The organism is Oceanibaculum nanhaiense (assembly GCF_002148795.1).
GTDB lineage: Bacteria > Pseudomonadota > Alphaproteobacteria > Oceanibaculales > Oceanibaculaceae > Oceanibaculum > Oceanibaculum nanhaiense.
The window spans coordinates 281,721-393,572 of record NZ_MPOB01000002.1; the positions used below are offsets into that span (position 1 = coordinate 281,721).

A 111,852-nucleotide genomic window follows, 5' to 3' on the forward strand; every position below is an offset into this window, starting at 1 on the left:
CACCATGGGCACGCCCTATCTGGGCTCGGTGCAGACCGTGCTGGATGCCCGCAACGGCATCGAGCTGGCGCCCGGCGACATCATGCCGTCGCGTGCCTATCAGCAATGGACCAACAGCTTTCCCGGCTTCTACGAGATGCTGCCGGCCTATCTTGACGGGCCGGGCGGGCAGCCCTGCTGCGTCGATCTGAGTGGCGGCGAAAAGCGTCCGCTGGCGCTGTGGCGCTACGCCGACTGGCGGCGGCTGGACTGGCACGCCGGCACCTACGATCCGGCCGCCGTGCAGCACACGCTGGGCGATGGCGTTGGCGGTATCCGGCAGGCGGTCGGGCGCTGGCGTCAGGACATGCCGGCCTGGGTGTTCCCGATCGCCGGCCTGACCGACTGGAAGGGCGATACCATGAAGACGACCTCGCTCTCTTTCGTCGCAAAGGACGGGCGGCTGTCGGCCGGCAAGGGCGACGAATGCACCAGCGACACCGTCATCTGCGCGCCGGGCGACCAGGCGGTGGCGCAGTTCAGCGCCAGCCTGGGCCGGGCCTCGGGCGTGCTGGGCCAGCATGCGGGCAGCTGCTCGGTGCGCCTGGGCACGGGGCCGGACGGGCCGATCTTCCATGGCGACATCACCGATGATGTGAGCGTCCGCGCCTCGGTGTTCGCCGCGCTGAAGGCGAAGGATCATACTGCGCGCTGGTGCCAGCAGGAGCGGAAATAGGTTTCCTGCTGGCAGGGTTGTCATGCCCTGCCAGCAGGTTTTCAGCCTGCGATGCGGAAGGCGATGACGGGCAGGTCATCCATCTTAAGCGTTTCCGCCTGTGCTGGTACGGGCCCGCGCTCGAACAGCGCGCGCAGCGCATCCGGCTTGGCTTCGACACCGAGGATGATCGCCTGCACGACTGGCCCCTCCTTCAGGACCAGGTGGCCATAGACATAGGGGGCGATCTTCTCGAAGCGGGGATGGCAAGCCGGACTGATATTGTGCGTCGCGAAGAGCAGTGTCGCCTTGCCGCTCAATTCCGTTCCCTCCACCTCCCAGCTGCCGCAATGCTCGCAGCAACCGGTCGGCGGGAAGGTGTAGCCGCCGCAGGAATGGCACTTCATCGCGCGGTACGTATTCTGGGCCAGCCCTTCATAATACCAGCGGAGGGCACTCGGCTGTTCGGTGACGTCTTGCATGTCACAATCCTCCCAGAACGATCACGGTGCCGATCATGGCGTACCCGTGTGTGTGGATGACAGAAATCTCGGGCCGGGCGGCTATCTGCCTAGACCCGGCCTTGCCTCGCATCTGCAGCACGGCCTCGTAGGTGTCGGTGCCGGCACTCGCTCCCCAGGCATGGCCGAAGGCATGCCGGCCGCCATGGGTTGACATGGGACGATCGCCATCGAAGCGCAATCGCCCGCCGCGGGCTGCGTCCAGCCCCTTGCCCGGTTCCAGATAGCCCATCATTTCCGCGGTACAGATGCCGGAGATGTGCGAGCAGTCGTGCGTATGCAGATAGTCAATGTCAGCGGCGGCGATGCCGGCCATGTTGAAGGCGGTATCGGCGGCGCGCTTGTCAAACTCCCAATAGGTGGGGTCCTCGCCGTACCAGGGCAGGTCACTGTAGTTGATGCCGAATCCTTTCAGTTCCACAGGCTGCGACTTACCGCCTTTGGCGAGATCGGCGCGTGTCAGCACCATGGCCGAGGCGCCGTCGGCCGTGGTGACGAGGCTGAGCAGCCGGGATGGCCAGGCGACGAACGGATTGTGCTCGTCCGACCGCCAATAGTCGAAAGTATCTGTGAAGCCCTCACGCGCAGCGCGGTCTTCCAGTGTTTCCTGGATGTTGGCTTTCGGGTTCATCGAGCCATGGAGCCGTCGCGTGCGGCACAGCTCGAACATGCCCTGGTCGTAATCCTCGAGGGAGATGCCGTATTTGCGGCAATAGCCAAGGGCGACCAGACCGTTATAGGTCGAGAAGATATCGTAGCCCTGCGGCACGCCATAGGCTTGGTTGACCGCCATGTCGGTCCACAGCCAGGTCTGCTGGTGGGAGATCGGCTCGCGCTCGTAGGGGCTGTAGTCCTTCACCTTGGTCCGGGTCGTCTCCAGCCCATAAACCAGAACCGTATCGTACACGCCGGCGGCGATCGCCATTGCTGCGAGGGCGGCGCCGACATTCGTGGTCGAGCACTGCGCCTCGAAATGCACGCCTGCCTTGAATTGCGTGCCGGTCCATTTCGAAAGCTGTGAATATGTGCCGGGCACCTGCGAGCTGTGCACCATCGCGTTCCCGGCGAAGACGGCATCGACGTCCTGCCCGGTCAATCCGGCGTCGTTCAAGGCCTCTTTTACCGCCATGGCGGTAAGTTCCTGGATGCTGAGACCCTTGATTTCGGGGGTATTGAGCAAATCGCCGAAACGCGAGCAGCCCACCCCCGAAATGGCGACTTTCTCCCTCAATTTCCCTTTTTTCATGGCCATGCCTTTCCTCAGTAATGCTCCAGCATTCCAAGGGCCGAATCCTGGTCTCAAGAATGCAGGACAGGCGCGGTATATCCGCGTATTTGTATATTAGAATATATAAAATTTATGCTGACATTGATCAGGATCAATAAAGGAAGAAATAACAGGGAGAGGTGCTGTAGCGGCTGCGGCGGGGCGTGAAAATAAGAAAAGGGGCCAGGCCGGTGTGGCCTAACCCCTTGTTCTGATTGGTGGGCGCAGTAGGACTCGAACCTACGACCCGCTGATTAAGAGTCAGCTGCTCTACCAACTGAGCTATGCGCCCCCAGGATGTGGCCGGCGCCTCGCAAGGCCCGTCCACCGCAGGAAGGCGTGCGATATAGCAAGTCGGCTGCGGCTTGTCGAGCGTGAAGGTGCGGCGGCGGCGGTTTTTCCGTCAATCCTCGTCCACGCCGCGCCGGCTGATGCGGATGTCGCGGTGGACATAGGCGCCGATCACAAAGCCGAATCCCACCATCAGCGTCAGCATCGCCGTGCCGCCATAGGAGATCAGCGGCAGCGGAATGCCGACCACGGGCAGCAGGCCGGTCACCATGGCGATGTTGATGAACAGATAGAGGAAGAAGTTCAGCGTCAGCCCCAGCGCCAGCAGGCGGGCAAACTGGCTGCGGGCGCGCAGGCCGATGGCTGTGCCGTAGATCAGCACCAGCACGTAGAGGCCGATCAGCCCGATGCCGCCGGCGAGGCCGAATTCCTCGGCCAACATGGTGAAGATGAAGTCGGTCTGCTTTTCCGGCAGGAAGTTCAGATGGCTCTGCGAGCCTTGCAGGAAGCCCTTGCCGAACATGCCGCCGGACCCCAGTGCGATCTTCGACTGCAGGATGTGGTAGCCGGTTCCGAGCGAATCATTCTCGGGGTTGAGGAAGGTGAGGATGCGGTTGCGCTGGTACTCGCGCAGCAGCCCCCAGGCGATCGGGATGCAGGCCAGGCCGGCCAGGCCGACCAGCAGGAACTTCCAGATTCTGACGCCGGCCAGGAACAGCAGCCCGCTGCCGGCGAACAGCAGCATCATCGCGGTGCCGAGGTCGGGCTGGCGCAGCACCAGCAGGGCGGGCGCCGCGATCATCAGCAGCGGCGGCAGCAGATAGGTGATGCGGCCGGTTTCCTCATGGGTCAGGCCGTGAAAATAGCGCGCCAGCGCCAGCACCAGGGCGACCTTCATCAGTTCCGAGGGCTGCAGCTGGAAGAACCCCAGATCGACCCAGCGTTGCGCGCCCATGCCGATCTCGCCGGCAACCTCGACCACGAACAGCAGCGCCAGCGCGCCGAGATAGCCCACATAGGCCCAGCGCATCCAGAAGCGTATGTCGATCAGGGCAATCACCAGCAGGGCGCCCAGCGCCACGCCGAAGCGCGCCATCTGCCGCATCGCCCAGGGCTGCCAGTTGCCATTGGCCGCGGAATAGAGCATGGCGAAACCGACCGAGGCGATCATGATCAGCAGCAGCACCAGGAACCAGTTAATCTGCAGGATCTTGCGGCCTAGCGTCAGTTCGCGCTTGCCGTAGCTGCCGATGCTCATGGGCTCAGCTCCTGCCCGGCGGGACGAAGGCCAGCGGCCGGCCCTGGGCCGGGTCGCGGCGCTGCGTCTCGATCAGCAGATCGCGGGCGATGGGGGCGGCAACGGCCGAACCGCCGCCGCCATGTTCGACGATGACGGCACAGCAATAGCGCGGCGCATTCACCGGCGCATAGCCGACGAACAGCGCGTGGTCGCGGTGCCGCCAGGGCAGATCCTCATTCTTCCGGACGCCGGTCAGGCGCTCCGCCATGGTAATGCGGCGCACCTGCGCGGTGCCGGTCTTGCCGCCCATCTCCATGCCGGCCTCGGCGATGCGGGCACGGTAGGCGGTGCCGCCATTCGGATCGTTGGTGACAGCCGCCATGGCGGTGCGCACCAGGCGCAGATGTTCCTGCGCAATGCCAAGCGACGGGAAGCCGCCTTCGCTGCCCGGTAAGGCTACGGTCTGCAGGCCACCCTGTCCCGGCAGGTGCCGGGTCAGATGCGGTGTCACCGCGATGCCGCCATTGACCAGCCGGGCGGTCATCACGGCAAGCTGCAGCGGCGTTGTCAGGATGTAGCCCTGGCCGATGCCGGCGATCAGCGTCTCGCCCTGGTGCCACGGCTTGCCCATACGGGCCTGTTTCCATTCGCGGGTCGGAATCAGGCCGGGCCGCTCGCCGGGCAGGTCGAAGCCGAGAGTCTGCCCAAGGCCCAGCCGTTCGGCCATGGCGGCGATACGGGCGATGCCCAGGCGCTTCGAGACCTCGTAGAAATAGACGTCGCAGGAATGCTTGATCGCGTCATGCATATCCATATGGCCGTGACCGGGCCGCTTCCAGCAATGGAAGCGGGTGTCGCCCAGCTCCAGATGGCCGGGGCAGAAAACGCGCTGGCCAGGCGAGATCACGCCGGTTTCCAGCGCTGCCAGCGCCACCACCATCTTGAAGGTGGAGCCGGGCGCATACTGGCCGGCGATCGCCTTGTTGGTCAGCGGGCCGCGCTCGTTGGAGATCAGTTCCTCCCATTCGTTCGGCGTCAGGCCGCGGTTGAAGGCGTTCGGGTTGAAGCCGGGGGTGGAGGCGAGGGCCAGCACGTCGCCATTGTGCACATCCATGATGACGGCGGCCGCGCTCTCCTCGCCCAGCCGGTTCATGGCGAAGCGCTGCAATTCCATGTCGAGGGTGATCTCGATGCGCCGGCCGGGCTGGCCCTCCTCACGCGACAGCTCGCGGATCACCCGGCCCAGCGCGTTCACTTCCACCTGGCTGGTGCCGGCCTTGCCGCGCAGATGCTGGTCATGCACCTTCTCGATGCCGTTCTTGCCGATGCGGAAATCCGGCAGTTCCAGCAGCGGATCGCCGGTCAGTTCGGATTCCGAGACCGCCGCGACATAGCCCAGCACATGGGCGGCCTGTTCGGCATAGGGGTAGAAGCGGGTCAGGCCGACCTCGATGGAGATGCCGGGCAGGTCGGGCGCACTGACCTCGACACGGCTGACTTCCTCCCAGCTCAGATTCTCGCGCACGGTGATCGGCACGAAGGCGCGCTTGCGGCGCATATCGCGCAGCACCCGCCGCACCTCGCGCTCCGGCAGATCGATGATCCGACCCAGCCGTTCCAGCGTCACCGGCACATTGCCCGATTGTTCGCGCACGATGACGACGCGGTAGTTCTTTTCGTTGATCGCCAGCGGCACGCCGAGCCGGTCCACGATCTCGCCGCGCGGCGGCGGCAGCAGGCGGATGCTGATCCGGTTGTCGTCGGCCAGCACGCGGTAGCGGTCGGCCTGCACCACCTGCAGGTAATACAGCCTGCCGGCCAGCGCGCCGACGAGGCCAAGCTGCCCCGCGCCCAGCATCAGGGCGCGGCGGGTCAGCACCTTCTGCCGTTCCTGATCGCGGTCCTTCTTCATGCCAGTCCGATCCTAACGCTGGATGTGGCGGTGCGCGGCGACGAAGAGGATCGCCAGGCACGGGAACAGCGCCACGGTAATGGCGTACTGGAACATCGCCGGCTGCAGGCCGACCATGGCGCCGTTCAGCACGGTGATCAGCAGCCAGATCAGCAGCGCCGCCATTGCCGCCAGCACGGCGAAGCCGATCCAGGCGATGTAGAACGGGCGCTTCAGGAAGGCGCGCCTTTGCCCCAGCGCCGTGCCATACACGAACAGCAGGGCCAGCGCGCCCACCCCCAGCGGCAGCCCGGACAGCGCGTCTTCCAGCACGCCGATCACGAACACCATGCCCAGCGGCAACAGGTCAGGACGGTACACCGCCCAGTAGAACACCGCCATCAGCGTATAGGCCGGCGCCACGCTGCCGAGATAGGGGACGCCCAGCGGCACGGTGCCCAGCAGCAACAGCAGCAGCGTCAGCACAACAGGGATCAGCCGTCGTGCCCAAAGGTCCAGCCGTTGGGCAAGCGAGAGCTTCATCGCCGCCCCGGACTTTGCTGCGCTTCCTGCCGGACGGTTTCGCCGCCCGCCGCTGCGGGCAGATGGAAATCGACAAGGCGCAGATATTCGATCTTGTGCCACTCGACGAAGGGCTTCACCCGGACCTCATAGTCGCTGACCGAGATCACGATGCCGACCGGCAGGCCCGGCGGCAGCGCGCCGGCATGGCCGGAGGTCACGATACGGTCGCCGGGCGACACCTTGGCGTTGCTGTCGAGATACAGCAGCTTCGGGCGCACCGTGTTGTCGCCGGCCAGGATCGCACGGTCGCGGGAATTCTCAACGATCACCGGGATGCGCGAGTTCAGGTCGGTGATCAGTAGCGCCCTTGCGTGCTGATAGCCGACCTCCGCGATGCGGCCGGCCAGCCCCTGGCCGGTCATGGCCGCCTGGCCTTTCTCGATGCCGTCGCGCGACCCCACATTCACCAGCACGCTGCGCACGAAGGGACCGCCGCTGTCGCCGATCACCCGCCCGGTGACATAGCTTGCCGCCGGATCGGGAATATAGCCGGTGAGCGCCCGCAGCGACCGGTTCTCCGCCTCCAGCAGCCGGGCGGCCTGTTGCCATTGCTGCAGCCGGGCATTCTCCTCGCGCAGCCGGGCATTTTCGGTGCGCAGGTCACGCAGTTCCCGGAATTGCTGGAGAAGATCGGATACCGTGGCGGCCGGCCGGGACAGCACGTCGAGGATCGGCGCGGTGGCATCGACGATGGCCGTGCGCGTGCGCTCCACCAGCACGATATCGGCCTTTCCCAGCACCAGCAGGCCGAAGGCGGCAGCGATCAGCAGCCCATAGGAAAAGCGATGCCAGAAGCTGCGGAACGGTTCGGTGATGGTGGTGAACGAACCGGATCGACGCGCCACTTAAGATTCCCCCGCAAGCCTTTGTGTTAAAAGACTCTTGGCAATATACAGAAAGTTTCCGCGAATTAATAGGACCCGATAAGGACGTTTTTCAGGACCTTCATTTCCTCCAGGCAGCGCCCGGTGCCGAGCGCCACGCAGGTCAGCGGGTCGTCGGCGATGGAAACCGGCAGGCCGGTGGCATGGCGCAGCACCAGGTCCAGATTGTTCAGCAACCCGCCGCCACCGGTCAGCACGATGCCCTTATCGACGATGTCGGCCGCCAGTTCCGGCGCGGTGTGCTCCAGCGCCACCTTCACCGCCTCGATGATGGCGGAGACCGGCTCGGCCAGGCTCTCGGCGATCTGGCGCTGGCTGATGACCAGCTCCTTCGGCACGCCGTTCATCAGGTCGCGGCCCTTGATCTCCATGGTCTTGCCCTCGCCATCCTCGGGCGGGCAGGCGGAGCCGATTTCCTTCTTGATGCGCTCGGCGGAACCCTCGCCGACCAGCAGATTATGGTGGCGGCGGATATAGGCGATGATCGCCTCGTCCATCTTGTCGCCGCCGACGCGCACGCTGCGCGAATAGACGATGCCGCCCAGCGACAGCACCGCGACCTCGGTCGTGCCGCCGCCGATATCGACGACCATGGAGCCGGTCGGCTCGGTCACCGGCAGGCCGGCGCCGATCGCCGCGGCCATCGGCTCCTCGATCAGGAACACCCGGCGCGCGCCGGCGCTTTCCGCCGATTCCTGGATGGCGCGGCGTTCCACGGCGGTGGAGCCGGACGGCACGCAGATGATGACCTGCGGGCTGGCGAAGCTGCGCCGGTTATGCACCTTGCGGATGAAGTGCTTGATCATCTCCTCGGCGATCTCGAAATCGGCGATGACGCCGTCGCGCAAGGGGCGGATCGCCTGGATGTTGCCCGGCGTGCGGCCCAGCATCTGCTTCGCCTCCTCGCCGACTGCCAGCACCTGCTTCTTGCCCTTCACATTGGCAATGGCGACCACCGAGGGCTCGTTGAGCACGATGCCCCGGCCTTTCACATAGACCAGCGTATTCGCCGTGCCGAGGTCAATCGCCATATCGGCGGACAGCATGCCAAGGAGGTTCGCGAACATAGGGGCTATCTTTTCTCACACCGTGGATTGAAAGGAGCCGGCGGGCTGTCGTGCCCGCCGGTAGAATCAAAATGCCGCGATGCGCCCTTCACGATCAAGCCGAAAGCGCCTCCGGCGCCCGCTTCTCGCGCTTCGTCAGCAATTTATTGAGTGCATGTATATACGCCTTTACGGACGCAACGATGGTATCGCTATCCGCGCTCTGGCCGTTCACCGTTTTTCCGCTCTCTTCCAGCCGCACGGTGACCTTCGCCTGGGCGTCGGTGCCCTCGGTCACGGCATGCACCTGGTAGAGCTGCAGCGTCGCCTCGTGCGGGAACAGCGCGCGCATTGCGTTGAAGGCGGCGTCCACCGGGCCATTGCCCTCGCAGGTGGTGCTCATCGGCGCGCCGTTCACCGTCAGCTCCAGCGCCGCGGTCTGCGGCCCCTTGGAGCCGCAGGCAACCTGCAGCGAGACGAAGCGGATATAATCGTTGGCGCGGGTCATCTCGTCATCGACCAGGGCCACGATATCCTCGTCGAACACCGTCTTCTTCTTGTCCGCCAGATCCTTGAAGCGGTTGAAGGCGTCGTTCAGCGCGTTGTCGCCCAGCTCGAAGCCCAGCTCCTTCAGCTTGGTGCGGAAGGCGTTGCGCCCGGAATGCTTGCCCATGACGATGTTGGACTTGTTCAGCCCGACCGATTCCGGCGTCATGATCTCGTAGGTCTGCGCGTTCTTCAGCATGCCGTCCTGGTGGATGCCGCTTTCATGCGCGAAGGCGTTGGCGCCGACAATGGCCTTGTTCGGCTGCACCGAGAAACCGGTGATGGCGGAGACCAGCTTGGAGGCGCGGGTGATCATCGTGGTGTCGATGCCGGTGTGGAACGGCATGACATCGTTGCGCGTGCGCAGCGCCATGACGATCTCTTCCATCGCCGCGTTGCCGGCGCGCTCGCCCAGCCCGTTCACCGTGCATTCGACCTGCCGCGCGCCGGCCGAGACAGCGGCCAGCGAATTGGCGACGGCGAGGCCCAGATCATTGTGGCAATGCACCGACAGGATCGCCTTGTCGATGTTCGGCACCCGGTTCAGCAGCATGGTGATCAGCGCGGCGTACTCGTCCGGCACGGTATAGCCGACGGTATCGGGCACATTGATGGTGCGGGCACCGGCCTTGATCGCGCTTTCGACGCAGCGGCACATGAAATCATGCTCGGTGCGGCTGCCATCCTCGCAGCTCCACTCCACATCGTCGGTGAAGCGCCGCGCATGGGTCACGCTGTCCACCACGGCCTGGTGCACGGCGTCCGGCTCCATCCGCAGCTTGTACTTCATGTGCAGCGGGCTGGTGGAGAGGAAGGTGTGGATGCGCGGCCGCGCGGCCGGCTTCAGCGCCTCGGCGGCGCGCTCGATATCCTTCAGCCCGGCGCGGGCGAGGCCGGCGACGACGGAATTCTTCACCCGCTTGGCGATCTCGTGCACCGCCTCGAAATCGCCGTTGGAGGCGATCGGGAAGCCGGCCTCAATCACATCGACGCCCATCTCTTCCAGCAGGGTGGCGATCTGCAGCTTCTCTTCGAGATTCATCGAGGCGCCGGGCGATTGCTCGCCGTCGCGCAGGGTGGTGTCGAAGATGATGACGCGGTTCTTGTCGCTGGCAGTATTGGTGGTGTTCATGGCTCAATTCCTCTGGTCAACCGGGACAGACGCTTCGATTGTTCCCCTGAACACCATTGCATTCCTATGTGCAGGCGGGCGTTCAGGGGCTGATAAGTCGAAGCAGCCCGGCAAGGCCGAGGGTCAGGCCCAGCAGCAGGGAAAGACCGAACAGGCTGGTCATGTCGGCAGAACGCCCGGAAGCGGCAGGCACGGAAATGGCGACGGCACCCTGGCGGGTGCGCCGACGGTTATTCCGATCTGTGCCGTAATGGGCCACTGTCGAATCGTTCCTTCCCTTGCGCGACGGTGCGTTCTTTGCGGTTGGCATATTGCAAAACGCTACCGTGCTTTAAAAACTACGCGGCAAGGCCAGTGTATGCAACGTTTTTATGGTTTTTCCGTGATATCCGGCAGGACGGACTCGCGGGCAAACATATCCTTCGCCGCCAGCACCGCGCCGCCGACGATCAGCACGCAGGCCGCCGCCAGCACCCAGCTTGGCGCGCCCATGCCGAACAGCACCAGCAGGATGGTGGAGAGCAGGGGGGCTGCATAGCTGGCCGCCCCCAGCGCCTTGATGTCGCCGTGCTTCACGCCATGGTCCCAGGTGAAGAAGGCCAGCCCCACCGGTCCCAGCCCCAGCCCCAGCACGGCCAGCCATTCCAGCGCCGATCCGGGCAGCACGGTGTCCTCGAAGATCAGGTGGCAGACCAGTCCCAGCACGGCCGACGCGGCGCAGAACCCGCCCACCGTGTCGGTCGGCACAGATTTCACGAAGCGGCTCAGCACCGAATAGCCGGACCAAGTGAAGGCACAAGCCAGCGCCGCCAGATAGCCCAGCGCGTAGTCCGCGCGGAAGGCGACCGCGCCGCCATTGGTCACCAGCAGTGCCGCACCCGCAAGACCGGCCAGCGCACCGGCCAGATGCCACCAGCGCAGCCTCTCACCCGGCAGCAGCGCAGAGAAGATCACGATCAGCAGCGGCCACAGATAGGCGATCAGCCCGGCTTCCACCGGCGGCGCGTTGCGCAGCGCCAGGAAGTAGAAGAAATGGTAGCCGAACAGCCCGCCGACCCCCAGCAGCCAGACCGGCCAGGCCTGCCGCAGATAGGCGAGCGGATTCTGCCGGTAGTACGCCCATTTCACGGCGATCATCGCGCTGGCCACGGCGAAGGCCAGCGCCACCAGCAGGAAGGGCGGCACCTTGCCGGTCAGCGTGGTGAACAGCGCCAGCGTCGCCCACATCAACACCGCCGTGCCGCCAATCAGGGTGGCCTTCACGGTAGATGTCATGCCGGGTCTCCCGTCCGCAGATGGGCGCGCAGATGGCGTTGCGCCAGGATGATGCAGACCAGGCCCGCCAGCCCGGCCAGCACGATCAGCACATAGGAGGCGGCATAGCCGCCGGTCAGGCCGGTGCTGGCGGCGAAGGCGGCCGGGCCGCCGACCACGCCGGCAAAGGTCAGCACCAGCGAGCCGCCGGTGGCGGCGCCGATCTGGCCGGCCGGGGCGAGCCGCGCGACCGCCGCCATATAGACGCCGTTCCAGCCCACCGCCGTCGCGCCGATCAGCATGAACACGCCATAGATCGCGGCGACCGGCCAGTCGGGGGCCAGCATCGGCACTGTCGCGGCGGCCAGGATCAGCAGGCCGATCAGCAGCTTCAGCACCTTCAGGCTGTCGCCCAGCCGGTCGGCCATCCAGCCCCACAGCAGACGGGCAGCGACGCTGACCACCTGCGACAGCGACAGCACCAGCCCGGCGGCGACCAGCGTATAGGACAGTTCCTCCACCAGCAGCGCCACCAGGAAGGTGGTGAAGCAGAGCTGCGAGAAGGACAGCGTCATCGCCGCCAGCGAGATCAGCCGCAGGCCCTTCGAGCGCCAGACCAGCGCGATGGCCGCCAGCGGCGAGGTGAACAGCCGGATGCCGGGGTCGCGGTCATCGTCCCAATGCCGGCGCGAGAGCTGCAGCAGCAGCATGAGGACAAGGCAGAACAGTGCGACCAGCGAAATCCCGCCCTGCCAGCCGACCGCCAGCGCCGCGGAGGGGATCAGCAGCCCGGCCAGCATGCCGCCCCAGGGCACGCCGGTCTGCTTGATCGAGAAGATCAGGTTGATGCGCGGGCCGGTGGCGAAGCGCGACAGCAGGTGCGAGGCGGCCGGGTTGGTGAAGCCATAGCCCAGCCCCATCACGAAGGCGCCCAGCGCCAGCGCCGGCAGCCAGCCGCCGGCGACCAGCAGAATGCCGGTGGCGCACAGCGCCAGCGCCAGCTGGCTGGCCCGGCAACCGCCCAGCCGCCTGACCACCGCGCCGCCGATCATCGAGGTGGCGATGGCGCCGGCATAGATCATCGTCACCAGATAGCCGATCAGCGAGGTCGGCAGGTCCAGCGACGCGCCCAGCGCCGGCGCCACGGTCGAGGGCGACATCGTGCTCATCGAGGCGAAGGCCTGCGTCGCCGTGGTGGCGAGCACCAGCCACCAGAGCGGGAAGGGGCGCGCGGGAGGGCCAGCAGGAGGGGCGGCGGGAGGGGAGGGCTGCATGATTGGCTGGCTGGATGCGGAAACGGATATCGCTCAACCCTAGAGCGAAGCTCATCCGCCCGCCAGACCAAAGCGGGGTGAAAATGGGAGGAGGGGGCTAACGCGGGTAGAACAAAAAAAGAGGGCGCCCGCAGGCACCCTCTTTTGCAAAATAGTATGAAGCCGTGTGCTCAGGAATCGTAGCGCCCGTCGCTGTCGTCACCGCTGTCGCTGCCGCTGCTGATGCCGAAGACGTCGGTCAGCGATTTCTCGGCTGGCGCGGGTTCCGCTGCCGTGGTCGCGTCAGCGGCGGCAGGGGTTTCCTCGACGGCCGGCTTGATGACCAGTTCCGGACGCTTGGCGCGCGCGGCGATCAGCGCGGCGTTCATGTCCTTCATGGTGCACAGGCCGAGCTGCACCGGATGCTGCGCGCGGATGCTGGACGAGTTCCAGTGGCTCTTGTCGCGTATTGCCTGGATGGTCGGCTTGGTAGTGCCCAAGAGCTTGCCGATCTGCGCGTCCGACAGTTCGGGGTGGTAGCGCAGCAGATAGGCGATGGCGTCGGGCTTGTCCTGACGCTTGGAGATCGGCGTGTATTTCGGCCCCTTGCGCTTCTGCTCCGGCACTTCGACGGTGCGGGCCGATGCTTCGAGCCGCGCCTTGGTGTCCTTGGTGCAGCGTTCGATCTCGGCCCAGCTCAGCTGGCCGTTGGCGACGGGGTCGAGGCCCTGCATGCCGGTCGCGACCTCGCCATCGGCGATCGCCTGAACCTCCAGCGGATGCAGCCCGCAGAAAGCGGCAATCTGCTCGAAGCTGAGCGCAGTGTTCTCGACCAGCCAGACGGCAGTTGCCTTCGGCATCAACAATTCGGCCATGATTCCTCCTGATTGGCGACCGCTCAAAAGGTCGCCAGACGCGATATGTTGGTTGGAAATACCCTATTTCAACCGAATGGGTAAGACCGAATGGGTAAAGATGGCGGGCGCACGACCGCCCCTGCGGTCGCCGCTGCCATCAGCTCTGTCTTGTCCCGATGCTCAGATTTCTAGCATGATTTTCCCGATATGGGTGCTGGATTCCATGAGGGCATGCGCCTTCGCGGCATCCTCCAGCTTCATCGTCTCGTGGATCAGCGGCTGCACCTTGCGGGCATCCAGCAGCGGCCAGACCTCGCGGTACAGGTCGCGCCCGATCAGCGCCTTCTGCAGGACGCTGCGCGGCCGCAGGGTCGAAGCGGTGATGGTCAGCCGCTTCATCATCAGCGTCGGGATGAACATCTCCGCCTTGGCGCCACCCAGCACGGCGATGATGACCAGCCGTCCCTCGGTGCGCAGCGCGTCCAGATTCCGCTCCAGATAGGGCGCGCCCACCATGTCGAGGATCAGGTCGGCGCCGCCGCAGCTGTCCTTCAGGATCTTGGCGAAATCCTCGGTCTTGTAGTTGATGCCGCGCTCGGCCCCGAGGTCCTCGCAGACCCGGCATTTATCGTCGCTGCCGGCGGTGGCGAACACCCGCGCCTCGAACTGCCGCGCCAGCTGGATCGCCGTGGTGCCGATGCCGCTGGTGCCGCCATGCACCAGGAACACCTCGCCCGGCTTCAGCCGGCCGCGGTCGAACACGTTGGTCCAGACCGTGAAATAGGTCTCCGGCACGGCCGCCGCCTCGATCATCGAATAGCCCTTGGGGACCGGCAGGCACTGCAGCGCCGGCGCCACGCAATATTCCGCATAGCCGCCGCCGGCGACCAGCGCGCAGACCGCATCGCCGACCTTCCAGTCCGGCAGATCGCCGGAGAGGCCGGCAAGCTCCGCCGCGCCGTCAGGTTCGCCCATCTCGACGATGGTGCCGGCCACTTCCAGCCCCGGAATGTCGGTGGTGCCGGGCGGCGGGTTGTAGTTGCCGCTGCGCTGCTGCACGTCCGGGCGGTTCACGCCGGCCGCCGCAACCTTGATCAGCACCTCGCCGGGACCGGGCTTCGGCAGCGGGCGCGTCGCCGGGCGCAGCACTTCCGGGCCGCCGGGCTGCGCGATCTCGATGGCGCGCATCATCTCTGGCAAAGCCATATTCTTTATCCTCCCCATTTCGGAATTCCCTTGTCCTCTATTATGCTCCTTGCGCTCTTGCAAGCACCGAAGCAACTGACATGAGGGAGGGTGTATCATGGAACCGGAGGATATGCTGCCGCGCAGCATGCAGCCGCAGCGCCGCAACCTCGACCCGATGTCGGTGGAGGAGCTGGAAGCCTACATCGCTGAGCTGGAGGCGGAGATCGCCCGCGTCCGGCTGGATATCGAGAAGAAGACGAAACATCGCAGCAGCGCCGATTCGCTGTTTAAACGCTAACCGCATTCCCGTCCGCTCCCTTCACGCCCCAACCGCCCCTTCAAGCGAGGAACACACAGTGACCGTAAAACTGAACGGAAAGCGCGCCATCGTCACCGGATCGACCAGCGGCATCGGCCTCGGCATTGCCCGCGCGCTGGCCGCGTCGGGCGCCGACATCATGCTGAACGGCTTCGGCGATGCCGGCGAGATCGAGGCGTTGCAGCGCGGGCTGGAGCAGGCCTATGGCGTGAAGGTCGGCTACAGCGCCGCAGACATGGCGCGGCCCGACGATGTTGTCGGGCTGATCGAGGATGCGGCCGGGCTGCTGGGCGGCGTCGATATCCTGGTGAACAATGCCGGCATCCAGCACACCGCGCCGGTGGAGGAATTCCCGGTCGAGCGCTGGGACGCGGTACTCGCCATCAACCTGTCCTCCAGCTTTCACACCATCCGCGCGGCGCTGCCGCTGATGCGCAAGGGCGGCTGGGGCCGGATCGTCAATATCGCCTCGGCGCACGGCCTCGTCGCCTCGGTGAACAAGGCGGCCTATGTCGCGGCCAAGCACGGGCTGGTCGGGCTGACCAAGGTGGTGGCGCTGGAGACCGCCAATGATGGCATCACCTGCAACGCGATCTGCCCGGGCTGGGTGCTGACCCCGCTGGTGCAGAAGCAGATCACCGCCCGCGCCGAGGCTGGCGGAATCCCCGTTGCCGAGGCGGAGCGCAACCTGCTGGGCGAGAAGCAGCCGATGCACAAATTCACCAAGCCGGAACAGATCGGCGAGTTCACCGTCTTCCTGTGCTCCGACGCGGCGGCGACCATGACCGGGTCGAGCTACTCGCTGGATGGCGGCTGGACCGCGCAGTAGCGTGGCCGGCATACGCAAGTACACCAGCCGGCGATGGCGATGGAAGCGAGGTGCGCAAAGTAATTCTCGCCACCAGATGCAACTGCGAGTCAGTTGAGTCGTCAGTCGGGTGGCCGTAAAAATCTATATTTTAGTAATCTCTTGTTAACATCCTCAAAATATACTAATGTTCTATTGTGTTCTTGCGGTAATCAGGCCGATTTCGCGAGACGCATGGTGACTGTGAAGCCTCCCTTCCTTCAGCGCCGCCTTTCGAGGCGGCGCTTTTTTCGGTTCAGGGACTGGCTGGTCCGCCCGCCCGAATAGCGCCGTCAATACCCGCCAGATCATGTAAAAGCGCCGGAATCCCTAGTGTTTTTCAGTGCCGAATCGAACGACTTGACGAGTCTGTATGCTGATGACTACCCTTTGGCACACTTGTACTCGGCAAGTTGAACAGGGCAGACAAATCGAGGGCGGAACACCGCTCCGGTCATGGGAATGAAGGGCCGTCCCCCTGGGATGGCCCTTTCTCTTTGGCGGCCCTTTCCGTTTGTCCTATTTCCGTTGCCGCTCTTTGCCCCCGCATCCGTGGCGTGTAGAGTGCCGCCAAAGTGAGGGGAGAGGGACCGCACGACCATGACCGACGCCAATGCCTTCCGGTTCGACACGCTGTCGCTGCATGCCGGGCAGCAGCCGGACCCGACAACCGGCGCGCGGGCGGTGCCGATCTATCAGACCACCTCCTTTGTCTTCAAAGACGTCGATCACGCCGCCGCGCTGTTCAATCTGGAACGCTCCGGCCATATCTACAGCCGCATCTCCAACCCCACCGTTGCGGTGCTGGAGGAAAGGCTGGCGGCGCTGGAGGGCGGTGTCGGCGCCATCGCCACGGCCAGCGGTCAGGCAGCGCTGCATCTCGCCATCGTCACGCTGATGGGGGCGGGCGGCCATATCGTCGCCTCCAACCGGCTCTATGGCGGCAGCCACAATCTGCTGACCCACACCCTGCCGCGCTTCGGCATCACCGCCAGCTTCGTCGATCCGCGCGATCTGGACGGTTTCCGCAAGGCGATCCGCCCGGAAACAAGGCTGGTGTTCTGCGAGACCATCGGCAATCCGGGGCTGGAGGTCGCCAATCTGCCGGAACTCTCGAAGATCGCGCATGAGGCCGGCGTGCCGCTGATGGTCGATTCGACCTTCGCCACGCCTTATCTGTGCCGGCCGTTCGAGCATGGCGCCGATATCGTCATGCATTCGGCGACCAAGTGGCTGGGCGGGCACGGCGTGGCGATCGGCGGCATGCTGGTCGATGGCGGCACCTTCGACTGGGAAAAATCCGGCAAGTTCCCGACGCTGACCGAACCCTATGCCGGCTATCACGGGCTGGATTTCGCCGAGGAGTACGGGCCGCTGGCCTTCATCATGCGCGCCCGCGCCGAGGGTTTGCGCGATTTCGGCGCCTGCATCAGCCCGCACAACGCCTTCCTGCTGCTGCAGGGGGTGGAGACGCTGCATCTGCGCATGGCGCGCCATGTCGAGAATGCCCGCGCGGTGGCACGCTTCCTGGAAGCCCATCCGGCGGTTGCCTGGGTGAATTATCCGGAGCTGGACAGCCATGCCGACAAGGCTCTCGCGGCGAAACTGCTGCCCAGGGGTGCGGGCTCCATCGTTACCTTCGGCGTGAAGGCCGATGCCGGGGGCGAGCGCGAGGCCGGCCGGCGCTTCATCGAGAAGCTGATCGTGTTCTCGCATCTGGCCAATGTCGGCGATGCCAAGTCGCTGGTGATCCATCCGGCCTCCACCACGCATCAGCAGATGGATGCCGGCTCGCTGAAGGCGGCGGGTATCGGCGAGGAGCTGATCCGCCTGTCGGTCGGGCTGGAGGACAAGGATGATCTGCTGGCCGATCTCGACCAGGGCCTGAAGGCTTCCCAGAAGGGGTAAGTTAGGTATGGAGCTTACGATAGACGGCAAGCGCGTCTTCGCCGCGACCGGCGGGCGCGATTTCGATCCGGCGCTGCCCGCCGTGATCTTCCTGCATGGCGCCGGCATGGACCGCAGCGTCTGGTCCGGCCAGCTGCGCTATTTCGCCAATCACGGCTGGGCGGCGCTGGCGCTCGATCTGCCGGGGCATGGTCGCTCGGAAGGCCCGGCGCTGCCGGACATCCCGGCGATGGCCGGCTGGGTCGGGCAGGTGATGGAGGCTGCAGGAATCGGGAAGGCGGCGCTGGTCGGCCATTCGATGGGGGCGCTGGTGGCGCTGGCGGCGGCGGCGCGCCATCCGGGGAAGGTCTCTGCCCTTGCCCTGTTGGGCGCGGCGCTGCATATGCCGGTGCATCCCGACCTGCTGGAAGCCGCCCGCACCGGCAAACACGCCGCCATCGACAGCATGGTGAACTGGGGCGTCGGCCGCCCGGCCCATATCGGCGGGCATATCGCGCCGGGCCTGTGGGTCGCCGGGGCGAGCCTGCGGCTGCTGGAGCGCGGCGATCATGCCGCGCTGGCCAGTGACCTTGCCGCCTGCAACGATTATGCGGAAGGCCGTGAGGATGCGGCGAAGGTGCTGGTGCCGGCCCTGGTGCTGATCGGCGCCGCCGACCGCATGACACCGCCCAAGGCCGGCCGCGCGCTGGCCGAGGCGCTGCCCGATCCGCGCACCATGGAGATGCCGGGCGCCGGCCATATGATGATGATCGAGAAGCCGGATGCGACGCTGGACATGCTGAAGGGCTTTCTCGCCTGGGTGCGGCCCGCATGACTGAGATTGTTGAGACGCGCGACCGCTATCCGCATTTCCTGTCCATTCCGACGCGCTGGAAGGACAACGACATCTACGGCCATGTGAACAATGTCGAATATTACTCCTTCTTCGACACGGTCATCTGCACCTACCTGATCCGCGATGGCGGGCTGGACATCCACCGCGCCCCGGTGATCGGCGTGGCGGTGGAGAGCAAATGCACCTTCAAGCGCTCGCTCGCCTTCCCCGATGTGGTGGAGGCCGGCCTGCGCATCGCCAGGCTGGGCAATTCATCGGCGCGCTATGAGATCGGCCTGTTCCGCCAGGGCGAGGCGGAGATCGTGGCGCAGGGCTATTTCGTGCATGTGTTCGTCACCCGCGCCGAGCAGAAGCCGGTGCCGATCCCGGATCCGATCCGCGCCGCGCTGGAACGCATCGCGGTGGGGTGAGGGGTTACGCCGTCTGTTCCGCCCAGGCGAACAGCTTGCGCATGAAGGCGATGCCTTCCTCGACCTGTGAGACGGCGATGAATTCGTCGGGCTGGTGCGCCTGCACGATGGAGCCGGGGCCGCACATGACGGTGGAGATGCCGGCCTCCTGGAACAGCCCGCCCTCGGTGGCGAAGGCGACAACGCCGGTCTGATTCACGCCGGTCAGGTGGCGCACCAGCGCCTCGGCCACGCCATCGCTCTCCGGCTTCAGCGGCGGCACGGCGGCGAACAGCCGCATGGTCGCCCCGGCCTTCGGCGACTGCGCCTTCAGCTCCGCGTCCAGTGCTTCGACGGCGGCGCGCAGCTCGGCTTCCATCGCAGCACCATCATCCTCCGGCACGATGCGCATCTCGACCGCGAAATTGCAGTTCTGCGGGATGATGTTGCCCGCCGTGCCGCCCTCGATGCGGCCGATATTGAAGCTGGAATAGGGCGGCTCGAACGCCTCGGCGCTGGGCCGCTGCTTGGCTGCTTCCTGCATCGCCTTCACGGTCTGGATCAGGTCGGTGGCGGCGAACACCGCATTCACCCCGTTCTGCGGCAGGCTGGAATGGCCGGCCACGCCCGTTACCTCGATGCGGTAGGCCTGCACGCCCTTATGCGCGGTGACCAGCTTCATCTCCGTCGGCTCGCCGATGATGACGGCGCGCGGCAGCGGGAAATTCTCGACGATGTCGCGGATCAGATGCTTCACGCCGAAGCAGCCGACCTCCTCGTCGAAGGAGAAGGCGAAATGGATCGGCGTCCTCAGATCCATCTTCACCAGCTCCGGCACCAGCATCAGCGCGATGGCGATGAAGCTCTTCATGTCGCTGGTGCCGCGCCCGTAGAGCAGCCCGTCCTTCTGCACCACCTCGAACGGGTCGGTCGCCCAGATCTGGCCCTCCACCGGCACCACGTCGGTATGGCCGGACAGCACGATGCCGCCTTTGTCCTTCGGGCCGATGGTGGCGTAGAGGTTGGCCTTGCCGTGCGCCTCGTCGAAGGTCAGCCGGCTGTCGATGCCATACCCCGCAAGATAGGCTTTCACATCCTCGATCAGCGCCAGGTTGGACAGCGCCGAGGTGGTGTCGAAGGCAACCAGCCGGCGGATCATGGCGATGGCGCGTGCGGTATCGGTCAAGGGGGATACTCCGGGTTAGCGGGAAATCAGCCGCGCCAGAAGGAGGGCGCGAACAGGATGAGGACGGTGAACAGCTCCAGCCTGCCCATCAGCATGGCGATGGAGAGCGCCCATTTGGCGGCGTCGGGCAATGTCGAGAAATTGCCGGCCGGGCCGATGATCTCACCGAGGCCGGGGCCGACATTGCTGATCGCCGTGGCCGCGCCCGACACGGCGGTCACGAAGTCGAGGCCCAGCAGTCCGAGCAGCATGGAGAGCATCAGGAAGCACAGCACATAGGTGATCAGGAAGCCCATGACGGCGGTGGAGACATCCTCCGGCACCGGCTTGCGGTTATAATGCGGGATGAACACGCCATGCGGGCGCAGCAGCCGCTTCATCTGGGTGCGCGCCGTGGCATAGGCGATCTGGATGCGGAAAATCTTCACGCCGCAGGTGGTGGAGCCGGCGCAGCCGCCCAGGAACATCAGGAACAGCATCAGCGACATGCCGAACCCGCCCCACAGGCCGAAATCGGTGGTGGCATAGCCGGTGCCGGTCATCACCGAGATGCAGTTGAAGGCGGCATAGCGCAGCGCGTCCAGCGGCCCGGTATCCAGCGTCAGGAACTGCCAGGCCGCGGCCATCACCACGGCGGTGCCGGTGATCGACAGGAACCAGCGCACCTGGCTGTCCTGCAGCAGCATGCGGGCATCGCCGCGCACTGCCTTCAGATAGGCGATGAAGGGCAGGCTGCCGGCCAGCATGCCGGCGGTGATGATATAGTCGATCAGCACGCTGTCATAATGCCCGACCGAGGCATCCTTGGTGGAATAGCCGCCGGTGGCGATGGTGGTCATGGCGTGGGCCAGCGCGTCGAAGCCGCTCATCCCGGCGAAATACAGCATGAAGGTCCAGGCCAGCGTGATGCCGGCATAGAGCATGGCCAGCCCGCCGGCCAGCTTGGCGGTGCGCGGCAGCGCCTTCTCCGGCGTGTCGAACGCCTCGGTCTTGAACAGCTGCATGCCGCCGACCGACAGCATCGGCAGGATGCCCATGGCGATGACGATGATGCCGATGCCGCCCAGCCATTGCAGCAGCGCGCGCCACAGCAGCAGGCCCGGCGGCGCGGTATCCAGCCCGACAATGACGGTGGAGCCGGTGGTCGTCACCCCCGACATCGCCTCGAAGAAGGCATCGGTATAGCTCATCTGCAGGTCGGAAAAGGCGAAGGGCAGCGCGCCGAACAGCGCCACCACCAGCCACAGCAGCGTGGTCAGTATGAAGGCCTGGCGCAGATTGAGCGCCACCGTGCGCGTGCCCTGCGTGGTCAGCATCAAGGACACGCCGGCGAACAAAGTGACCAGCGCGGAGGCGGCGAACACCTGCCAGTCCTCATGGCCGGTCAGCGCATCGACCAGTGCCGGAATCACCATCACCCCGGCCAGCAGGGCCAGCACAAGGCCAACGATATAGAGAACGGGACCGAAGGCGGGCACGGCTCAGCCTGCCATGATTGTGGGCAGGGGGGCGGGCGTGGCGGGAGCCATTGCGCAGTGTGCTTTGGGGGCCAGCTTTTGGGTCGGGCGATTCATCGCGCGATCAAAGGCGATAACGCGGCATCTGTCCAGTGGGAGGGGGATGCCCCCCTCTTCTGTCGTCACCCTCGGGCTTGACCCCCATGGGCGTACTGGGGGTCCAGGGGCGGTGCCCTGCCTGAAACGCCTCAGCCCGTGGCCCCTGGATGCCCGGATCAAGTCCGGGCATGACAGTTCTGAGAAGTAGCCACCAACCCGGTCATTGCGCACCGCCGGCTTCGAGAAATCTGAGACCAACTTCCAGAAACGGCGGCTGGGTGCGCGGAAAGAGAGGGGGGCTGGAGGAGGCCAAGAGTCCCTTTTTATCCAAAATTACACTCTATGATCGCATTTTATATATTTTATACTATCTTTAAACCTGACATAGGAAATTTGATCAAGAAATAGGTTCCATGCGGTGTGCTGTTGGGCAGCGGGAGGGAAATATGGCGTACAGACCAATTCCGTGGAAACGCAACTTGAATAAGTTGCCGTCTGCGATCTCAAGATCTTTGGCTAGGATTGAGACTAACCTTGTGGCGGTAGCAGCGACGAAGTTGATTCGACCTTCCGAAATCGTCACAACGTATCGTCACCTTTCTTTTCCCGTACAGGTTGGAGAGACGGAAAACGTGCTGCCGCCTCTCGATATGGGAAAATACTCAATGCGTAACCAGCATGGCTGGGAGGTTGTGCGACGTGATCTTCCCATGATCACAAAGACTTACCATTGGGAGACTCCGAACTTCGGGGATGCGTCAACATATGGAACGCACTTGCACTACCAAGATCGCGAAGTTTACCAGCGGGAATTCCACCAACCTCGAATGTACAGATTGACGGTTGAGATGCTTCGAGCGCGCACTGAAGGAGACAATCCAAGCGCCTATAGAATTGCCGTCGATCATCAGCTTGATCGCGCAAATCCCGTTTTCGAGCAGGAACTTATGTTCATGCTTAATCTATTGCAGGAGAACGTGGGTGCCGTCGGTGTGTTCGCGAGTGATGCCAGCAGAGAAGATTATCTAGGAACGCTTCATCTCGATTGGCAGATATTCCCTCCCGGCACACAGGCCGACCTAGTAAGAAGGTTGATCGGCGGACGCGCTGTTTCTCGAGAGGAAGAGGCAACTGTCACGGATCGTGTGGCACTCTTCTCGCGACTACAGCCTCGGGCCTTCCTGAAGGGAACAGGTGGGCTTAATTCTTACGTTGGCGCACAGTACGCGGATGATCTGGTGGTGTTCGAGAACACCCGATACGGTAACGCGCTCTACATCCTCTACGACAATTGGGAGGAAATTTCACAACGCTCACGACTAGAATTGCTACGCGGGACGGATGCGAATTTTGATCGCATACTCCACACGCAAGGATGGAAGAAAGCATTCCTTAAGGTTCTACAGCGTGAGAAGCGTCGTCGTGGAATTCGAGACTAACGCTAAGAGGAAGAAACATGGGCCCCGAAATTTAGTGCTCGGTCAATTTGAAAGCCTTTATTGGGAGGCGGGATGATTTTCAGGAAGTAATAAACGGGTTGGTGTGGTCGATATTTAGTGATCCGAATGAATATAGCTATCTATGATCTAGATATTCAGATTAACTTGTCTTCCCCTCACCCCACCATCTCATCCTTCCTATACCCCTGATAATAGAGCAGGGCCGTAAGGTCGGTGTGGTCCACGCGGAAGCGGGCCTCGGCGGCCACGATGGGCTTGGCGCGGAAGGCCACACCCAGCCCGGCGGCTTTCAGCATGGCGAGGTCGTTGGCGCCGTCGCCCACCGTCACGGCGGCCTCCGTGCCGATGGCCAGTTCGGCGGACAGCTCGTTCAGCGCGCGCAGCTTGGCGTCGCGGTCGAGGATCGGCTCCGCCACCGTGCCGGTCAGCACGCCATCCTCCAGGTTCAGCACATTGGCGCGGTCGAGGTGGAAGCCGCAGCGCTCCCGCACCCGGCCGGTGAACCAGGTGAAGCCGCCCGACACCAGCGCGGTGTGTGCGCCGTGCTGCCGCATGGTCTGCACCAGCGTGCGCGCGCCTTGCGTCAGCTCAAGCTGCGCATAGGTCTTGTCCAGCGCATCCGCCGACAGGCCCTTCAGCATGGCGACGCGCTCGCGCAGCGCGGTGGCGAAATCGATCTCGCCATTCATCGAGCGCGCGGTGATCGCGGCGATCTTGTCCTTCAGCCCGGCATAAGCCGCCAGCTCGTCCAGCGTCTCGCTGGTGACGATGGTGGAATCCATGTCGGCCAGCAGCAGTTTCTTGCGCCGCCCGTCCGGCTTCTGTATCGCCATATCGACAGGCGCACCGGCGAGGCGCGCGCGCAGGGCGGCTTCCGCCTTCGCGGGGTCATTAGCCTCCAGCGCGATGTCGAGGGCGGTGCCCTCGGCCAGCCAGTCGCGGGAGAGGGCGCTGGCGCCGGCTTCGGCCAGGGCGGCTTCTGCGGCGTCGATCAGGGCGGCGTCGAGCGACTGGCGGGCGGGGTCGGCAATCAGGGTCAGGACGAAAGACATGGGGTTCCTCATTAAAGGCACGCGCTTATCTAGCCCCCCGCGCGCGACAGGAAAAGGGAAGATACGATGACGGCTTCCGGGACTGGCCCTGTCATTGTCGTCGCCGGGCCGACCGCCAGCGGCAAGTCGGCGCTGGCCATGGAGATCGCCGAGGCCTTCCGGGGCGTCGTCATCAATGCCGATTCGATGCAGGTCTATGCCGATCTGCGTGTGCTGACCGCGCGACCCTCGGAAGCGGAGGAGCGCCGCGTGCCGCACCGTCTCTATGGCGTGCTGGATGGCGATGAAAAATGCTCGGCCGGGCGCTGGCGCGAGCTGGCGCTGGCGGAGATAGCGCGCGCCCAGGCATCCGGCCTGCTGCCGGTGCTGTGCGGCGGCACCGGCCTCTATCTGCAGACGCTGATGCGCGGCATCGCCCCGGTGCCGGCGGTGCCCGCCCATTTCCGCGCGGCGGCGACGGCGTTGCATGCGCAGCTCGGCGGCCCCGGCTTTCACGCCCGGCTGGCGGAGCGCGACCCGGTGATGGCGGCGCGGCTGCACCCCGGCAACACGCAGCGCCTGATCCGCGCCTGGGAGGTGCTGGAAGCCACCGGCCGCTCGCTGGCGGAGTGGCAGGAAGCACCGCGCACAGGCGCTGCGACCGGCCTCGACTTTCTCTCTTTCACCCTGCTGCCGGCGCGCGACGCGCTCTATGCCGCCTGCGACGGGCGCCTCATGCAGATGGTGGAAGCGGGTGCCTTGGAGGAGGTGCGGGCGCTGGTCGCGCGCGGGCTCGACCCGGCGCTGCCGGTGATGAAGGCGCTGGGCGTGCGCGAGCTGGCAGCCCATATAGCAGGGGAGCTAACGCTGGAGGATGCCATCGACCGGGCGCAGCGCGAGACGCGGCGCTATGCCAAGCGGCAAATGACCTGGTTCCGGCACCAGATGGTGGATGCCATGAGGATCGAGACCGGTTATGGCGCGAAATATTCGACAAGCCCCAGAGATGAAATCTTTTCGAAAATTCGTCAATCTGGGTTGACCGCGCGGGTTTGACGGTCTAGCTTCCGCCCTCCCCTGCGCCGAAAGCGTGGCGCGGAGCCTTTTTGTGACCGCATCCATGGGATGAGACAGATGCCGACCGACATGACGACGACCGAGCCCCAGGAGGAGATGAGCGGCGCTGCACAGCTGCTGCGCGCCCTTGAGGATCAGGGCGTCGAGGTTATCTTCGGCTATCCCGGCGGCGCGGTCCTGCCGATCTATGACGAGATTTTCAAGAACAACCGCATCCGCCACATCCTGGTGCGCCACGAGCAGGCCGCCGTGCATGCGGCGGAAGGCTATGCGCGCTCCACCGGCAAGACCGGCGTGGTGCTGGTCACCTCCGGCCCCGGCGCCACCAATGCGGTGACCGGCCTGACCGACGCGCTGATGGATTCGATCCCCATCGTCTGCCTGACCGGCCAGGTGCCGACGCATCTGATCGGCAATGATGCCTTCCAGGAGGCCGACACCACCGGCATCACCCGCCCCTGCACCAAGCATAATTATCTGGTGAAGGATGTGCGGGACATGTCGCGCATCGTGCATGAGGCGTTCTACGTCGCCAGCAATGGCCGGCCCGGCCCGGTGGTCATCGACCTGCCGAAGGACATCCTGTTCGCCAAGAGCCCGTATGGCGGCAAGCCGGACGGAAGGCTGCACAAGAGCTACCGCCCGCAGGTGAAGGGCGATTCGGCGGCCATCGACGAGGCGGTGCGGCTGCTGGCCGGCGCCAAGCGGCCGATCATCTATGGCGGCGGCGGCATCATCAATTCCGGCCCGCACGCCTCCGAGCTGCTGACCAAGCTGGTGCGGATGACCGGCTATCCCTGCACACTGACGCTGATGGGGCTGGGCGCGCTGCCGGCCTCCGACCCGCATTTCCTCGGCATGCTGGGCATGCACGGCACCTACGAGGCGAACCTCGCCATGTATAATGCCGATGTGATGCTGTGCGTCGGCGCGCGCTTCGACGACCGGGTAACCGGCAAGCTGACCGAATTCTCGCCGAATTCGAAGAAGATCCACATCGATATCGACCCCTCCTCGATCAACAAGAATGTGCGGGTGGACGTGCCGCTGGTCGGCGATGTCGGCAATGTGCTGGAGGATATCGTCGGCCGCTGGCAGAAGCAGAAGCTGGCGCCCGACGGCAAGGCGCTGGCTGCCTGGTGGAAGCAGATCGACAACTGGAAAAGCCGCGACAGCCTGAAATTCGGCCCGTCCGACACGGTCATCAAGCCGCAGCTGGCGATCAAGCGTCTGTTCGAGCTGACCCGCGAGCACGAGGACGTGTTCATCACCACCGAGGTCGGCCAGCACCAGATGTGGGCCGCCCAGCATTTCCATTTCGACAAGCCGAACCGCTGGATGACCTCGGGCGGCCTCGGCACCATGGGCTATGGCCTGCCCGCCGCGATGGGCGTGCAGATCGCGCATCCGGGCGCGCTGGTGGTCGATATCGCCGGCGAGGCGTCGATCCTGATGAACATCCAGGAAATGTCCACGCTGGCGCAGTATAATTTGCCGGTGAAGGTGTTCATCCTGAACAATCAGTGGATGGGCATGGTGCGCCAGTGGCAGGAGCTGATGCATGGCGGGCGCTATTCGGAAAGCTATTCCGAGGCGCTGCCGGACTTCGTGAAGCTGGCCGAGGCGTTCCAGGCGGTGGGCCTGCGCGCCGAACGGCCGGACCAGCTGGATGATGTCATCAGGGAGATGCTGGCGGTCGATCGCCCGGTCATCGCCGATATCTGCGTCGATCAGAAGGAAAACTGTTTCCCGATGATCCCCTCGGGCGCCGCGCATTACGAAATGCTGCTGGGGCCGGATGACCACGCCGATCAGAAAAACTCGGAGGAGGGGATGGTTCTCGTCTAGGCGCACGGTCCCGCGCCTTCCGCCTTCCCCGACACGCCGCCTTCCGCCCGATCCTTTTACCTACCTGGCCGGACGGCGGCCCATTCTGGAGCCAGTTTCTTGGAAGCCATCGAACGCCATACCATCGCCGTGCTGGTGGATAACGAACCCGGCGTGCTCGCCCGGGTGATCGGCCTGTTCTCCGGCCGCGGCTACAATATCGAGAGCCTCACCGTCTCCGAGGTCGATGCCGGGCATGGCCTGTCGCGCATCACCGTGGTGACCAGCGGCACGCCGATGATCATCCAGCAGATCAAGGCGCAGCTCGACCGGCTGGTGCCGGTCCACCGGGTCGCCGACCTGACGGCGGACGGGCCGCATGTCGAGCGCGAGCTGGCGCTGATCAAGGTCGCCAATACCGGCGAGGACCGCATCGAGGCGCTGCGAATCGCCGATACCTTCCGCGCCCGTGTGCTGGACAGCACGCTGGCCAGCTTCACCTTCGAGCTGACCGGCACCGCCGGCAAGCTAGACGCCTTCATCAATCTGATGGTGGCGCTGGGCGAGGTGGAGGTATCGCGCACCGGCGTGGTCGCGATTGCGCGCGGCAGCAACATCGCCATGGGCCTGCAGCGCGATACCACGGCGAACGGCATTTAACAGAAAGCGGCGGCAACGCCGGATTACCACAACCCAATCGAAAACGAAGGAAGTTGCACCATGCGGGTCTATTACGATCGCGATGCCGACGTGAATCTGATCAAGGACAAGAAGATCGTCATCGTCGGCTATGGCAGCCAGGGCCATGCCCACGCCAACAATCTGAAGGACAGCGGCGTGAAGAACGTCGTCGTCGCGCTGCGCGCCGGGTCGGCCACGGCGAAGAAGGCGGAGGCCGCCGGCTTCAAGGTGCAGACCCCGACCGACGCGGTGAAGGATGCCGACGTGGTCATGATGCTGACCCCGGACGAGCTGCAGGCCGACATCTACAATGCCGAGCTGGCGCCGAACATGAAGAAGGGCTCGGCGATCTGCTTCGCGCACGGGCTGAACATCCATTTCAACCTGATCGAGGCCCGCCCCGATCTCGACGTGTTCATGATCGCGCCGAAGGGCCCGGGCCACACCGTGCGCTCCGAATATCAGCGCGGCGGCGGCGTTCCCTGCCTGGTCGCGGTTGACAAGAACAGCTCCGGCAATGCGCTGGAAATCGCGCTGTCCTACGCCTGCGCCATCGGCGGTGGCCGCGCCGGCATCATCGAGACCACCTTCAAGGAAGAGTGCGAGACCGACCTGTTCGGCGAGCAGGTCGTGCTGTGCGGTGGCCTGGTCGAGCTGATCCGCGCCGGTTTCGAGACGCTGGTCGAGGCCGGCTACGCCCCGGAGATGGCCTATTTCGAGTGCCTGCACGAGGTGAAGCTGATCGTCGATCTGATTTATGAGGGCGGCATCGCCAACATGAATTACTCGATCTCCAACACCGCCGAGTATGGCGAATATGTCACCGGCCCGCGCATCATCACCGCCGAGACCAAGGAAGAGATGAAGCGCGTGCTGAACGACATCCAGTCGGGCATCTTCACCCGCAACTGGATGCTGGAGAACAAGGTCAACCAGACCTCCTTCAAGGCGACCCGCGCCAAGGCCGCTGCCCATCCGATCGAGGAAGTCGGCGAGAAGCTGCGCGCGATGATGCCGTGGATCGGCCAGAACCGTCTGGTCGACAAGACCAAGAACTGATCCCGGTCTTCCGGTCCGGTACGGAAAATGCGAGGGCCCGGGCACCGTTCCGGGCCCTTTGCCGTTTCCGCATGGCCGGGTTTACTGGACAAAGCCGCGCCCGGCTTTAATTATTGAATGGAATGACGGTAGGCGGCGCCACGGATCGCCGTACCCGGAGATGAGCCATGTACAAGCAGACCACCCGATCGATCAGCGTTACCGTGCGGCCGGTCTATCTGGAGGACCAGTCCACCCCGTCCGACAATCACTATGTCTGGGCCTATCAGGTGAAGATCGAGAATGAGGGCAGCGAGACGGTGCAGCTGCGCCGCCGCTTCTGGCGCATCACCGACGCGCTGGGACGCACGCAGGAGGTACGCGGCGACGGCGTTGTCGGCGAGCAGCCGGTGCTGCGTCCGGGCGAAAGCTTCGAATATACCAGCGGCACGCCGCTGGCCACGCCATCGGGCATCATGGTCGGCGCCTACACGATGGAGGCCGGGGATGGCAGCCATTTCGACATCGACGTGCCGGCCTTCTCCCTGGACAGCCCGCATCAGCCGGTGCGGCTGAATTAGGCCATATACGCAGCGAACCATTCTTCGGTTCATGGGTTACTGAAAAATAAAAGTTTTTCTTCATGTGCGCTTGAAGGGCCGGGACAGGGCGCCATTTCGAGAGAATGTGAACGAGATGCCGTCTGCCAGCGTGCGTCATAGTGCGACTGCCCCGGCTCTAGCGGCGACCATGACCCGAAAAGGGATGCCATGAACGAGAACAGCATGAAGCCGCTTCCGGGGGCATCCTCCGGCGCGGGGCCGTCTGGAGATGCCAGCCGGCTGGGGCTCAGCCCGTTATCCTCCGGGGAGGAGCGGCCGTCTCGCGAAGAGGCGGAGGCGGCGGTGCGCACGCTGCTGCGCTGGAGCGGCGATGACCCGGCGCGGGAAGGACTGCTGGATACGCCGAAGCGCGTCGCCAAGGCCTATGAGGAATGGTTCGGCGGCTATACGGTCGATCCGGTCGAGATGCTGAAGCGCACCTTCGACGAGACCGATGGCTATGACGAGATGGTGCTGCTGCGCGATATCCGCTTCGTGTCGCATTGCGAACATCACATGGCCCCCATCGTCGGTCGCGCCCATGTCGCCTATCTGCCGCTGAACCGCGTCGTCGGAATCTCCAAGCTGGCCCGCGTGGTGAACGCCTATGCCAGGCGCCTGCAGATCCAGGAGCGGCTGACCGCGCAGATCGCCAACACCATCAACGATGTGCTGGAGCCCAAGGGGGTGGCGGTGGTGATCGAGGCCGAGCATGGCTGCATGACCTCACGCGGGGTGAACACCCATGGCACCACGATGGTCACCAGCCGGATGCTGGGTGCCTTCCGCGACGATGCCAGCACGCGCCGCGAGTTCCTGACGATGATCGGCAATCCGCACAGCGCCGTCGCGCTGTAAACGCGCTGACCGCATAACGAAAAAAGGCCCCGCCGGAGCGGGGCCTTTCTTTTTGTGGAGGAGGGGGATCAGCCCTCGATGCGCACCGCGACGAAGCGCATCTCGCCCTTGCGGTTGACCAGCAGCAGCACCGACTTGCGGCCGGCCTTCTGCGCGGCCTGCACCTTCTCGACGAGTTCGGCCGGGCTGTTCACCTCTTCCTGGCTGACCTCGACGACCATGTCGCCGGGCTGGATCGCCTTTTCCGCCGCCGGGCTGTTCGGCTTCACCTCGGTGACCAGAACGCCCTTGGCGTTGTCGGCCAGGCCGAAGCGCTGCTTCAGTTCCGGCGTGACCGAGGTGAGGCTGAGGCCGAGCGAGTCCACCGTGCGATCGACGGCACTGGAATCCGCCGGCTTGGTCGGGTCCAGCAGGCCGGCCTCTTCAGCTTCCTCCAGCTCGCCGACCTTGATCTGCACGGTCACCTTCTTGCCGTCGCGCCACAGCTCGACCGGCACATCCTCATTGATCCGCGTGGCCGCCACGATGCGCGGCAGGCGGCGCATGTCGGGGACATCCTTGCCGTCGAACTTCAGCACGATATCGCCGGCCTTGATGCCGCCCTTGGCGGCCGGGCCGGTCTCGGTGACGCTGGCGATCAGGGCGCCGCGCGCCTTGTCGAGGCCCAGGCTCTCGGCGATCTCGTCGGTCACCATCTGGATGCGCACGCCGAGCCAGCCGCGGCGGGTGCGGCCATGTTCCTTCAGCTGCTCGATGACCGGCTTGGCCAGCGCCGACGGCACGGCGAAGCCGATGCCGATGGACCCGCCGGAGGGCGAATAGATGGCGGTGTTGATGCCGACCACCTCGCCGTCCATGTTGAACATCGGACCGCCCGAATTGCCGCGGTTGATCGAGGCATCGGTCTGCAGGAAATCGTCATACGGGCCGGCATTGATGTCACGCGCGCGGGCCGAGACGATGCCGGCGGTGACCGTGCCGCCCAGGCCGAACGGGTTGCCGATGGCCAGCACCCAGTCGCCGACGCGGCTCTTGTCGCTGTCGCCCCAGCCCACGGCGGTCAGCTTGTAATCGCCCGGATTGATCTTCAGCAGGGCAAGGTCGGTTTTCGGGTCGCGGCCGACGATCTCCGCATCGAATTCGGTATCGTCATGCAGCCGGATCGACACCTTGTCGGCATCGGCGATGACATGGTTGTTCGTCACGATGAAGCCGGCGGTGTCGATGACGAAGCCGGACCCCAGGGAGGTCGCGCGGCGCGGCTGGTTCGGCCGCTGCTGACGGTCGAAGAAGTCGCGGAAGAACTCCTCGAACGGCGATCCGGGAGGGAATTGCGGCATCTCCGGCATCTCTTGCGGAGAGGACTGCACGGTTTGCGTCGTGGAGACATTGACGACCGCCGGCAACAGCTTCTCGGCCATGTCGGCGAAGCTGTCGGGCGCCGGACGGGCGAGGGCGGGTACGGCCTGTACCAGCACCGCAAGGGCCAGCAGGGCCGCGGAAAACCGGCTTGCGGCAAGGCGACGGGAAGAACCGCCGGGTTGCCCGCTTGTACCGGAAAGGAACGCCAGACGATTGCTCATGGGAGGCCTTCTCTTGTCCTTCATCACAGGAAAGTCGGGAACCCGGTCACGGCAGGGATCGTTCCTCACCTGACCGGAATGCCCGATAGCGAATCGACGCATCGGAGAACGTCGCATGCCTGCTATTCAGCTTTTCACATATGGTCAAATTAAGACATACCCCAATCCGTTCTGGGCATTTGTGGGGCCAATTGCGGCAGGGCCGCTTTATACACTGCCATTTTAGCCCGGCCGGCACCTAGCCGCGTATCCACCAGGTCAGCAGAACGCCCACGGTCGCGGCCAGCAATCCGGCCAGCCGCAGGGTTGCGGGCGGCTGTGCTGCGGCGACGCGCATCATCGCCTGCATGCCGCCGGGGAACAGGGCGTAGAGCATCCCTTCCAGGGCGATCATGAGGGCAAGTGCCGTCAGCAGGTCCGTCACACCGGCACCTCGATATCCTTCAATAAAAATGGCGCGACGGGGCCGGAAAGCCACCGCCGCGCCAGAATTTCGTCCATCGTCAGCGTGGCGAGGTTACGACCGCGCCATTCATGTTGTTGAAGTAGCGCATGAAATCGCTGTTCGGGGAGAGCACCATGGTGGTGCCGTCCTGGCCCAGCGACTCGCGATAGGCTTCCATGCTGCGGTAGAAGGAGAAGAACTGCGGGTCCTGGCCAAAGGCCTGCGAATAGATGTTGATCGCCTCGGCATCGCCTTCGCCTCGGGTGACCTGCGCCTCGCGGGCCGCATTGGCAACGATGACCACGCGCTGACGCTCGGCATCGGCCCGGATCTGCTGGCCAAGCTCGAAGCCCTCGGCGCGGGCTTCCTTCGCCTCGCGTTCGCGCTCCGAGCGCATGCGGTTGTAAATCGCCTGGCTGGTCTGCTCGGGATAATCGGCCCGGCGTACCCGTACATCGACGATCTCCAGGCCCAGCCGTTCGACCGACTTGTTCACCTCGACGGTCATCTCGTCGATGATGGCCTCACGCTTCACCGACAGGATGTCGGCCAGCGTGGCGTTACCCAGCGACCGGCGCAGCGCCGAGTTGATGATCGCGGTCAGCCTCTGGCGGGCGCCGAACTCGTTGCCCACCGACTGGTAGAACAGCAGCGGGTCGGTAATGCGGAAGCGGGCATAGCTGTCCACATCGAGACGCTTCTGATCGACCAGGATGACCTGCTGGCGTGGCGGGTCGAGATCGAGCACGCGCAGTTCATAGCGCTGCAGGTTCTGGATGAAGGGCAGCTTCACATTCAGCCCTGGCTCACTCACGACGCGCTTGGGTTCGCCGAACTGCAGCACCAGGACCTGTTCGGTCTGATGCACGGTGAACAGCGCGCTGGAGGCGACGATACCGGCGACAACGATCAGGCCGCCCAGGATCGCAAGCAATTTGCGTGGCATGGCGTCCTCCCTTAATTCCGGTTCGCCGACGGGGCGGCAGTTGTGCTGCCCTGGCTATCGCCCTGGCCGACACGTTTCTGAATCTCCGGCAGCGGCAGGTAGGGCACGACGCCCGAACTCCCGCCCTTGTCGTCGATGATGACCTTCTGCACGTTGCCCAGAACCTGCTGCATGGTTTCGATATAGATGCGCTGCTGGGTCACGTCGGGCGATTTGGCATAGGCCTCATAGACCGACAGGAAACGCTGCGCGTCACCCTGGGCGCGGTTGACGATTTCCTCGCGGTAGGCGCGGGCCTCCTGGATCAGACGTTCCGCCTCACCACGGGCGCGCGGCACCATGTCGTTGCGGAAGGCCTCGGCCTCGTTGCGCACACGTTCCTTGTCGGCGCGGGCGCGCTGCACCTCGTTGAAGGCATCGATCACCGGGGAAGGCGGATCGACCGCCAGCAGCTGGATCTGCCGCACCTCGACGCCGGACTGGTATTCGTCCAGCAGGCGCTGGGTGTTCTCCGTGGCGCGCACCTCGATGACCTGTCGGCCTTCGGTCAGCGCGACCTGGATCGGTGTCTGGCCGATGATCTCGCGCATCACGCTTTCCGCCACCGCTTTCACGGTGAGGTCGGGGTTACGCAGCTTGAACAGGAACTGCCCGGCATCCTTGATGCGCCAGAACACGACGAAGTCGATATCGACGATGTTCTCGTCGCCGGTCAGCATCAGGCTTTCCTCGGCATCGTCGCGGCTGACGCCGGCGCGGCCCGATGAATCGCCGGCCGAACGGAAGCCGACCTCAATGCGGTTTTCGCGCGTCACATTCGGTGTCAGCACGGATTCGATCGGGCTGGGCAGATGATAATTCAGGCCCGGCCCGGTGGTACGGGTCCATTCGCCGAAGCGCAGGACCACGCCCTGCTCGTCCGGCTGCACACGATAGAAGCCGCTGGCGCCCCACAGCGCGACGGCCACCAGCAGAATCAGGATGATGCCCTTGGCGTTGCCGAAGCCGCCGGGCATCATGGTCTTGAACCTCTCCTGACCCTTCTTGATCAATTCCTCGATATTGGGTGGCTGTGGGCCGCCACCGCCGCCGCCGCCACCCGGGCGTCCCCAAGGACTGCCGCCATTACCGCCGCTTCCACTACCCCAAGGGCCGCCACCCTGGCCGCCCCCCTGATTGCTATTCCAAGGCATTCTTGTTTCCCTGCCTGGCCTGTTTTTCCTTTGTCGCGCCCGCCATCCTTACGCGATCCGACCAGGCGTTTCCAGAGAAAGGCACCGGCAGGCCGCACGGGTGGCGCCGCGACCCTCCGGATATTGGCCGAAAGCGCAGGTTTTCAATGCGTTTCGGTAAAAGGCGGGCGTGTTTAGCGTCCGTTTAGTCCTGGGTGATGAGTGTGCGGGCGGTCGCCACGGCGCTGCGGTAGTCTGGTGCGAGAAGCGGCGCGCCCGTCCCGCCATGCGTCAGCCCCATGCGGGTCATGATCTCGGCCGGTTGCGGCTGCAGGCCGGACAGGATGACGATGGTGCCCTGGGACCTGCAGCGTTTCAGGAAGTTCTCCAGCGTGTCGGCGCCGCTGGCATCGATCATCGGCACATGGCGTAGCCGCAGGATGAAGATTTTGGGGCTGACGCCGATACGCTCCAGCACGCTGGCCAGCACATCGGTCAGCTGGCCGGTCGCGCCGAAGAACAGCGGCCCGCGAATCTGGAACACCTCGACGCCGGGCGGCAAATCCTCGCGCGCATTGCTGTCCTCGTCCTCATCCCCGTCATCATGCTGGGGAAGCGGGTTCACGCCACCCTGTATCTCGACCGCCTCGGCCATGCGCACCATGAACAGGATGGCGGCCAGCACGATGCCGACCTGGATCGCCACGGTCAGGTCCACCATCACGGTCAGCCCGAAGGTCAGCAGCAGCACCACGCGGTCGCCGCGCGGCGCCTTCATCAGATGGCGGAAGCGTTCGACCTCGCTCATGTTCCAGGCGACGATGACCAGCACGGCGGCGAGGCAGGCCAGCGGCACATAGATCATCAGCGGCGCCAGGGCGATCATGAACAGCAGCAGGAAGCCGGCATGCAGAATGCCGGCAACCGGCGTGCGCGCGCCGGCCCGGATGTTGGTGGCGGTGCGGGCGATGGCCCCTGTTGCCGGCAGGCCGCCGAACAGCGCCGAGCCCAGATTGGCCAGTCCCTGCGCCACCAGCTCGCAGTTGGAGCGGTGCCGCCGCCCGGTCATGCCGTCGGCCACCATCGCCGACAGCAGCGATTCGATGCCGGCCAGCAGCGCGATGGTGAAGGCGTCGGGCAGCAGGACGCGGATGCGCTCCAGCGTCACCTCGGGCAGGCTGGGGCTGGGCAGCATGTTGGGGATGGTGCCGAAGCGGCTGCCGATGGTTTCCACCGGCAGGCCGGCGGCCAGGGCCAGAAGCGTGCCCGCCAGCACGCCGATCAGGAAGCCCGGCCAGCGCGGTCGCCAGCGTTTCAGCCCGATGATGAGCGCCAGCGTCAGCCCGGCGATGCCGATGGCGGCGGGATTCACGGTCGCGAGATTGCTGAGATAGGCCGACCATTGATGCAGGAAATCGGCCGGCAGCTTGTCGATCTCCAGCCCCAGCAGATCGCGCACCTGGCTGGAGAAGATGATGACGGCGATGCCCGCGGTGAAGCCGGTCACCACCGGCTGCGGCACATATTTGATGTAGGTGCCGAAGCGCAGCAGGCCGAAGGCCAGCAGCATGAACCCGGCCATGATGGTGGCGATCAGCAGCCCGTCATAGCCGTGCCGGTCGATGATGTTGAACACCACCACGACGAAGGCGCCGGTCGGCCCGCCGATCTGGAACCGGCTGCCGCCAAATGCCGAGATAATGAAGCCGGCGATGACGGCGGTGAACAACCCGCGTTCCGGGGTGGTGCCGCTGGCGATCGCCAGCGCCATGGCCAGCGGCAAGGCGACGATGGCGACGGTCAGGCCGGCGATGGCGTCGTGCCGGAGATCCCCCAGCCCGTAGCCCTCGCGCAGCGCTGTCACCAGCTTGGGCACGAACAGGTGCCGGTTTCTATGCGGTGCGGCGGGTGGCTGCGCCGGGGGCTGGTGCGCCATGTCGAGGGCGGCTTTCGGAAAGGGTCGCTATGCCCCCACACGATGCAGGGTTATGAAACAGTAGGACAGGCCGGAGGCTTCATCCAACACAGGATTCGTGCGGGCAGCCTCGCGCCAGGCGCGGGGCTCGATCTCCGGGAAGTACGCGTCGCCCGCGATCTCCGCGTCGATCTCGGTGAGATATAGCCGGTCGATCCGGGGCAGCGCCTGGGCGTAGATCTCCGCGCCGCCGATCACCATCACCTCTTCGGCACCGGTCTCGCGCGCCAGCGTCGCGGCCAGGTCGAGGGCGGTGTCGATATCGCGCACGACATGCACGCCCTCGGCCGCCCCCTTGGCTGCAAAATCGGGATCGCGGGTCACCACGATGTTGGGGCGGCCGGGCAGCGGTTTGCCGATGGACTGAAAGGTCTTGCGGCCCATCACCACCGGCTTGCCCAGCGTCATGGCCTTGAAGAATTTCAGGTCGCCGGGCAGCCGCCAGGGCAGGCCATTGCCCTGGCCGATCACCCGGTTGCGCGCCAGGGCGGCAATGGCGGAGAAGATCATCGGGTCAGCCGGTCTTGCGGGATTTCTGCGCCTCGATATAGGCGCGCAGCACGGCGTTGATCCGCGTCTGGTAGCCGCGTCCCTGGGCCTTGAAAAAATCGACTACGTCCTGATCGAGGCGGATGGAGATCGCCGCTTTTTCCTGCGGCCAGAGCAGCCGCGCCTTGGCGAACCACTCCTTGTCCAGCAGGGGGGCGGCGTCGGGGTCTTCCGCGACCGCCTTCTCGATATCCTCGTCGGTCAGCGCATCGACCCGCGCCCAGTCGGTCATGCCGCCCTTGCGGTCACCGAGCTTGCGTCGCGTGATGGTATCGCTTTTCCTCATTTTTCCTTGCGCGCCGGGCCGAAATCAGCCGGCGCACCTCTCCTCTCTCCGTAAAGACGACGGTTATCAACCGTCCGTCCAATTGACCGACCGCAACGAAACGCTGTTCGCCATGCTGCTTCTGGGTACTGGGCCAGCACAGCACGAAATTGGCGAAAATGTCGGTCGCATCGATAAAGTCGATGCCATGTTTCTTAAGATTGCCGAGGCGCTTTTCCTCGTGCCACTCGAACTGCATCAAGATTACTCCGGAGAATTTGCGTCATCTTTCTGCATCCCTGTTCACGTTGTGACCTCTGGTGCGGCCTTTAGTTTGCCGCTTGCCAAGATGTATATACAATCGTATCTTTTTGTCAACCCCCTCACACCGCCACCGGGGCCTTGATGTGCGGGTGGGCCTGGTAGTTCTCCAGCGTGAAATCCTCATAGACGAAGTCGAACAGGCTGCCGACATCCGGGTTCAGCCGCATGGTGGGCAGCGGATAGGGCGTGCGGGTCAGCTGCAGATCGGCCTGTTCCACATGGTTGGCATAGAGATGCGCGTCGCCGAAGCTGTGGATGAATTCGCCCGGCTTCAGACCGGTCACCTGCGCCACCATCAGCGTCAGCAGCGCGTAGGAGGCGATGTTGAATGGCACGCCCAGGAAGATGTCGGCGGAACGCTGGTAGAGCTGGCAGGACAGTTTGCCGTCCGCCACATAGAACTGGAACAGGCAATGGCAGGGTGGCAGCGCCATGCGGCCGACATCGGCGACGTTCCAGGCGCTGACGATCAGGCGGCGGGAATCTGGGTTGGTCCTGATCTGCTCGATGAGCTGGCCGATCTGGTCGATGCTGCCGCCATCCGGTGTCGGCCAGGAGCGCCACTGATGGCCATAGACCGGCCCCAGCTCGCCCTTCTCATCGGCCCAGTCGTCCCAGATCGACACGCCGTTGCGCTTTAGATAGGCGATGTTGGTGTCGCCCTGCAGGAACCACAGCAGCTCGTGGATGATCGACTTCACATGCAGCTTCTTGGTGGTGACCAGCGGGAAGCCCTCGGCCAGGTCGAAGCGCATCTGGTAGCCGAACACGCTGTAGGTGCCGGTGCCGGTGCGGTCGGCCTTGTAGGTGCCGGTCTGGCGGACATGGCGCAGGAGATCGAGATAGGCTTGCATGGCAGTGTCTTGGGCGGTGTCTTGCGTGTTGCGGATCGGCGAACGCTATATCTTGTGGTGGAGCCTATCACAGCCCCAACAAAAAGTAAGTGCTAACCCCTTTCGTTCCGCCCCTGGAATACCTATTATCTAGGCGTCGGGAAACCGGCTATGGGGATAAACCTTTCGTGGAATAAGCATTACGGACCCGGGGGCGGTACCCGGCGCCTCCACCAGTTTCTAAGATGCGCCCGTTTGTAACACAGGCAAGCCGGCGCATCCCTCTGGGGGCGAAATAGGATCGACGTGTGTAGTAAAGACGTAAGTTTCTCCCGGCATGGTACCACCGTTATCGGGCCAAGCTAGTAGTTGCGAATGACAACTCCAAGCAGGTCGCCCTCGCCGCCTAAGTGCGGTTCTGGGTAACCACCCTTAAGTCCTTATCTTGCTAAGGTAGGGCGCGGTTCGGAGGGCACCGGGCAACAGAAGCCCTCCACTTACTTTCGTTGCCGCATGGCCCCATTCCCGATCTTGGTGCCGAGCGTGCTGGCCGCAATCCGCCGGCCGGCCCTTTCGGGCAGGCGGGCGATACAACCGGGCGATATCGACAGGTGCAGGATCAGTTGAGATACGACAGGCTGGTTGAGGAGGCGCTGCGCAGCGTCGTCCGGACCGCGCTGACAGAGGCCGCGACCAACGGCCTGCCGGGCGATCATCATTTTTACATCACCTTCAAGACGCATCTGGCCGGCGTGGATATTCCCGCCTTTCTGCGCCAGAAGTACGAGGACGAGATGACCATCGTCCTGCAGCACCAATATTGGGGGCTGAAGGTGATGGAGGAGCGCTTCGAGGTGCTGCTCAGCTTCAACGATGTGCATGAGAAGCTGTCGATCCCGTTTGCCGCCATCACCGGTTTCGTCGATCCGTCGGTGAAGTTCGGCCTGCAGTTCCAGGTGGCGACTGACGCCGAGCAACAGCCGAGCGCGCCGGAAGGCGTCGCCGCTTTCACGCCTGCTGGCACACACGCTGGTGCCCCCGCTGGCACACCCGCCGGGACGCCAAATGGGCGGGCCGAGGGCGATGCGCCGGATGATGCCGAGGCTGCCGCTTCCGCCGAGACGGAGAATGGCGCCAACGTGGTGACGCTGGATAAATTCCGCAAGAAATAGCCGGCGCCGTTCCTACGGAGTTCCGGCGCAGTTCCTACTGGGCTGCAACCGCCTGGTCGGCCAGCCTGCCGGTCAGTTCCTGCAGATGATCGAAGCGCTGGCTATAGCTGCCCACGCCAAGCGTCGCCGAGCGCAGCTCGATGATGAGGTCGTGGATTTCCGCCTGCGGCATGAAGCACTGCACCTCGTCCCAGCCCGGCCAGCCGGCGCGCGAATCATAGCCCAGAATCTGCCCGCGCCGCCCGGTGATGAGGCGCTGCACCTTTGAAGTGAACTCGTTCGGCACCGCAATGGCGACCGCCAGGATCGGCTCCAGCAGCACCGGATCGCATTTCGCCATGCCCTCCGCCATCGCCTGCCGCGCCGCCAGCTTGAAGGCCATGTCTGAACTGTCCACGCTGTGGAACTGGCCGTCCTGCAGCGTCACCTGGAAATCGACCACCGGATAGCCCAGCGGCCCATGCGGCATGAACTCGCGCACCCCTTCCTCGACCGAGGGGATGTACTGGCGCGGAATGGCGCCGCCGACGATCTTGTCCACGAACTGGAAGCCCGATCCGCGCGGCAGCGGCTGGATGGCGATCTTCACGTCGGCGAACTGGCCATGGCCGCCGCTCTGCTTCTTGTGCCGCGCATGCTGTTCGGTCTTGCGGCGGATGGTTTCCTTGTAGGGTACCTGCGGGCGGGCCAGCGTCACTTCCAGATTATACTTGCTCTTCAGCCGGTCGGCGGCGATCTGCAGATGGATGTCGCCCTGGCCGGACAGCAGCAGCTCGCCGGTATCCGCGTCATGCCGGGTGGTCAGCGACAGGTCTTCCTCCACCAGCTTCGCGAGCGCGCCCGACAGCTTCACCTCGTCATTACGGTTGGCGGCGTGCAGCGCCATGGCATAGACCGGGGCCAGCGGTTCCGGCCAGGCCGGGTCGTCGGTCATCCTGTCGGCCGGGGTCAAAGCGTCGCCGGTGGCGACCGGCTCCATCTTGCCCATCGCCACCACATCGCCGGGGCCGGCTTCGGATATCTTCGCGAGGTTCGATCCCAGCAGATGATAGAGGCCGCTGATGCGCGCCTGGCCGTGCGGGCCGGTCAGCATCTGCCCGTCCTTCACGCCACCGCGCCAGATCCGGGCCAGCGACAGCTTGCCGGTATGAGCAAGGTGCAGCGTCTTGAACACCTGCAGCAGCGGTTCGCCCTCCGGCGGGATCGCCTTGCGCCCGGCGGTATGGGCCGCGTCCGACACTTCGTGCCGCAGCGCCTTCAGCAGGCGGTGGACGCCGTGATTCTTCTCCGCCGCACCGAGAAACACCGGCACGATCAGGTCGGATTGCAGATCCTTCGCCAGCGTGCGGTAGATGTCGTTGGTTTCCGGCACCATGTCTTCCAGCAGCTGTTCCAGCAGCCCATCGTCGAAATCGGCCAGTGCCTCCAGCATTTCGCCGCGCGCCTCCTGCTCGCGCGGGCGGGACTCGTCGGGAATCTGGATCAGGTCGGACGGCTGGCCCGGCTTGTAGCGGTAGGCCCGCTCGCTCGCCAAATCGACATAGCCGGTCACGCGCTCGCCCTCGCGGATCGGCACCTGGCGCAGCACCAGCGGCCGCCGGGAATGCGCCTGCAGGGCCGCCAGCAACTCGCGCACCCGGCCCACCGCCTCGTCCATGCGGTTCACGAACAGCAGGTGCGGGATATCCTCGTCATCCAGATATTTCAGGATCGGCGCGACAGTCAGCGCGCGTGCCGGGTCGGCCTCGCACACCACCACCGCGACATCGGCCACCTGCAGCGCGTTGCGGTAATCCTGCGCGAATTCGATGGAGCCGGGGCAGTCCACGAACACCCAGGCTTCGTCCATATAGCGGGCATGCGCGATGTTGGGTTCGACGCTCATCTGCCGGGCGCGCGCCTCGGGCGAGGCGTCGCCGGTGCTGTTGCCATCCTTCACGCTGCCCTGCCGGGGGATGGCGCCGCAGGCGGAGAGCAGGCTTTCCAGCAGGGACGTCTTGCCGCTGAGATAAGGGCCCACCAGCACGGCGCAGCGCGGCGTGTCGATGGGCGTGCGCTCGGTTCTTGCGTTCATGGCCACCTCCCTTGGCAGATGCTTCCTTGGCAAATGCAGGCGGCCCGCTGTCTCCGCTATCCCGGGGCGCCCCGGATGATGCGGAGCGGGGACGCTTCTTATGCAGCGTCCATGTCAGCAGGCCGGGGGAGGGGATGCAAGAAAGAAAATAAGAAAAATCTAATTAGACGATAGCCGGGCAAGGCAGGCGGCCAGCCCCTCGCGGTAGGTCGGGCAGGCGAGGCTGATGCCGAGGTCGCGCTTGATCCGGTCGTTGCGGACGCGCTTGGATTCCGAATAGAAGGCGCGCCCCATTGCACCGAGATCGGCCTGCTCCAGCGGGATTTCCGGCGGTGGTTCGACGCCCAGCAGGCGGCTGGCCTCCAGCACGACATCGGATGATGCGGCCGGCTCGTCATCCGCCAGATTGTAGATCGCCCCCGGCGCGGGCCGGGCCATCGAGGCGGCCAGTACCTGGGCGATATCCTCGACATGGATGCGGTTGAAGACCTGCCCCGGCTTTACGATACGCTTCGCCGTGCCGGCACGCAGCTGGTCGATGGCGCTGCGTCCCGGCCCGTAGATGCCGGACAGGCGGAAGATGTGCAGCGGCAGACCCAGCGCCTGCCACTCGGCCTCCGCCGTCACCCGCGTCTTGCCGGACGGGGTGGAGGGGTTGAGCGGGCTGTCCTCATCCACCCAGGCGCCACCGGTGTCGCCATAGACCCCGGTGGTCGAGAGGTAGCCGACCCAGGCAAGGTCAGGCAGCACCCTCAGCGCGTCGCCATGCGCGGCCACCACCGGGTCGTGGCCGTCGCGCGGCGGCACCGAGGACAGGATATGGGTGACACCCGCCAGCGCCATGCCGGCATCCGGCAGCGGGAAGGGATATGCCGTGATGCCGCGCGCCTGCATTGCCGCGCGCTTGGCGTCATCGCGGGCGGTGCCGGCGATCTTCCAGCCCTGCGGCAGCAGCTTCGCGGCGAGCCATTCGGCTGAATAGCCGAAGCCGAAGCAGAACAGGAAGCTGGGCCTTGTCATCTATCGGCCCGACGGCCGCGGAAGCGGCCGCCAGTCCGGCGGCGCCATCTCGAAGCCGGCAAAGTCGAAGGCCGGCGCCACGGTACAGGCGACCAGCGTCCAGTGCCCCAGGCTCTCAGCGGTCTGCCAGCAGTTCGGCGGCACCACGAGGTGCGGGCGGTGGCCGGCCAGCACATCATTGCCCAGATGATGCGCCTCGGCATCGTGGCCGTTCGGCGACAGCGTCAGCACCAGCGGCGCACCGGCCTGGAAATGCCAGATTTCGGTGGCGTCGGTGACGCGGTGCCAGGCCGAGAACTCGCCGGCCTTCAGCAGATAGTGGATGCAGGTCAGGGCGCCGCGCGAGCCGTCCGCGGGGTTGTCGCGGAAGGTCTCGCGGAAATAGCCGCCCTCCGGATGGGGCTCCAGCCCCAGATGCCGGATGATGGCGTCGGCGTCGCGATCCTGCATCCTTATCTCCCCTTACTGCGGCGGGACGGTCGCCTGCATGGACGGGCGGGCGGCAAAGCCCTCATACCATTTGGCGAGCTTCGGACGGGAGCCGCGCCAGTTATCGTCGGCAAAGCGGAAATCCATATAGCCCAGCGCGCAGCCGACCGCGATCTGGCCGATGGTGATCGGGCCGTCCAGATCGGCGGCCTCCTTCTCCAGCATGTCCAGCGCGCTCGCGACCTTGCCCTTCTGGCCGGCGAGCCAGGCATCCCAGCGCAGCTCCTGCGGCCGCATGAAGCCCTCATAGCGCGCCAGCAGTGCCGCATCCAGCAGCCCGTCAGCGATGGCGTGCTGGCGCAGTGCCACCCAGCGTGCCTTGCCCTTGGCCGGGTAGAATTTCCCGCCGGCATGTTCGGCATCGAGATATTCGCAGATCACCGGCGAATCGAAGAGCGTCATGCCATCGTCGGTGGTTAGCGCCGGCACCTTGCCGATGGGATTGTCGGCATAGAGCGATTCGTTGCGCTCGATCGGGCTGGCGGCAGTCTTGTCCTTCTCGATCTTGCCGTCGATGCCGGCCTCGATGGCCAGCACCATGACCTTGCGCACATAGGGCGAGGTGGTGGAATAACGCAGCTTCATGGGGACTCCTCCTGGGTGATGTTCGTTAGAAATTATCTTTACGCTTCCTGACCTCGGCGAACACGGAAACCGGGTCCGCCCCGGCAAGGCCGACGGCAGCGGCCACGCCCGTGTCGTCGGCGCGCAGGAACGGGTTGGTCGCAACCTCCTCGCCGAGCAGCGAGGGCACGGTCGGCTGGCCTGCCGCGCGCAGCCGGTCGATCTCTGCCGCGCGTGCCTTTAAATTCGCGTTCTTCGGATCGACGGTCAGCGCGAAACGGGCGTTGGACTGGGTGTATTCATGCGCGCAATAGACAAGCGTATCGGCGGGCAAGGTCCGGAACTTGCCAAGCGAGGCCCACATCTGCGCGGGCGTGCCCTCGAACAGCCGGCCGCAGCCGAGTGCGAACAGCGTGTCGCCGCAGAATAGCGCCTTGCTGTCGGCGAAGTGATAGGCGATATGGCCGCGCGTGTGGCCCGGCACGTCGAACACCAGCGCCTCCTCCCCGCCGAAGCGGTAGCGGTCGCCCTCGCCGACCTCGACATCGATGCCGGGGATGCGCGCGGCATCGGCGCGCGGCCCGACGATGGTGCAGCCGGTCGCCTGTTTCAGCGCCAGATTGCCGCCGGTATGGTCGGCATGGTGATGGGTGTTCAGGATGTGCGTCAGCCGCCAGCCCTTCTGCTCCAGCGCCGCCAGCACCGGCGGCGCCAAGGCGGGATCGACCACGGCGGTCTCGCCGGTCGCGGCGGCATGGACGAGATAGACGTAATTGTCGCTGAGGACTGGAATCTGGTGAACGATCAGTTGCGCCATCGCTGTCTCCCTCCCCATATCCGGTTTGTGTTAACGTTTATGGGGCGGGACAGTAGCACCCGCTCCGCCGCGCGCCAACGTCCAGCAGGGCATGGCAGCCAAGGGGTGGGCAGATAAAGACAGGACGAAGCGGTCATGTATGACGATGTCGTCGATCTGCGCGATTTCTACGCCAGCAGCCTGGGCCAGATGGCGCGCCGGATGCTGCGCCGGCAGATGCGTCAGATATGGCCGGATGTGCGCGGCCAGTCCTTCCTCGGCATTGGCTACACGCTGCCCTATCTGCGTCCGTTCCGGGAGGAGGCCTCGCGCACCATCGCCCTGATGCCGGCCGGGCAGGGCATCATGCACTGGCCGCGCGAGGGGCCCAACGTCACCCTGCTGGCCGATGAGGCTGATCTGCCGCTGCCCGATGCCTCGATGGACCGGGTGCTGCTGGTGCATGCGCTGGAAAGCACGGAGCATCTGCGCGGGCTGATGGACGAAATCTGGCGGGTGATGGCCGGCAACGGGCGGCTGCTGGTGGTCGCGCCGCACCGCCGCAGCCTGTGGTCGATGCGTGACAGCACGCCGTTCGGCCATGGCCAGCCCTACAGCGCCGGGCAGATCCAGAAGCTGCTGCGCGACTGCCGCTTCACGCCCATCGAGCGGGCGCATGCGCTGTTCGCGCCGCCGCTGCGCTCGCGCTTGCTGCTGCGCTCCTCGGCCAGCTTCGAGCGGATCGGCCAGCGCTGGTTTCCGCATCTGGGCGGGGTGGTGATGGTGGAGGCGGCCAAGCAGGTCTATGCCACCACTGGCCGGCGCGAGCCGGCGCGCCGCCGGCTGCTGATCCCGATGCCCAGGCCCGCCCCGCAGGGCATCCCCGCCGGCGCGCGGGTGCTGCGCGATATGGGCGAGGGATAGGGCAAGGGTGAGGGACAAAAGAAAACCCTCTCCCGCAAGGGGAGAGGGTTAGAAATAGAGGGCGGATGCCTTACAGCTGTTCCAGCGCCTTCACCACCTGCTCGCACATCGCCTTGGCGTCGCCGAACAGCATCATGGTGTTGTCGCGGAAGAACAGCTCGTTCTCCACGCCGGCATAGCCGGACGCCATCGAGCGCTTGATGAACAGCACGGTCTTGGCCTTGTCCACCTCGAGGATCGGCATGCCGTAGATCGGGCTGGCCGGGTCGGTCTTGGCCGCCGGGTTGGTCACGTCATTGGCGCCGATCACGAAGGCGACGTCGGTGGAGGCGAAATCGCGGTTGATCTCCTCCAGCTCGAACACCTCGTCATAGGGCACATTGGCCTCGGCCAGCAGCACGTTCATATGGCCCGGCATGCGGCCCGCCACCGGATGGATGGCGTAGCGCACCTTCACCCCTTCATGCTTCAGGATGTCGGCCATCTCGCGCAGCGCGTGCTGCGCCTGGGCGACCGCCATGCCATAGCCCGGCACGATCACCACCGAGGCGGCGTTCTTCATGATGAAGGCCGCATCGTCGGCGCTGCCCGCCTTCACGCTGCGGTCGCCGGCCGGCCCGCCGGCGGCAGCCGCCGCCGTCTCGCCGCCGAAGCCGCCGAGGATGACGTTGAAGATCGAGCGGTTCATCCCCTTGCACATGATGTAGCTGAGGATGGCGCCCGAGGCGCCGACCAGCGCGCCGGTGACGATCAGCAGGCTGTTCTGCAGGGTGAAGCCGATGCCTGCCGCCGCCCAGCCGGAATAGGAATTCAGCATGGAGATGACGACCGGCATGTCGGCGCCGCCGATCGGCAGGATCAGCAGCAATCCCAGCAGCAGGCCAACGGCGACGATCAGCCAGAACACGGTGGTGGACTGGGTGATGCACAGCACGATCACCAGCACCACAAGCGCAATGCCGAGCGCCGCGTTCAGCGGGTGCTGCATCGGGAAGATCAGCGGCTTGCCGGTAACCAGCCCCTGCAGCTTGCCGAAGGCGATGACCGAGCCGGTGAAGGTGATGGCGCCGATGGCCACGCCCAGGCTCATCTCGATCAGGCTGCCGACGGCGATGTTGCCGGCGACGCCGATGCCATAGGATTCCGGGCTGTAGAACGCGGCCGCGGCGACGAACACGGCGGCCAGGCCGACCAGGCTGTGGAAGGCGGCCACCAGCTGCGGCAGCGCCGTCATCTGGATCTTATAGGCGATCAGCGTGCCGATGGCGCCGCCGATCACGATGCCGGCCAGGATCATGCCGTAGGACAGCACGTCTGGCAGGGCCAGGGTGGTGAGGATGGCAATGGCCATGCCGGCCATGCCGAAGATGTTGCCCTGCCGGCTGGTGACCGGCGAGGACAGGCCGCGCAGCGCCATGATGAAACAGATGCTGGCGACGAGGTAGAGCAGGGCTGCGTAGGTTGCGCTCATGGACTCTGTCTCCGCCTTACTTCTGCTTTTTCTTGAACATGGCCAGCATGCGCTGGGTGACGATGAACCCGCCGAAGATGTTGACCGAGGCCAGCACCACCGCGAGGAAGCCCATCGCCTTGGCGAAATTCATCTCGACCGGGCCAGCGGCGATCAGCGCGCCGACGATGATTACCGAGGATACCGCGTTGGTGACCGCCATCAGCGGCGAGTGCAGTGCCGGGGTGACCCGCCAGACCACGTAATAGCCGACGAAGCAGGCCAGCACGAAGATGGTCAGCAGGAACACGAAATTGGTGCCGTCCTGGCTCTGCGCGCCGATGGCGGTGATGCGCGTCGCCTCGTTGGCCAGCAGGGCTGCCCGGTCGGCGAGATCGGAGGCGGAAGTGGCGAGTTCCGCCGCCTTATCGATGAATGTTTTCTGATCCATGATGTCTGTCTCTCCGCTCTCAGGCCGCCTTGAAGGCCGGATGCACGATCTGGCCATCCTGGGTGACCAGCGTGCCCTTCACGATCTCGTCCTCCAGGTCGATCTTCAGCGCCTTCGTTTCCTTGTCGATCAGCAGGGTGACGAAGTTCAGCAAATTCTTGGCATAGAGCGCGCTGGCATCGACCGGCAGCCGGCCCGGCACGTTCAGATGGCCGACGATGGTCACGCCATGCTTCTGCACCACCTTGCCCGGTTCGGAGGCTTCGCAATTGCCGCCCTGTTCGACCGCCAGATCGACGATGACCGAGCCCGGCTTCATCGACTTCACCATCGCCTCGGTGATGAGGGTGGGCGCCTTGCGGCCGGGGATCAGCGCGGTGCAGATCGCGATATCCTGCTTCTTCAGGGTCTCGGCGATCAGCGCGGCCTGCTGCTTCTTATACTCGTCGCTCATTTCCTTGGCGTAGCCGCCGGCGGTCTCGGCCTGCTTGGCTTCCTCGCTGTCCACCATGACGAAGGTGGCGCCCAGACTCTCGACCTGTTCCTTGGTGGCGGCGCGCACGTCGGTGGCGCTGACGATGGCGCCCAGACGCCGGGCCGTGGCGATGGCCTGCAGCCCGGCGACGCCGACGCCCATGATCATCACGCGGGCCGGCGGGATGGTGCCGGCCGCCGTCATCATCATCGGGAAGGCGCGGCCGAATTCGGCTGCGGCATCCAGCACCGACTTGTAGCCGGCGAGATTCGACTGGCTGGACAGCACGTCCATCGACTGCGCGCGGGTAATGCGCGGCACGAATTCCATGCCGAAGGTGGCGACCTTGCGGGCCGCCAACTGGTCCAGCAGCGGCCTGTCGTTATAGGCGTTCAGGATGCACAGCAGGACAGCGCCTTCCTTCAGCAGCGCGACCTCGTCGGTCTTGTCGTCGCTGCCGGTCGGGCGCTGCACCTTGAGCACGATATCGGCCTTTTCCAGCGCCGATTTGGTGTCCTTGGCGATGGTGGCGCCAGCGGCCTTGTAGGCGTCGTCGGTCATGGCGGCGGCCTGGCCGGCGCCTTTCTCGACCACCACATCGAGGCCGAGATCGATCAGTTTCTTCACCGTGTCCGGCGAGGCGGCGACACGCGTCTCGCCCGGCCGGCGTTCCTTCGGAATGGCGACGATCATTCCCTTTTGTCCTTTTCGCGAATGCCCCTGGTTGGCCGTTAAGGCCTTTCATCAGCACAATGAACGGAAGGGGGCGCTTTGTGAAGGCCCGGGTACTTATTAGTTTACCTTATTGCCACCCCGACAATAGTTCGGTTGACACGGACCGGCGCCAGGGTGTGACTACGACATCCTGACTGACATATCGACCTTTCGGTAAAAGGCAAGGCGGCGAGCGCATGTCCGCATCAGACGAAAAATCCGTTCCCTTCACGATGGGGGGCGCGCTGTTCGGCGCGCGCACCATGATTCCGCTGGTGCTGAGCGCCACGGTGTTCGGCGCGGTCTATGGCGTGCTGGCCCGCGATGCCGGCCTCAGCCTCGCCGAGACAGTGCTGATGAGCGCCACGGTGTTCGCCGGTGCCTCGCAGCTGATCGCCATCCAGCTCTGGGCCGCCCCGCTGCCGGTGCTGCCGATCCTGATCGCCACGCTGGCGGTGAATTCCCGCATGCTGCTGATGGGCGCTTCCATGCGGCCCTGGTTCATCCACATCACGGCGAAGCAGGCCTATGGCTCCTTCTTCTTCCTGACCGATGGCAACTGGGCGATGGCGATGAAGGAATATTTCAACGGCTATCGCGATGCCGCCTTCCTGCTGGGCAGCGGGCTGGCACTCTATGTCGGCTGGGTGGCGTCGGCCGCCATCGGCTATGGCATGGGCGGGATGGTTGGCGATCCGCGCGTGTTCGGGCTGGACGTGCTGCTGCCGATCTTCTTCGGCTCGCTGCTGGCGGCGATGTGGAAGGGCAGGGGTGACCTGCTGCCCTGGGGCGTGGCGGCGGCGGTCGCCATCCTGGCCTCGCAGTTCCTGCCGGGGCACTGGTACATTCTGGTGGGTGGATTCGTCGGCTCGCTGACCGGTCTCGTGCGCTACAGGCAGCCGATGGGTGGTGGGGCGGGAGGCAGCCGTGTCGCTTGATCCGCTGTCGCTCTACACCATCCTCGGCATGGCGCTGATCACCTATGGCACGCGCGCCGGTGGCTTCTGGCTGATGCGCTTTGTGACGCTGTCCGGCCGGGTCGAGGCCTGGCTGAAGAGCATCCCCGGCGCGGTCATCGCCGCCGTGGTGGCGCCGGCGGTCTGGAAAGGCGGCTGGATCGAGCTGACCGGCCTGGCGCTGGCCGTCATCGCCATCCGGCTGACCAAGCAGGAGCTGGCCGCCATCCTGATCGGCATCGGCACGGTGGCGGCGCTGCGCCAGTTCTTTCCAGGCTGAGGGGGAGCGGAAACCGGTCAGTTCGGCAGGCTGGCGACCGAGACGATGGCGTCCGGCGGTACCGGCACGCAGGCCATCTTCTTGGTTTTCAGCGTCTCGCAGGCGCGGCGCGCCTCCTTCTCCGACAGGCCCAGCAGGCGGGCGCGGTAGAGCGGCTTCTGGTCGGGGCGGGCACGCTCGATGAACAGCTGCGCGCTTTGCAGCAGCTTCGGCGCCAGCTTCTGGGCGCTGGTCAGCGCGGCACGGGCCGGACCTTCCTGGGAGAAGGCGCCAACCTGCACGCCCCACAGGTCGCGGGCGGCGGCGAGGTCGGAGGCGTCGCCCTGGGCCAGCGCCTCTTCCTCGGCCAGCTTGGTGGTGCCGGCATCGGCCATGGCGACCGGCGGCGTATCGTCGAGGCGCGGCTTGCGGGAGGGCAGCGGTACGGCGCTGGCGACGCGAATCTGGTCGATCTCGGTGAAGCTCGCCTCCAGCAGATCCATCATGTGCTCGTCGCGGGAGGCCGCGCTCTGGCCGCCGAACACCACACCGATAAGGCGGTGCTGGCCGCGCTTGGCCGAGGCCACGAGGTTGAAGCCCGACGCGCGGATATAGCCGGTCTTGATGCCGTCCGTGCCCTCCAGATTGCCCAGCAGCCGGTTGTGGTTCACATAGGTGCGGCCGCCATAGGTGAAGGACCGCACCTTGAACAGATCGTAATATTGCGGGTAGTCGCGCATCATCCGGACGGCGAGCTGCGCCATGTCGCGCGCGGTGCTGACCTGGCCGCGATTGGGCAGGCCCGAGGCGTTGCGGAAACTGGTGTTCTTCATGCCGATCCGCTGCGCGCGCTCGGTCATCATCTGCGCGAACTTGATTTCGGTGCCGCCCTGCGCCTCGGCGAGCACCACGGCGATGTCGTTGGCCGAACGGGTGATGAGCGCATAGATCGCGTCGCGGACCTTGATCGTCTTGCCGGCGGGCAGGCCAAGCTTCGAGGGCGGCATGCCGGCGGCGCGCTTGGAGACCGGCAGGTGCTGGTCGAGCTTCAGCTTGCCGCTCTCCAGCGCCTCGAAGGTCATGTACAGCGTCATCATCTTGGTGAGTGAGGCGGGATAGCGCCGCGCATCGGCATGGCGTTCGAACAGGACCTTGCCGGTGCTGTAGTCGATCACCAGGGCGGCGTAGCGGGTGGCCTGGGCCTCGGCGCCCAGCGGGGCGGCCACGGCAACAGCCAGAGCCATCGCGAACATCAAGGGCATGAGGATAAGGCGCGCGATGCCGCACGCCTGCTTACCGTTCCGGCCCTGCGGAAAAAGCCCCCTCATTGCCTGCCCCCTCGATGTCGAATTCTAGCCTGAATATGCCCCAATCCAGCCTTACGTTAATGTTGATTTTAGGATTTGTCCATAATCCATTGAATCAAATGTAAGTTTTGTTTCCCGGTGTTCCGGTATGCGGGGCGCGGTAATATCCTACTCCCCACGGCCCCTACTCTTCGCGGACCACGCTGAAGCGCTTCTGGGCGATATCCGGCAACAACCCGTCGAGCCACGGACCGTCCGGCAGCCGTGAGGCCAGCTCGGTCAGGTTGGTGTTCCACCATTCGCGCTGTTCGCGCACCTCGTCATAATCGTAGCGCGCGGTGTGCCAGACCTTCTCGCGCCGTAGATAAATCGAGATATCGACCGGGAAGCCGACATTGGAGGCGCTGACCCGCGTGGAATCGAAGGAGAGGTAGGCGATGTTGAGCGCCGTGCGCATCGGTTTGTCGAAGCTGAGTGCGCGATCGAGGATCGGCTTGCCATAGCCAGTCGCCCCGATGGAGAGATAGGGTGTGCGCGTCTCAATCTCGATCCAGTTGCCTTCGGGATAGACTAGGAACATCGAGGGTTCGGTATCGGGGCCCAGCTGGCCGCCGATAATGGCGTGCAGGTTGAAGGACAGGTCGGATATCTGCAGCGCCTCGCGGTCCTCCTCGGCGACGCGGCGCAATGCCTTGGCGTAGGCCATCACCGCCTCCAGCATGCCGCGGAAGCCCTCCGGCCGCGTCTCGACCATGTCGCGCTTCAGATAGGCCAGCGTCTTGTCGCGCAGGGAGCGCAGGCCCGAGGTCATGATCACGAACTGCGCGCCGGGCGGGCCGAGCAGCACCTGCTTCTTTGCCTGGGAGACCTCCGTGCCGCTGGTGATGCGGCCGTCCGACAGGGCGATCAGCCCGTCCTCGATGGCGATGCCAAGGCAATAGGTCACTTATGATTTCTCTCTTCATCCGTGGACGGCCTGCGCTGCCGTCCGGGGCAGCATAAGCCGTCCCGACCCGCTGCAGGAAGCCCGGAAACACAGTGCCGTGTGTCTCTCGTACGAATTTTATGTTGCACTGCACAAAAAATCATTGACAAAAAACCAGCGTTTCCTAAATTAACAGGCATGCTGCATTGCAGCAATTCGCTTAGTCCGGCGCACAGCGCTGGCGCCCGGGCCAATGCTCGGGGAGAGAGCAACCATAAAAGATTTTGGAGAAGCACACCATGACCACCGCCAAGAAAACTGCCGCTCCCCAGGAAACCCTGAAGCAGGTCGAGACCATGGTCGCCGCCAGCAAGGAGGCGATGGAAACCATGGTGAAGACCAGTGGCGACGCCGCCAACAAGGGCTATGAGCAGGCTGTCACCATGACCAAGGAGCAGATCGCCAAGCAGAGCGAGGCGTTCTTCAAATCCTATGACGGGCTGTCCGAGCTGAACCGCGCCAATCTGGACGCGGTGAACGCCAGCGGCACCATCATGACCAAGGGCGTCGAGGAAATCGGCAAGGCCTGGTTCGGCTTCACCCAGTCGAGCCTGGAGCAGGCCGCCGGCACGATGCAGGCGCTGATGGGCTGCAAGACGCTGCGCGACGTGATGGAGCTGCAGAACGGCTTCGCCAAGACCAGCTTCGACCAGACCATCGCCGAGACCGCCAAGCTGTCGGAAATGTCGGTAAAGGTCGCCAATGACGCCGTCGAGCCGATCAAGGCCCGCGTGAACAGCAGCGTCGAATTCTTCCTGAAGCCGGTCGCCGCCTAACCGCGATCAGCCATATCCGGCGCGGCGGGCACCCCCCGGCCCGCCCGCCCCTAAGAAGCCCGGCCCCTTGCCGGGCTTTTTTTGTGCCGCACCAAAGAGGGCCCCGGATGCCTGCCGGACGGCGGCAGCCGTTACGGATACAAGGGGGATACAAGGGGGATGCAGGGGGGACACAAGGTCGCACACAGGGACAAATGCATGCCGGGGGCGGACGGAATCGAATTTCAAGAGGGGGGTGCCGAGAGAAATCCGGGCAAAGCCCCTTTGCGAAGGGCCACCCAATGCCTATCATTACAAACAGTGGATGCGCCGGTATCCGCCGGCGCGACGAACGTTAGGTCGAGACGATCACGCATGAGCGGTCAGCAGCCCATCGGCGGCACGGGAACGGGCACGGGCGTCGTCCTGAAGACGAAGCCAAAAACCAAGAAGCCGTCGCTCTACAAGGTCCTGATGCTGAATGACGACTACACGCCGATGGAGTTCGTCGTGCATGTGCTGGAGCGTTTCTTCCAGAAGTCGCGGGAAGAGGCGACGCGTATCATGTTGCATGTTCATCATCGCGGTGTCGGCATCTGTGGCGTGTTCACCTATGAGGTGGCCGAAACCAAGGTCACCCAGGTGATGGATTTCGCGCGCCAGAACCAGCATCCTCTGCAATGCACGTTGGAAAAGGAATAGCTCCACATGCTGTCCCGCAATCTGGAAAAGACCTTGCATCGTGCGCTCGATTTCGCCAACGAACGGCGGCACGAATATGCCACGCTGGAACATCTCCTGCTGGCGCTGACGGAGGATCAGGACTCGCTGGCCGTGCTGAAGGCCTGCGGCGTCGATCTCGACAAGCTGCGCGCCGACCTGGTCGGCTACATCGATACCGACCTCGCCAATCTTGCCACCCCGCGCGAGGAGGATGCGAAGCCGACCGCCGGTTTCCAGCGCGTCGTCCAGCGCGCCGTCATCCATGTGCAGTCCTCCGGCCGCGCCGAGGTGACCGGCGCCAACGTGCTGGTGGCGCTGTTCTCCGAGCGTGAGAGCCACGCCGTCTATTTCCTGCAGGAGCAGGAGATGAGCCGCTTCGACGCGGTGAACTACATCTCCCACGGCATCGCCAAGGTGCCGAAGCGCGGCGAGCCGCGCCCGGTGCAGGGCGCCGATGAGGAGAAGGAGCCCCAGGCTGAGAAGCCGGCTGGCACCGCCAGCATGGGCGGCGCCCGGCAGAAGGGCAACGAGGCGCTGGATAATTACTGCATTAACCTGAACAAGAAGGCGCAGGCCGGCAAGATCGATCCGCTGATCGGCCGTGCCGCCGAGGTTGAGCGCACCATCCAGATCCTGTGCCGGCGCACCAAGAACAACCCGCTCTATGTCGGCGATCCCGGCGTCGGCAAGACCGCCATCGCCGAGGGGCTGGCGCGCCGTATCGTGCAGGAGGAGGTGCCCGACGTGCTGAAGCCGGCGGTCATCTTCCAGCTCGACATGGGCGCGCTGCTGGCCGGTACGCGCTATCGCGGCGATTTCGAGGAGCGGCTGAAGGCGGTGATGAACGAGATCGAGGCGCATCCCAACGCCATCCTGTTCATCGACGAGATCCACACGGTGATCGGCGCCGGCGCCACCTCGGGCGGGGCGATGGACGCGTCCAACCTGTTGAAGCCGGCGCTGGCTTCGGGCGCGCTGCGCTGCATCGGATCGACCACCTACAAGGAATATCGCAGCTATTTCGAGAAGGACCGGGCGCTGGTCCGGCGCTTCCAGAAGATCGATGTGAACGAACCGTCGATCGAGGATGCGGTGAAGATCCTGACGGGGCTGAAGCCCTATTACGAGGAGCATCACCATGTCCGCTACACCGCCGAGGCGATCAAGGCGGCGGTCGATCTGTCGGCCAAGTATATTTCCGACCGCAAGCTGCCGGACAAGGCCATCGACGTGATCGACGAGGTGGGCGCGGCGCAGATGCTGGTGCCGGCCTCGAAGCGGCGTAAGACCATCGGCGTGAAGGAGGTCGAGGCCGTTGTGGCCAAGATCGCCCGCATCCCGCCGAAGAGCGTCTCGACCGACGACCGCACGGTGCTGAAGAATCTGGAGCGCGACCTGAAGAATGTCGTGTTCGGCCAGGACAAGGCCATCGAGGCGCTGGCGAGTGCGATCAAGCTGTCGCGCGCCGGGCTGCGCGAGCCGGAAAAGCCGATCGGCTCCTACCTGTTCAGTGGCCCGACCGGCGTCGGCAAGACCGAGGTGGCACGCCAGCTGGCGGCGATTCTCGGTGTCGAGATCACCCGCTTCGACATGTCGGAATATATGGAGCGCCATACGGTCAGCCGGCTGATCGGCGCGCCGCCGGGCTATGTCGGCTTCGACCAGGGCGGGCTGCTGACCGATGCCATCGACCAGCATCCGCATCAGGTGCTGCTGCTCGACGAGATCGAGAAGGCGCATCCCGACCTCTACAACATCCTGCTGCAGATCATGGATTACGGGAAGCTGACCGACCATAACGGCAAGACGGTCGATTTCCGCAATGTCATCCTCATCATGACCACCAATGCCGGCGCTGCCGACATGGCGAAGCCGGCCATCGGCTTCGGCAGTGCGACACGGGTCGGCGAGGATGAGGAGGCGATCAACCGCATGTTCACGCCGGAATTCCGCAACCGGCTGGACGCCATTGTACCGTTCGCCCATCTGACGCCGGAGATCATCGACCGGGTGGTGGACAAGTTCGTCATCCAGATGGAAGTGCAGCTGGCCGACCGCGGTGTGACCATCGAGCTGACCGACCCGGCGCGCAAATGGCTGGCCCAGAAGGGCTATGACCAGGCCTATGGTGCCCGGCCACTGTCGCGCGTCATCCAGACCAACATCAAGCAGCCGCTGGCCGAGGAATTGCTGTTCGGCAAGCTGGCCAAGGGCGGCACGGTGCTGGTGACGGTGAAGGACGGCAAGCTGGTGCTGACATATCCCGATGCGCCGGGCGGTACGCCCGGCCGCCGCAAGCGCGAGCCGGCCCTGGCAGACTGACGGCTGACGGATAAGGGTGGGGCGGCGGCCGTTAGCGGCCGCGCCGCCCGCCGTTTTCCGGCTGATCGGCGAAAGCGTTGCCGCCCAGCAGCATGTTCACGTCCTGGCCGTTTTCCGACAGCGGCAGCACAAGGCGCTGATATGGCCAGCGGCGGCCTGTCGCATCGAGGAAGCGCCGTTCTGCCGCGACGGGGCGCTTCTCGGTGGCGCAGCGCGCATAATCGGCCACAATCGTCTCATGAAACGGCCGGTTCTCGAAATCGTCGAGATAATGGCCAGTGGGGTCGCTGCCGTTGCGCTCCACGATGCCGGTGCCGACCAGCCGGTAGCGGAAGCGGTGCGGCATCGTGCCGCCGGTCAGCGGCTCGACATCGACCAGATAGAGGAAAGGCAGCAGCCGGGGAATATCCAGCGGATCGATATCGGCGCGTGCGGGGAGCGGGCGATCCCGGGCGCGGCTTTTCCAGTAAGCAAGCAAGGGTTGCAGGACGGGGGCCAGAATCGAAGGTTCCGGATCGACGATCTGACCATCCGTGGGTAGCCCCGTCATCCGTCTTCCTTTGCGCTGGGCATCGTGTTTGGGGCTTTTGAATATCAGCCAAACGTTAAAATCAGATTAACCAAAAGTAAGGATTGCTGCTAACAGATATGGGGAGTCCTGTTTTCTATTTATGCCCTCTATGGTTGAAATTCATTGCTGCCGCAGACTGCGCGCACATACAATGATGTGCCGTTTCTTTTACAGGCGATTTCACCAGATGAGTGACCGTTCGTCAGACAATCCAAAGCGGCACTGGGAGCGCCCGGAAACCGAAGACATCGCGACAGCGGAGCAGTTCGCCGCCTTCATCGCGGATGACCGGCTGCAACGGCTGTTCGCCTACTGGCAGGGCAAGCGCAACGGGCGTCCGATGCCGGCGCGATCCGACATCGACCCGACGGAGATTCCCTGGGCGCTGCCACAGATATTCCTGGTCGATTACACACCCGAGAGTGGGTTTCGCTACCGGCTCTCTGGCACCGAACTGTCCTCGATCTACGGGCACAGCAACCTGAAGGGCATGACCCTGGAAGATATCCTCGGGCCGGAGGGAGCGGCAGTCGTCACCGGCCGCTGGCTGCCGCTGGTGGAGCAGAAGCAGGTGCTGTGCATGAAGGGCGTGGTCTATCTGCCGACCGACCGCACCGCCATTGGCGAACGGCTGATGCTGCCGCTGGCGGATGTGGCCGATGGGCCGGTGACCGGGCTGCTGGGCATGACAATCTGCGAATGGCACAAGGGAGAGGTGGCGGAGGAGCTTAAGCTATCCCGCGTGAAGACTCTCTCTGTTAGCATGATTCCCTGATCTTCTTTCGCCAACCGAACGGACCCCGATCATGGAACTCTGGCAGCTTGACGCGACCGATCTCGCGCGTCTCATCCGCACCGGCCGCGCTTCCGCCCGCGAGGCCACGCAATCGGTTCTGAAACGGCTGCACGCGGTCAATCCGGCGATCAATGCGGTGGTCCGGGTGCTGGAGGAAGAGGCCCTGGCCGCCGCCGATGCCGCCGATGCGAAACAGGCGCGCGGCGAGGCGCTGGGCCCGCTGCACGGCGTGCCGGTCACCACCAAGGTGAATGTCGATCAGGCCGGACTGCCGACCGACAATGGCGTGGTGCCCTTGAAGGATTTCATCGCCGAGCATGACAGCCCGGTGGTCGCCAATCTGAAGCGTGCCGGCGCCATCATCGTCGGGCGCACCAACGCACCGGCCTTCTCCATGCGGATCTTCACCGACAACGCGCTGCATGGGCGCACGCTGAACCCGCTCGACCCCGCGGTGACGCCGGGCGGCTCCAGCGGCGGTGCGGGGGCGGCGACGGCGACCGGCATTGGCGCCATCGCGCATGGCAATGATATCGGCGGGTCGGTGCGGATTCCCGCCACCTGCAACGGCGTGGTGGGATTGCGCGTCGGCTATGGCAGGATTCCCGCCTTCAACCTCAGCGCACCCGGTGGCCGTCCGCCCGGTGCCGTCATCATGGCGGTGCAGGGGCCGCACACCCGCACCGTGCGCGATGCCAGGCTGGCGCTGGCGGTGATGGCCGAGGGCGACCGCCGCGACTGGCGCTGGAACGATGTGCCGATGCGCGGGCCGGACCCGGCGCGGCCGATCCGGGTCGCCATCGTGCCGGAGGTGCCGGGCGGCACCAGCCATCCCGCCCAGGTCGAGGCGGTGCGCCAGGCCGGCCGGCATCTGGCCGCCGCCGGCTATGCGGTGGAGGAGGTGCTGCCGCCGGACATCGCGCGCGCCATTGAGCTGTGGCACATCATCTGCGTGACCGATGTGTTTGGTAGCCTGTGGCCGGCGATGCAGAAGATGGGCGATCCCGACGGCATCGCCGCCATGGAAGCCTGGCTGTCGCTGCACAAGCCGGCCGACCTCGAAACCTATATCGCGGCGATGACCGAGCGCGAGGCGCTGGCGCTGCGCTGGATGCAGTTCTTCGAGGCCTACCCGCTGGTCATCATGCCGGTGCTGTGCGGCCTGCCGCCGAAGCAGGGTGCCGATGTCACGAAGGATGGCCAGGCGGAGGTGCTGGACAATATGCGCGCCGCGCTGATCGCGCCGCTGCTGGGCATTCCGGGTCTTGCCGTCCCGGTCGGGAAGCATGGCGGTTTGCGTACCGGCGTGCAGATCATGGCGATGCGCAACCGCGAGGATATCTGCCTCGATGCCGGTGAGGTGATCGAGGCCGCCGAGGGCATCGTCACGCCGGTCGATCCACGGGGCTGAGCATGACGCCGGACACCGCGCTGGTGCGCTGGCTGCCGGTCGCCAGCATCGCCGAGGCCGATTGGCCGCACCTGTCGGCGTTGCTGCCGGCCGAGGAGCAGGCCCGTGCGGAGCGCTTCCATTTCCGGCGCGACTGGGAAAGCTACACCGCCGCCCATGCGCTGCTGCGCGGCGCGCTCACCTTGCTGGCGGCGGAGGCCGGGCTGCGCGTGGCACCAGCGGACTGGCGCTTTTCCATCGGCGATCACGGCAAGCCGGAACCTGTGCTGCCTGCGGGCGTGCCGCCCTTCCGGGTAAATCTGTCCCATACCCGCGGGCTGGCCGCCGTGGCGGTGGCGCTGGACCGTGAGATCGGCGTGGATGTGGAATGGCTGGACCGCACCAACCTGACCATCGATCTGGCTGACCGCTTCTTCGCCCCGGCGGAATGCGCGCAGCTCGTCGGGCTGGAGGCGGAAGCGGAGAAGGAGGCGCTGTTCGCCTTCTGGACGCTGAAGGAGGCCTATATCAAGGCGGTCGGCATGGGCCTCGCGCTGCCGCTGGGCGCCTTCGCCTATACGCTCGATCCGCTGTCCATCGCCTTCGATGACCGCATCCAGGACGATCCTGATAGCTGGTATTTCCAGCGCCTGCGCCCTACGCAAGGGCATGTGCTGGGGCTGGCGCTGCGGCATGAGGCGCCAGAGCGCGCCATGCTCGACGCTGCTCCCGCCGGGCTTGCCGCACTTTTGCGGCTGGCGGGGTAGACGTCAGGCCATGACCGGCGGGCCGGGCAGGATTTCCCTTATATAGGGCAGGATGCCGCGCTGCCGGTCCCATTGCTTCGGATAGCCCAGCGACACTTCCTCGAAGCGGGTGCCGTCGATCCAGTCGGTGCGGCGGACATGCAGATGGCCCGACACCGCAACCTTCGCATTGAAGCGGGTATGCCAGTCCTCGGTCCGGCGCGTGCCGCACCAGGGGATGAAGCGCGGGATGCGCGGGATATGCACCAGATCGCGGCGCAGCGGGTAATGGTTCACCAGCACCGTGGGCGCGCCGTCCAGCGCCATCAGCCGGGCTTCGGCATCGTCGCAGCGCGCCTGGCACCAGGCCTCCCGCGAGGGGTAGGGGGCTGGGTTCAGCAGCATTTCGTCGGCGCAGACGGCCCCGCCTTCGCGCGCCCAGGCGATCACCTGATCGCGCGGCAGATCGTCCGGCCGGAAGCTGTAATCGTAGAGCAGGAAGAGAGGGGCTATGACGCAGGGGCCGCCCGGCCCGGTCCAGAGCGGATAAGCGTCCTCCGGCGTGACAATGCCATGCTCCCTGGCGAGATCGACAATCGCATTGTATTTCGCTTCGCCGGCCAGCGGGGCGTTGCTCTGGCTGTCGCCATTGGGGCCGTTCTCCGGCACGGTCCAGAGTTCGTGATTGCCCGGCACCCAGATCACCCTGGCGAAGCGCTCGGCCGTCAGCGCGAAAATCTCGCGCAGATGGTCCAGCCGCTCGGCAATGTCGCCGGCCAGAATTAGCCAGTCCTCCGGCGCGTATGGCAGGTTGGCCATCGCCTCGCGGTTCACCGGATTGGCCAGATGCAGGTCGCTGATTGCCAGCAGTTTCATAGGCCAAGCTTTACAGCAAGCCGGCGCTTATGCCAAAGACATGGCTTCCCCTGCATGAGGGCATGACAACTTCTCTTGAAGTCCGGCGCAGGAGATATATAAATTTTATCCTAAAGGTCATAAGAATGGCCTGATATAGGAAAACCCTTGGATCCGCTACGGATTCTCATCAGGACGGCAGCTGACAGAATATGAAGAAACCCACTATCGGCGTTGGTGACTGTTTCGGTCAGGTCGATGGCTATGGCCGCCTGGTTTCCTGGTCGGTCGAGCAGGTGATCGACCATCACGGCATCCTGCATGCCTGCATCGCCTCGGTTAACGATCCCAGCCGGCGCAAGACCGTCGCCTTGTCCGTGCTGCTGCGCGATGGCAGCTATATGCGTCAGGAAGCCCTGCACTGACTTTCCGGGAACGGCCCTCCAGAAGATAGTTCATCCCAGGCCGAACTGTCGGCCTCTCCTCCATGCTAGTCTGAAAGGCAGCAGGGAGGGTGTCATGTACACGAACCGTATCGCCGAAATTGGCCTGTTGGTGGGAGAGCCCGCCCGCGCCGCCATGCTGATGGCGCTGATGGATGGGCGCGCGCTGACCGCGGGCGAGCTGGCCGGTGCCGCCGGGGTGACGCCGCAGAGTGCCAGCGCGCATCTCGCCCGGCTGGTCGAGGCCGGGATGCTGGCGATGGAACGCCAGGGCCGGCATCGCTATCACCGGCTGGCTTCGCCGGAGGTGGCGCGGCTGCTGGAAACCGTCATGCAGGTGGCGACCCTTGCCCCCGCCCCTGCGCGCCGCCCGGTAACCGGCCCGCGCGATGCTGCGATGCGCCGGGCACGCACCTGCTACGATCATATGGCTGGCGCGCTGGGTGTGGCGCTGGCCGATGCGCTGCAGGCAAATGGCCATGTCGAGCTGGATGACGGCGTCGGTCTGGTGACGCCCGCCGGCCTGGATTTCCTGCACGGGCTGGGGCTGCCGGCGGACAGCCTCTCCGCTGGCCGGGGAAGTGCCCGTCCGTTCTGCAAGCCCTGCCTCGACTGGAGCGAACGCCGCCCGCATCTGGCAGGGAGACTGGGTGCGGCGCTGTGCAGCCATTTCCTGGACACCCATCTGGTCCGCCGTGTCGGCGGCAGCCGGGCGCTGGAGATCACGCCGGCGGGGCAGGCCTTTCTGCGCGACCGCTTCGATATCCGTACGCTTTAACCGGCAGCGAATCCGGCCCACCAGCCAGCCCACCAAAATGTCGCGCCCCAGGCGGCGAGCGCGATCAGCATCAGGCCCGGCAGCACGCCGGCGGCGAAGCGGCGGTTGCCGGCGAGCCAGGCCAGCGCCGCCTTGCTGACGGTGTTGGTCGTGAAGCCCAGCAGGATCGGCAGCGCCGCATCCTCGGCGGGCAGATGTCCGGCGGCCACCTGCGTGGCGACCATGATGGCGGCGGAATGGGCATCGGCGAAGCCGGCCAGCGTCGCCGCCACCAGAATACCGGTATGGCCGAACATGTCGCGCAGCACGGCGGCGGCCAGGATGATCGCCGCCAGCCCTGCCGCGAATCCCAGGATCGCCTTCGGGTCGAAGGCCCGGCCCGGCTGGGTGTCGGCGGGGGCGGTATCGGCAAGGGCGCGGCGAATGAAGACCACCCCATAGACCAGCGCTACGGCTCCACCGGCAAGAATGGCCGGCAGCAAGGGGCGCAGCGCCTGCAGGCTTGTCGCCGCCAGCACGGTCGCCAGCAGGGCGATGGTGGCGACACTGGACAGCACGGCGCCGGCGATGGCCGGGCGCAGCAGGGTGGGGTCGCGGCGGGCCCGGTTGCCCATTGCGCCGATGGTCGCGGTGCTGGAGGCGAAGCCGCCTACCAGCCCGGCCAGCGGCAGGCCGGCGCGCGGCCCTAACAGGCGGATGGCGATATAGCCCAGGCCGCTGACCGCCATCAGCAGCACGACCAGCAGCCAGAGCTTGTGCGGGTTCAGGGCGCCATAGGGGCCGACCGGGCGGTCTGGCAGGACCGGCAGCACGATCAGCGTCACCGCCGCGAACAGCAGCGCGTCGCGGATTTCCTGTGCCGTCAGCACGGTGCCGACGAAGCGGTGCAACTGCCCGCGCGCGGCCAGCAGGATGGCGACGGCCACGCCCAGCCCTGCCGCCAGCGCCGGCCGCTCCGCTGCGAGGCCGCCCAGCAGCACGGTCAGCACCAGCGCAACCTCGGTGGTGAGGCCGGGATCCTCCTCCCGCCCGCGCCAATAGGCCGCCGCCGCAAGCACCGCGATGCCCAGTGCCGCCGCCGCAAGCAACGGGCCGCCACCGACCAGCATCGCCGTGGCGCCGGCAAGCGCGGCGATGGAAAAGGTGCGGATGCCGGCCGGCGCACGCCCGGGGCCGGTGCCCTTGCGGCGTTCGCGTTCAGCGCCGATCAGCAGACCGATGCCGAGCGCCACGGCGAGATCAAGGATCGTGTCGTCCATGGCCGGTTCCGTTTCCTCTCCATCTTCCGCGCCAGTCTGGAATGCGCAGGCCCGGGTAGCCAGCGCTTTCCGGCCGTCACTGGAATGTGCTAAATAGTGTAATTTTATGTGTTAATTTCATATGTGTGGAATTTTCGTTCTTCCTGCATAATCTGGCGGAGAATCGGAAAGCGATATTCAGGGGAGCGATGTTCGAGTTTTTCAGCGCCTTCAAGACGGCCTTCGCGCTGATCGCCGGCTTCGACAGCGAGCTGCTGCACATCGTGGCGCTGTCGCTGTCGGTCAGCCTGTCGGCGGTCGCTATCGCCGCGCTGATCGGCCTGCCGCTGGGGGCGGCGGTCGCGCTGTGGCGCTTTCCCGGGCGCGGCGCGGTCATCGTCGTGCTGAACGCCTGCATGGGCCTGCCGCCGGTGGTGGTTGGCCTGGTGGTCTATCTCATGCTGTCGCGCGCCGGGCCGCTGGGCGAGCTGGGGCTGCTGTTTACGCCGCAGGCGATGGTGGTGGCGCAGACCATCCTGGTGCTGCCGATCATCGCCGCGCTGACCCGCCAGACCATCGAGGATCTGTGGGCGGAATATCGCGAGCAGCTGACCTCGCTGGGCGTCACGCCGCTGCGCGCCATCCCGACCCTGCTGTGGGACGGCCGCTTTAGCCTGCTGACCGCGGTGCTGGCCGGCCTGGGCCGGGCGGCGGCGGAGGTCGGCGCCATCCTGATCGTCGGCGGCAATATCGACGGAGTCACCCGCACCATGACCACCGCCATCGCGCTGGAGACCGCCAAGGGCGATCTCGCGCTGGCGCTGGGCCTCGGCATTGTGCTGATCCTGATCATCGCGGCGATCAACGGGGCCGCCTTCGGGATCGGCGAAGCGGCCCGCCGGCGGACCGGGTGAGGGCGGTCATGCATGGCACGGTGAAACCCACGATCCTGCCGCTGCGGCTCGACGGCGTCTGCTTCGACGTCGGCGGCAAGCGGCTGATCGACAGCATCGACCTGACGCTGGAAGCCGGTATCCGCAGCTTCGTCATCGGGCCGAACGGGGCCGGCAAGAGCCTGCTGCTCCGGCTCTGCCACGGGCTGATTCAGCCGACGGCGGGTCGCGTGCACTGGTCCGGCGAGAGCAATGTTCGTCGGCGGCAGGCGATGGTGTTCCAGCGCCCGGTGCTGCTGCGCCGCTCGGTGCTGGCCAACATGGTCTATGCCTTGTCGGTCGCGGGCATGGCGCGGGCGGGGCGCAAGGAATCGGCCATGGCGGCGCTGGAACGGTTCGGCCTGGAGTCGCTGGCGGACAGCCCGGCCCGCGTGCTGTCGGGCGGCGAGCAGCAGCGCCTGGCGCTGGCCCGCGCCTGGATATTGCAGCCGGAGGTGCTGTTCCTCGACGAGCCGACCTCGGCGCTGGATGTGCGGGGCATCCGCGAGGTTGAGGAGGCGCTGACTCATTTCCACGAAACCGGCACCAAGATCGTCATGACCAGCCACGATCTGGGGCAGGCGCGGCGGCAGGCCGACGAGATCGTGTTCCTGCATCACGGCAGGCTGGTCGAGATAACGCCCGCCGAGCGGTTCTTCCGGGAACCGCAGAGCGCGGAGGCCCGCGCCTTCATCAGGGGCGAGCTTCTCTGGTGAGAATTCGAAATCCATAAACAGGAGGATAAGCAATGAACAGGTTTAGCAGGTTCCTCGCCGTCGCGGCGCTGGCCGTGCCGGTGGCCCTGGGGGCAGCGGTCGGTTCGGCACAGGCCCAGGACAGGTTCATCACCGTGGCCTCGACCACCTCGACCGAGAATTCGGGGCTGTTCAAGCACATCCTGCCGCTGTTCAAGGCGAAGACCGGCATCGATGTCCGGGTGATTGCCCAGGGCACCGGCCAGGCGCTGGATACCGGGCGGCGCGGCGATGCCGACGTGGTGTTCGTGCACGCCCCGGCGGCGGAGAAGAAATTCGTGGCCGAGGGCCATGGCGTCGAGCGGTTCGAGGTCATGTATAACGACTTCGTCATCGTCGGGCCGAACAGCGATCCGGCTGGCGTTAAGGGCATGAAGGACGCCCCGGCCTCGCTGGCGAAGATCGCCGCCGCCAAGGCCACCTTCGCCTCGCGCGGTGACGATTCCGGCACCCACAAGGCGGAGCTGCGGCTGTGGAAGGAAGCCGGCGTGGATGTGAAGGCCGCTGGCGGCAGCTGGTACCGCGAGCTGGGCTCCGGCATGGGCGCCACGCTGAACACCGCGGCGCAGATGCCGGCCTATGCGCTGACCGACCGCGCCACCTGGATCAGCTTCCAGAATCGCGGGGATCTGGAAATCAGCGTCGAGGGCGATGCCAAGCTGTTCAACCAGTATGGCGTCATCCTGGTCAGCCCGGAAAAGCACAAGCATGTGAAGAAGGCGGAAGGCCAGGCCTTCATCGACTGGCTGGTGTCCGGGGAAGGCCAGAAGGCGATTGCCGACTACAAGCTGAACGGCCAGCCTCTGTTCTTCCCGAACGCGAAGAAGGCCAGCGGTTAGGACCGATAGACCGCCAGGAACTGCGCGCGCTGCCGGCCGGCCTCGTCCAGCAGGGACAGTCGGTCGCCATCGATCTGCCAGCGCGCCGTATCCTTCAGCGCTTTCATCAGTGCCGCTTCATGGCTCATCGCCGGTTCCGGGCAGGCCATGCGGGTAGCGATCCCTTCGCCGAAGCGCAGCTTGTCGCCTTCCAGCCGGTAGCCGCCGGCGATCTGGTTGCAGCCGGCATTGGCGGCATAGCGCGCCGGCTCCGGCAGCAGCAGCAGATGCGGCTCGCGCCCGCCTTCCGCCGGGGCCACCGGCGCGCCCTCCAGCGCGATCAGCCGCCAGTATCCATTGGTCAGCGTGTTGGAGGCGGGTACGCCCGGGTCGCAGGCGCGCTCGGTCGAAAGCCGGTCGAAGCGCTGCACCAGGATGGTCGGCTGGCTGCCGGGGCCGTCCATACGAGAGCGCTGGACAATGGCGCCCTTGAATTCCACCGTCAGCGGCGCGGCCCCTTTCGGCCGGGCGGCGAGGTAGGCGCGTTCCAGCGCCAGATACTCGCCCTCCATCGCCACCGGATAGGAATTGCCGGTGCGGCATTCGGTCAGGCGCGGCGCATCGGCCATGTAGGTGAAGGCGCCGCGCAGCGGCAGCACCGGCTCCGGCGGTGGCGCGTCGAGCTGTCGGGTCAGCTCATAGGGCAGGGTGGAGGCAATGGGCTGGCCGCTGCGGTCGAGCAGGCGCAGCGTGCCGCTGCCGCGGATTTCCAGGCGCAGCACTTCCGGCGTTCCAGCCTCGCCGCTGCCTAGCACCAGCGTGTGGCGCGCCGGATCGGCATGCCAGCGGCCGATGCTCTCTTCGCTCAGATTGCGCTCCAGATAGGTCCGGCGCAGCGCATAGCTCTGGTCCGAACGCAGGGTGAGCTCGTGCCGGATGCCGGGACAGTCGGCGCAGGGCAGCACGCCGGCATAGCTGCCCGGCAGGCTGAGGCCGTTCGCCGCGACATAACTGGCCGGCATGGCGGGCGGGGTCATCGGGCCATCGGCGGGTCGCGGGTCCGTCGCGCAGGCGGCGAGCGTCAGGCCAAGGGCCAGACCAAGGGAGGGGATGGACAGGCTGAGGACAGGACGCATCGGAACCTCCCGGGACGGTGACGGCAATGGCAGGGAACGCCTGCCAGAAACGGCGACGGCCCGCCGGTGGTTCCGGCGGGCCGTCAGGGCGATGCGCATTTGATCAGGCCGGCTTGACGGCAATCTTCTTCGCCTGCTTCGCGGCCTCGGCTGAACGCGGAATGGCGATCTTCAGCACGCCATTCTCGAACTTCGCCTCGATCTTGTCTTCGTCGGGCTCGAAGGGCAGGGCGAAGCGGCGCATGTAGGTGCCGTAGGAGCGCTCGACCAGATGGTAGTGCTTCTTCTCGTCCTTCTCTTCCTTTTCCGCCTTGTGCTCCGCCTTCAAGGTCAGGATGCCGTCATCGAGATCGACATCAATGTCCTTCTCGTCGATGCCCGGCAACTCGGCCGTGATTTCGAGGCCCTTCTTGGTTTCGGAGACATTCACCTTGGGCGATAGCATGCCGGTGCCGCTGAAGCCGGCGGGCAGGCTTATGCCGCGCGAGAAATCCTCGAACAGGCGGTCCATATCGCGGCGCATGGCGGTGAAGGGATCGCTGGCGGCGCCCTGCGTCACGTCAGTGGTGCGGCCAAAGGGAAGCAGTGATTTGATGCTCATGGCATTACCTCGCATAACGGGATGCGTGTGGAATACCTGCCGGCCCATCCGGCAGGATGGCCACGCATGGAGACTATGCCTCTGATAAAGGTGCGGCATTGACCTGAATCAAGAACCGCCCGGCCCAGGGTTGGGCAGTATGGGCGCAGGGCGGTCTGGAATGGTCTCTCGCTTGGACGTTTATTTCTGCTCGACCGGCGCGAAGACGGTGTCCAGCTCGATGCTCTCCACATCCTCCGGTCGGGCGAAGGGGGAAGGCGCCGGTTCGCCGGGCGTGCGCGGGCGGCCGATCTCCTCGAAGAACAGGTCGAGCCCGCCCGGCATGATGGTCCAGAACATTTTCAGGTCCTTGGTGCCGGTGTTCATGATCTTGTGGCGGCGGAAGGAGCCCAGCAGGATCGCCGTGCCGGGACGAATCGGATGCGGCACCCCGTCCAGTTCCACCGTGCCCTCGCCCTCGTAGAAGAACAGGATCTCGGTGTGGTCGGGATGCTGATGGTCGCGGATGAAGCAGCCGGGTGCGATGGACTGCACGCCGGTGGAGAAGGGCAGGCCCGGCACGTTGCGCTGGGAGAATTTAACCTCGCCATAGCCGTTGGCCGGCACCGGCTGCCACCAGCTCGGCCCCTCGTCGGGCTGTACCACCACCGCGAAATTCCGGGTCGCTTCCTCGTGCTTCAGCGCGGTCATCGCTTGTCCCTTTCCGTTCGCCAGACCTGTATTTCCCGATACTGACAGATCGGTCAGGGGCCGCCAAGGGCTTCACCGGGAGCCGATAACTGACCTATGTCAAAGCAATTAATATCAATAATCAAATGTCATTATTTGTAATGAATGCCGGACGATCTTAAAGGTCCATTAAGCCAGCAAGGTTAATCTCCTCGTCATAACCGGCGAACGCGCCCTCAGTTCCCAACGCCCGCGAGGCGCAGGGAACCGCACATAAAACAGGCCGAAAAAAAAGCCATGCAAGGAACCGCCATGCAAGAGACAAACCTTCCGGACCGGGTCAAAGGATTCGTCGGGAAAATCTTCGGTGCCGCCGAGGTCGCGAAGGCCGCAAGTGGGCAACCGCTGACACGCCCGCGGGTGGCGGTCGGCACTGCTGCGGTACCCGAGAGCTATGGCAGCCGGGAAGATTTCCTGCGGAAGCTGACCGATGTGCTGCAGCAGCACAAGGCGGCCGCCGTCGGGCGGGTGCATCTGTTCGACCTGGAAAAGATCAAGGAGAAGCTGGGCGGCCAGTGGGAGGATCATCGGGCGCGGGTGCTCGATCTGACCCAGAAGGTGCTCGGCCGCCATCTGCAGGGCGGCGATGTGTACTGCCCGGTCGCGGGGGATTCCTTTGTCGTGGTGTTCGCTGCCTCGAGCCCCGAGCATGCGCAGGTTCTGCTGATGAAGGTGGCTCTGGAGATCGAGCAGCAGCTGTTCGGCGAGGTCGATAAGCCGGTCGCCGCGATCCAGGTGACCTGCACCTCGGTGGATGACGACGTGGTGTTCGCGCAAGAGAGCATGGAGTCGGTGTTCGAGCGCATCGGTGTGATGCTGGATGCGACGCTGCCGGCGGCACAGCCGGTTGCGAAGGCCAATGTCAATCCGCTGATGGAAAAGCGCGGGCAGCGGGAATCCGTTGATCTGCTGATCGACCGCCACCTGCCCGAGACGATCGTGACCGAAGAGGATATAGACTTCCTGTACACGCCATACTGGGACGTGAAGGCGGAGGCGCTGTCGATCTGGCAATGCGCCGCCGTGCTGAAGGAGGGCAGCCTGCCGGACATCGTCGGGTATGATGTGCTGGGCCGCAATCCCGATTCCGAGGATATCGCCTGGCTGGACAGCCTGCGGCTGGTCAGCGCCTGTGGCACGCTGATCGAGATGTTGGCGAAGAACTTTACGGTCTTCGTTTCCGCCAATATCCATTTCGAAACACTGGCCAACCGCCGCAACCTGGCGACGCTCATCAAGATTCTCGATCGCCTGCCGGGCCATGCGCACAAATTCCTGGTGCTCAGCATCGCCGGTGCGCCGGCCGGTGTGCCGCAAAGCCGGATTGCCGATTTCGTCAATCTGCTGCGCCCGCGCTGCCGGGCGGTGCTGCTGCAGACCGAGCTTGGCACGACGGAAGTCGCCACATATTCCGGCGTTGGCCTGCATGGCCTCAGCCTGCGGGTCCCGCCGGATTCCTGCTACGACACCCGCTTCGAGGCGAAGCTGGCGGGCCTGTCGGCGGAGTGCCGCAAGGCGCGCCTGATTCTCGCCGTGAACGGGCTGAACGGCGAAAGCCTGGTGCGCAGTGCCGTCAATGGCGGGGCGCGTTATATCGCCGGCGCGGTCGTCGGCGGCCGCGTGGCGAAGCCGCGCAACGTCGCGCGATACACGCTGGACGAGGTGCTCTCGAACGCCGCCTGATCCATCCCGCCTGTTGCCTATCGCATGGCTGCCCAGCCGCCGCTGATCGCACTCTGGGGTTACGCGATCCCGGCGATGGCGGCATGCTGGCGTCCTGACAGGGCAACAACAGGGATGGGCAGGCAATGACCCGACGGATTTTCACCGCCACGCTGGGCACCGAGACCAACACATTCTCCTCGCTGCCGACCGGCATGAAGATGTTCGAGGATACCTGCCTCTACCGCAATGCCAGCTATGGCGACAAGCCGCCGATGTTCGGCGCGCCGCTGGTGGTCTGGCGCCGCCGGGCGGAGGAACGCGGCTGGGATGTGACCGAGGGGCTGTGCGCCTTCGCCATGCCGGCGGGCAAGACGGTGGCGCGTGTCTATCGCCAGTTCCGTGACGAAATCCTGGCCGATATCAAGGCGGCAATGCCGGTCGATGCCGTGTTGCTGTCGCTGCATGGTGCGATGGTGGCCGAGGAGCATGACGACGCTGAAGGCCAGCTGATCGAGGCGGTGCGCAAGCTGGTCGGCCCGGACGTGGCCATCGGGGTGGAACTGGACCTGCATGCCAATGTCGGCCTGCGCATGCTGGAGAACGCCACGGTCATCGTGCTGTTCAAGGAATATCCGCATATCGATATTCCGGAGCGCGCGGAAGAGGTCTTCACCCTGATCGCCGACCATCTGGACGGCAAGACCAAGCCGGTGATGGGCTGGTTCGACTGCAAGACCATCGGCGTGTTCCACACCACGCGGCCGCCGATGCGCGGCTTCGTGGACCGCATGGCGGCGCTGGAGGGCAAGGACGGCATCCTGTCGGTCTCCGCGATCCACGGCTTCCCCTGGGCCGATGTGCCGGACATGGGCAGCAAGATGCTGGTCATATCCGATGGCGACCGCGCCAAGGCCAATGCGTTGGCGGAAAAGCTGGGCCGGGAATTCTATGCCTTCCGCGAAGAAGCACAGCCCGCCTATACCACGCTGGATCAGGCGATGGCGCGGGCGGCCAGCCACAACCAGCCGAAGCCGCTGGTGCTGGCCGATGTCTCCGACAATGCCGGCGGCGGGGCGGCCAGCGATTCCACCTTCGTGCTGGAAGCGATGCTGAAGAAGGGCATCCGCGATGCCGCCATCGGCATGTTCTGGGATCCGATGGCGGTGCGCGTCGCCTTCGAGGTCGGCGTGGGGGCGGAAACCGACATCCGCCTCGGCGGCAAGCTGGGTGCGTCCTCCGGCCAGCCGCTCGATCTGCGGGTGAAGGTGCTGGCCCTGCTGGAGGATGCGACGGTGCAGTTCGGCGGTGCCCGCAAGGGCCATCAGAAGGTCGGCGACATGGCGGCGCTGGAAGCGGATGGCATCGTGATCGTGGTGAACACGCTGCGCACGCAATGTTCCAGCGCCGATTGCTTCACCAATCTCGGTGTCGATCCGGCGTCAAAGAAGGTCGTGGTGGTGAAGTCGATGCAGCATTTCCATGCCGCCTATGCGCCGCTGGCCTCCGACGTGCTCTATGTCGCGTCACCCGGCGCGCTGATGCCGGATTTCACCAAGCTGGACTACAAGAAGGCGCCGCGCGATCAGTGGCCGCTGGTGCCGGCCCCGCTGGGCTGAGGCAGGATAACGGGCGGCTGCTTCGCGCGCAGCCGCACCGCCAGCACCGGCAGGGCCAGCAACAGGCTGGAGGCGCACCACAGCAACGCCTGCGCGTTGTGCGGGCCTTCGCGGACGGCAATGAACAGGGCGCAGGGGAGGATGGCAAGGGCGAGGCCGACCTCCTCGTCCCGGATCGTCTGCGGCAGGCCGCGGAGCAGGGCCAGCAACGCGAACCCGGCCGCCGGCAGCAGGGCAAAGGAAGACGGGAAGTCGCGGTAGCGCGGGTCGAACACCAGCCCCAGGCACATCGCCAGCACGAAACCCAGCGCCAGCAGCCGCACCGGGCTGACAAGCCGTTCCGTTCGGCCTGCGGTCCGGCCCTCGACAGCACGCGCGAGAGCCGTTGCCAGCACCAGCATGGCGCCCAGCGACAGCAGCCACAGCCCGCCGCCCGCCGCCCATTCGAACGGCATGCGGCTCATCTCAACGACATAACGCGCCTGCATCACCAGCAGCGTACCGGACGCCGCGCCGGCCAGCGTCAGCGCCGCCCAGCCGGCGGGCGTGCCCGGCGCCTCTCGGCGGAGGGCGGCGAAGCCCAGCGGCAGCAGGCCGAACAGCAGCGACCCGGTGAGCCAGAGCTTCCAGCCCGGCAGTTCCGCGACCGGGCCGGTCAACGGGAATTTCGCCGCGCGGCCCACATCGTACAGGCCCCAATGGCCGCCGACCGTGCCTTCATTGGCGCGCTTCCAGGGCTGGTCGAACGCCTCGATCAGATTGTAGTCGATGCCTTGCGCATCCACGGCGGTCACGAAGCCGCGCAGGAAGGCCGCCTGATTGACCAGGCCGGGCACCGCGCCCTCGCGCTGGCGGCCGGCGCTGGGCCAGCCGGTCTCGCCGATCAGCAGCGTGACCCCCGGCATCTGCGTCTCGACGTAGCGGTAGATATCCATGATGTGGGCGACGGCGGTGTCGATGCCGACCGGCTCGTCCTCCCAATAGGGCAGGATATGGATGGTGGCGAAATCGACCTCGTCGAGCAGCGGCTTGTGGCGCAGCCAGAACTCCCAGACATCGGCATAGGTTACCGGCACCTGCGAGCGCTGCCGCACCCAGCGGATGGTCTCGGCCAGCTTCTCGCGCGGCAGCTCGCCGCGCAGCATCACCTCATTGCCGACGACAATGGCACGCACCGTGTTGGGGTGCGCGTTGGCAAGATCCACCGCCTTTTCCATCTGCAGCCTGTTCTTGTCGGCCTGGCTGCCGATCCACACGCCGAGCAGCACCTCCAGCCCGTGGCGCGCGGCGATCTCCGGCACCTTGTCGAGGCCCTGATCGACGGCGTAGGTGCGCACGCAGCGGGTGTTGCTGGCCAGTGCGGCGAAATCCTCGTCGATCTGCCATTCCGGGATGATGATGCCTTCCTGGAAGGGCGACTGGCCCTCGCGGAACGGCGCATAGGAGACGCAGGCGAACTTGCCGCCACTCACATCCGGCAGGGCCACCGGAACGCCCTGGGCGATCCAGTGGCCGATGCCGAGGAGGGTGGCCAGCACCAGCAGCGCCAGCCCGGCGGATTTGCGCCCCGGCATCTTCCCCAAGCTCATTTCGCCTGCTGGTTCGCCGGTGTCTTGCCCGTGCTGGTCCAGGGCAGCATCTCGATCAGCGCGCGGTAGGGGGCGACATTGATGAAGGACATGCCCAGCGCCGCCCAATAGGGCAGGGACAGCACGCCCAGCATCGCCAGCCACAGCCGTTCCTCAAGCTGGTTGAAGTGGTTGGTCAGCAGCATGGCCGCCATCGCGCCCAGCAGCAGGACCAGCATCAGCGCTTCCTCGCGGACCTGGCCGACCACCTGCACCCAGGCCGGGCGGTTCTCCAGCTTCGGCGTGCGCAGGAACGGCCGGCCGGAGGTGAAGATGCCGGTCAGCATCGCCTTGGCGACCATGTGGCCGAGCGCCAGACCGCCCAGCGCGGCGCCCAGATTCTCCGCGAAGGAGCAGGGCACGCGCAGCTTGTAAAGCCACAGCGAGCGCAGCACCTTGAAGATGAACACCGACAGCGCCGGCACGACGAAGGCGGCGGACGGGAATTCCAGGATCTTCGGGAAGGCGATCATCATGCCGGTCCAGAAGATCGCGGCGACGGTGAAGACCATGCCCAGCGCGTCGGCGAACCAGGGCGCCCAGCCGCTGATGAAGTGGTAGCGCTGCGCGTTGGTCAGCTTGGTCACGCCCGGCTTCAGCAGGCTGCGCCAGTGCCGCTTCAGGATCTGCACCGAGCCATAGGCCCAGCGGAAGCGCTGCGTCTTGTAGGCGTCCAGCGAATCCGGCATGACGCCCTTGCCGTAGGAGCGCGCATCATAGACCGACTGCCAGCCTTCCTGGAACAGCCGCAGGCCCAGTTCCGCATCCTCGGTGATGCACCATTCGGCCCAGCCGCCGACAGCCTCCAGCGCCGATTTGCGTACCATGGTCATGGTGCCGTGCTGGATGATCGCGTTGTCGTCGTTACGCTGCACCATGCCGATCTTGAAGAAGCCGGCATATTCCCAGTAGCAGGCCTTCTTGAAGCCGCTTTCTTCCTGGTCGTAATAATCCTGCGGCGCCTGCACCAGGCCGACGGCAGGATCCTGGAAATGCGGCACCATGTTGTTCAGCCAGTCGGGCGTCACGATGTAGTCGCTGTCGATGACGGCCACCACCTCGGCATCGGCGGCGGTTTCCTTCATGGCGAAATTCAGGGCGCCCGCCTTGAAGCCCGGCCAGGGGCAAAGATGGAAGAAGCGGAACCGGTCGCCCAGCGCGTCGCAATGGATCTCGACCGGGCGCCAGACCGCCTCGTCCTTGGTGTTGTTGTCGATCACCAGCACTTCGAAATTCGGATAATCGAGCTTGGCCAGCGCGTTCAGCGTCTGCTTCAGCATCTCCGGCGGCTCGTTGTAGCACGGCACATGGATCGACACCTTGGGCAGGCGCGTCATGTCGGTGCTGGCGATGCGCGGTAGCGGCACCCGGCGGTTCTTGCGCCAGATCACGTCGATCAGCTCGACCATGTCGCCGGCGACGGCGGTGAACAGCAGCACCTGCAGCATGATGAGCACGGCCCAGGCGGCGATCTCGCCGGCGCCCAGATAGCGCATGGCCGGGATCAGCATGGCCAGCGTCAGCGCCGTGCCGGCAGCCTGGAAGGTGGCAGCGAAGACGATACGGCCGGGCAGCCTCAGCTCGGAGCGCGCCCGCAGATAGACGATGGTTGGAATCAGGCCAAGCACGACCGCGATGGCGGCCCAGAGCGGCCAGTCGGCCAGTTCGGACACGGAATCCTTCCAGGTGAATTTCGCCTGGCGGTCGGCGTCGTACAGGCCCCAATAGGCGCCGACGATGCCTTCCTCGCCGATCTTCCAGGGCTGGTCGAACGCCTCGATGATGTAGTAGTCGAACTGGTGGATGCGCGCGACATTCACCCATTCGCGGATGAAACGCGCCTGGTTGACGAGCGAGGCCTCGGCCGCGCCCACCTTCTTGCCGGCGCTCGGCCAGCCCACCTCGGTGATGACGATCGGCTTGTTGGGATACAGCTCGCGCAGCTTGGCATAGCGCTGCAGCGTGTCCTCAATGGCCATCTCGACCGGCACGCCTTCCCAGTAGGGCAGCAGCTGCACGGCGATGAAATCGACCGCCTCGACCAGCTCGGGATGCTTGTGCCAGATATGCCAGGGCTCCGCCGTGGAGACGCGCACCGAGGCGTTCATCTGCACCTGGCGGATGAAATCGATCATCTTCGGCACGGTCACTTCGGCGCGCAGCAGCGCCTCGTTGCCGACGATGACGCGGGATACGTTGCGGTTCTGCCGGACGATGCCGATCAGGTCGGCGATCTCGCGCTTGTTGCGCGCCTCGTCGCTGCCGATCCAGGCGCCGGGCATGACGCGCAGGCCGAATTCGCGGGCCATCGCCGGGATGCGGTCATGGCCATCGCTGGTCGTGTAGGTGCGGATGCCCGAGGTCTCTTTCGAGACCAGCTCCAGGTCGCGGCGGATTTCCTCCGCCGACGGGCCCTTGGTCAGCGGTCCCTGGTCGCGCCGGTAGGGGCTGAAGGACATGCCGGCGATGACGCCGTCGGTATTCACGGCCGAGCGCGGCCAGTAAATGGCGCCCCAGACCGCGACGTTCGCCAGAATAACAAGCCCGACGATCAGCAGATTCGACCAACGCAACATGATAAATGCCGTTTCAATGTCAGAAAGCTTCCCGATTCGACATAACAGCATGACGAAGAATACGGCCACCGAAGGGCGGACGATCCGGCCATTGGCCCAGCAATGGCCATATTTCTGGCTGTATGCCTTGGAAACGGGAGCGCTTTCACCCACCGGGAGGCTTGTTTGAGCCGATCCGCTAGCCTCGACTTGCAGGAGGGCTGGGGGTCTCTGACGACCCGACGCCATCAAATATAGCGATGCCTAATCGTTCGTTCAAGTCTTTATCGATTCTCGGCGCCTGTAAGGTTATTTCAGTAAATATCAATTATTTACATATAACTGATAGTATAAATAATTGCGATGTCATGTTATTTCTGAGTATAGGAATTCGGGAGATGCGGCCGGCGGCCGGACACGGGGGGCAGCCGAAAAATCAATCGATCTCGCACCTGCGGAAAAACGCCTCGGGCGATGCCTGATTGCTGGCGATAAGCGATTCTTTTTAGAGACTTATTCGGGCCGCGGGCCGGCGGCGGCGCGATTGTTTTATTCCGGCAGCCAATTATCTGTGCGCACGCCCACAAGCAGCCGGTCCGGCCGGTTGCCGTCGGTCGAGAAGGGCAGCAGCAGGCGGGTGTAATGGCGGCGCGAGCCATCGACGGTGGCGATCACCCGGTGATAGGCCGGCACGCCGGTCATCCGCACGGTGTTGTAGTCTGTCGCCACCGACTCCCGATAGATCGGAATAGGGAAATCGTGCAGCGCGCGGCCAGAGAAATTGCGGTTATTGAACAGCGTCACGCGGCTGCCATAGACACTGACGTGGAAATTCATCGGATTCTCCGATGAGGCATCAATCAGATGCACAAAGCCAAGCATTCCAATGTCGGCAATGAATTTCGGATCGATGTCTGAAAGAAGCGGCAGTCCATGGCGCCGCCCGCTCGCCTGCTGGGCCTGACGCCAAATCTGCAGCAGGTTTTCCATGCCCAGGCTGTCGGATGTCGAAACCTCATCCACCGGCATCGGCATGCGGTAGATGAAATTTCCCCTGTCATCTTCCGCTGTGGCTGGTCTTGCGCTGCGGTTGCCGCCGTACAGAGCTTTCAACCCCATTGTGGAACTTGCCATGGGACGTTGTGCAAGGCGGCTGCGGCGATAGGCGGAAAGATCGACGACCTTATGGCTTTTGATATGGCCTCCGCCACGGCGGAAATGTTCTTGGTCAAGGACGACCAGACGCTCACGGAAGAACGCGGCGTCCTCAGCCGAGAGCAGGGCTGAACTCGCCCGCAAAGCGCCAATTGCACTGCTGGCGCTAGCCAGTTTGTTCTGTGCCAAGAACAAATTAGCCATATTCAACAGGTCGTGACAGCGCCGTAGGTTGCCATCGATGAACGGCTGCGATGTCGTCATGAGGTCTCCCCACCCCAAACAGCCAATAAATCAATTATTACACTAAAGTAGAATTACTGAACAATTTTCAATAGGCAACTGTAAAATGCATACCATATGACGCGCCTGAATGTGGTTCAGCGCGTCAGGCTGTGATCGGCAAATCCGCCGGAAACGCGGACAGGCGGCCATCCTTTCTAGATGACCGCTCTTTCCATCCCCCTCGAATCCTTAGGCCGCGCTTGCAGCGGTTGCGGCGGGCTCGAGCGTAGCCGGCTGTACCCATTCAGAGAACTGCTTCAGAATTTCAGGGCGCGTAATCCAGCCCATGTAAACCGTTTCATTTTGATTGGTTACAGGGAAATAGCCGTCAATACAGATGTCCATGTGCGGGTAGCCGTAGGCTTTGAGCGGTAAACCGCGATCCGCGATGTGCTTCAGAACAGCACCGCAATGCCAATCGACATCGAAATGCCGCATGGACAGTGCCCGTGTCAGGCGGGGCAGGGTGCCAGCCAGCCCGTACCCGCGCCAGTCGGGATGGACCCACAAGCCGCCATGATGGCCAACGCGGCCGTTAATGTGCGGCACGTCCTCAGGCAGTACGATGTTGAGTGGCTGGCGAACCAGGACCGGCTTGAGATCGTACCAAAGACGGAAAGACCTTTTGAGGCCAATATAGTCATCCGTGATGAACAGACGGTTGGCGATGCAGGCGACCGTCTGTCCCTCATGCCGCAACCGCAGCCAGAAGCTGTTGCCCGGATGCAGGTGACTCTCCGACGGATCGAAGGTCGGGTTCAGCAAGGACATCTTCGGTGCCGATCGCATCACATCGGCCCAGCCTGCCATGTCGGTTTCGACCGTCAGCTCCAGCCCCATCCGGTCAAGTTCGTCGAGATAGAGGCTGATGACGGCTTGAATATTGTCATAGTCCTGCGAAGTCAAAGCGCGCATATGGTCCTCCTGTGCCGTAAGCCTGCGGAATGCAGGCCAGCGACCATTAGAAGGACTCTTTGCGCTTCGCTTCTAGGGTGGATGTGCCCCCAGGCGAACTTTTCAATTCTCGATTGAATAAGCGCGGTTGAATGCAGACCTGAACGGATCGCGCCTAGGCCTTGCGATCATTATGAAACTACTTCATCGGGGATTTCTGGCTCTGTTTCCGCGTTGCGGATCGCCGGCAGGTGCAGCAGCAGGGCGGCGGCAACAAACACCGAGGAGAAGGTGCCGATCAGGATGCCCCAGACCAGTGCCACGGTGAAATTCAGCAGCGTGCTGGTGGCGAAGAACAGCAGCGGCAGGATCGCCACCAGCGTCGTGCCGGAGGTCAGGATGGTGCGCGACAGCGTCTGGTTGATGCTGAGATTGATAAGCTCCGCCATCGGCAGCTTCTTGTGCTTGCGCAAGGCCTCGCGGATGCGGTCGAACACCACCACCGTGTCGTTGATCGAATAGCCGGCCAGGGTCAGAAGGGCGGCGATGGCCGTCAGGTTGAATTCCAGCCCGGTGACCGACAGCAGCCCCAGCGTGACGATCACGTCATGCGCGGTGGCGATCATCGCGGCCACGCCGAACTGCCATTCGAAGCGGAACCAGACATAGAGCGCGATGCCCAGGATGGCGAGAGCGGTGGCCAGCGCGCCATCGCGGAACAGCTCGGCACTCACACGCGGGCCGACCAGTTCGGTGCGGCGGAACTCGTAGCCCTCGCCCAACGCGGCGCGGATGCGTGGGGCGGCTTGTGCGGTCTCGTCGGTGCCCAGCTGGCCGCTGTCGAGGCGGATCAGCGCCTCGGTCGGCTTGCCGAACTGCTGCACCTCGGCGGCGCCGAGGCCGGCCTCGGCCAGGCGGCCGCGCAGGGCGGCGGGGTCGATGGGCTGGGCGGACTGGATCTCGACCAGCATGCCACCCTTGAAGTCGATGCCGAGATTCAGGCCGTTGATCGCCAGCGACCCGAGGGTCGCCACGACCAGCAGCAGGGAAAACGCATAGGCGGCGAAACGATAGCGTACGAAATCGATGGCCGTATTGTCCGGCAACAGCCGGATGGGCAGGAAACGCATGAATGGAGCCTCCGGGCAGGCGGCCGCTTGTTTCGGGCGCGTGCCGTGATTGTTCGGGAACGTCCGGCCCCTGTCGGAGACAGGGCCGGCGGCGGATCACGAAAGGAGGCGCGGAGGACCGGTCGGCCGGTGCCGGTCTGGTGTCTGGCTGGCCGGACGATAGAAATTGGCGGCGGAAAGCCGCGCTGGCGCCGGCCTCTGCGAGACGGAAATCACTGCGCCCGACAGGAAGCGCGCGTCATCGTCGCCGGCGGCGGGGGCGTTCTCGGCCAGCCGATGCTGTACCTGCCGGAAATCCTCGGCCAGAACATGGCCGGTCGGGCCGAAGGTGCCGCCGCCCAGCTCCAGAATGGCTGTCTGCGGGGCAAGGGCAATTGTCTGTTGCTGGGCCGGCGGGTGCGCGATCCCCAGCAACAGCCCGGCCAGCACCGCAAGCGCCAGGACGGCGCGCAGCAGGGAAACGGGCAGTGTTGGAGAGGAAGCGGTCAACCGGATCGTCCAGTCACACCGGGCTCATAACGCCACATTGGCGCAGCGCCACCGGTCACCGCCGATAGATGCGCCTTCGCGGGATGAGCGTCAAGAGGAGGCCCTTCCCAGCGCCGCGAGCAAGGCCCGCACTTCCGCCGCCGGATCCTCCGCGCGCATCACCCCGCCCATGCTGGCGACGGCGTCGGCGCCGGCCTTGATGCAGGGGCCGGCATTGTCGGCATCGATGCCGGCCAGCGCCACGATGGGAATTTGCAGCCGCGCGGCCGCCTTGCGCAGCCCCTCGATGCCCAGCGCCGGCCCATAGCCGGGCTTGCTGGCGCTGGCGAAGATCGGGCTCAGGGTCACATAGTCGGCCCCGGTATCCAGCGCCTTTTCTATCTCGTCCAGACTGTGCGCGGATTTGCCGATCAGGGCAGCCGGTCCCAGCGCGGCGCGGGCCGCCAGGGCGGAGCCGTCCGCCGGCAGGTGCAGCCCGGCCCTCAGCGCCTTCGCTGCCGCGACATCGCTGTTGATTGACAGGGTGGCGCCGCTGGCCGAGGTCAACGCCGATATCTGGCGCGCGAGATCCAGCAGCGCGTCCGGCGGCAGGTCCTTCTCGCGCAGCATGACCCAGCGGCAGCCCCCCTCCAGCGCTGCCGCCACGGTCTCGATCAGCGGGCGGGGGTTCTGCGTCCGGTCGGTGATCAGCAGCAGCGGCGCGGGAAGCGGCCTCAAGAGCCGATCATGCCGAGCTGCGGGCTCGACGCCTCGGCATAGCCCTTGCGCGGGATACGCCCGGCGCGGCGCGCGGCGCGGCCGGCGGCCACGGCGTCGCGCATGGCGGCCGCCATCAGCACCGGGTTGCGCGCCTTGGAGATGGCGGTGTTCAGCAGCACCGCGTCGGCGCCGATCTCCATCGCGCGGGCGGCGTCGGAGGCGGTGCCGATACCGGCATCGACGATTACCGGCACGGTGGAGCGGTTACACACCATCTCCAGATTATACGGGTTCACCAGCCCCATGCCGGAGCCGATGGGCGAGGCCAGCGGCATGACGGCGGCGCAGCCAACATCGGCCAGCTTCTGGCAGACCACCGGATCGTCGGTGCAGTAGGGCAGCACGATGAAGCCGTCCTTCACCAGCTCCTCCGCCGCCTCGACCAGCTGCGCGACGTCGGGGTACAGTGTCTCGCGGTCGCCGATCAGTTCCAGCTTCACCCAGTCGGTGCCGACCGCTTCGCGCCCCAGCTGCGCGGTCAGCACGGCGTCGCGTACGGTGCCGCAACCCGCCGTGTTGGGCAGCAGGTGGCAGCGGTCCTTCAGCACGTCCCACAGATTTTCGGCATGGGATTCGGTGCTGACCCGGCGGATCGACACGGTGACGATCTCCGCCGCGCTGGCCGTCAGCGCATCCAGCATGACCTGGCGGTTGGGGTAGCCCGCCGTGCCGATCAGCAGGCGAGAACCGAAGCTCTTGCCAGCCAGCGTGAAGGGGTCTTTCGCGGCGTTCTGTATAGCGTTCATGCTCTCACCCGCCCTGGAAGGGCTGTACGATCTCTATATCATCATTGGCGCTGACCGGAGTCGCCGCCCAGTCGCTGCGTTTCACGACCTTCTGGTTCGCCGCCACGGCGATGCCGGGCCGGCTGGCATCGATGCCCCGCTCGGCCAGCAGGGCGGCGATGGTCGTTGCCATCGTGCCGTAAGCTTTACCGTTCAGGCGGATCGGAACAACGGTCTTGCTGTCGCTCATCGCACTCATACTCATTCTGCGGCAATCTCGGACGTTGCCGCTGACTTAGCGGCGAAGCGCGCCAGCGTAAAGGGGGCGGCTTCGGAAAGTGTCCTGCCGGTCAGGATCTGCCGGGCGATGGCGTCGGCGGTGATCGGCGCCAGCAGGATGCCGTTGCGGTGGTGGCCGGTCGCCACCAGCAGCCCGTCGAGCCCGCTCTCGCCCAGGATCGGCGCGTCGTCGCGGCTGGTCGGGCGGAACCCCACCCACATCTCCTCGATCGGCAGTTCCTCAATGGCGGGGACCGCCCGCCAGGCGGCGTCCAGCAGCGCCAGCACGCCACCCGCCGTCATGTGCGGGTCATAGCCCTTTTCCTCGACGGTGGCGCCGACGATCAGGCGGCCATCGGCGCGCGGCACCAGATAGATTTTCGGTGCCCACAATACGGATGTGGCCAGCGGCGCTTTCGGGTCCATGCGCAGGCTCAGCATCTGGCCTTTCACCGGGCGCACCGGCGGCAGCGCGATGTCGGGCAGGCCGGGGATGTCGCGCGACCAGGAGCCGGCGGCCAGCACCACGATATCGGCCCTGTGGAGATTGTCGCCGATCCTAACGCCGACAGCGCGGCCGGCCTCGGTCTCGATGCCGGTGACCGGGCTGTTCTCGTGCAGCACCCCGCCTGCCTTCGCGAAGGCCGCCTGCAGTGCCGCGGCCAGCTTGCGGTTCTCGACCTGATGGTCATCGGGCGCCCAGACGGCACCGGTGATGCCGGGCCGCAGATAGGGCTCGCGCTTCCGGGCCTCGGCGCCGCTCAGCCAGTCGACGGCGAGGCCAAGGTCGCGCTGGAATTCGTAGGTGAAGCGCAGCTGCTCCGCCTCGTCGCGATTGGTGGCGGCGACCAGCGTGCCGGTCTCGCGATATTCGACATCGATGCCCGACGCCGCGTTCAGCTCGGCGGCGAAGCCGGGCCACAGCTTCTGGCTGGCCAGCGTCAGCGGCAGCAGGGATTCCTCGCCGGGCTCGGTTTCGGCATTGGCGGCCAGCATGCCGGCGGCGGCCCAGCTGGCGCCGCGCCCGGCCTGGCCGCGCTCGAACACGGAAACGCGGCAACCGGCCTGAGCCAGCCGCCAGCCGATGCCAAGGCCGCAGACGCCGGCACCGATGATGGCGACGGATGGTTTGCCGGGTAGTTTAGGTGACATGGTAACGCTCCCTTCGCTGGCATGATCCAGATCAGGTTCAATGGGTATGTTCTCAGCCGGATCGGCTCATCCCGCCCCGGCACCCCAGCTACACTATGCCATGTAATGGTTCTGCCATGAAATGCAACGGCGGGGCCGGAGCCCCGCCGTTTTCACATGCTCCGTATAGAGGTCGCACTGATCAGGGCAATGGCAGGCGGATGGTGGCGATGGTGCCCTGGCCGGGGGCGCTGGTCAGGGTGAATTCGCCGCCATGTAGTTCGACCAGCCGGCGGGCGAGCGGCAGGCCGATGCCGATGCCGTCATGCTGCCGCACCATCGCGTTGTCGAACTGCACGAAGGGGGTCATCGCTTCGGCCAGCCGGTCCTCCGGGATGCCGGGGCCGGTATCGGCGATGCGGATCGCCAGCCAGTGCGATTCCTCGATGTCGGCGGAAAGTGTGATCTGCCCGCCGGCCGGGGTGTGGCGCAGCGCGTTGGATAGCAGTTGGTCCAGAATCTGCTGCAGGCGGGCGCAGTCACACAGCAGCCGGGGCAGGTTCTCCGCGACCCTGGAGGTCAGTGTCACCCCGCGTTGCGCGGCTGCCGCGCCATGGCTTTGCAGGCAATCCGCCAGCGTCTCCCGGACATCGACATCGGTTTTGACGAGCGTCAGCATGCCGGCCTCGGCCTGCGAGACATCGAGAATCTTGGTGATGATCTGCAGCGCGCGGGTGCCGCTGTCGTGGATGTCGTTGATGTAATCCTTGTGCTTCGGGTTGCCGATCGGCCCCAGCACCTCGCTGCGCAGCATGTCGGAAAAGCCGATCACGGCGTTCATCGGCGTGCGCAGATGGTGGCTGAGCTGCGCCAGGGTCTGCCATTTATTGTGTTGCGCCAGCGCCAGTTCCTGGCGGGTGGCTTCCAGCCTCCGGTGTTCCCGGTCCAGTTCGTTTTCCAGCCGCAGCGTCTGGAGCAGCCGGCGGCTGTAGAACACCGAGATCACCGCCAGCATGATGGCGTAAAAAAGCACCTGCCCGCCCATCGCCAGATAGACCGGTTGCTTCAGCAGCAGCAGGCAGGCGGCAAGCGGCAGGGTGGCGCCCAGCAGATAGCCCAGATAGGCCGGCTGATACCAGCACAGGGCGGTGATGGCGCCGGCGGTCATGCCGGCGATCATGAAGCCGGCGAAGGCGAAATCCTCGACGCCGCCAACCGGCAGCAGCAGCACCGGCAGGCAGCCCCAGCTGAGGCCGCTCAGCACCGCGCCCGCGGTGAAGACATGCAGTTTCCGGCGGGCCGGCCAGGCTGATTTGCGCAGCCAGTGCGACAGCAAAAGCCGTGAGATGGCAAGGGCCGTCATGCCGGCGATCCAGGCCAGTTCGGTCGCCGCCGGCAGCGTATCCCACAACACGAAGAGGGAGAGCAGGGCGACGACGAGGTTGGTGAGGATCGTCGCCCGATTCCGCAACAGCCCGTCCGCCTGCTGCGGGGCGATATCCGGCACCGTTTCGTGGCTAAACAACTGATGCGTTCCTCGGGGCTGTCGCGTCGCGTTTGTCGGCGGGTAAGGCCTATGGAAATTAAAAGGTAATCATTGAGGGTTTGTTAAAACGCCCGCACGGCAGCAGCGGGGCCGAAGCCCCGCTGTTTATTAATCCCATCGAAATCGGCCTGCCTCAAGCAGTGCGGATGCGGTTCAGGAAATTGCCCATCTCATTGCGCAGCTGGGCCGCCGTACGGGACAATTCCTGGGCGCTGTCGAGCACCTGGCTGGCCGCCGTCCCACCCTCGGATGCCGCCTGGCTGACCTGGACGATGGCGCCGGAAACCTCCTGCGTGCCGGCCGAGGCCTGTTGTACATTGCGGGAAATTTCCTGCGTCGCCGCGTCCTGCTGCTCCACCGCCGAGGCGATGGTGGCGGCGATTTCGCGGCTTTCGCCGATCACCTGTGCGATTTCCTTGATGGCACCGACGGTGCGCTGGGTACCGCCCTGCACCTCGCCGATCTGGTGGGTGATCTCCTCGGTTGCCCGCGCAGTCTGGCTGGCCAGGTTCTTCACTTCCGAGGCCACAACCGCGAAGCCCTTGCCGGCCTCGCCTGCACGTGCCGCCTCGATGGTGGCATTCAGCGCCAGCAGGTTGGTCTGCTCGGCGATGGCCTGGATCAGGCTGACCACCTCGCCGATCTTCTGGGTGGCGGCCACCAGCCCCTCGGCGGTTGCCTGGGTCTGGGTGGCGGTGCCGACGGCGCGGTCGGCGACCTGGGAGGATTGCGTGACCTGGCTGCCGATTTCGCGGACCGAGGCCGCCAGCTCCTCGCAGGCCGTGGCCACGGTCTCGACATTGGCGCTGGCCTCGTTCGCGGCGGCTGCCACGGTGCTGGCCTGGGCGTTGGTTTCCTCCAGGCTGGCATTCAGGGTCTGTGCTGCCGCCTCAAGCTCCGTCGCCGCCGCCGAGACGATGCCGACGATGCTGCCGACGCTCTGCTCGAAACTGTCGGCCAGCGCGATCATCGCCTGCTTCTTCTCCGCTTCGGCACGTGCCTCGCGCTCGACCTGTTCCGCCTCCAGCCGCTTGATCTCGATGGTGCGCTGCTTGAAGGTCTGGAAGGCGAGGCCGACCTGGCCCACCTCGTCACGGCTGCGCACCTGGACATCGACGGTGGTATCGCCTTCGGCGAGTTTCAGCAGCGCATGGACGACCTGGGCCAGCGGCCGGGTGATCTGGCCGCGCACCAGCCAGGCCGAGATGCCGAAGCCCAGCATCGCGCCGACCAGCGACAGCACGATCATCATCTGCAGCGCGAACTGCTCATGCGCATAGGCGGTTTCCATCGACTGGGCGGTGAAGCTGTCCAGCTTGTTGATCAGGGCGACGAACTGCTTGTGCAGGATCTCCTCACTGGCCAGCACACCGGCCAGCATGCCCTCGGCCTGCTCGGTACGGCCCTCGCGGATCGCCGTGGTGATCGCGCGAACCTGGTCCGACAGGATGATGAAATTCTTGTCGATGGCTTCCAGATCGTGCAGGGCGGTGCTGTATTCCTCGACTTCCGCCGCATTCTTGGCATTGGCGATGGCCTGTTTCGCCAGATCTTCGGCCGATCGGATTTCCTGATAGACCCGCGGAGTCAGATCTTCCAGCGCGGTGATCGCCGCCCGCAGGCTGTTCTCATTGGCATCGGACCGCAGGCCTCCGAGGCGGGTCACCCGCTCCACTAACACCGCCTGCTCCAGCTGATGTTCGGAAACCTTGTGAACCATCGCGGTCAGCGGCATGTCATTGCGCACCACCGACTGCATTTCCTCGCCGATCAGTGAAAGCTGCCAGACGGCGGTGCCGCCGACAGCGAAAGTGAAAGCAACGCAGAGGCCGACGATGGCCATCAGCTTCTGCATGACGGAGAGGCTGCGGCCGCTCCGCTCAGTGCGGGCCGGGCTGCCCGCCAGGACGATGTCGCTCATAGGAGGATTCCCTTTCGGAATTCAGATCACATTGAAACGAATTTTCGGTGTTATTTCGAAAATTTCATGACGAATGATCTGCGATATTTCTTAAGTTAAGATTAACGTAATCCAAGAATTATTCTAAAAAATCAAATACGCGTTCATTCTTCTTGTTGTTGGGTTAATCAATTTTAACCACTCGAAGTATTGGTTAAAGCTTAATTAAGGACTCGCCTTCGGTGGGACTTAGACGAATGGGGTCTGGAGGCTTCTGAGGTGAGTCGGTTGCCCTGCAGGTGGGTAATGACGTTAGATACGCGCGCCCGCTGCCCGTGGATCACCCGGAGCGAAAAGGAGAAGGCGGCATGAGCGTGCTGGTCACCGGCGTTGCCGGCTTCATCGGCTTCCATCTGGCGGCGGCGCTGCTGCGCGCCGGGCAGCGCGTGGTCGGCATCGACAATCTGAACGATTATTACGACCCGGCGCTGAAGCGCGCCCGGTTGGATGCATTACCGGAAGGCGATTTCCGCTTCATCGAGGCCGATCTGGCGGAGGCGGAGACCGTGCGCGCGGCGCTGGCCGGCGAGGGAAGGTTCGACGCCATCGTGAATCTGGCGGCGCAGGCCGGCGTGCGCTATTCGCTGGAACACCCGCAAGCCTATGTGCGCAGCAACATCCAGGGCTTCCTGACCGTGCTGGAACTGGCCCGGCATCATGAAGGGCCAGATGGCGGACCGGCGCATCTGGTCTATGCCAGCTCTTCCTCGGTCTATGGCGCGAACCGCAAGCTGCCCTTCGCGGTGGGCGACCCGACCGACCGGCCGGTCTCCTTCTATGGTGCGACCAAGAAGGCGAACGAGGCGATGGCCTATTCCTATGCCAGCCTCTATGGCATCCCGGCGACGGGCCTGCGCTTCTTCACCGTCTATGGGCCGTGGGGCCGGCCCGACATGGCGCCATACCTGTTCGCCGATGCGATCTTCGCCGGCCGGCCGATCAAGCTGTTCAACCGCGGCGAGATGGCGCGCGACTTCAGCTATATCGACGATGTGATCGCCGGCGTCATGGCCGCCATCGACCGCCCGCCGGCAGCGGACGAGGCGGGGGTGCGTCACAAACTCTATAATCTCGGCAACAGCCGACAGGAGCCGCTGCGTCGCTTCCTGTCGGTGATGGAGCAGGCCGCCGGGCGCACGGCGATGATCGAGGAACTGCCGATGCAGGCCGGCGACGTGACCGCGACCCATGCCGATATCGAGGCGAGCCGCCGTGACCTCGGCTATGACCCGGCCACGCCCATCGATGAGGGCGTGCCGCGCTTCATCGACTGGTTCCGCCGGTACAGGGGGCTATGAAAAAGGCCGGCGGGTCGCCCCGCCGGCCTGTTCTTCTTGGTATGCCGCCCGCGCTCAGTGCAGGGTCTTCAGCACATCGCCCAGCGTGCCGAACATCTCGTCGATGTGGCTCTTCTCCAGGATCAGCGGCGGGGAGAGCGCGATGATGTCGCCGGTGGTGCGGATCAGCAGCCCCTTCTCATAGGCCTTGCCGAACGCCTCCATGGCGCGCGCCGTCGGCTTGCCGGGGATGCCTTCCAGCTCGATGCCGGCGATGATGCCGAGATTGCGCAGGTCGGTGACCGGGCCGACGCCCTTCAGCGAATGCACGGCGTCCTCCCAGTAGGGCGCCAGCTCGGCGGCGCGCTCGAACAGCCCTTCTTCCTTATAGACGTCGAGCGTGGCGAGGCCGGCGGCGGCGGCCAGCGGATGGCCGGAATAGGTGTAGCCGTGGAACAGCTCGATGGTGCCTTCGGGCGCATTGTCCATGAAGGTGTCGTAGATGCCCTGCTTGGCGAATACAGCACCCATCGGCACGCAGCCGTTGGTCAGCCCCTTGGCGGTGGTGATGAGGTCCGGCTTCACGCCGAAATGCTCGGTGGCGAAGCTGGAGCCGAGACGGCCGAAGCCGGTGATGACCTCGTCGAAGATCAGCAGGATGCCGTGCTTGTCGCAGATGCTGCGCAGCTTCTGCAGATAGCCCTTCGGCGGGATCAGCACGCCGGTCGAGCCGGCCACCGGCTCGACGATGACGGCGGCGATGTTGGAGGCGTCATGCAGCGTGACCAGCCGCTCCAGCTCGTCGGCCAGATGCCCGCCCCATTCCGGCTGGCCACGGGTGAAGGCCTGGTTTTCCGGGCTGTGGGTGTGCGGCAGATGATCGACGCCGGGCAGCAGGCTGCCGAAGAATTTGCGGTTGGAGACGATGCCGCCGACCGAGATGCCGCCGAAGCCGACGCCGTGATAGCCGCGCTCGCGGCCGATCAGCCGGGTCCGTGTGCCTTCGCCGCGCACCCGGTGATAGGCGATGGCGATCTTCAGCGCGGTATCGACCGATTCCGACCCGCCGCCGGTGAAGAACACCCGGTCATAGCCGGGCAGCATGGTGGTCAGCCGGCTCGCCAGCTCGAAGGACAGCGGGTGGCCCATCTGGAAGGACGGCGCGTAATCCAGCTTTTCCGCCTGCTTCTGGATCGCCTTCACGATCTTCTCGCGGCGGTGGCCGGCATTCACGCACCACAGGCCGGCGGTGCCGTCGAGGATGCGGCGGCCATCGGCGGTGGTATAGTGCATGCCCTCGGCCTCGACCAGCATGCGCGGGTTCTTCTTGAAGGCCCGGTTCGCGGTGAACGGCATCCAGTAGGATTCGAGGTCGTTCGGACGGGTAATGTCCTGATAGTTGGTGTCCATTGCGAGGCAACTCCCTGTCATGCGTAGCCTGTCATGCGCCTTATCTAATCACTACCGCGTCCCTGACCCGCCGGTAAAGGGGTGGGCGGTAAAGTGCCGCCGATGATCGGGCATGGCAGGCTTGCATCCGCGCAGCGCCCGACCGAGATATGATCGGCACCGTGATCAGGGGAAATACCATGACCGACCGTTCGTACTTCCTGCCGCCGCGCCGCCTGCTGCGGATTTCCGGCGAGGATCGCCAGACCTTTCTGCAGGGGCTGGTATCCAACGATGTGGCGAAGGCGACGCCGGACCGCGCGATCTGGTCGGCGCTGCTGACGGCGCAGGGCAAGTTCCTGCACGATTTCTTCATTACCGAGCATGATGGCGGCTATCTGCTGGATGCGGAGGCCGCGCGCATCGACGATCTGAAGCGCCGGCTGTCGCTCTACCGTATGCGTGCCAGGGCCGCAATCGAGGCGGTCGAGGGCTGGACGGTCGCCATCGCCTGGGGTGAAGACACGCTGAAGGCGCTGGATCTGCCGGATGAAGCCGGCGCGGCGGTACCCTTCGGCGGCGGCGTGGCCTTCGCCGATCCGCGCCTGGCCGGGGCGGGCGCGCGGCTCTACCTGCCCGATGCCGCAGCGCTGGAGGCGGCCGGCTTCACGCCCGGCGATCCGGCGGATTATGACCGGCTGCGGATATCGCTGGGCCTGCCGGATGGCAGCCGCGACATGCAGGTGGAGAAGGCGATCCTGCTGGAGAACGGCTTTGACGAGCTGCACGGCGTTGACTGGAAGAAGGGCTGCTATGTCGGCCAGGAGCTGACGGCGCGCACGAAATATCGCGGCCTCATCAAGAAGCGGCTGCTGCCGGTCGGCATCGCGGGGCCGCTGCCCGAGCCGGGTGCGATCATCGAAGCCGATGGCCGCGAGGCCGGCGAGATGCGCAGTGCGGTTGATGGGCCGGACTTTTCAGTCGGTCTCGCCCTGCTGCGGCTGGAGGCGCTGGAGAGCGGTGCCGCGCTGACCATCGGCGAGACGGTGCTGACGCCCTTGATGCCGGACTGGGTTGCGCTGCCGGAGAAGAAATCCGCCTGACCCGTATGGTTTTCCCGTGTGCATGCTTTTCCTGATGCAACGGGGCGTTACGGCAATCGCGATTGACCCATCCTCCCTGCCATGGTGTCTGCTGCCGGTATCGGCACGGATAGCGGACGGCGAACACAGTGACGGCGGCTTCGGACACATCTTCGGTATCTCTCGGGCGCGGGCCGGTCATCGGTGCTGTGATGATGGTGTGTTCCTGCGCGCTGATCGCCGCGACCAGCCTGATGGCGAAGGCGCTCGGCCCGCTTGGCAGCGTGGCGCTGGGCATCGAGGGGGCGCCGCTGCATCCGCTGCAGGTGAGCGCCGGACGCTTCGGCTTCGCCTTCCTGACGCTGCTGCTGATCATGACGGTCTGGCGGCCGCGCTTTCACGGCATCCAATGGGGTACCCACGCCGCGCGCAGCGCGGTCGGCTGGGCCGGCGTGTCCTGCATGTTCGCCGCCGCCGCGCATATGAACCTGGCCGACGCCATGGCGATCAGCTTCCTCAGCCCGATCTTCACGATGATGCTGGCGATCCCCTTCCTGGGGGAGAAGGTCGGCCGCTGGCGCTGGGCGGCGGCGGCGATCGCGCTGGCCGGCGGCATGCTGATCGTGCGGCCGGGCACCGATGCCTTCCAGATCGTCGCGCTGGTGGCGCTGTCCGCCGCCTTGCTGATGGGGGCGGAGGCGATCCTCATCAAGCGGCTGACCAGCCGCGAAGCGCCCTTCCAGATTCTGGTGGTGAATAACGGCATCGGTGCCGCCATCGCGCTGACGGCGGTGCTCTTCGTCTGGCAGCCGCCGGTCCCTGTGCAGTGGGGGGTGATGGCAACCATCGGCGTCACCATGCTGTGCGCCCAGATGTTCTTCCTGCAGGCGATGCGCCGCGCCGAGGCCAGCTACGTGATCCCGTTCTATTACGCGACGCTGATCTTCGCGACCTTCTATGATTTCGTGGTGTTCGGCGATCTGCCGGCCTGGATCAGCGTGGCCGGCGCCGGCCTCATCGTCGGCGGTGCCCTGCTGCAGGTCTGGCGCGAGAAGCTGGCCCGCGAGCGCAAGGCTGCAACCAAAGCGTAACCCTTCCTGTCTTGCGCCGGTGCCAGCTTGCGGCGAAGCTGCCGGAACCTTCTGCGACCGGATATCCCGCCATGAGTTCGCCGCCCCGCCATTCCGTTCTTGATATCTTCCTCGTCTTTCTGCGGCTGGGCTGCACCTCCTTCGGCGGGCCGGTCGCGCATATCGGCTATTTCCGTGAGGAGTTCGTCAGCCGCCGGCACTGGCTCGATGAGCAGGCCTATGCCGATCTGGTGGCGCTGGGCCAGTTCCTGCCGGGGCCGGCCTCCAGCCAGGTCGGCTTCGCCATCGGCACGCTGCTGGGCGGGCGGCTGGGCGGCATCGCTGCCTGGATCGCCTTTACCCTGCCGTCCGCCCTGCTGATGGCACTGTTCGCCGCCGGCGTGATGGCGCTGGGCGAGACCCGGGCAGACTGGCAGCAGGGCGCGCTGAAGGGGCTGAAGCTGGTGGCGCTGGCGGTGGTGGCGCAGGCGGTCTGGGGCATGGCGCGGTCGCTGTGCCCGGACCGCGAGCGTGCGACGCTGACGGTGGCGGCGGCCCTGATCGTCGTGCTCGGAGCGGGGGAGGGGGCCGGGGCGGTGGCGCAGATTGCCGCCATCCTGCTGGGGGCCATTGTCGGTGCGGCGCTGCTGAAGCCCGCCGGCGGCAACGGCGTCAGCCCTGTCGTGGCACCCTATGGCCGGGGGTTCGGCTGGCTCTGCCTCGTGCTGTTCTTCACCCTTCTCATCGGTCTGCCGCTGGCGGACCCGATCATCGACACGCTGTGGTTCTCGGCCTTCGACAGTTTCTTTCGCATCGGCGCGCTGGTGTTCGGCGGCGGCCATGTCGTGCTGCCGCTGTTGCAGGCGGAGGTGGTCGGTCCGGGCTGGGTCGGGCGGGAAATCTTCATCGCCGGCTATGGCGCGGCGCAGGCGATGCCGGGGCCGCTGTTCACCATCGCCTCCTATCTCGGCATGATGATGGGCGGCAGCGTCGTGGCCGGCCTGTGCGGCGCGGTGCTGGTGACGCTGGCGATCTTCCTGCCGGCCGGCCTCTTGATGTGGGGGGCGCTGCCCTTCTGGTCGTCCCTGAGGGCGCATCCGAAGGCGCAATCGGTGCTGATGGGGGTGAACGCCGCCGTGGTCGGGCTGCTGCTGGCCGCACTCTATGACCCGGTCTTCACCACCGCCGTCGCCGGCGCGCCCGATCTGGCGGCGGCGCTGGTCTGTTTCGCGGCGCTGCAATTCTGGAAGGCGCCGCCCTGGGCGGTGGTGGTGCTGGCCGGCCTCGCGGGGGCCGCGCTCTACAGCCTTTAGCGCACCGTACGCCCGTCCAGAGTCAGCAGCGGCGCATAGAGTTCCGGCCGGCGGTCGCGGAAGAAACCCCAGCCGGCGCGCTCGGCACGGATGCGGTCGATATCGAAGCTGGCGGTGATGACCGTCTCGTCGCTGCGGTTGGCCTCCGCCACCATCTGTCCCTTATGGTCGGCGATGAAGGAGGAGCCGTAGAAACTGATGCCGGCGGCATCGCCTTCCTCGCGCCCGATGCGGTTGCTGGCCACCAGCGGCACCATGTTCGCCGCCGCATGGCCGCGCATCACGGTCTGCCAGTGATCTTTCGAATCCAGAGTTTCATCCTGTGGTTCGCTGCCGATGGCGGTCGGGTAGAACAGGAAATCCGCGCCCATCAGCGCCATGGTCCGGGCGCATTCCGGGAACCACTGGTCCCAGCAGATGCCCACGCCCAGCCGGCCGAAGCGCGTGTCCCAGACCCTGAAGCCGGTATCGCCGGGGTTGAAGTAGTATTTCTCCTGATAGCCCGGCCCGTCGGGGATGTGTGACTTGCGGTAAATGCCCAGGATCGACCCGTCGGTATCCACCATCGCCAGCGAATTGTAATAGGCGTTGTTGGCGCGCTCGAACACGCTGACCGGCAGCACCACGCCCAGCTCCGCCGCCAGCGCCTGAAACCGTGCGACAGCCGGGTTCTCGTCAATGGGTTTGGCGAGCGCGAACAGCTCCAGCTTCTGATCGACGCAGAAATAGGGCGTCTCGAACAATTCCTGGATCAGCACGATGTTGGCGCCGCGCCCGGCCGCCTCGCGCACCAGCTTTTCCGCCTTCGCGATATTGGCCGCACTGTCCCAGGAACAGGCCATCTGGCTGGCGGCAACAATGATCTCGGTCATGCGTCTTTTCCTCATCCTGTCCCGGGGGCTGTCCCGGGGGCTGTCGCGGGGGCGCTTGCCGGTGATATGGCGATGCCGCTACGCTGTACAATGAGAATCGTCGATTTGTCAGTCTGTTATAGGTCGATCACGACAATATTATTGGAATTGAATAAAACCACATGCAATCCTGCTCAAAAGGGAATGGAACGCAAAGGCGGCGTCATGAAAGACCCGAAACCGGGCATCTGGGACACGGACATGAAGCTGGAATCGCCGCTGCTACAGCGGCTCCATGTGCTCTGGCGGGAGAAGTGCCAGGGCCAGCTTCTACCGGCCCGCGCCGATTTCGATCCGCTGGAGATGCGCGATTGTCTCGGCAGCGTGTTCCTGGTCGAGGCGCTGCCGGACGATGATGATTTCCGCTACACGCTGGTGGGCAGCGACATCACCAGGGCGGTGCAGCGCGACAGCACCGGCAAGCTGATCGGCGAGGTGTTCGGCGCCGCCGGTCTGGCGCTGTACCGCAAGGTGCGCGACGAGTGCCGGCCGATCCGCGTGCATGGGCCTGTCGATTGGCTGGGCCGGGACTATATCGCCTATGAGACCGTTGTCCTGCCGCTGGCGGATGACGGCAAGCAGGTAAACCGCTTCATCGGTGGAATGGTCTTCCGGATGGCAGGCGGATGAAGGCGCATGCGCTATGGACGATGATGGCTACATCCCGCATGAAGACGTCGTCCTCGATATTGAGGTGCGCCTCGAATCGCCCCGACTGATCTCGCTGCACGATCTCTGGCGGGGCAAATGCCGCGAGGGCCGCCTGCCGGCGCGCCGGGACTTCGACCCACCGGAGATGAAGGATGTTCTGGGCGCCATCTTCCTGACCGAATATGTGCCGGAACAGGATGATTTCCGCTACACGCTGATCGGTACCGAGATCGTGAAATGGGTCGGGGTGGACAATACCGGCCGCATGGTCGGCGAGTTGTTCGGTGATCATGGCCGGTCCTTCTACCGGCTTGTTCGCACCTCAAGAAAGCCGGCGCGTATCCACGGCACCGTGCATTGGCGCGACAAGCGGCATGTGCGCTTCGAGCTTCTGGCCCTGCCGCTGGCCGATGACGGGGAGAGCGTGGACCGGATCATGGGTGCCACGGTGTACTGGCTGGAATCCTTTACATGAAAGAGGCTCGGGTGCGCTGGTAATTCGGTCTTGTCTTGCAATCCAGTCGCAGTATCGCGGCGCGGTCCCGGGATTTTTCTTGCGATTTTTTGGTAAAGATCGCGTTGTGACCTTAATTTATAATCCGATAGTCCTCAATTTTGCGTAGCATTAAATGTATGCGACGAATGTAGTCTGACTGCATGGGCATATTCGTATATATTGAATAAAAATCGATCCAGTGACGCAGAAAGCGGCTCGAGCGTTTGGCCATGACGATTGAAGATACCAATAAGGGCACCGATACGGTGCCAGGCACGCTCCCGGCGGATGATACTCCAGCGCTTGTTCAAAGCCCCCGCGACGATGCCACAGCGGATTATGGGATGGACATCCAGTCGCCGATGCTGATGCGGCTCTATGAGTTGTGGCGGAACAGGCATCTCGAAGGCACGTTGCCGGGCCGCCGCGATTTCGACCCGGTCGAGATGAAGGATTGTCTGGGCAACATCTTCATCCTCGAATATGTCCCCGATATCGATAATTTCCGCTACACGCTGATCGGCACCAAGATCGTCAACTGGGTCGGTGTGGACAATACCGGCAAGCTGGTGGACGAGATTTTCGACGACCGCATGCGGCAGTTCTACAAGGGGCTGCAGGCACGCCAGGTGCCGGTCCGCACCTCAGGAAAAGTGGTCTGGCGGGACAAGGAGCATGTCGCCTACGAGTTGGTCACCCTGCCGCTGTCCGACGACAAGCGGACGGTGAACCGCTTCATCGGGGCGATGGACTTCCATATGAAGTGCTGACCGGGGCCGCTGCTAACCGGGCAACCGGTCAGGGCATCGGTTCCTGCTGGGTGATGCAATGCACGCCGCCACCGCCCTCGAACAGGATGGTGCCGGGCACGGTGACGATCTCGCGCTCCGGGAACACGGATTGCAGCGTGGCGATGGCGGGGCCGTCCGCCGGATCGTCATAGACCGGCAGCACCAGCCCCTGTTTCCCGCCCGGCACGCCGGCCAGATAGAAATTCACATAGGACATCGGCAGCCGCCCGCCTGTGGCCTCGTCCTCGCGGCGTTCCGGCTGTTCGATCTCCACCACCTCCAGTTTCCGGCCCTTTGCATCCGTCGCGGCCTTCAGCGCCCGCAGATTTTCCTGCAGCGTCTCGTAGTCGCTGTCCGCCGGATCGCGTGTGACCTGCGCCAGAACAAGGCCGGGCCGGGCGAAGCAGGCCACCGTGTCGATATGCCCGTCGGTGCCGACCGGCCCGTAATCGCCGTCCAGGCCGCCGGGCAGCCAGATCACCTTCTCCGCACCGGTCGCGGCGCACAGTTCCTGCTCGATCTCGACATGGGTCAGGTCGGGATTGCGGTTCCGGTTCAGGATCGTGGTCTCGACCGCCAGCAGCGTGCCCTCGCCATCGACATGGATGGCCCCGCCCTCATTCACCAGCGCGGAGGGGCGGCGCGCGATGCCCTCGCGTTCCAGTATCCAGCCGGCCAGTGCCGCGTCGCGCGCATGCGGCTGGCGTTCGCCCCAGCCATTGAACACCCAGTCGGTGCCAGCGATGCCACCCGCGCCGTCTATCACGAAGCTGGGGCCGGTGTCGCGCAGCCAGGAATCGTCATAGGCGACCTCGATCACCTCCGCCACGCCGTCGAGCAGCCGGCGGGCGGTGGGCGCATCTTCGGGGTTGGCCAGCATGCGCACCGGCTCGAACCGGCCGATGGCGCGGGCGACGGCGACGAAGGCGGCATGTGCCTCTGGTGTCTTCTCGCCCCACAGCCGCGTGCCGGCCGGCCAGGCCATCCAGCAGCGCCGGTGCGGGTGCCATTCGCCGGGCATATGGAAGGTGCCGGTCATTCCTGTTCCTCAACCATGAAGCTGTCGAAGGTGCGCCAGAATTCCAGCCGGATGGCGTCCCGTTCAAGCAGGATTTCGTGTTCGGCCTCTGGAAAATCGACAATGCGGCAGGCCGGCATGTGCCGGGCAAGGTCGTGCTGGGCGGCGCTGCGCACGATGCGGTCGCGCCCGGCGCTGGCGATCAGCACCGGCGTGGCGATCCCAGCGGCATAGGCAGGCCGGCGCAACAGCGTCATGCTGTCGAAGGCGCTGTCCAGCCAGCGCCAGGTCGGGCCGCCCAGCGCGAGTTCGGGATCGTCCAGGATGAATTGCTTGGTGCGTTCGAAACGGTCCCGGTCGCCGGTCAGCGGATTGCCCTCGAAACGCTTCTTCGCCGGGTCGTAGGGGCCGGTGTTCGGTACATAGGAATCGGGGGCGAGAAGCACCATCGCGCAGGCGATGGTGCGGCTGATTGCGGGCGGCAGGAAGCCCGACCAGATATCGATCATCGGTGCCACGGCCACGGCGCGGCGGAAATCGCCGCCGCGGTTATGCAGCAGCCGCAGGAGGTTGTGCCCACCCATGGAGTGGCCGAGACCGTAGAGCGGCCGGCCCGCCGCCAGCGGCAGGGCGATCTCGTCCAGCAATTGCCGTGCGTCCTGCTGGAAATGGCCGAAATCCAGCACATGGCCCTTGTGACGGTCGGCCAGCCGCGGGTCCGACTTGCCCTGGCCGCGCCAGTCCAGCACCACGCAATCATAGCCGCGTGCCGCCAGATCCCCCACCGTCTCCAGATATTTCTCGATGAATTCGGTGAAGCCCGGCAGCACCAGGAAACAGCCGTGCGCGCCCTCGCGCCGGAAGGTCGCGTAGCGCAGCCGCGCGCCGTCGCTGGCGGTCAGCCAGCCGACGCTGCCGCCGGCCTGTTGGATCGGTTCTGACATGCTGATGATTATCCTTCGGAATCCTGCCGGTAGGGGCTGTATTCCTGGGTGAGGGCAGCGATCTCGCGCTCGACCAGTGGGCGTTCGCGGTCCATGGCGCGGGCGACAGCCTCGGCGAGGCCGGGATGGGCGATCCAGTGCGCGCTGTAGGTCGGGGCGGGCAGATAGCCGCGCTGGATCTTGTGCGGGCCCTGCGCGCCGGCCTCCACGCGTTTCATGCCGTGCTCGATGGCCCAGTCGATGGCGCGGTAGTAGCAGGCCTCGAAATGCAGGAACTTCACATGCTCCTCGCAGCCCCAGTTGCGGCCATAGAGCGTGTCGGCGCCGGCGAGGTTCAGCGCCCCGCAGACCGGGCGCGTGCCGTCCTCGCCGAGGAACAGCACGACCCGCTCGCCGAGCTTTTCGCCGAGCAGGTCGAAGAAATCGCGCGTCAGGTAGGGCCAGCCCCATTTGCGGTCGATGGTGTTCTCGTAGAAACGGTAGAAGGCATCCCAGTGCGCCGGCTTCAGATCGCCGCCGCTATAGGCGTTGATGGCGATGCCGCTGTCCTGTGCCTCGCGCCGTTCCTTGCGGATCTGCTTGCGCTTGCGGGAGTTCAGCGCGCCGAGAAAATCCTCGAAGCTGCCATAACCCCGGTTTTCCCAGTGATATTGCTGGCCGATCCGCCGGATCAGGCCGGCCTCGCCCATCTGCCGGTATTCCGCCTCGGTCGGGAAGGTGACGTGCAGCGAAGACAGTTCCGCCTCCTCGCACAGCTGCACCAGTGCCGTCACCAGCGCCGGGCGCAGCCGTTCACTATCCTCGCCGGGTGAGACCAGCAGGCGCGGCCCGGTCGCCGGGGTGAAGGGCACGCAGACCTGCAGCTTCGGGTAATAGCGCCCGCCCGCGCGCTCGAAGGCATCGGCCCAGCCATGATCGAACACGTATTCGCCCTGCGAATGCAGCTTGATATAGGCCGGTGCGCAGGCCAGCAGCCGGCCTGCCTCGTCGCGCAGCGCCACATGCTGCGGCAGCCAGCCGGTTGCGTCATTCCCGACCGAGCCGGACTCTTCCAGCGCCGACAGGAAGGCATGGCTGATGAAGGGATTGTCCTGCCCGGCGCAGCGGTCCCAGTCGGCAGCACCGATGTCGGATATGCGGGCATGCACCGTCGCGGTGAGACGGATGCCCTGTTCCCGGTTCATGCGCTCTTCCGGCGCGTCGTCTGGCATGGAGAAACCCTGGTTGCGGTCACCAGCCCATTAGATCGGTCGCCTGCGGCTCTTCGCAAGCGCCGGGTTTGACGCCGGGTCAGCTCTCCTTGCCGCGCAGGGCCAGCGTCAGCTGTGCCGGATCGATGACGGCATCGCGCAGATTGGCGCCGATCAGGTTGGTGTTGTGCAGCTTGGCGCCGGTCAGGTCGGTTTTTGCCAGGTTGGCACCGGACAGGATGGCGTTGGTGAGGTCGGCGCGGGACAGTTCGGCACCGGCCAGGTTGGCCGGCCACAGACGGCCGGTGGGCTTGCCGTCGCTGTTCTTGATCTCGACCGAGGCGAGGGTGGCGCCGCGCAGCCGGGTGGCGGTCATATTGGCGTTGGAGAGGTTGACCCCGTCCATCATCGCCCCTTCCATATCCGCGCCTTCCAGATTGGCTTCGGACAGGTCGGACATCACCAGCCGGATGCCCGCCATGCGCGATCCCACCAGCACAGCGCCGCGCAGATCGGCGCCGGACAGATCCGCGCCGGTCAGATCCTGGTGACTGAGGTCGGCCTTCGATAGTTCCGCGCGCACGCCCATCACACCGTCGCTTTCGACCCAGGTGACATGGTCGCGGACGATGTCGTGGATCGAGCGCGACAGGGCGCGGCGGGTTTCCGCCAGATTGGCGCCGGTCAGGTCGGCGCCGGTCAGATCGACATTGGTGAGGATGGCGCGGTTCATCTCGACGCGCGTCATGTTGGTGCGCGAGATCACGGCGCCGGTCAGGTTCACGCCGGTCAAATTGGCGTCGGCCAGGTTCGCGCCGGTCAGGTTGGCGCCGGACAGATCGGCCCCTTCCAGCTGCGCGCCGCGCAGATTGACGCCGGACAGGTTGGCGCCGCACAGCAGCGCGCTCTCCAGATTGGCTTCCACCATGGTGGCGTTCGACAAATCGGCGCCCGACATGTTGGCGCTCTGCAGCATGGCGGCGTCCATCTCGGCGAAGCTGAGGTCGGCGCGCAGCATGGTTGCCGGATTGGCCGGGTTGCCGCTGATCAAGGCGCCGCCGCGCAGATCGGCTTCCTTCAGATTGGCGCCGGTGAAATTGGCGTTGCGCAGATGCGCGCCGCGCAGATCGGCGCGGTGCAGCACGGCGTTGCTGAGGTCGGCGGCATCCAGATTAACGCAGAACAGGTCGCAATAGCTCAGATCCGCGCCGGACAGGATGCAGCGGCTGAGATTGGCGCCGGAAAATTTCGCGGATTGCAGATTCAGCTCGGCCAGGTTGAATCCGGACAGATTCATTCCCGACAGATTCGCGCGCCCGCCACCCGGCTTGCGTTCAAGCCAGAATTCGTGACGCTGAATGAGCTGGAGTATTTCCTGGGGGGTCATTCAATAATCCGTTCTAGGCCATGCGCCCCGGGAAACAGAACTGATGTGTCATCGCCGCCATCATTGTCGCGCTGCGCATACTATGTCTTGCCAGCCTGGCCATCAAGACAGACAGGGGTTAACTCATGGTTAAGACCAGCCGTCAATCACCACCTTGTATATACGTGTAAAAACAGGTTGTTGGCTGTAGAAATGTTCTTCCAGCCGCGCGGTGAGGTGGCGGACCTTGCAGGTCTCCACCAGTTTTTCGAACCCCGCCACCGCTTCCATGTCTTTCATCGTGATGCCAAATCGGACGAGCGCCGTGTCTTTCAAGGGCTCGCCCTCGGTGTTTCGCAGGAAATAGAGCACGAAGCCGACGGCTGCCGGAACCGGGCTGCTGGCGGCATGATGCGTCACATCCTGCGAAACGCGCTTCGCGATGTCCTCGAACTGCCGGCTGATATGCAGCAAGACAGCCTCGCGGCTGTGGCGGTCCTGCTGGTGCTGTTGCATGCGAATCCCCGAATCGGAATGGGAGGGAATGAAGAGAATACAACCACATTATAGTATCGTATGCCGCTTTCAACATCCCCTGATTTTTTGTTTATTAGCAGATTCGAGGAAGGCCGATTCGCCAAAACGCATCTTGTTCATTAAGCTTTTTTAAAATTGACCTGCTAAATAAAAAGGTATGTTGACATTGAATGCATAATGTTGCTCGTTAGTTTGTCTAAAAATCATGTCGATTTATCAGGATGTTCTGGACAGAGCGGGCCAGGTGGAACGGCGATGATTCTGTGTATCGGCAATAGCGGATATTCCTGATGGCCGGGCGCGACACCGAAGAAAAGTCCAGAGCCGCTGCGACGCTGCGGCCGGCTGTATTCGATCACCCGCTTCTCGGCATGTTCCTGCTGACGGATGCGGGTGCAGAGGGATTCCGCCTGGCCGAGGTGAATGCGCGCTTTGCCGCGATGGCCGGATTGCCGCCCGCTGACATGGTCGGCCTTACCCTGTTCGATTTGATGAGCGTGCAGGAGGCTGCCTCCCTGCAGGCGCGGTTCCGGCAGTGCCGGGATACCGGTCTTCCGGTGCATCACGAAGAGGTGGTGACGGTGCCGGCGGGGAAAATGTGGTGGCGCGTCGATCTGCATCCGGTCCCCGGCCAGCAAAACGCGGAGTCGCAGGGCGCGGCGGCGATCCTCGGCACGGTCATCGATCTCAGCGAGCAGAAGCGGCTGCTGCAGGTGGTCATGCAGAGCGACCGGCGAATCCAGACCCTGGTCGAGGCGGTGCCGGACACGATGCTGCGGATCGACCGGAACGGGCGTGTGCTGGAGATCGAGGAGGGCAAGGACAGCGCCCTGTGGCTGGCGCCGGTGACATTGATCGGCCATCTGCTGGAGGATGTGCTGCCGGTCCCGGTCGCGCCGCGCGCCCGCACCGGGATCGCCGACGCCTTCGCCACCGGGGCGACGCAGCTCTTCGAATTCCGGCTGCATGACAAGGCGATGGGCGAGGGGGCGCTGGGCATCCGCGACCTCGAGGCGCGCATCGTGGTGCTGAGCGCGGGCGAGGCGATGGTCTTTGTGCGCGACATCAGCGAGCGCAAGCGCTTCGAGCGCGAACTGATCCTGGCGAAGGAGCAGGCCGAGGCGGCAAACCGGGCCAAGTCGGAATTCCTGGCGAATATGAGTCATGAGCTGCGCACGCCGCTAAACGCCATTCTCGGCTTTTCCGAGATCATCCGCGACGAGGGGCTGGGGGCGGTCGGCCAGAAGAAATATGCCGAATATGCCGCCGACATCCATCTCAGCGGCAGCAATCTGCTGGAGAAAATCAACGATATCCTCGACCTGTCGCGCATCGAATCGGGGCGGTTCGAGCTTGCCGACGGGCTGCTGGATTTGGGCGATCTGATCGACAGCGCCCTGCGGCTTATACAGCCCCGGCTGGAGATTGCCGGGCTGTCCCTGACCCGCTGCCTGGCCGCGGAGCCGCTTCACATCCGGGCCGATGCGCACGCGCTGAAGCGCATCCTTCTCAATCTGCTGTCGAATGCGGCGAAGTTCACCATGCCGGGGGGGGGGCGTCACCCTGTCCTCGGCTCTGCTCGACACGGGCGAGGTCGAGATCGCGGTAGCGGATACAGGCATCGGCATCGAGCCGGCGGCGATGGAGAAGATTTTACAGCCCTTCGGCCAGGCTGACAGTTCGCTGACGCGATCCTTCGAGGGGGCGGGCCTGGGGCTGCCGCTGGTTAAGTCGATGATCGAGATGCATGGCGGCCGGCTGGTGCTGGACAGTACCCCCGGTGCCGGCACCCGCGTCGCCATCATTCTGCCCGCCAGCCGGCTGGTGCCGCCGCACAGCCCGGCCTGACGCAAGGCGAGCCGGCCTATTCGCCCGATGGGTTATTCTCCGGTAATCGCCTTTTCCATCTGTGCCGCGTCCAGAATGGTATCGGTCAGGTTCGCGTCGGTCAGGTCGGCGCCGGTGAGGTCGGCGTCGGTCAGGTCGGCATCCATCAGATTGACGTGCCGCAAATCGGCCTGTGCCAGCTTGGTTCCGCGCAGCCGCGCCCCCGCCAGATTGGTCGGCCATTTGCGCCCGGTTGGCTTGCCCTGCCCATCCTTCAGATCGACCGGACCAAGGCTCGCCTTGCGCATGTCGGCGCCCGACAGGTCGGCATCCACCATGCTGGCGCCATCGACAATGGCGCCCAGGAAGCTGGCGTTGGTCAGTACGGCGCGCGACAAATCGGCCATCACCAGCCGGCAGCGCTCGAACTTGGCGCCGACCAGCTTGGTGTCGCGCAGCTCGGCACCGGAGAGGTTGGTGCCGCTGAAATCCATGTAGCTGAGGTCGGTGCCCGACAGCACGGCGCGTTCGCCGGTGCGGCCCTGGTCCTTGATCCACAGCGTGTGCTTGTCCAGCACCGACTGGACGTCGGGCGGCAGCCCCTCCTGCATGCCGACCAGCTGCGCGCCGGTCACATCGACGGCCGACATGTCCACGCCTTCGAGATTGGCCCCGACCAGCGTGGCGTTCTTCATCACCGCATTGGCGACGATGGCGCCTTCCAGATTGGCGCCCGACAGGTTGGCACCGGTCAGGTTGGCCTCAGCCAGATTGGCGCCGGTCAGGTTGGCGCCGGAAAGATCGGCGCCCTTCAAATTCACGCCCGACAGGTTGGCCCCGGCCAGTGCCGCGCCCTTCAGGTTGCAGTTCATCATCGCGGAGTTCGACAGATCGGCGCCATTGGCATTGGCGTTGCGCATCCGCTCATTCTCGTGATCGCCGCCGCCATAGAGCGCGCCGCCCCGGAAATCCGCCTGCTCCAGATTGGCGTTGTTCAGATTGGCCCGGCGCAGGCTGACGCCGCGCAGGTCGCATTTGCGCAGATTGGCCTGCCGCAGGTCGGCGCGGTCCAGCGTCGCGCAGAACAGGTCGGCCTCTTCCAGCACGCAGCCCGCCAGCACGGTGCGGTGCAGGTTGGCGCCCGCCAGGTTGGCGCTGCGCAGATTGGCCCGCGGCAGGGTCAGCCCCGACAGGTCGCGCATCGACAGATTGGCCCGGAGACCGCCCTTGCGGTGCTTAAGCCAGCGTTCGTGCTGGTCGATGATGGAAGCGATTTCCTGCGGCGTCATGGCATCCTGCGCTTGAAGGCCGCCCTTACTGGAGGCCTGTTCCGGTCGTCGTCTTATAATGTGCGCCTGTTTTCCAGGTCGCCTGTTTGTGAAAGCCGTATTGCAGTAACGAGTCCGGCAAGTGAACGTGTTTTAAGTTAAGATTGTGTTGTCGGTCCCGCATAATCCCCAGCGGAGTATGTGGCGAGACCGCCGCAACCGCAAGCCGGTCTGCGGTCCCGGGCATCGCCTGATTTTCATGTTGTCGGCCGGCGGCCCGGCGTGCTTCCCTCGATTTTCGGCTTATGGCCGCTATTTTTCCGTGTTTCCTCTGGAACGAACCAATGGCGACGCTGCTGTACACGCACGAGGCTTGCCTCGCTCACGATACCGGCCCCTATCACCCGGAACGGCCAGACCGGCTGCGCGCCGTGCTGGAGGCGCTGGACGCGCCGCGCTTCGCCGCTCTCGAAAGGCGGGTGGCGCCGGAGGCTACGGAGGTGCAGCTGCTGCGCGCCCATCCGCAGTCGCATATCGATACGGTGAAGGCCGCAATTCCGGCCGAGGGGCTGGGCGGGATCGACGCGGACACGCTGGTCTCGCCGCATTCCCTGGAGGCGGCGCTGCGCGCGGCGGGGGCGGTCTGCGCCGCGGTGGATGCGGTCGTTGGCGGCGAGGCGGAGAACGCCTTCTGCGCCGTGCGCCCGCCCGGGCACCATGCCGAATCGATGCGCGCAATGGGATTCTGCCTGTTCAACAGCGCGGCTGTCGGGGCCTATCACGCCCGCGCTGTGCACGGGCTGAAGCGCATCGTCGTGGTCGATTTCGACGTGCATCATGGCAATGGCACGCAGGATATCTTCTGGAACGACCATGACATGTTCTACGCCTCGACCCATCAGGCGCCGCTTTATCCCGGCACCGGGGCGGCCAACGAGCGCGGGCTGGACAATATCCTGAACGTGCCGCTGCCGCCGCTGGCCGGCTCCGACGTGTTCCGCCATGCCTTTACCGAGCATGTGCTGCCGGCGGTGACCGAGTTCCGCCCGGACCTGGTGATCATTTCGGCCGGGTTTGACGCCCATAAGGACGATCCGCTGGCCGCGCTGTGCCTGGAGGAGGAGGATTTCGCCTGGGCCACGCGGGAGCTGATGCGGCTGGCCGCCTATCAGTGCGGCGGGCGTCTTGTCTCCACGCTGGAGGGCGGTTACGACCTCGACGCGCTGGGCCGGTCGGCGGCGGCCCATGTCGCCGCGCTGATGGGGCAGTAATACGCGGCTTCGGCTTGTTCCGGCGGGGCGAGGTGGCTACACTCCGCCCCCTTTCCACCGAGCAGGCGCCAAGGCAACAGCATGAGCGAAAAGACCCACAGCGACATCGACGCCATGAGCTTCGAGCAGGCTCTCGCCGAGCTGGAGGCCATCGTCTCCAAGCTGGAGAAGGGCGAGATCGGCCTTGAGGATTCGATCGACACCTACGAGCGCGGCGTACTGCTGAAGGCGCATTGCGAGCGCAAGCTGCAGGATGCGCAGATGAAAGTGGAGCGGATCAAGCTGGGGCCGGATGGTGTGGCCTCGGCCGAACCGTTCGATCCCTCCAACTGACCGGCGCAACGATGGACATCAAGGCCGCCATGGCGGAGGCCGCCGAGGCCGTCGCCGAGACCATGGACCGGCTGCTGACCCTGCCGGACGGGCCGGAGGCGCGCGTCGTCGAGGCCATGCGCTATTCCGCGCTGGGTGGCGGCAAGCGGCTGCGCGCCTTCCTGGTGCTGCAGACCGCCGAACTGTTCTCGGTCAGCAGCAGCTGCGCCCTGCGGGTCGCCGCTTCGGTCGAATTCCTGCATGCCTATTCGCTGATCCATGACGATCTGCCGGCGATGGACGACAGCGACATGCGGCGCGGCCAGCCCAGCTGCCACAAGGCATTCGACGAGGCGACGGCGGTGCTGGCCGGCGATGCGCTGCTGACCTACGCCTTCGAGGTACTGGCGCACGAGGATACGCACAACGACCCGAAGGTCCGGGCCGATCTGGTGCTGGCACTGGCCCGCGCCTCGGGCACGCAAGGCATGGTCGGCGGGCAGATGCTCGACCTGCTGGCGGAGGATATGACGGAGATCGACGCCAGCCTGATCACCCGGCTGCAACGCATGAAGACGGCGGAGCTGATCTGCTTCTGCTGCGAGGCCGGGGCGATCCTGGGCAAGGCCGGCCCGGCGGCGCGGCATACGCTGCACTCCTACGGGCAGGAGATGGGGCTGGCTTTCCAGATCGCCGACGATCTGCTGGATATCGAAGGCGACAGCAGCGTCACCGGCAAGCCGACCGGGCTGGACAATGCCGCCGGCAAGGCGACCCTGGTGGCCGCGCTGGGGGTGGAAAATGCCCGTGGCCACGCCCGCCTGCTGGTCGGGCAGGCGGCGGGGCATCTTGATTTCTTCGGTGACAAGGCGAAGCTGTTGAAGCAGCTTGCGCGTTTCGTCGTCGAGCGTCAGGCCTGATAAATGAAAGACGTGGCGGGCGGCACGACACCATTATCCCCGCCACGATGTAGCGGATGAGTGAGGCAAGGCCCATGGCCGATAACCCAACCCCGGTTCTCGATACGGTCACGACACCGGCGGACATGAAGGATTTCTCGATCGACCAGCTGACGGTGCTGGCCGACGATCTGCGCCGCGAGACCATCGACGCGGTGTCGCGTACCGGCGGTCATCTGGGCGCCGGCCTCGGCGTGGTCGAGCTGACGGTGGCGATCCATCATGTCTTTGATACGCCGCGCGACCGGCTGATCTGGGATGTCGGCCATCAGGCCTATCCGCACAAGATCCTGACCGGGCGGCGCGACCGCATCCGCACGCTGCGCCAGGGCGGCGGCCTCAGCGGTTTCACCCGGCGCTCGGAAAGCGACTACGATCCGTTTGGCGCGGCGCACAGCTCGACCTCGATCTCCGCCGGCCTCGGCATGGCGGTGGCGCGCGACCTGAAGGGCGGCAACAACAACGTCATCGCCGTCATCGGCGACGGCTCGATGAGTGCCGGCATGGCCTATGAGGCGATGAACAATGCCGGCTCGATGGACAGCCGGCTGATCGTCATCCTGAACGACAATGACATGTCCATCGCCCCGCCGACCGGTGCGATGAGCAATTATCTCTCGCGCCTGATCGCGTCGAAATCCTATCGCGGGCTGCGCGAGGCGATGAAGCAGATGGCCAGCCGCTTCCCCAAGCCGCTGGAGAATGCGGCGCGGCGGGCCGAGGAATATGCCCGTGGCATGGTCACCGGCGGGACGTTGTTCGAGGAGCTGGGCTTCCTCTATATCGGGCCGGTCGATGGCCACGATATCAGCCATCTTGTGCCGATTCTGAAAAGCCTGCGCGACCGGCCGGAGGCTGGCCCGGTGCTGCTGCATGTCGTTACCGAGAAGGGCAGGGGTCACCCCTTCTCCAAGGACAGCCCGGAAAAATATCACGCGGTCCAGAAGTTCGATCTGGTCACCGGCGCGCAGGTGAAAGCGAAGGCGAACGCGCCCAGCTACACCAATGTCTTCGCCCAGGCGCTGATCCAGGAGGCGGAGGCCGACGAGCGCATCGTCGCCATCACCGCCGCCATGCCGGGCGGGACCGGGCTGGACAAGTTCGCCGAGCGGTTCCCGGATCGTATCTTCGATGTCGGTATCGCCGAACAGCATGCCGTGACCTTCGCCGCCGGTATGGCGACGGAGGGGATGAAGCCGTTCGCCGCGATCTATTCCACCTTCCTGCAGCGCGGCTATGACCAGGTGGTGCACGATGTGGCGATCCAGCGCCTGCCGGTGCGCTTCGCCATCGACCGCGCCGGGCTGGTCGGTGCTGATGGCGCAACCCATGCCGGCAGCTTCGATGTCGCCTATCTGGGCTGTCTGCCGGATTTCGTGCTGATGGCGGCAGCCGACGAGGCGGAGCTGGTGCATATGGTAGCCACCTGTGCGGCCATCGACGACCGGCCGTCCGCCGTGCGCTATCCACGCGGCGAGGGTGCTGGCGTCGAATTGCCGGCGCGCGGCCAGCCGCTGGAGATCGGCAAGGGCCGTATCCTGCGCGAAGGCACGGCGGTCGCCATCCTGTCCTATGGCGCGCGGCTGCAGGAATGCCTGGCCGCCGCCGAGGAACTGGCTGGCTATGGCCTGTCCGCCACGGTCGCCGATGCCCGTTTCGCCAAGCCGCTGGATACCGGGCTGGTGGAGCGGCTGGCCCGCGAACATGAGGTGCTGATCACCATCGAGGAGGGCTCGGTCGGCGGCTTCGGCTCCTTCGTGCTGCAGCATCTGGCGCTGGCCGGGATGCTGGATGCCGGCCTGCGCGTGCGGCCGATGGTGCTGCCCGACCGCTTCATCGACCATGATTCGCCGGAGAAGCAATATGCCGAGGCCGGGCTGAACGCCGCCGGCATCGTCAAGACCGCGCTGTTGGCGCTGGGCCGCAGCGCCAGCGAGGCGCCGGCGCGGGCGTGACCTACTCCCGCGGCACGCCGTTCGGGTCCTCGCTGCCGCTGCGGTAGCGGAAGGTGCCGGTGCCGGTGGCGATCAGCGTGCCATCCTCGGCCGTGACCTCGCAGGCGACGAAGAAGATCTTGCGGCCGCCGCCGGTCACCCGGGCGACCGTGCGCAGCGTGCCCTTCGAGGCCTGCCCCAGATATTGCGTGGTCAGCGACAGCGTCACGCAGCGCCGCACCCGGCCGGGAATCGGGCAGTAACAGCCGCAGAAGCCGGAGATCGTGTCGATCAGCGAGGCCGGCACGCCGCCATGCAGCACGCCGGCGCGGTTCAGATGCTGCGGGCCGATATCCAGCTCCAGCACGGCATAGCCTTCGCGCCATTCCACCAGCCGGTAGCCCATCAGTTCCTGATAGCCGGAGGTTGGCTCCAGCGCGATCAGTTCCTGCATCAGATCGCCGGTGCCGGCGGGATCGTGCTGCATTGCGGTGGCGGCGCTGTCGGCGGCGGCGGGTTTCGTCATCTTCAATACCGTCTGGATTGCGGAAAGGCAGGGGGCGGTCAGGCATTTTGCAGTGCGATACCGCCGTGCCTCTTGACCATCAAGGGGTATGTGTACAGTCTAGCCTGTACGCATAGCAAACAGGTTAATCGGCATATGACGTGCCGGTAAGACCGAAATTCAACTCCGAACAGGGAGCACACAATGCGGAAATTCTTCACGGCCATGGCGCTTTCCATGGCGGTTGCCGGCCTTTCCACCGCCGCTTCGGCGGAAACCTGGGACATGCCGCTGCCGTACCCGGATTCCAACTTCCACACCAAGAACACCCGTATGTTCGCCGAGGATGTGGCCAAGCTGTCCGGCGGCAAGCTGAACATCACCATCCATAGCGGCGCCTCGCTGTTCAAGATGCCGGAAATCAAGCGCGCGGTGCGTACCGGGCAGGCGCAGGCGGGCGAGATCCTGCTGTCCGCCTACGGCAACGAGAATGCCGTGTTCGAGGCTGACGGCGTGCCGTTCCTGGCGACCGGCTATGACAATGCGCTGAAGCTCTACAAGGCGCAGAAGCCGGTGCTGGAAAAGCTGCTGGCCGAAGAAGGGCTGATGCTGCTCTATGCGGCGCCCTGGCCGGGCCAGGGCCTGTTCGTACAGTCCGAGATTTCGTCGGTGGACGGCATGAAGGGTGTGAAGTTCCGCGCCTACAACGCCGCGACCTCGCGCTTTGCCGAGCTGGCCGGCGCGGTGCCGACCACGGTGCAGTATGCCGAGGTGCCGCAGGCCTTCTCGACCGGCCTGGTCTCCTCCATGCTGACCTCCGGCGCCACCGGCGTCGATGTGAAGGCCTGGGACTTCGTGAAAGTGTTCTACCAGACCGACGCGATGCACCCGAAGAACATCGTCTTCGTGAACAAGCGCGCCTTCGACGGCTTGGACAAGGCGACGCAGGACGCGGTGCTGAAGGCCGCCGCCGATGCCGAGACCCGCATCTGGGCCGCCAGCCAGGAAGAAGCCAAGCGCACCGTGAAGGCGCTGGGCGACAATGGCATGAAGGTGCTGATGCCGAGCGACAAGCTGCAGAAGGACCTGAAGGCCATCGGCGACCAGATGGTCAAGGAATGGCTTGAGAAGGCCGGCGCAGACGGCAAGACCATCGTGGACGCCTACAACAAGATGTAAGCGTCTCCCGGTTCGAACGCCCAGGGCTGCTGAGACGCACCCTGGGCGTTTCGCCATAGGCCGGGTCTTTATCCTTTTTCCCCAATCTGTCACGCATCGCGGGGTGGCCATGCGCGCGGCGCTCGATTTCCTGTACAAGCTGTGCGGCGTTCTGGCGGCGATCTCGCTGGCCGGTATCGCCGTGCTCATCCTGGCGCAGATCATCGGCCGCTTCTTCGGCGTGCTGGTGCCGTCGGCCAACGAGCTGGCGGGCTTCCTGATGGCCGCGTCCTCCTTCCTGGCGCTGGCTTATGCCTTCAGGGCGGGTAGCCATATCCGCGTCAATCTGGTGCTGTTGCGCCTGCCGCCGGCGGCGCGCCGCTGGGCCGATATCGTCTGCCTCGCTGCCGGAACCCTGCTGGCCGGTTATTTCGCCTGGTATACCTGGGCGCTGGTCGCCGATTCGATCCGCTATAACGAGGTGGCGGACGGGCTGGTGCCGATCCCGCTGGCCTTTCCGCAAAGCGCGATGCTGGCCGGCCTGACCGTGCTGACCATCGCCTTCGTGGACGAGCTGATCTCGGTGATTCGCGGCAACACGCCATCCTATGACAATTCCGAAGATGTGGTGCTGGACAATGGCCCGGGTAATGGGCCGTCCGACCGCGTCGAAGCCAACGATTAGAGCGGGAACCGGCACATGGACCAGCTTATCCAGTCGATCCTGCTGATCGCGCTGTTGTTCCTCTTTCTCGGCGGCGGCTTCTGGGTCGCCATGTCGCTGCTCGCCATCGGGTATTTCGGCATCTCGATGTTCGCCAGCGCGCCGCCGGGCATCGTCATGTCCACCACGGTCTGGGGCGCGTCGGCCTCCTGGACGCTGACCGCGCTGCCCCTCTTCATCTGGATGGGCGAGATCCTGTTCCGCACCAAGCTGTCGGAAGACATGTTCCAGGGGCTGGCCCCCTGGCTGACCCGGCTGCCCGGCCGCCTGCTGCATGTGAATGTGCTGGGCTGCGCGGTGTTCGCCGCGGTTTCCGGCTCCTCGGCGGCGACCGCGATGACGGTCGGCAAGATGTCGGTGCCGGAACTGTCGAAACGCGGCTATGACGAGAAGCTCTCGATTGGCTCGCTGGCCGGGTCGGGCACGCTGGGTCTGCTGATCCCGCCCTCAATCATCCTGATCGTCTATGGCGTCTCGGCCGAGGTTTCCATCGTGCAGCTGTTCATTGCCGGGGTGTTCCCGGGCATGCTGCTGGCCGGCCTGTTCATGGGCTATATCGCGCTGTGGGCGGTGATCTATCCGCACAAGACTCCGCCGGCCGATATCAGCATGACCTTCCTGGAGAAGGTCTATGCCTCGCGCCGGCTGATCCCGATCATCCTGCTCATCGTCTTCGTCATCGGCTCGATCTACTGGGGCTGGGCGACGGCGACCGAGGCGGCGGCCTGCGGCGTGGCCGGGGCGCTATTCCTGTCGCTGGTAACCGGGTCGCTGAACTGGCAGGCCTTCTGGAGCAGCCTGCTGGGCGCCACGCGCACCTCCTGCATGATCGCCTTCATCCTGGCCGGCGCCGCCTTCCTGTCGGTGGCGATGGGCTATACCGGCCTGCCGCGCGTGCTGGCGGAATGGATCCGCGACATGCAGCTGTCGCCTTACCTGCTGCTAGTGGCGCTCACGCTGTTCTTCATCGTGCTGGGCTGTTTCCTCGACGGCATCTCGGTGGTGGTGCTGACCGTCGCCATCATCCTGCCGATGGTGCAGGCGGCGGGCATCGACCTGCTATGGTTCGGCATCTATGTCGTTCTGGTGGTGGAGATGTCGCAGATCACCCCGCCGGTGGGCTTCAACCTGTTCGTGCTGCAAGGGCTGACCGGAAGAAACATCCTCTATATCGCCTATGCGGCACTGCCCTTCTTCCTGCTGATGGTGGTCGCGGTGGCGCTCATCACCATCTTCCCGGAAATCGTGACCTACCTGCCGCAACAGGCGATGGCACGGAACTGAGGGTAAAAGAACCCCCTCTCCCGCAAGGGGAGAGGGGGAAGCCCCCTTACGCCGCCGGGTACAGCCCTTCGTTGATCGCGAGGCGCTTCAGCAGCGCGTAGATCAGGTCAATGGACGGCGTGTCCACGCCGGTCAGGTTGCCCAGTTCGGTCACCGCGCCGACAATCGGCTCGATCTCCAGCGGCCGGCCAGCGAGCAGATCCTGCAGCGTCGAAGTCTTGAAGTCCTTCAGCCGCGGGCCGCCCTCGAAGCGCTTGTCGATGCTGAGCGGCAGGCTGGCGCCAAGCGCATGGGCGACGGCTTCCGCCTCCTCCATCATCCGGCGCATGTAATTACGCAGGATGTCATCGTCATAGAGCTGGCCCATGGTCGCGCGGGTCAGCGCGCTCAACGGGTTGGAAGTGATGTTGCCGAGCAGCTTCGACCACACATAGTCGCGGATATTGTTGTGCGCGACGGCGGTGATGCCGGCGGTCCCGAAGGCGTCCATCAGGCGGGTCAGGCGCGGGCTCATGCTGCCGTCGGGCTCGCCCATCTCGAAACGTTCGCGGCCGGTGACGGTGACCGTGCCGGGGCTGGTCACCTCGGCGCCGATATGGACGACGCAGCCGATGGCGCGCTCAGGCCCGATGGCGTCGCGGATGACCCCGCCGGGATCCAGCCGGTCGATGCTGCGGCCCTCATGCTCGCCGGGGAGGGCATGGAAATACCACCAGGGCACGCCGTTCATGGCGAATACCACGGCGGTATCCGGCCCCAGCAAGGGCGCCATGCTGCGCGCGATGCCGGGCAGGCCGTGCGCCTTCACGGTGCAGATCACCACATCCTGCGGACCGAAGCTGGCGGGATCGTCGCTGGCGGCGGGGCGGACAGTGATGGCCTCGCCCTGCTGGTTCACGGTCAGCCCGTCCGTGCGGATCGCCTCCAGATGCCGGCCGCGCGCGACCAGCGAGACATCGAAACCGCCGGCAGCCAGCTTGCCACCGAGATAGCCACCGACCGAGCCGGCGCCGTAAATGCAGATTTTCACGCTTCAGCCTCCGAATTGATATGTGCGCTTTCTACTGCTTGCGCGCGCAGCGGGCAATCATCGCTGTCATGCCATGCTGGCGGTTGACGGCGGGACGGCGCGCGCCACACTCTCATCGCGAAAAACAAAAATACAAGGGTGGAACACCA

General features: G+C 65.2%; 110 protein-coding genes, 1 tRNA gene, 1 other RNA gene and 1 riboswitch (2 of these 113 running past the window's edge). Of the genes, 48 read left to right on the forward strand and 64 right to left on the reverse strand.

The annotated features are described in order from the left end of the window. Window positions 1-715, forward strand: the 3' portion of a protein-coding gene (locus tag BKM74_RS04430) for an esterase/lipase family protein (RefSeq protein WP_086464478.1). 524 nt of this gene lie to the left of the window's left edge; 715 of the gene's 1,239 nt are visible here — the last part of the coding sequence; its start codon lies beyond the left edge, outside the window; its stop codon occupies window positions 713-715. 41 nt (window positions 716-756) lie between these two features. Here BKM74_RS04430 and BKM74_RS04435 read toward each other — a convergent pair whose 3' ends face one another. The 14 genes from BKM74_RS04435 to BKM74_RS04495 all read right to left on the reverse strand — a co-directional run bounded on the left by BKM74_RS04435 (window position 757) and on the right by BKM74_RS04495 (window position 14,667). Continuing rightward, entirely contained in the window at window positions 757-1,176 is a 420-nt protein-coding gene (locus tag BKM74_RS04435; protein ID WP_086464479.1) for a Zn-ribbon domain-containing OB-fold protein, read from the reverse strand. A 1-nt stretch (window position 1,177) separates the two neighbouring features. Continuing rightward, the gene (locus BKM74_RS04440) at window positions 1,178-2,467 is read right to left on the reverse strand and encodes a thiolase family protein (protein ID WP_217895437.1); all 1,290 of its coding nucleotides are present in this window, start codon (window positions 2,465-2,467) and stop codon (window positions 1,178-1,180) included. Window positions 2,468-2,698: 231 nt separating this feature from the next. Beyond that, window positions 2,699-2,774: transfer RNA gene (locus BKM74_RS04445), tRNA-Lys, on the reverse strand. Window positions 2,775-2,885: 111 nt separating this feature from the next. Further along, window positions 2,886-4,031 carry a rod shape-determining protein RodA gene (gene rodA / locus BKM74_RS04450; protein WP_086464480.1) on the reverse strand — a complete coding sequence of 382 codons (1,146 nt, stop codon included), beginning with the start codon at window positions 4,029-4,031 and terminating at the stop codon, window positions 2,886-2,888. Between the two features lie 4 nt (window positions 4,032-4,035). Next, window positions 4,036-5,925: a penicillin-binding protein 2 gene (gene mrdA, locus BKM74_RS04455; RefSeq protein ID WP_086464481.1), complete on the reverse strand. Its 1,890-nt coding sequence runs from the start codon at window positions 5,923-5,925 to the stop codon at window positions 4,036-4,038. A gap of 12 nt (window positions 5,926-5,937) precedes the next feature. Then, a complete protein-coding gene (gene mreD, locus BKM74_RS04460) occupies window positions 5,938-6,447 on the reverse strand; it encodes a rod shape-determining protein MreD (protein WP_086464482.1) in 510 nt (169 codons plus the stop codon). Next, a complete protein-coding gene (mreC, locus tag BKM74_RS04465; protein ID WP_086464483.1) occupies window positions 6,444-7,334 on the reverse strand; it encodes a rod shape-determining protein MreC in 891 nt (296 codons plus the stop codon). Before mreC ends, mreD begins: the two co-directional genes overlap by 4 nt. A gap of 65 nt (window positions 7,335-7,399) precedes the next feature. After that, window positions 7,400-8,440: a rod shape-determining protein gene (locus BKM74_RS04470; RefSeq protein WP_008945103.1), complete on the reverse strand. Its 1,041-nt coding sequence runs from the start codon at window positions 8,438-8,440 to the stop codon at window positions 7,400-7,402. Between the two features lie 94 nt (window positions 8,441-8,534). Continuing rightward, window positions 8,535-10,097: a 2-isopropylmalate synthase gene (locus tag BKM74_RS04475; RefSeq protein ID WP_086464484.1), complete on the reverse strand. Its 1,563-nt coding sequence runs from the start codon at window positions 10,095-10,097 to the stop codon at window positions 8,535-8,537. Window positions 10,098-10,179: 82 nt separating this feature from the next. Continuing rightward, window positions 10,180-10,356, reverse strand: coding sequence for a hypothetical protein (locus BKM74_RS18675; RefSeq protein WP_176342390.1), 177 nt, complete (start codon window positions 10,354-10,356; stop codon window positions 10,180-10,182). Window positions 10,357-10,466: 110 nt separating this feature from the next. Beyond that, window positions 10,467-11,372 (reverse strand): aromatic amino acid exporter YddG, encoded by a 906-nt coding sequence (yddG, locus tag BKM74_RS04480; RefSeq protein WP_086464485.1) that lies wholly within the window; start codon window positions 11,370-11,372, stop codon window positions 10,467-10,469. After that, complete coding sequence (locus tag BKM74_RS04485) at window positions 11,369-12,625, reverse strand: MFS transporter (RefSeq protein WP_086464486.1); 1,257 nt, start codon at window positions 12,623-12,625, stop codon at window positions 11,369-11,371. The genes yddG and BKM74_RS04485 overlap by 4 nt, the downstream gene beginning before the upstream one ends. Window positions 12,626-12,795: 170 nt before the next feature. Beyond that, a complete protein-coding gene (locus BKM74_RS04490) occupies window positions 12,796-13,479 on the reverse strand; it encodes a DUF1013 domain-containing protein (protein WP_086464487.1) in 684 nt (227 codons plus the stop codon). Window positions 13,480-13,641: 162 nt separating this feature from the next. Further along, window positions 13,642-14,667 carry an NAD(P)H-quinone oxidoreductase gene (locus tag BKM74_RS04495; RefSeq protein ID WP_217895438.1) on the reverse strand — a complete coding sequence of 342 codons (1,026 nt, stop codon included), beginning with the start codon at window positions 14,665-14,667 and terminating at the stop codon, window positions 13,642-13,644. 97 nt (window positions 14,668-14,764) lie between these two features. On the opposite strand from BKM74_RS04495, the gene BKM74_RS04500 reads away from it, so the two are divergent. The 5 genes from BKM74_RS04500 (at window position 14,765) to BKM74_RS04520 (ending at window position 18,968) form a co-directional block, all read left to right on the forward strand. Continuing rightward, window positions 14,765-14,947 (forward strand): DUF1192 domain-containing protein, encoded by a 183-nt coding sequence (locus BKM74_RS04500; protein WP_086464488.1) that lies wholly within the window; start codon window positions 14,765-14,767, stop codon window positions 14,945-14,947. Between the two features lie 58 nt (window positions 14,948-15,005). Further along, on the forward strand, window positions 15,006-15,797 hold the full coding sequence (locus BKM74_RS04505; protein ID WP_086464489.1) for a 3-hydroxybutyrate dehydrogenase: 792 nt from the start codon (window positions 15,006-15,008) through the stop codon (window positions 15,795-15,797). Window positions 15,798-16,415: 618 nt separating this feature from the next. Then, a complete protein-coding gene (locus BKM74_RS04510) occupies window positions 16,416-17,723 on the forward strand; it encodes an O-acetylhomoserine aminocarboxypropyltransferase (protein WP_086464490.1) in 1,308 nt (435 codons plus the stop codon). A 7-nt stretch (window positions 17,724-17,730) separates the two neighbouring features. Beyond that, the gene (locus tag BKM74_RS04515; protein ID WP_086464491.1) at window positions 17,731-18,537 is read left to right on the forward strand and encodes an alpha/beta fold hydrolase; all 807 of its coding nucleotides are present in this window, start codon (window positions 17,731-17,733) and stop codon (window positions 18,535-18,537) included. Further along, window positions 18,534-18,968 carry an acyl-CoA thioesterase gene (locus BKM74_RS04520; RefSeq protein WP_086464492.1) on the forward strand — a complete coding sequence of 145 codons (435 nt, stop codon included), beginning with the start codon at window positions 18,534-18,536 and terminating at the stop codon, window positions 18,966-18,968. The genes BKM74_RS04515 and BKM74_RS04520 overlap by 4 nt, the downstream gene beginning before the upstream one ends. Before the next feature lie 4 nt (window positions 18,969-18,972). Here BKM74_RS04520 and argE read toward each other — a convergent pair whose 3' ends face one another. Continuing rightward, complete coding sequence (gene argE / locus BKM74_RS04525; RefSeq protein ID WP_086464493.1) at window positions 18,973-20,133, reverse strand: acetylornithine deacetylase; 1,161 nt, start codon at window positions 20,131-20,133, stop codon at window positions 18,973-18,975. Window positions 20,134-20,159: 26 nt separating this feature from the next. Continuing rightward, window positions 20,160-21,611: a TrkH family potassium uptake protein gene (locus BKM74_RS04530; protein ID WP_086464494.1), complete on the reverse strand. Its 1,452-nt coding sequence runs from the start codon at window positions 21,609-21,611 to the stop codon at window positions 20,160-20,162. A gap of 557 nt (window positions 21,612-22,168) precedes the next feature. Between BKM74_RS04530 and BKM74_RS04535 the strand changes: the two genes are divergently transcribed. After that, a complete protein-coding gene (locus BKM74_RS04535) occupies window positions 22,169-23,128 on the forward strand; it encodes a hypothetical protein (RefSeq protein ID WP_140056016.1) in 960 nt (319 codons plus the stop codon). 176 nt (window positions 23,129-23,304) lie between these two features. Here the strand turns inward: BKM74_RS04535 and serB are convergent, their stop codons facing one another. Further along, window positions 23,305-24,201 carry a phosphoserine phosphatase SerB gene (serB, locus tag BKM74_RS04540; RefSeq protein ID WP_086464496.1) on the reverse strand — a complete coding sequence of 299 codons (897 nt, stop codon included), beginning with the start codon at window positions 24,199-24,201 and terminating at the stop codon, window positions 23,305-23,307. 66 nt (window positions 24,202-24,267) lie between these two features. Between serB and miaA the strand changes: the two genes are divergently transcribed. The 6 genes from miaA to folE all read left to right on the forward strand — a co-directional run bounded on the left by miaA (window position 24,268) and on the right by folE (window position 30,263). After that, entirely contained in the window at window positions 24,268-25,236 is a 969-nt protein-coding gene (miaA, locus tag BKM74_RS04545) for a tRNA (adenosine(37)-N6)-dimethylallyltransferase MiaA (protein WP_086464497.1), read from the forward strand. A 78-nt stretch (window positions 25,237-25,314) separates the two neighbouring features. After that, window positions 25,315-27,105, forward strand: coding sequence for an acetolactate synthase 3 large subunit (locus BKM74_RS04550; protein WP_245825794.1), 1,791 nt, complete (start codon window positions 25,315-25,317; stop codon window positions 27,103-27,105). 99 nt (window positions 27,106-27,204) lie between these two features. After that, on the forward strand, window positions 27,205-27,744 hold the full coding sequence (ilvN, locus tag BKM74_RS04555) for an acetolactate synthase small subunit (protein WP_086464498.1): 540 nt from the start codon (window positions 27,205-27,207) through the stop codon (window positions 27,742-27,744). 60 nt (window positions 27,745-27,804) lie between these two features. Then, window positions 27,805-28,824: a ketol-acid reductoisomerase gene (gene ilvC / locus BKM74_RS04560; protein WP_086464499.1), complete on the forward strand. Its 1,020-nt coding sequence runs from the start codon at window positions 27,805-27,807 to the stop codon at window positions 28,822-28,824. 167 nt (window positions 28,825-28,991) lie between these two features. Further along, window positions 28,992-29,384 carry a Co2+/Mg2+ efflux protein ApaG gene (gene apaG / locus BKM74_RS04565; protein ID WP_086464500.1) on the forward strand — a complete coding sequence of 131 codons (393 nt, stop codon included), beginning with the start codon at window positions 28,992-28,994 and terminating at the stop codon, window positions 29,382-29,384. A gap of 204 nt (window positions 29,385-29,588) precedes the next feature. Then, window positions 29,589-30,263: a GTP cyclohydrolase I FolE gene (gene folE, locus BKM74_RS04570; protein ID WP_245825795.1), complete on the forward strand. Its 675-nt coding sequence runs from the start codon at window positions 29,589-29,591 to the stop codon at window positions 30,261-30,263. A gap of 68 nt (window positions 30,264-30,331) precedes the next feature. Here the strand turns inward: folE and BKM74_RS04575 are convergent, their stop codons facing one another. The 9 genes from BKM74_RS04575 to BKM74_RS04615 all read right to left on the reverse strand — a co-directional run bounded on the left by BKM74_RS04575 (window position 30,332) and on the right by BKM74_RS04615 (window position 38,376). Next, window positions 30,332-31,846: a DegQ family serine endoprotease gene (locus BKM74_RS04575; protein WP_086464501.1), complete on the reverse strand. Its 1,515-nt coding sequence runs from the start codon at window positions 31,844-31,846 to the stop codon at window positions 30,332-30,334. A 238-nt stretch (window positions 31,847-32,084) separates the two neighbouring features. After that, entirely contained in the window at window positions 32,085-32,270 is a 186-nt protein-coding gene (locus BKM74_RS04580; RefSeq protein WP_176342391.1) for a DUF2065 domain-containing protein, read from the reverse strand. Between the two features lie 79 nt (window positions 32,271-32,349). After that, window positions 32,350-33,237, reverse strand: a complete 888-nt coding sequence (gene hflC / locus BKM74_RS04585) for a protease modulator HflC (protein ID WP_086464502.1) — start codon at window positions 33,235-33,237, stop codon at window positions 32,350-32,352. A gap of 11 nt (window positions 33,238-33,248) precedes the next feature. Next, the gene (gene hflK / locus BKM74_RS04590; protein ID WP_086464503.1) at window positions 33,249-34,430 is read right to left on the reverse strand and encodes an FtsH protease activity modulator HflK; all 1,182 of its coding nucleotides are present in this window, start codon (window positions 34,428-34,430) and stop codon (window positions 33,249-33,251) included. A 184-nt stretch (window positions 34,431-34,614) separates the two neighbouring features. Continuing rightward, the gene (locus BKM74_RS04595; protein WP_086464504.1) at window positions 34,615-36,345 is read right to left on the reverse strand and encodes a SulP family inorganic anion transporter; all 1,731 of its coding nucleotides are present in this window, start codon (window positions 36,343-36,345) and stop codon (window positions 34,615-34,617) included. Between the two features lie 27 nt (window positions 36,346-36,372). Next, window positions 36,373-36,894: a dihydrofolate reductase gene (locus BKM74_RS04600; RefSeq protein WP_086464505.1), complete on the reverse strand. Its 522-nt coding sequence runs from the start codon at window positions 36,892-36,894 to the stop codon at window positions 36,373-36,375. 4 nt (window positions 36,895-36,898) lie between these two features. Next, the gene (locus BKM74_RS04605) at window positions 36,899-37,219 is read right to left on the reverse strand and encodes a BrnA antitoxin family protein (RefSeq protein WP_086464506.1); all 321 of its coding nucleotides are present in this window, start codon (window positions 37,217-37,219) and stop codon (window positions 36,899-36,901) included. After that, a complete protein-coding gene (locus BKM74_RS04610) occupies window positions 37,179-37,457 on the reverse strand; it encodes a BrnT family toxin (protein WP_086464507.1) in 279 nt (92 codons plus the stop codon). Before BKM74_RS04610 ends, BKM74_RS04605 begins: the two co-directional genes overlap by 41 nt. Window positions 37,458-37,581: 124 nt before the next feature. Beyond that, complete coding sequence (locus BKM74_RS04615; protein WP_086464508.1) at window positions 37,582-38,376, reverse strand: thymidylate synthase; 795 nt, start codon at window positions 38,374-38,376, stop codon at window positions 37,582-37,584. Window positions 38,377-38,472: 96 nt separating this feature from the next. On the opposite strand from BKM74_RS04615, the gene ssrA reads away from it, so the two are divergent. Together ssrA and BKM74_RS04625 are read left to right on the forward strand one after the other, a co-directional pair. Further along, window positions 38,473-38,853, forward strand: a transfer-messenger RNA (tmRNA) gene (gene ssrA, locus BKM74_RS04620). A 113-nt stretch (window positions 38,854-38,966) separates the two neighbouring features. Then, window positions 38,967-39,527 (forward strand): SspB family protein, encoded by a 561-nt coding sequence (locus tag BKM74_RS04625; protein WP_245825797.1) that lies wholly within the window; start codon window positions 38,967-38,969, stop codon window positions 39,525-39,527. A 34-nt stretch (window positions 39,528-39,561) separates the two neighbouring features. Here BKM74_RS04625 and BKM74_RS04630 read toward each other — a convergent pair whose 3' ends face one another. The 5 genes from BKM74_RS04630 to gloB form a co-directional block, all read right to left on the reverse strand. Further along, window positions 39,562-41,601 carry an elongation factor G gene (locus BKM74_RS04630; protein ID WP_086464509.1) on the reverse strand — a complete coding sequence of 680 codons (2,040 nt, stop codon included), beginning with the start codon at window positions 41,599-41,601 and terminating at the stop codon, window positions 39,562-39,564. Between the two features lie 159 nt (window positions 41,602-41,760). Then, window positions 41,761-42,621, reverse strand: a complete 861-nt coding sequence (locus BKM74_RS04635; RefSeq protein WP_086464510.1) for an SDR family oxidoreductase — start codon at window positions 42,619-42,621, stop codon at window positions 41,761-41,763. Next, window positions 42,622-43,071: a cupin domain-containing protein gene (locus BKM74_RS04640; RefSeq protein ID WP_086464511.1), complete on the reverse strand. Its 450-nt coding sequence runs from the start codon at window positions 43,069-43,071 to the stop codon at window positions 42,622-42,624. Window positions 43,072-43,083: 12 nt separating this feature from the next. Further along, entirely contained in the window at window positions 43,084-43,695 is a 612-nt protein-coding gene (locus BKM74_RS04645) for a glutathione S-transferase (RefSeq protein ID WP_086464512.1), read from the reverse strand. A gap of 25 nt (window positions 43,696-43,720) precedes the next feature. Then, entirely contained in the window at window positions 43,721-44,491 is a 771-nt protein-coding gene (gene gloB, locus BKM74_RS04650; protein ID WP_086464513.1) for a hydroxyacylglutathione hydrolase, read from the reverse strand. Window positions 44,492-44,626: 135 nt separating this feature from the next. Between gloB and BKM74_RS04655 the strand changes: the two genes are divergently transcribed. Then, window positions 44,627-45,394, forward strand: coding sequence for a class I SAM-dependent methyltransferase (locus BKM74_RS04655; RefSeq protein ID WP_086464514.1), 768 nt, complete (start codon window positions 44,627-44,629; stop codon window positions 45,392-45,394). 70 nt (window positions 45,395-45,464) lie between these two features. Here the strand turns inward: BKM74_RS04655 and BKM74_RS04660 are convergent, their stop codons facing one another. From BKM74_RS04660 to BKM74_RS04670, 3 genes are read right to left on the reverse strand one after another with little or no spacing between them, the layout of a single operon-like run. Then, window positions 45,465-46,865 (reverse strand): NAD(P)(+) transhydrogenase (Re/Si-specific) subunit beta, encoded by a 1,401-nt coding sequence (locus BKM74_RS04660; RefSeq protein WP_086464515.1) that lies wholly within the window; start codon window positions 46,863-46,865, stop codon window positions 45,465-45,467. A gap of 16 nt (window positions 46,866-46,881) precedes the next feature. Continuing rightward, the gene (locus BKM74_RS04665) at window positions 46,882-47,295 is read right to left on the reverse strand and encodes an NAD(P) transhydrogenase subunit alpha (RefSeq protein ID WP_086464516.1); all 414 of its coding nucleotides are present in this window, start codon (window positions 47,293-47,295) and stop codon (window positions 46,882-46,884) included. A gap of 19 nt (window positions 47,296-47,314) precedes the next feature. After that, the gene (locus tag BKM74_RS04670; RefSeq protein ID WP_086464517.1) at window positions 47,315-48,463 is read right to left on the reverse strand and encodes a Re/Si-specific NAD(P)(+) transhydrogenase subunit alpha; all 1,149 of its coding nucleotides are present in this window, start codon (window positions 48,461-48,463) and stop codon (window positions 47,315-47,317) included. A gap of 218 nt (window positions 48,464-48,681) precedes the next feature. Between BKM74_RS04670 and BKM74_RS04675 the strand changes: the two genes are divergently transcribed. After that, entirely contained in the window at window positions 48,682-49,422 is a 741-nt protein-coding gene (locus tag BKM74_RS04675) for an AzlC family ABC transporter permease (protein ID WP_086464518.1), read from the forward strand. Further along, window positions 49,412-49,720 (forward strand): AzlD family protein, encoded by a 309-nt coding sequence (locus tag BKM74_RS04680; RefSeq protein ID WP_086464519.1) that lies wholly within the window; start codon window positions 49,412-49,414, stop codon window positions 49,718-49,720. Before BKM74_RS04675 ends, BKM74_RS04680 begins: the two co-directional genes overlap by 11 nt. Before the next feature lie 17 nt (window positions 49,721-49,737). Here the strand turns inward: BKM74_RS04680 and BKM74_RS04685 are convergent, their stop codons facing one another. Together BKM74_RS04685 and BKM74_RS04690 are read right to left on the reverse strand one after the other, a co-directional pair. Then, on the reverse strand, window positions 49,738-50,943 hold the full coding sequence (locus BKM74_RS04685) for a D-alanyl-D-alanine carboxypeptidase (RefSeq protein ID WP_245825799.1): 1,206 nt from the start codon (window positions 50,941-50,943) through the stop codon (window positions 49,738-49,740). A 247-nt stretch (window positions 50,944-51,190) separates the two neighbouring features. After that, a complete protein-coding gene (locus BKM74_RS04690) occupies window positions 51,191-51,952 on the reverse strand; it encodes a peptidase (protein ID WP_086464521.1) in 762 nt (253 codons plus the stop codon). 278 nt (window positions 51,953-52,230) lie between these two features. Here BKM74_RS04690 and BKM74_RS04695 point away from each other — a divergent pair, with 278 nt between their 5' ends. From BKM74_RS04695 to clpA, 3 genes are all read left to right on the forward strand, one after another. After that, entirely contained in the window at window positions 52,231-52,767 is a 537-nt protein-coding gene (locus tag BKM74_RS04695) for a phasin family protein (protein ID WP_086464522.1), read from the forward strand. A 354-nt stretch (window positions 52,768-53,121) separates the two neighbouring features. Beyond that, window positions 53,122-53,448, forward strand: coding sequence for an ATP-dependent Clp protease adapter ClpS (gene clpS / locus BKM74_RS04700; RefSeq protein WP_086464523.1), 327 nt, complete (start codon window positions 53,122-53,124; stop codon window positions 53,446-53,448). Window positions 53,449-53,454: 6 nt separating this feature from the next. Beyond that, the gene (clpA, locus tag BKM74_RS04705; protein ID WP_086464524.1) at window positions 53,455-55,791 is read left to right on the forward strand and encodes an ATP-dependent Clp protease ATP-binding subunit ClpA; all 2,337 of its coding nucleotides are present in this window, start codon (window positions 53,455-53,457) and stop codon (window positions 55,789-55,791) included. Window positions 55,792-55,822: 31 nt separating this feature from the next. Here the strand turns inward: clpA and BKM74_RS04710 are convergent, their stop codons facing one another. Further along, on the reverse strand, window positions 55,823-56,341 hold the full coding sequence (locus BKM74_RS04710; protein WP_086464525.1) for a PAS domain-containing protein: 519 nt from the start codon (window positions 56,339-56,341) through the stop codon (window positions 55,823-55,825). Window positions 56,342-56,549: 208 nt separating this feature from the next. Here BKM74_RS04710 and BKM74_RS04715 point away from each other — a divergent pair, with 208 nt between their 5' ends. Genes BKM74_RS04715 through BKM74_RS04725 form a run of 3 tightly spaced genes read left to right on the forward strand, consistent with a single transcriptional unit; the run spans window position 56,550 to window position 59,315 of the window. Further along, window positions 56,550-57,137 (forward strand): PAS domain-containing protein, encoded by a 588-nt coding sequence (locus BKM74_RS04715; RefSeq protein WP_176342392.1) that lies wholly within the window; start codon window positions 56,550-56,552, stop codon window positions 57,135-57,137. 31 nt (window positions 57,138-57,168) lie between these two features. Next, window positions 57,169-58,569, forward strand: a complete 1,401-nt coding sequence (locus BKM74_RS04720; protein ID WP_086464527.1) for an amidase — start codon at window positions 57,169-57,171, stop codon at window positions 58,567-58,569. Between the two features lie 2 nt (window positions 58,570-58,571). Then, complete coding sequence (locus BKM74_RS04725) at window positions 58,572-59,315, forward strand: 4'-phosphopantetheinyl transferase family protein (protein ID WP_086464528.1); 744 nt, start codon at window positions 58,572-58,574, stop codon at window positions 59,313-59,315. 3 nt (window positions 59,316-59,318) lie between these two features. Here BKM74_RS04725 and BKM74_RS04730 read toward each other — a convergent pair whose 3' ends face one another. Then, entirely contained in the window at window positions 59,319-60,170 is an 852-nt protein-coding gene (locus BKM74_RS04730; protein ID WP_086464529.1) for a metallophosphoesterase family protein, read from the reverse strand. A 191-nt stretch (window positions 60,171-60,361) separates the two neighbouring features. On the opposite strand from BKM74_RS04730, the gene BKM74_RS04735 reads away from it, so the two are divergent. Both BKM74_RS04735 and BKM74_RS04740 read left to right on the forward strand, forming a co-directional pair. Continuing rightward, window positions 60,362-60,574, forward strand: coding sequence for a hypothetical protein (locus tag BKM74_RS04735; protein ID WP_086464530.1), 213 nt, complete (start codon window positions 60,362-60,364; stop codon window positions 60,572-60,574). Between the two features lie 94 nt (window positions 60,575-60,668). After that, on the forward strand, window positions 60,669-61,370 hold the full coding sequence (locus BKM74_RS04740) for an ArsR/SmtB family transcription factor (protein WP_086464531.1): 702 nt from the start codon (window positions 60,669-60,671) through the stop codon (window positions 61,368-61,370). Here BKM74_RS04740 and BKM74_RS04745 read toward each other — a convergent pair. Next, window positions 61,367-62,629, reverse strand: coding sequence for an MgtC/SapB family protein (locus tag BKM74_RS04745; protein ID WP_086464532.1), 1,263 nt, complete (start codon window positions 62,627-62,629; stop codon window positions 61,367-61,369). The genes BKM74_RS04740 and BKM74_RS04745 overlap by 4 nt on opposite strands. Window positions 62,630-62,817: 188 nt before the next feature. Between BKM74_RS04745 and BKM74_RS04750 the strand changes: the two genes are divergently transcribed. From BKM74_RS04750 to BKM74_RS04760, 3 genes are read left to right on the forward strand one after another with little or no spacing between them, the layout of a single operon-like run. Next, entirely contained in the window at window positions 62,818-63,522 is a 705-nt protein-coding gene (locus tag BKM74_RS04750; RefSeq protein ID WP_086464533.1) for an ABC transporter permease, read from the forward strand. Window positions 63,523-63,530: 8 nt separating this feature from the next. Further along, complete coding sequence (locus tag BKM74_RS04755) at window positions 63,531-64,256, forward strand: ATP-binding cassette domain-containing protein (RefSeq protein WP_086464534.1); 726 nt, start codon at window positions 63,531-63,533, stop codon at window positions 64,254-64,256. Window positions 64,257-64,288: 32 nt separating this feature from the next. Further along, entirely contained in the window at window positions 64,289-65,134 is an 846-nt protein-coding gene (locus BKM74_RS04760; RefSeq protein ID WP_086464535.1) for a substrate-binding domain-containing protein, read from the forward strand. Here BKM74_RS04760 and BKM74_RS04765 read toward each other — a convergent pair. From BKM74_RS04765 to BKM74_RS04775, 3 genes are all read right to left on the reverse strand, one after another. Continuing rightward, entirely contained in the window at window positions 65,131-66,249 is a 1,119-nt protein-coding gene (locus BKM74_RS04765) for an META domain-containing protein (RefSeq protein ID WP_176342393.1), read from the reverse strand. The two genes, BKM74_RS04760 and BKM74_RS04765, sit on opposite strands and share 4 nt — an antisense overlap. Window positions 66,250-66,352: 103 nt before the next feature. Next, entirely contained in the window at window positions 66,353-66,850 is a 498-nt protein-coding gene (locus tag BKM74_RS04770) for an Hsp20/alpha crystallin family protein (protein ID WP_086464537.1), read from the reverse strand. A 180-nt stretch (window positions 66,851-67,030) separates the two neighbouring features. Next, window positions 67,031-67,540, reverse strand: coding sequence for a cupin domain-containing protein (locus BKM74_RS04775; protein WP_086464538.1), 510 nt, complete (start codon window positions 67,538-67,540; stop codon window positions 67,031-67,033). Window positions 67,541-67,831: 291 nt separating this feature from the next. Here BKM74_RS04775 and BKM74_RS04780 point away from each other — a divergent pair, with 291 nt between their 5' ends. Beyond that, window positions 67,832-69,262: a hypothetical protein gene (locus BKM74_RS04780; protein ID WP_140056017.1), complete on the forward strand. Its 1,431-nt coding sequence runs from the start codon at window positions 67,832-67,834 to the stop codon at window positions 69,260-69,262. A 125-nt stretch (window positions 69,263-69,387) separates the two neighbouring features. Then, window positions 69,388-70,860: a M81 family metallopeptidase gene (locus BKM74_RS04785; protein ID WP_086464540.1), complete on the forward strand. Its 1,473-nt coding sequence runs from the start codon at window positions 69,388-69,390 to the stop codon at window positions 70,858-70,860. On the opposite strand, the gene BKM74_RS04790 is transcribed toward BKM74_RS04785, so the two are convergent. From BKM74_RS04790 to BKM74_RS04845, 12 genes are all read right to left on the reverse strand, one after another. Beyond that, entirely contained in the window at window positions 70,827-72,449 is a 1,623-nt protein-coding gene (locus tag BKM74_RS04790; RefSeq protein WP_140056018.1) for a glycoside hydrolase family 17 protein, read from the reverse strand. The two genes, BKM74_RS04785 and BKM74_RS04790, sit on opposite strands and share 34 nt — an antisense overlap. Next, on the reverse strand, window positions 72,446-75,064 hold the full coding sequence (locus BKM74_RS04795) for a glycosyltransferase (protein ID WP_086464542.1): 2,619 nt from the start codon (window positions 75,062-75,064) through the stop codon (window positions 72,446-72,448). The genes BKM74_RS04790 and BKM74_RS04795 overlap by 4 nt, the downstream gene beginning before the upstream one ends. Before the next feature lie 528 nt (window positions 75,065-75,592). After that, window positions 75,593-76,462: a PAS domain-containing protein gene (locus tag BKM74_RS18480; RefSeq protein WP_140056019.1), complete on the reverse strand. Its 870-nt coding sequence runs from the start codon at window positions 76,460-76,462 to the stop codon at window positions 75,593-75,595. A gap of 210 nt (window positions 76,463-76,672) precedes the next feature. Continuing rightward, complete coding sequence (locus BKM74_RS04805; RefSeq protein ID WP_086464544.1) at window positions 76,673-77,398, reverse strand: hypothetical protein; 726 nt, start codon at window positions 77,396-77,398, stop codon at window positions 76,673-76,675. A 170-nt stretch (window positions 77,399-77,568) separates the two neighbouring features. Continuing rightward, a complete protein-coding gene (secF, locus tag BKM74_RS04810) occupies window positions 77,569-78,507 on the reverse strand; it encodes a protein translocase subunit SecF (protein WP_086464545.1) in 939 nt (312 codons plus the stop codon). Between the two features lie 96 nt (window positions 78,508-78,603). Further along, entirely contained in the window at window positions 78,604-78,996 is a 393-nt protein-coding gene (locus BKM74_RS04815; RefSeq protein ID WP_086464546.1) for a hypothetical protein, read from the reverse strand. A 90-nt stretch (window positions 78,997-79,086) separates the two neighbouring features. Next, window positions 79,087-79,713, reverse strand: a complete 627-nt coding sequence (locus BKM74_RS04820) for a thiamine phosphate synthase (RefSeq protein WP_086464547.1) — start codon at window positions 79,711-79,713, stop codon at window positions 79,087-79,089. After that, window positions 79,710-80,501 (reverse strand): thiazole synthase, encoded by a 792-nt coding sequence (gene thiG, locus BKM74_RS04825; RefSeq protein ID WP_086464548.1) that lies wholly within the window; start codon window positions 80,499-80,501, stop codon window positions 79,710-79,712. The genes BKM74_RS04820 and thiG overlap by 4 nt, the downstream gene beginning before the upstream one ends. A gap of 4 nt (window positions 80,502-80,505) precedes the next feature. Beyond that, a complete protein-coding gene (thiS, locus tag BKM74_RS04830; protein ID WP_086464654.1) occupies window positions 80,506-80,730 on the reverse strand; it encodes a sulfur carrier protein ThiS in 225 nt (74 codons plus the stop codon). A gap of 11 nt (window positions 80,731-80,741) precedes the next feature. Beyond that, a complete protein-coding gene (gene thiO, locus BKM74_RS04835; RefSeq protein WP_086464549.1) occupies window positions 80,742-81,911 on the reverse strand; it encodes a glycine oxidase ThiO in 1,170 nt (389 codons plus the stop codon). Further along, window positions 81,901-82,008: riboswitch (TPP riboswitch) on the reverse strand. (Overlaps the previous gene by 11 nt.) Before the next feature lie 84 nt (window positions 82,009-82,092). Then, window positions 82,093-83,415 (reverse strand): sensor histidine kinase, encoded by a 1,323-nt coding sequence (locus BKM74_RS04840; RefSeq protein ID WP_140056020.1) that lies wholly within the window; start codon window positions 83,413-83,415, stop codon window positions 82,093-82,095. A gap of 154 nt (window positions 83,416-83,569) precedes the next feature. Beyond that, window positions 83,570-85,357: a methyl-accepting chemotaxis protein gene (locus tag BKM74_RS04845; RefSeq protein WP_140056021.1), complete on the reverse strand. Its 1,788-nt coding sequence runs from the start codon at window positions 85,355-85,357 to the stop codon at window positions 83,570-83,572. 347 nt (window positions 85,358-85,704) lie between these two features. Between BKM74_RS04845 and BKM74_RS04850 the strand changes: the two genes are divergently transcribed. After that, on the forward strand, window positions 85,705-86,694 hold the full coding sequence (locus tag BKM74_RS04850) for an SDR family NAD(P)-dependent oxidoreductase (RefSeq protein WP_086464551.1): 990 nt from the start codon (window positions 85,705-85,707) through the stop codon (window positions 86,692-86,694). Between the two features lie 54 nt (window positions 86,695-86,748). Here BKM74_RS04850 and BKM74_RS04855 read toward each other — a convergent pair whose 3' ends face one another. Further along, on the reverse strand, window positions 86,749-88,083 hold the full coding sequence (locus BKM74_RS04855) for an aspartate aminotransferase family protein (protein ID WP_086464552.1): 1,335 nt from the start codon (window positions 88,081-88,083) through the stop codon (window positions 86,749-86,751). A 179-nt stretch (window positions 88,084-88,262) separates the two neighbouring features. Between BKM74_RS04855 and ygfZ the strand changes: the two genes are divergently transcribed. From ygfZ to chrA, 3 genes are all read left to right on the forward strand, one after another. Further along, on the forward strand, window positions 88,263-89,165 hold the full coding sequence (gene ygfZ, locus BKM74_RS04860) for a CAF17-like 4Fe-4S cluster assembly/insertion protein YgfZ (protein WP_086464656.1): 903 nt from the start codon (window positions 88,263-88,265) through the stop codon (window positions 89,163-89,165). 128 nt (window positions 89,166-89,293) lie between these two features. Next, window positions 89,294-90,235 carry a DMT family transporter gene (locus tag BKM74_RS04865; RefSeq protein WP_245825800.1) on the forward strand — a complete coding sequence of 314 codons (942 nt, stop codon included), beginning with the start codon at window positions 89,294-89,296 and terminating at the stop codon, window positions 90,233-90,235. A gap of 71 nt (window positions 90,236-90,306) precedes the next feature. Further along, window positions 90,307-91,527 carry a chromate efflux transporter gene (gene chrA, locus BKM74_RS04870; protein WP_086464554.1) on the forward strand — a complete coding sequence of 407 codons (1,221 nt, stop codon included), beginning with the start codon at window positions 90,307-90,309 and terminating at the stop codon, window positions 91,525-91,527. Here the strand turns inward: chrA and aguB are convergent. Continuing rightward, on the reverse strand, window positions 91,524-92,399 hold the full coding sequence (aguB, locus tag BKM74_RS04875) for an N-carbamoylputrescine amidase (RefSeq protein WP_086464555.1): 876 nt from the start codon (window positions 92,397-92,399) through the stop codon (window positions 91,524-91,526). The genes chrA and aguB overlap by 4 nt on opposite strands. Window positions 92,400-92,603: 204 nt before the next feature. On the opposite strand from aguB, the gene BKM74_RS04880 reads away from it, so the two are divergent. The 3 genes from BKM74_RS04880 (at window position 92,604) to BKM74_RS04890 (ending at window position 94,355) form a co-directional block, all read left to right on the forward strand. After that, window positions 92,604-93,068, forward strand: a complete 465-nt coding sequence (locus tag BKM74_RS04880; RefSeq protein ID WP_086464657.1) for a PAS domain-containing protein — start codon at window positions 92,604-92,606, stop codon at window positions 93,066-93,068. 13 nt (window positions 93,069-93,081) lie between these two features. Beyond that, window positions 93,082-93,564 carry a PAS domain-containing protein gene (locus BKM74_RS04885; protein ID WP_086464556.1) on the forward strand — a complete coding sequence of 161 codons (483 nt, stop codon included), beginning with the start codon at window positions 93,082-93,084 and terminating at the stop codon, window positions 93,562-93,564. A 365-nt stretch (window positions 93,565-93,929) separates the two neighbouring features. Continuing rightward, window positions 93,930-94,355, forward strand: a complete 426-nt coding sequence (locus tag BKM74_RS04890) for a PAS domain-containing protein (RefSeq protein WP_245825802.1) — start codon at window positions 93,930-93,932, stop codon at window positions 94,353-94,355. A gap of 28 nt (window positions 94,356-94,383) precedes the next feature. Here the strand turns inward: BKM74_RS04890 and BKM74_RS04895 are convergent, their stop codons facing one another. The 5 genes from BKM74_RS04895 to BKM74_RS04915 form a co-directional block, all read right to left on the reverse strand. Continuing rightward, on the reverse strand, window positions 94,384-95,415 hold the full coding sequence (locus BKM74_RS04895) for an agmatine deiminase family protein (RefSeq protein WP_245825804.1): 1,032 nt from the start codon (window positions 95,413-95,415) through the stop codon (window positions 94,384-94,386). Continuing rightward, on the reverse strand, window positions 95,412-96,338 hold the full coding sequence (locus BKM74_RS04900) for an alpha/beta fold hydrolase (RefSeq protein WP_086464558.1): 927 nt from the start codon (window positions 96,336-96,338) through the stop codon (window positions 95,412-95,414). Before BKM74_RS04900 ends, BKM74_RS04895 begins: the two co-directional genes overlap by 4 nt. An 8-nt stretch (window positions 96,339-96,346) precedes the next feature. Next, window positions 96,347-97,549, reverse strand: coding sequence for a GNAT family N-acetyltransferase (locus BKM74_RS04905; RefSeq protein ID WP_245825805.1), 1,203 nt, complete (start codon window positions 97,547-97,549; stop codon window positions 96,347-96,349). 79 nt (window positions 97,550-97,628) lie between these two features. Continuing rightward, window positions 97,629-98,915, reverse strand: coding sequence for a pentapeptide repeat-containing protein (locus BKM74_RS04910; RefSeq protein ID WP_086464560.1), 1,287 nt, complete (start codon window positions 98,913-98,915; stop codon window positions 97,629-97,631). 129 nt (window positions 98,916-99,044) lie between these two features. Further along, the gene (locus BKM74_RS04915; RefSeq protein WP_086464561.1) at window positions 99,045-99,410 is read right to left on the reverse strand and encodes a hypothetical protein; all 366 of its coding nucleotides are present in this window, start codon (window positions 99,408-99,410) and stop codon (window positions 99,045-99,047) included. Window positions 99,411-99,721: 311 nt separating this feature from the next. Between BKM74_RS04915 and BKM74_RS04920 the strand changes: the two genes are divergently transcribed. Next, the gene (locus BKM74_RS04920; RefSeq protein ID WP_086464562.1) at window positions 99,722-101,107 is read left to right on the forward strand and encodes a PAS domain-containing sensor histidine kinase; all 1,386 of its coding nucleotides are present in this window, start codon (window positions 99,722-99,724) and stop codon (window positions 101,105-101,107) included. Next, window positions 101,031-101,279 (forward strand): ATP-binding protein, encoded by a 249-nt coding sequence (locus BKM74_RS18680; RefSeq protein ID WP_245825817.1) that lies wholly within the window; start codon window positions 101,031-101,033, stop codon window positions 101,277-101,279. Before BKM74_RS04920 ends, BKM74_RS18680 begins: the two co-directional genes overlap by 77 nt. 32 nt (window positions 101,280-101,311) lie before the next feature. On the opposite strand, the gene BKM74_RS04930 is transcribed toward BKM74_RS18680, so the two are convergent. Continuing rightward, window positions 101,312-102,547, reverse strand: a complete 1,236-nt coding sequence (locus tag BKM74_RS04930; protein ID WP_086464564.1) for a pentapeptide repeat-containing protein — start codon at window positions 102,545-102,547, stop codon at window positions 101,312-101,314. A 323-nt stretch (window positions 102,548-102,870) separates the two neighbouring features. Here BKM74_RS04930 and BKM74_RS04935 point away from each other — a divergent pair, with 323 nt between their 5' ends. The 4 genes from BKM74_RS04935 to dxs all read left to right on the forward strand — a co-directional run bounded on the left by BKM74_RS04935 (window position 102,871) and on the right by dxs (window position 107,023). After that, on the forward strand, window positions 102,871-103,797 hold the full coding sequence (locus BKM74_RS04935) for a histone deacetylase family protein (RefSeq protein ID WP_086464565.1): 927 nt from the start codon (window positions 102,871-102,873) through the stop codon (window positions 103,795-103,797). Window positions 103,798-103,878: 81 nt separating this feature from the next. Further along, window positions 103,879-104,130, forward strand: coding sequence for an exodeoxyribonuclease VII small subunit (locus BKM74_RS04940; protein WP_086464566.1), 252 nt, complete (start codon window positions 103,879-103,881; stop codon window positions 104,128-104,130). Between the two features lie 11 nt (window positions 104,131-104,141). Beyond that, complete coding sequence (locus BKM74_RS04945; protein ID WP_086464567.1) at window positions 104,142-105,029, forward strand: polyprenyl synthetase family protein; 888 nt, start codon at window positions 104,142-104,144, stop codon at window positions 105,027-105,029. 74 nt (window positions 105,030-105,103) lie between these two features. Then, the gene (gene dxs, locus BKM74_RS04950; protein WP_086464568.1) at window positions 105,104-107,023 is read left to right on the forward strand and encodes a 1-deoxy-D-xylulose-5-phosphate synthase; all 1,920 of its coding nucleotides are present in this window, start codon (window positions 105,104-105,106) and stop codon (window positions 107,021-107,023) included. 1 nt (window position 107,024) lies between these two features. Here dxs and BKM74_RS04955 read toward each other — a convergent pair whose 3' ends face one another. Further along, on the reverse strand, window positions 107,025-107,528 hold the full coding sequence (locus tag BKM74_RS04955) for a PaaI family thioesterase (protein WP_245825807.1): 504 nt from the start codon (window positions 107,526-107,528) through the stop codon (window positions 107,025-107,027). Between the two features lie 183 nt (window positions 107,529-107,711). Here BKM74_RS04955 and BKM74_RS04960 point away from each other — a divergent pair, with 183 nt between their 5' ends. The 3 genes from BKM74_RS04960 (at window position 107,712) to BKM74_RS04970 (ending at window position 110,673) form a co-directional block, all read left to right on the forward strand. Beyond that, window positions 107,712-108,686, forward strand: coding sequence for a TRAP transporter substrate-binding protein (locus BKM74_RS04960; protein ID WP_086464569.1), 975 nt, complete (start codon window positions 107,712-107,714; stop codon window positions 108,684-108,686). A gap of 109 nt (window positions 108,687-108,795) precedes the next feature. Then, window positions 108,796-109,350, forward strand: coding sequence for a TRAP transporter small permease (locus tag BKM74_RS04965; RefSeq protein ID WP_086464570.1), 555 nt, complete (start codon window positions 108,796-108,798; stop codon window positions 109,348-109,350). A gap of 15 nt (window positions 109,351-109,365) precedes the next feature. Beyond that, entirely contained in the window at window positions 109,366-110,673 is a 1,308-nt protein-coding gene (locus tag BKM74_RS04970) for a TRAP transporter large permease (RefSeq protein WP_086464571.1), read from the forward strand. A gap of 46 nt (window positions 110,674-110,719) precedes the next feature. On the opposite strand, the gene BKM74_RS04975 is transcribed toward BKM74_RS04970, so the two are convergent. Then, window positions 110,720-111,703, reverse strand: coding sequence for a ketopantoate reductase family protein (locus BKM74_RS04975; RefSeq protein WP_086464572.1), 984 nt, complete (start codon window positions 111,701-111,703; stop codon window positions 110,720-110,722). A 148-nt stretch (window positions 111,704-111,851) separates the two neighbouring features. Here BKM74_RS04975 and BKM74_RS04980 point away from each other — a divergent pair, with 148 nt between their 5' ends. Further along, window position 111,852 carries a 1-nt sliver of an MFS transporter gene (locus tag BKM74_RS04980; protein ID WP_086464573.1) on the forward strand. It continues 1,232 nt past the right edge of the window, so a 1-nt sliver of its 1,233-nt coding sequence is all that appears in the window; only part of the start codon is in view: it crosses the right edge, with 1 base visible at window position 111,852; its stop codon lies beyond the right edge, outside the window.

Excerpts from the sequence above, each read along its gene's own strand:
- BKM74_RS04435 (WP_086464479.1), bottom strand. The coding sequence starts at position 1,176 with ATGCAAGACGTCACCGAACAGCCGAGTGCCCTCCGCTGGTATTATGAA.
- BKM74_RS04440 (WP_217895437.1), bottom strand. The coding sequence starts at position 2,467 with ATGGCCATGAAAAAAGGGAAATTGAGGGAGAAAGTCGCCATTTCGGGG.
- rodA (WP_086464480.1), bottom strand. The coding sequence starts at position 4,031 with ATGAGCATCGGCAGCTACGGCAAGCGCGAACTGACGCTAGGCCGCAAG.
- mrdA (WP_086464481.1), bottom strand. The coding sequence starts at position 5,925 with ATGAAGAAGGACCGCGATCAGGAACGGCAGAAGGTGCTGACCCGCCGC.
- mreD (WP_086464482.1), bottom strand. The coding sequence starts at position 6,447 with ATGAAGCTCTCGCTTGCCCAACGGCTGGACCTTTGGGCACGACGGCTG.
- BKM74_RS04470 (WP_008945103.1), bottom strand. The coding sequence starts at position 8,440 with ATGTTCGCGAACCTCCTTGGCATGCTGTCCGCCGATATGGCGATTGAC.
- BKM74_RS04475 (WP_086464484.1), bottom strand. The coding sequence starts at position 10,097 with ATGAACACCACCAATACTGCCAGCGACAAGAACCGCGTCATCATCTTC.
- yddG (WP_086464485.1), bottom strand. The coding sequence starts at position 11,372 with ATGACATCTACCGTGAAGGCCACCCTGATTGGCGGCACGGCGGTGTTG.
- BKM74_RS04485 (WP_086464486.1), bottom strand. The coding sequence starts at position 12,625 with ATGCAGCCCTCCCCTCCCGCCGCCCCTCCTGCTGGCCCTCCCGCGCGC.
- BKM74_RS04490 (WP_086464487.1), bottom strand. The coding sequence starts at position 13,479 with ATGGCCGAATTGTTGATGCCGAAGGCAACTGCCGTCTGGCTGGTCGAG.
- BKM74_RS04495 (WP_217895438.1), bottom strand. The coding sequence starts at position 14,667 with ATGGCTTTGCCAGAGATGATGCGCGCCATCGAGATCGCGCAGCCCGGC.
- BKM74_RS04500 (WP_086464488.1), top strand. The coding sequence starts at position 14,765 with ATGGAACCGGAGGATATGCTGCCGCGCAGCATGCAGCCGCAGCGCCGC.
- BKM74_RS04510 (WP_086464490.1), top strand. The coding sequence starts at position 16,416 with ATGACCGACGCCAATGCCTTCCGGTTCGACACGCTGTCGCTGCATGCC.
- BKM74_RS04515 (WP_086464491.1), top strand. The coding sequence starts at position 17,731 with ATGGAGCTTACGATAGACGGCAAGCGCGTCTTCGCCGCGACCGGCGGG.
- BKM74_RS04520 (WP_086464492.1), top strand. The coding sequence starts at position 18,534 with ATGACTGAGATTGTTGAGACGCGCGACCGCTATCCGCATTTCCTGTCC.
- serB (WP_086464496.1), bottom strand. The coding sequence starts at position 24,201 with ATGTCTTTCGTCCTGACCCTGATTGCCGACCCCGCCCGCCAGTCGCTC.
- miaA (WP_086464497.1), top strand. The coding sequence starts at position 24,268 with ATGACGGCTTCCGGGACTGGCCCTGTCATTGTCGTCGCCGGGCCGACC.
- BKM74_RS04550 (WP_245825794.1), top strand. The coding sequence starts at position 25,315 with ATGCCGACCGACATGACGACGACCGAGCCCCAGGAGGAGATGAGCGGC.
- ilvC (WP_086464499.1), top strand. The coding sequence starts at position 27,805 with ATGCGGGTCTATTACGATCGCGATGCCGACGTGAATCTGATCAAGGAC.
- apaG (WP_086464500.1), top strand. The coding sequence starts at position 28,992 with ATGTACAAGCAGACCACCCGATCGATCAGCGTTACCGTGCGGCCGGTC.
- folE (WP_245825795.1), top strand. The coding sequence starts at position 29,589 with ATGAAGCCGCTTCCGGGGGCATCCTCCGGCGCGGGGCCGTCTGGAGAT.
- BKM74_RS04575 (WP_086464501.1), bottom strand. The coding sequence starts at position 31,846 with ATGAGCAATCGTCTGGCGTTCCTTTCCGGTACAAGCGGGCAACCCGGC.
- hflC (WP_086464502.1), bottom strand. The coding sequence starts at position 33,237 with ATGCCACGCAAATTGCTTGCGATCCTGGGCGGCCTGATCGTTGTCGCC.
- hflK (WP_086464503.1), bottom strand. The coding sequence starts at position 34,430 with ATGCCTTGGAATAGCAATCAGGGGGGCGGCCAGGGTGGCGGCCCTTGG.
- BKM74_RS04595 (WP_086464504.1), bottom strand. The coding sequence starts at position 36,345 with ATGGCGCACCAGCCCCCGGCGCAGCCACCCGCCGCACCGCATAGAAAC.
- BKM74_RS04600 (WP_086464505.1), bottom strand. The coding sequence starts at position 36,894 with ATGATCTTCTCCGCCATTGCCGCCCTGGCGCGCAACCGGGTGATCGGC.
- BKM74_RS04605 (WP_086464506.1), bottom strand. The coding sequence starts at position 37,219 with ATGAGGAAAAGCGATACCATCACGCGACGCAAGCTCGGTGACCGCAAG.
- BKM74_RS04610 (WP_086464507.1), bottom strand. The coding sequence starts at position 37,457 with ATGCAGTTCGAGTGGCACGAGGAAAAGCGCCTCGGCAATCTTAAGAAA.
- BKM74_RS04615 (WP_086464508.1), bottom strand. The coding sequence starts at position 38,376 with ATGCAAGCCTATCTCGATCTCCTGCGCCATGTCCGCCAGACCGGCACC.
- BKM74_RS04630 (WP_086464509.1), bottom strand. The coding sequence starts at position 41,601 with ATGAACGCAAGAACCGAGCGCACGCCCATCGACACGCCGCGCTGCGCC.
- BKM74_RS04635 (WP_086464510.1), bottom strand. The coding sequence starts at position 42,621 with ATGACAAGGCCCAGCTTCCTGTTCTGCTTCGGCTTCGGCTATTCAGCC.
- BKM74_RS04640 (WP_086464511.1), bottom strand. The coding sequence starts at position 43,071 with ATGCAGGATCGCGACGCCGACGCCATCATCCGGCATCTGGGGCTGGAG.
- BKM74_RS04645 (WP_086464512.1), bottom strand. The coding sequence starts at position 43,695 with ATGAAGCTGCGTTATTCCACCACCTCGCCCTATGTGCGCAAGGTCATG.
- gloB (WP_086464513.1), bottom strand. The coding sequence starts at position 44,491 with ATGGCGCAACTGATCGTTCACCAGATTCCAGTCCTCAGCGACAATTAC.
- BKM74_RS04655 (WP_086464514.1), top strand. The coding sequence starts at position 44,627 with ATGTATGACGATGTCGTCGATCTGCGCGATTTCTACGCCAGCAGCCTG.
- BKM74_RS04660 (WP_086464515.1), bottom strand. The coding sequence starts at position 46,865 with ATGAGCGCAACCTACGCAGCCCTGCTCTACCTCGTCGCCAGCATCTGT.
- BKM74_RS04665 (WP_086464516.1), bottom strand. The coding sequence starts at position 47,295 with ATGGATCAGAAAACATTCATCGATAAGGCGGCGGAACTCGCCACTTCC.
- BKM74_RS04670 (WP_086464517.1), bottom strand. The coding sequence starts at position 48,463 with ATGATCGTCGCCATTCCGAAGGAACGCCGGCCGGGCGAGACGCGTGTC.
- BKM74_RS04675 (WP_086464518.1), top strand. The coding sequence starts at position 48,682 with ATGTCCGCATCAGACGAAAAATCCGTTCCCTTCACGATGGGGGGCGCG.
- BKM74_RS04685 (WP_245825799.1), bottom strand. The coding sequence starts at position 50,943 with ATGGCTCTGGCTGTTGCCGTGGCCGCCCCGCTGGGCGCCGAGGCCCAG.
- BKM74_RS04695 (WP_086464522.1), top strand. The coding sequence starts at position 52,231 with ATGACCACCGCCAAGAAAACTGCCGCTCCCCAGGAAACCCTGAAGCAG.
- clpS (WP_086464523.1), top strand. The coding sequence starts at position 53,122 with ATGAGCGGTCAGCAGCCCATCGGCGGCACGGGAACGGGCACGGGCGTC.
- clpA (WP_086464524.1), top strand. The coding sequence starts at position 53,455 with ATGCTGTCCCGCAATCTGGAAAAGACCTTGCATCGTGCGCTCGATTTC.
- BKM74_RS04710 (WP_086464525.1), bottom strand. The coding sequence starts at position 56,341 with ATGACGGGGCTACCCACGGATGGTCAGATCGTCGATCCGGAACCTTCG.
- BKM74_RS04715 (WP_176342392.1), top strand. The coding sequence starts at position 56,550 with ATGAGTGACCGTTCGTCAGACAATCCAAAGCGGCACTGGGAGCGCCCG.
- BKM74_RS04720 (WP_086464527.1), top strand. The coding sequence starts at position 57,169 with ATGGAACTCTGGCAGCTTGACGCGACCGATCTCGCGCGTCTCATCCGC.
- BKM74_RS04725 (WP_086464528.1), top strand. The coding sequence starts at position 58,572 with ATGACGCCGGACACCGCGCTGGTGCGCTGGCTGCCGGTCGCCAGCATC.
- BKM74_RS04730 (WP_086464529.1), bottom strand. The coding sequence starts at position 60,170 with ATGAAACTGCTGGCAATCAGCGACCTGCATCTGGCCAATCCGGTGAAC.
- BKM74_RS04735 (WP_086464530.1), top strand. The coding sequence starts at position 60,362 with ATGAAGAAACCCACTATCGGCGTTGGTGACTGTTTCGGTCAGGTCGAT.
- BKM74_RS04740 (WP_086464531.1), top strand. The coding sequence starts at position 60,669 with ATGTACACGAACCGTATCGCCGAAATTGGCCTGTTGGTGGGAGAGCCC.
- BKM74_RS04745 (WP_086464532.1), bottom strand. The coding sequence starts at position 62,629 with ATGGACGACACGATCCTTGATCTCGCCGTGGCGCTCGGCATCGGTCTG.
- BKM74_RS04750 (WP_086464533.1), top strand. The coding sequence starts at position 62,818 with ATGTTCGAGTTTTTCAGCGCCTTCAAGACGGCCTTCGCGCTGATCGCC.
- BKM74_RS04755 (WP_086464534.1), top strand. The coding sequence starts at position 63,531 with ATGCATGGCACGGTGAAACCCACGATCCTGCCGCTGCGGCTCGACGGC.
- BKM74_RS04760 (WP_086464535.1), top strand. The coding sequence starts at position 64,289 with ATGAACAGGTTTAGCAGGTTCCTCGCCGTCGCGGCGCTGGCCGTGCCG.
- BKM74_RS04765 (WP_176342393.1), bottom strand. The coding sequence starts at position 66,249 with ATGCGTCCTGTCCTCAGCCTGTCCATCCCCTCCCTTGGTCTGGCCCTT.
- BKM74_RS04770 (WP_086464537.1), bottom strand. The coding sequence starts at position 66,850 with ATGAGCATCAAATCACTGCTTCCCTTTGGCCGCACCACTGACGTGACG.
- BKM74_RS04775 (WP_086464538.1), bottom strand. The coding sequence starts at position 67,540 with ATGACCGCGCTGAAGCACGAGGAAGCGACCCGGAATTTCGCGGTGGTG.
- BKM74_RS04780 (WP_140056017.1), top strand. The coding sequence starts at position 67,832 with ATGCAAGAGACAAACCTTCCGGACCGGGTCAAAGGATTCGTCGGGAAA.
- BKM74_RS04785 (WP_086464540.1), top strand. The coding sequence starts at position 69,388 with ATGACCCGACGGATTTTCACCGCCACGCTGGGCACCGAGACCAACACA.
- BKM74_RS04790 (WP_140056018.1), bottom strand. The coding sequence starts at position 72,449 with ATGAGCTTGGGGAAGATGCCGGGGCGCAAATCCGCCGGGCTGGCGCTG.
- BKM74_RS04795 (WP_086464542.1), bottom strand. The coding sequence starts at position 75,064 with ATGTTGCGTTGGTCGAATCTGCTGATCGTCGGGCTTGTTATTCTGGCG.
- BKM74_RS18480 (WP_140056019.1), bottom strand. The coding sequence starts at position 76,462 with ATGACGACATCGCAGCCGTTCATCGATGGCAACCTACGGCGCTGTCAC.
- BKM74_RS04805 (WP_086464544.1), bottom strand. The coding sequence starts at position 77,398 with ATGCGCGCTTTGACTTCGCAGGACTATGACAATATTCAAGCCGTCATC.
- secF (WP_086464545.1), bottom strand. The coding sequence starts at position 78,507 with ATGCGTTTCCTGCCCATCCGGCTGTTGCCGGACAATACGGCCATCGAT.
- thiG (WP_086464548.1), bottom strand. The coding sequence starts at position 80,501 with ATGAACGCTATACAGAACGCCGCGAAAGACCCCTTCACGCTGGCTGGC.
- thiS (WP_086464654.1), bottom strand. The coding sequence starts at position 80,730 with ATGAGCGACAGCAAGACCGTTGTTCCGATCCGCCTGAACGGTAAAGCT.
- thiO (WP_086464549.1), bottom strand. The coding sequence starts at position 81,911 with ATGTCACCTAAACTACCCGGCAAACCATCCGTCGCCATCATCGGTGCC.
- BKM74_RS04845 (WP_140056021.1), bottom strand. The coding sequence starts at position 85,357 with ATGAGCGACATCGTCCTGGCGGGCAGCCCGGCCCGCACTGAGCGGAGC.
- BKM74_RS04850 (WP_086464551.1), top strand. The coding sequence starts at position 85,705 with ATGAGCGTGCTGGTCACCGGCGTTGCCGGCTTCATCGGCTTCCATCTG.
- BKM74_RS04855 (WP_086464552.1), bottom strand. The coding sequence starts at position 88,083 with ATGGACACCAACTATCAGGACATTACCCGTCCGAACGACCTCGAATCC.
- ygfZ (WP_086464656.1), top strand. The coding sequence starts at position 88,263 with ATGACCGACCGTTCGTACTTCCTGCCGCCGCGCCGCCTGCTGCGGATT.
- chrA (WP_086464554.1), top strand. The coding sequence starts at position 90,307 with ATGAGTTCGCCGCCCCGCCATTCCGTTCTTGATATCTTCCTCGTCTTT.
- aguB (WP_086464555.1), bottom strand. The coding sequence starts at position 92,399 with ATGACCGAGATCATTGTTGCCGCCAGCCAGATGGCCTGTTCCTGGGAC.
- BKM74_RS04880 (WP_086464657.1), top strand. The coding sequence starts at position 92,604 with ATGAAAGACCCGAAACCGGGCATCTGGGACACGGACATGAAGCTGGAA.
- BKM74_RS04885 (WP_086464556.1), top strand. The coding sequence starts at position 93,082 with ATGGACGATGATGGCTACATCCCGCATGAAGACGTCGTCCTCGATATT.
- BKM74_RS04890 (WP_245825802.1), top strand. The coding sequence starts at position 93,930 with ATGGACATCCAGTCGCCGATGCTGATGCGGCTCTATGAGTTGTGGCGG.
- BKM74_RS04895 (WP_245825804.1), bottom strand. The coding sequence starts at position 95,415 with ATGACCGGCACCTTCCATATGCCCGGCGAATGGCACCCGCACCGGCGC.
- BKM74_RS04900 (WP_086464558.1), bottom strand. The coding sequence starts at position 96,338 with ATGTCAGAACCGATCCAACAGGCCGGCGGCAGCGTCGGCTGGCTGACC.
- BKM74_RS04905 (WP_245825805.1), bottom strand. The coding sequence starts at position 97,549 with ATGCCAGACGACGCGCCGGAAGAGCGCATGAACCGGGAACAGGGCATC.
- BKM74_RS04910 (WP_086464560.1), bottom strand. The coding sequence starts at position 98,915 with ATGACCCCCCAGGAAATACTCCAGCTCATTCAGCGTCACGAATTCTGG.
- BKM74_RS04915 (WP_086464561.1), bottom strand. The coding sequence starts at position 99,410 with ATGCAACAGCACCAGCAGGACCGCCACAGCCGCGAGGCTGTCTTGCTG.
- BKM74_RS04920 (WP_086464562.1), top strand. The coding sequence starts at position 99,722 with ATGGCCGGGCGCGACACCGAAGAAAAGTCCAGAGCCGCTGCGACGCTG.
- BKM74_RS04930 (WP_086464564.1), bottom strand. The coding sequence starts at position 102,547 with ATGACGCCGCAGGAAATCGCTTCCATCATCGACCAGCACGAACGCTGG.
- BKM74_RS04935 (WP_086464565.1), top strand. The coding sequence starts at position 102,871 with ATGGCGACGCTGCTGTACACGCACGAGGCTTGCCTCGCTCACGATACC.
- BKM74_RS04940 (WP_086464566.1), top strand. The coding sequence starts at position 103,879 with ATGAGCGAAAAGACCCACAGCGACATCGACGCCATGAGCTTCGAGCAG.
- BKM74_RS04945 (WP_086464567.1), top strand. The coding sequence starts at position 104,142 with ATGGACATCAAGGCCGCCATGGCGGAGGCCGCCGAGGCCGTCGCCGAG.
- dxs (WP_086464568.1), top strand. The coding sequence starts at position 105,104 with ATGGCCGATAACCCAACCCCGGTTCTCGATACGGTCACGACACCGGCG.
- BKM74_RS04955 (WP_245825807.1), bottom strand. The coding sequence starts at position 107,528 with ATGACGAAACCCGCCGCCGCCGACAGCGCCGCCACCGCAATGCAGCAC.
- BKM74_RS04960 (WP_086464569.1), top strand. The coding sequence starts at position 107,712 with ATGCGGAAATTCTTCACGGCCATGGCGCTTTCCATGGCGGTTGCCGGC.
- BKM74_RS04965 (WP_086464570.1), top strand. The coding sequence starts at position 108,796 with ATGCGCGCGGCGCTCGATTTCCTGTACAAGCTGTGCGGCGTTCTGGCG.
- BKM74_RS04970 (WP_086464571.1), top strand. The coding sequence starts at position 109,366 with ATGGACCAGCTTATCCAGTCGATCCTGCTGATCGCGCTGTTGTTCCTC.